Annotated in this window: 114 protein-coding genes and 2 tRNA genes (1 of these 116 cut by a window edge); 56 read left to right on the forward strand and 60 right to left on the reverse strand. The window is 71.0% G+C overall.

Translation table 11 applies throughout. The features are described 5' to 3' along the window. Positions 1-608 precede the first annotated feature (608 nt). Complete coding sequence (locus tag ACZ7LV_RS20220; RefSeq protein WP_401682627.1) at positions 609-1,607, reverse strand: inorganic phosphate transporter; 999 nt, start codon at positions 1,605-1,607, stop codon at positions 609-611. Positions 1,608-1,614: 7 nt separating this feature from the next. After that, a complete protein-coding gene (locus ACZ7LV_RS20225; protein ID WP_385379872.1) occupies positions 1,615-2,235 on the reverse strand; it encodes a DUF47 domain-containing protein in 621 nt (206 codons plus the stop codon). 214 nt (positions 2,236-2,449) lie between these two features. Here ACZ7LV_RS20225 and ACZ7LV_RS20230 point away from each other — a divergent pair, with 214 nt between their 5' ends. Then, positions 2,450-2,782, forward strand: a complete 333-nt coding sequence (locus tag ACZ7LV_RS20230) for a metal-sensitive transcriptional regulator (protein ID WP_471940999.1) — start codon at positions 2,450-2,452, stop codon at positions 2,780-2,782. A gap of 8 nt (positions 2,783-2,790) precedes the next feature. Here ACZ7LV_RS20230 and ACZ7LV_RS20235 read toward each other — a convergent pair whose 3' ends face one another. From ACZ7LV_RS20235 to mshD, 9 genes are all read right to left on the reverse strand, one after another. Further along, positions 2,791-2,973, reverse strand: a complete 183-nt coding sequence (locus ACZ7LV_RS20235; protein WP_471941000.1) for a hypothetical protein — start codon at positions 2,971-2,973, stop codon at positions 2,791-2,793. 85 nt (positions 2,974-3,058) lie between these two features. Beyond that, a complete protein-coding gene (locus ACZ7LV_RS20240; RefSeq protein WP_471941002.1) occupies positions 3,059-3,895 on the reverse strand; it encodes an SCO4651 family lipoprotein in 837 nt (278 codons plus the stop codon). 433 nt (positions 3,896-4,328) lie between these two features. Further along, a complete protein-coding gene (locus tag ACZ7LV_RS20245) occupies positions 4,329-4,754 on the reverse strand; it encodes an NUDIX hydrolase (protein WP_471941004.1) in 426 nt (141 codons plus the stop codon). Between the two features lie 26 nt (positions 4,755-4,780). After that, on the reverse strand, positions 4,781-5,890 hold the full coding sequence (locus tag ACZ7LV_RS20250; RefSeq protein ID WP_471941006.1) for a CHAD domain-containing protein: 1,110 nt from the start codon (positions 5,888-5,890) through the stop codon (positions 4,781-4,783). Beyond that, positions 5,871-8,225 carry an RNA degradosome polyphosphate kinase gene (locus ACZ7LV_RS20255; protein WP_471941008.1) on the reverse strand — a complete coding sequence of 785 codons (2,355 nt, stop codon included), beginning with the start codon at positions 8,223-8,225 and terminating at the stop codon, positions 5,871-5,873. Before ACZ7LV_RS20255 ends, ACZ7LV_RS20250 begins: the two co-directional genes overlap by 20 nt. A gap of 767 nt (positions 8,226-8,992) precedes the next feature. Continuing rightward, positions 8,993-9,958, reverse strand: a complete 966-nt coding sequence (locus ACZ7LV_RS20260) for an ABC transporter permease (RefSeq protein WP_471941009.1) — start codon at positions 9,956-9,958, stop codon at positions 8,993-8,995. Beyond that, the gene (locus tag ACZ7LV_RS20265; protein WP_471941011.1) at positions 9,955-10,842 is read right to left on the reverse strand and encodes an ABC transporter ATP-binding protein; all 888 of its coding nucleotides are present in this window, start codon (positions 10,840-10,842) and stop codon (positions 9,955-9,957) included. The genes ACZ7LV_RS20260 and ACZ7LV_RS20265 overlap by 4 nt, the downstream gene beginning before the upstream one ends. Beyond that, on the reverse strand, positions 10,839-11,243 hold the full coding sequence (locus tag ACZ7LV_RS20270; protein WP_471941013.1) for a GntR family transcriptional regulator: 405 nt from the start codon (positions 11,241-11,243) through the stop codon (positions 10,839-10,841). The genes ACZ7LV_RS20265 and ACZ7LV_RS20270 overlap by 4 nt, the downstream gene beginning before the upstream one ends. Positions 11,244-11,346: 103 nt before the next feature. Next, positions 11,347-12,279 carry a mycothiol synthase gene (gene mshD, locus ACZ7LV_RS20275; protein ID WP_471941015.1) on the reverse strand — a complete coding sequence of 311 codons (933 nt, stop codon included), beginning with the start codon at positions 12,277-12,279 and terminating at the stop codon, positions 11,347-11,349. Positions 12,280-12,457: 178 nt separating this feature from the next. Here mshD and ACZ7LV_RS20280 point away from each other — a divergent pair, with 178 nt between their 5' ends. Together ACZ7LV_RS20280 and ACZ7LV_RS20285 are read left to right on the forward strand one after the other, a co-directional pair. Next, positions 12,458-14,266, forward strand: a complete 1,809-nt coding sequence (locus tag ACZ7LV_RS20280) for a bifunctional metallophosphatase/5'-nucleotidase (RefSeq protein WP_471941017.1) — start codon at positions 12,458-12,460, stop codon at positions 14,264-14,266. Between the two features lie 109 nt (positions 14,267-14,375). Continuing rightward, complete coding sequence (locus ACZ7LV_RS20285) at positions 14,376-15,530, forward strand: LmeA family phospholipid-binding protein (protein ID WP_471941019.1); 1,155 nt, start codon at positions 14,376-14,378, stop codon at positions 15,528-15,530. Between the two features lie 17 nt (positions 15,531-15,547). On the opposite strand, the gene ACZ7LV_RS20290 is transcribed toward ACZ7LV_RS20285, so the two are convergent. The 5 genes from ACZ7LV_RS20290 to ACZ7LV_RS20310 all read right to left on the reverse strand — a co-directional run bounded on the left by ACZ7LV_RS20290 (position 15,548) and on the right by ACZ7LV_RS20310 (position 20,878). Then, positions 15,548-16,990 carry a sensor histidine kinase gene (locus ACZ7LV_RS20290; RefSeq protein WP_471941021.1) on the reverse strand — a complete coding sequence of 481 codons (1,443 nt, stop codon included), beginning with the start codon at positions 16,988-16,990 and terminating at the stop codon, positions 15,548-15,550. After that, complete coding sequence (locus tag ACZ7LV_RS20295) at positions 16,987-17,724, reverse strand: response regulator transcription factor (RefSeq protein ID WP_471941023.1); 738 nt, start codon at positions 17,722-17,724, stop codon at positions 16,987-16,989. Before ACZ7LV_RS20295 ends, ACZ7LV_RS20290 begins: the two co-directional genes overlap by 4 nt. 128 nt (positions 17,725-17,852) lie before the next feature. Beyond that, complete coding sequence (locus ACZ7LV_RS20300) at positions 17,853-18,881, reverse strand: S1C family serine protease (protein WP_471941025.1); 1,029 nt, start codon at positions 18,879-18,881, stop codon at positions 17,853-17,855. A gap of 91 nt (positions 18,882-18,972) precedes the next feature. Next, positions 18,973-19,992 (reverse strand): LacI family DNA-binding transcriptional regulator, encoded by a 1,020-nt coding sequence (locus tag ACZ7LV_RS20305; protein WP_471941026.1) that lies wholly within the window; start codon positions 19,990-19,992, stop codon positions 18,973-18,975. Between the two features lie 106 nt (positions 19,993-20,098). Then, positions 20,099-20,878 carry a winged helix-turn-helix transcriptional regulator gene (locus ACZ7LV_RS20310; protein ID WP_471941028.1) on the reverse strand — a complete coding sequence of 260 codons (780 nt, stop codon included), beginning with the start codon at positions 20,876-20,878 and terminating at the stop codon, positions 20,099-20,101. Positions 20,879-21,058: 180 nt separating this feature from the next. Between ACZ7LV_RS20310 and ACZ7LV_RS20315 the strand changes: the two genes are divergently transcribed. The 9 genes from ACZ7LV_RS20315 to ACZ7LV_RS20355 all read left to right on the forward strand — a co-directional run bounded on the left by ACZ7LV_RS20315 (position 21,059) and on the right by ACZ7LV_RS20355 (position 26,634). Beyond that, entirely contained in the window at positions 21,059-21,910 is an 852-nt protein-coding gene (locus ACZ7LV_RS20315) for an alpha/beta hydrolase (RefSeq protein ID WP_471941029.1), read from the forward strand. A gap of 47 nt (positions 21,911-21,957) precedes the next feature. After that, positions 21,958-22,212 (forward strand): MoaD/ThiS family protein, encoded by a 255-nt coding sequence (locus tag ACZ7LV_RS20320; protein ID WP_401682574.1) that lies wholly within the window; start codon positions 21,958-21,960, stop codon positions 22,210-22,212. A gap of 8 nt (positions 22,213-22,220) precedes the next feature. After that, on the forward strand, positions 22,221-23,453 hold the full coding sequence (locus tag ACZ7LV_RS20325) for a hypothetical protein (RefSeq protein WP_471941030.1): 1,233 nt from the start codon (positions 22,221-22,223) through the stop codon (positions 23,451-23,453). A 98-nt stretch (positions 23,454-23,551) separates the two neighbouring features. Beyond that, a complete protein-coding gene (locus ACZ7LV_RS20330) occupies positions 23,552-24,283 on the forward strand; it encodes an LmeA family phospholipid-binding protein (protein WP_471941031.1) in 732 nt (243 codons plus the stop codon). Positions 24,284-24,481: 198 nt separating this feature from the next. Further along, positions 24,482-24,562 (forward strand): Ms5788A family Cys-rich leader peptide, encoded by an 81-nt coding sequence (locus ACZ7LV_RS20335; protein ID WP_350751515.1) that lies wholly within the window; start codon positions 24,482-24,484, stop codon positions 24,560-24,562. A gap of 126 nt (positions 24,563-24,688) precedes the next feature. Then, positions 24,689-25,528 carry a sulfurtransferase gene (locus tag ACZ7LV_RS20340; protein WP_471941032.1) on the forward strand — a complete coding sequence of 280 codons (840 nt, stop codon included), beginning with the start codon at positions 24,689-24,691 and terminating at the stop codon, positions 25,526-25,528. 45 nt (positions 25,529-25,573) lie between these two features. Beyond that, positions 25,574-25,864, forward strand: coding sequence for a DUF1416 domain-containing protein (locus tag ACZ7LV_RS20345; RefSeq protein WP_401682564.1), 291 nt, complete (start codon positions 25,574-25,576; stop codon positions 25,862-25,864). A gap of 100 nt (positions 25,865-25,964) precedes the next feature. Continuing rightward, a complete protein-coding gene (locus tag ACZ7LV_RS20350; RefSeq protein ID WP_401682562.1) occupies positions 25,965-26,225 on the forward strand; it encodes a DUF3099 domain-containing protein in 261 nt (86 codons plus the stop codon). Between the two features lie 10 nt (positions 26,226-26,235). After that, positions 26,236-26,634, forward strand: coding sequence for a VOC family protein (locus tag ACZ7LV_RS20355; RefSeq protein WP_471941033.1), 399 nt, complete (start codon positions 26,236-26,238; stop codon positions 26,632-26,634). Here the strand turns inward: ACZ7LV_RS20355 and ACZ7LV_RS20360 are convergent. Continuing rightward, positions 26,628-26,990: a DsrE family protein gene (locus tag ACZ7LV_RS20360; protein WP_365444633.1), complete on the reverse strand. Its 363-nt coding sequence runs from the start codon at positions 26,988-26,990 to the stop codon at positions 26,628-26,630. The genes ACZ7LV_RS20355 and ACZ7LV_RS20360 overlap by 7 nt on opposite strands. 127 nt (positions 26,991-27,117) lie before the next feature. On the opposite strand from ACZ7LV_RS20360, the gene ACZ7LV_RS20365 reads away from it, so the two are divergent. The 6 genes from ACZ7LV_RS20365 (at position 27,118) to ygfZ (ending at position 31,645) form a co-directional block, all read left to right on the forward strand. Further along, a complete protein-coding gene (locus ACZ7LV_RS20365) occupies positions 27,118-27,864 on the forward strand; it encodes a hypothetical protein (RefSeq protein WP_471941035.1) in 747 nt (248 codons plus the stop codon). Then, complete coding sequence (locus ACZ7LV_RS20370) at positions 27,861-28,616, forward strand: hypothetical protein (RefSeq protein ID WP_471941037.1); 756 nt, start codon at positions 27,861-27,863, stop codon at positions 28,614-28,616. The genes ACZ7LV_RS20365 and ACZ7LV_RS20370 overlap by 4 nt, the downstream gene beginning before the upstream one ends. Next, positions 28,613-29,404 (forward strand): hypothetical protein, encoded by a 792-nt coding sequence (locus tag ACZ7LV_RS20375; protein WP_471941039.1) that lies wholly within the window; start codon positions 28,613-28,615, stop codon positions 29,402-29,404. The genes ACZ7LV_RS20370 and ACZ7LV_RS20375 overlap by 4 nt, the downstream gene beginning before the upstream one ends. Positions 29,405-29,631: 227 nt before the next feature. After that, complete coding sequence (locus ACZ7LV_RS20380; RefSeq protein WP_385379804.1) at positions 29,632-30,207, forward strand: heme-binding beta-barrel domain-containing protein; 576 nt, start codon at positions 29,632-29,634, stop codon at positions 30,205-30,207. Between the two features lie 16 nt (positions 30,208-30,223). After that, complete coding sequence (locus ACZ7LV_RS20385) at positions 30,224-30,670, forward strand: Fur family transcriptional regulator (RefSeq protein ID WP_471941040.1); 447 nt, start codon at positions 30,224-30,226, stop codon at positions 30,668-30,670. A gap of 9 nt (positions 30,671-30,679) precedes the next feature. Beyond that, the gene (gene ygfZ / locus ACZ7LV_RS20390) at positions 30,680-31,645 is read left to right on the forward strand and encodes a CAF17-like 4Fe-4S cluster assembly/insertion protein YgfZ (RefSeq protein WP_471941042.1); all 966 of its coding nucleotides are present in this window, start codon (positions 30,680-30,682) and stop codon (positions 31,643-31,645) included. 29 nt (positions 31,646-31,674) lie between these two features. Here the strand turns inward: ygfZ and dtd are convergent, their stop codons facing one another. Then, positions 31,675-32,100, reverse strand: a complete 426-nt coding sequence (dtd, locus tag ACZ7LV_RS20395; RefSeq protein ID WP_471941044.1) for a D-aminoacyl-tRNA deacylase — start codon at positions 32,098-32,100, stop codon at positions 31,675-31,677. A gap of 170 nt (positions 32,101-32,270) precedes the next feature. On the opposite strand from dtd, the gene ACZ7LV_RS20400 reads away from it, so the two are divergent. Together ACZ7LV_RS20400 and ACZ7LV_RS20405 are read left to right on the forward strand one after the other, a co-directional pair. Further along, positions 32,271-32,894, forward strand: coding sequence for an RsiG family protein (locus tag ACZ7LV_RS20400; protein ID WP_471941046.1), 624 nt, complete (start codon positions 32,271-32,273; stop codon positions 32,892-32,894). 109 nt (positions 32,895-33,003) lie between these two features. Continuing rightward, positions 33,004-34,254, forward strand: a complete 1,251-nt coding sequence (locus ACZ7LV_RS20405; protein WP_471941048.1) for a GNAT family N-acetyltransferase — start codon at positions 33,004-33,006, stop codon at positions 34,252-34,254. A 214-nt stretch (positions 34,255-34,468) separates the two neighbouring features. Here the strand turns inward: ACZ7LV_RS20405 and ACZ7LV_RS20410 are convergent, their stop codons facing one another. Beyond that, positions 34,469-34,654, reverse strand: a complete 186-nt coding sequence (locus tag ACZ7LV_RS20410) for a hypothetical protein (RefSeq protein WP_401682533.1) — start codon at positions 34,652-34,654, stop codon at positions 34,469-34,471. Positions 34,655-34,870: 216 nt separating this feature from the next. Here ACZ7LV_RS20410 and ACZ7LV_RS20415 point away from each other — a divergent pair, with 216 nt between their 5' ends. Next, positions 34,871-35,707: a winged helix-turn-helix domain-containing protein gene (locus ACZ7LV_RS20415; RefSeq protein WP_471941050.1), complete on the forward strand. Its 837-nt coding sequence runs from the start codon at positions 34,871-34,873 to the stop codon at positions 35,705-35,707. Between the two features lie 11 nt (positions 35,708-35,718). Here the strand turns inward: ACZ7LV_RS20415 and ACZ7LV_RS20420 are convergent, their stop codons facing one another. Next, the gene (locus ACZ7LV_RS20420; protein WP_471941052.1) at positions 35,719-35,907 is read right to left on the reverse strand and encodes a hypothetical protein; all 189 of its coding nucleotides are present in this window, start codon (positions 35,905-35,907) and stop codon (positions 35,719-35,721) included. Between the two features lie 156 nt (positions 35,908-36,063). Between ACZ7LV_RS20420 and ACZ7LV_RS20425 the strand changes: the two genes are divergently transcribed. The 4 genes from ACZ7LV_RS20425 to ACZ7LV_RS20440 all read left to right on the forward strand — a co-directional run bounded on the left by ACZ7LV_RS20425 (position 36,064) and on the right by ACZ7LV_RS20440 (position 40,529). After that, on the forward strand, positions 36,064-36,954 hold the full coding sequence (locus tag ACZ7LV_RS20425) for a FadR/GntR family transcriptional regulator (RefSeq protein ID WP_471941054.1): 891 nt from the start codon (positions 36,064-36,066) through the stop codon (positions 36,952-36,954). Positions 36,955-37,008: 54 nt separating this feature from the next. After that, complete coding sequence (locus ACZ7LV_RS20430) at positions 37,009-37,716, forward strand: HAD family hydrolase (RefSeq protein WP_471941056.1); 708 nt, start codon at positions 37,009-37,011, stop codon at positions 37,714-37,716. 176 nt (positions 37,717-37,892) lie between these two features. After that, complete coding sequence (locus ACZ7LV_RS20435; protein ID WP_471941058.1) at positions 37,893-38,771, forward strand: GntR family transcriptional regulator; 879 nt, start codon at positions 37,893-37,895, stop codon at positions 38,769-38,771. 159 nt (positions 38,772-38,930) lie between these two features. Beyond that, the gene (locus ACZ7LV_RS20440; RefSeq protein WP_471941060.1) at positions 38,931-40,529 is read left to right on the forward strand and encodes a phosphotransferase family protein; all 1,599 of its coding nucleotides are present in this window, start codon (positions 38,931-38,933) and stop codon (positions 40,527-40,529) included. A 73-nt stretch (positions 40,530-40,602) separates the two neighbouring features. On the opposite strand, the gene ACZ7LV_RS20445 is transcribed toward ACZ7LV_RS20440, so the two are convergent. After that, positions 40,603-41,451: a nitroreductase/quinone reductase family protein gene (locus ACZ7LV_RS20445; RefSeq protein WP_471941061.1), complete on the reverse strand. Its 849-nt coding sequence runs from the start codon at positions 41,449-41,451 to the stop codon at positions 40,603-40,605. A gap of 191 nt (positions 41,452-41,642) precedes the next feature. On the opposite strand from ACZ7LV_RS20445, the gene ACZ7LV_RS20450 reads away from it, so the two are divergent. Next, complete coding sequence (locus tag ACZ7LV_RS20450; protein WP_471941063.1) at positions 41,643-42,116, forward strand: HAD domain-containing protein; 474 nt, start codon at positions 41,643-41,645, stop codon at positions 42,114-42,116. 450 nt (positions 42,117-42,566) lie between these two features. On the opposite strand, the gene ACZ7LV_RS20455 is transcribed toward ACZ7LV_RS20450, so the two are convergent. Continuing rightward, positions 42,567-43,466 (reverse strand): NAD(P)-dependent oxidoreductase, encoded by a 900-nt coding sequence (locus tag ACZ7LV_RS20455; protein ID WP_471941065.1) that lies wholly within the window; start codon positions 43,464-43,466, stop codon positions 42,567-42,569. Positions 43,467-43,521: 55 nt separating this feature from the next. On the opposite strand from ACZ7LV_RS20455, the gene ACZ7LV_RS20460 reads away from it, so the two are divergent. Further along, entirely contained in the window at positions 43,522-43,872 is a 351-nt protein-coding gene (locus ACZ7LV_RS20460; RefSeq protein ID WP_471941066.1) for a winged helix-turn-helix transcriptional regulator, read from the forward strand. Between the two features lie 87 nt (positions 43,873-43,959). Here ACZ7LV_RS20460 and ACZ7LV_RS20465 read toward each other — a convergent pair whose 3' ends face one another. Further along, the gene (locus ACZ7LV_RS20465) at positions 43,960-44,988 is read right to left on the reverse strand and encodes a helix-turn-helix transcriptional regulator (RefSeq protein WP_471941068.1); all 1,029 of its coding nucleotides are present in this window, start codon (positions 44,986-44,988) and stop codon (positions 43,960-43,962) included. A gap of 101 nt (positions 44,989-45,089) precedes the next feature. Here ACZ7LV_RS20465 and ACZ7LV_RS20470 point away from each other — a divergent pair, with 101 nt between their 5' ends. Then, complete coding sequence (locus tag ACZ7LV_RS20470; protein ID WP_471941069.1) at positions 45,090-45,668, forward strand: DinB family protein; 579 nt, start codon at positions 45,090-45,092, stop codon at positions 45,666-45,668. A 68-nt stretch (positions 45,669-45,736) separates the two neighbouring features. Here ACZ7LV_RS20470 and ACZ7LV_RS20475 read toward each other — a convergent pair whose 3' ends face one another. Next, positions 45,737-46,330 carry a DinB family protein gene (locus tag ACZ7LV_RS20475; protein WP_471941071.1) on the reverse strand — a complete coding sequence of 198 codons (594 nt, stop codon included), beginning with the start codon at positions 46,328-46,330 and terminating at the stop codon, positions 45,737-45,739. 127 nt (positions 46,331-46,457) lie between these two features. Here ACZ7LV_RS20475 and ACZ7LV_RS20480 point away from each other — a divergent pair, with 127 nt between their 5' ends. The 3 genes from ACZ7LV_RS20480 (at position 46,458) to ACZ7LV_RS20490 (ending at position 48,159) form a co-directional block, all read left to right on the forward strand. Further along, on the forward strand, positions 46,458-47,030 hold the full coding sequence (locus ACZ7LV_RS20480; protein WP_471941073.1) for a helix-turn-helix domain-containing protein: 573 nt from the start codon (positions 46,458-46,460) through the stop codon (positions 47,028-47,030). Positions 47,031-47,089: 59 nt separating this feature from the next. Continuing rightward, positions 47,090-47,695: a hypothetical protein gene (locus ACZ7LV_RS20485; protein WP_471941074.1), complete on the forward strand. Its 606-nt coding sequence runs from the start codon at positions 47,090-47,092 to the stop codon at positions 47,693-47,695. A 131-nt stretch (positions 47,696-47,826) separates the two neighbouring features. Beyond that, a complete protein-coding gene (locus tag ACZ7LV_RS20490; RefSeq protein ID WP_401682487.1) occupies positions 47,827-48,159 on the forward strand; it encodes a DUF2516 family protein in 333 nt (110 codons plus the stop codon). Positions 48,160-48,243: 84 nt separating this feature from the next. On the opposite strand, the gene ACZ7LV_RS20495 is transcribed toward ACZ7LV_RS20490, so the two are convergent. The 3 genes from ACZ7LV_RS20495 to ACZ7LV_RS20505 form a co-directional block, all read right to left on the reverse strand. Then, positions 48,244-49,593, reverse strand: coding sequence for a PP2C family protein-serine/threonine phosphatase (locus ACZ7LV_RS20495; RefSeq protein ID WP_471941076.1), 1,350 nt, complete (start codon positions 49,591-49,593; stop codon positions 48,244-48,246). 285 nt (positions 49,594-49,878) lie between these two features. Further along, positions 49,879-50,973 carry a C40 family peptidase gene (locus ACZ7LV_RS20500; RefSeq protein ID WP_471941078.1) on the reverse strand — a complete coding sequence of 365 codons (1,095 nt, stop codon included), beginning with the start codon at positions 50,971-50,973 and terminating at the stop codon, positions 49,879-49,881. A gap of 284 nt (positions 50,974-51,257) precedes the next feature. Then, positions 51,258-52,049 (reverse strand): class I SAM-dependent methyltransferase, encoded by a 792-nt coding sequence (locus tag ACZ7LV_RS20505; protein ID WP_471941475.1) that lies wholly within the window; start codon positions 52,047-52,049, stop codon positions 51,258-51,260. Positions 52,050-52,340: 291 nt separating this feature from the next. Between ACZ7LV_RS20505 and mshA the strand changes: the two genes are divergently transcribed. Beyond that, positions 52,341-53,681, forward strand: a complete 1,341-nt coding sequence (gene mshA, locus ACZ7LV_RS20510) for a D-inositol-3-phosphate glycosyltransferase (RefSeq protein WP_471941080.1) — start codon at positions 52,341-52,343, stop codon at positions 53,679-53,681. A 14-nt stretch (positions 53,682-53,695) separates the two neighbouring features. Next, positions 53,696-54,232, forward strand: coding sequence for a type III secretion system chaperone family protein (locus tag ACZ7LV_RS20515; RefSeq protein WP_471941081.1), 537 nt, complete (start codon positions 53,696-53,698; stop codon positions 54,230-54,232). Here the strand turns inward: ACZ7LV_RS20515 and ACZ7LV_RS20520 are convergent. Then, positions 54,181-55,008 (reverse strand): helix-turn-helix domain-containing protein, encoded by an 828-nt coding sequence (locus ACZ7LV_RS20520; RefSeq protein ID WP_471941083.1) that lies wholly within the window; start codon positions 55,006-55,008, stop codon positions 54,181-54,183. The two genes, ACZ7LV_RS20515 and ACZ7LV_RS20520, sit on opposite strands and share 52 nt — an antisense overlap. Positions 55,009-55,057: 49 nt before the next feature. On the opposite strand from ACZ7LV_RS20520, the gene ACZ7LV_RS20525 reads away from it, so the two are divergent. After that, positions 55,058-55,495, forward strand: a complete 438-nt coding sequence (locus ACZ7LV_RS20525) for a DUF2000 family protein (RefSeq protein ID WP_471941085.1) — start codon at positions 55,058-55,060, stop codon at positions 55,493-55,495. 7 nt (positions 55,496-55,502) lie between these two features. Here the strand turns inward: ACZ7LV_RS20525 and ACZ7LV_RS20530 are convergent, their stop codons facing one another. The 3 genes from ACZ7LV_RS20530 to ACZ7LV_RS20540 form a co-directional block, all read right to left on the reverse strand. Beyond that, on the reverse strand, positions 55,503-56,759 hold the full coding sequence (locus ACZ7LV_RS20530; protein ID WP_471941086.1) for an MDR family MFS transporter: 1,257 nt from the start codon (positions 56,757-56,759) through the stop codon (positions 55,503-55,505). A 73-nt stretch (positions 56,760-56,832) separates the two neighbouring features. Continuing rightward, complete coding sequence (locus tag ACZ7LV_RS20535; RefSeq protein ID WP_471941088.1) at positions 56,833-58,599, reverse strand: stealth conserved region 3 domain-containing protein; 1,767 nt, start codon at positions 58,597-58,599, stop codon at positions 56,833-56,835. A 13-nt stretch (positions 58,600-58,612) separates the two neighbouring features. After that, entirely contained in the window at positions 58,613-60,379 is a 1,767-nt protein-coding gene (locus ACZ7LV_RS20540; protein WP_471941089.1) for a stealth family protein, read from the reverse strand. Between the two features lie 204 nt (positions 60,380-60,583). Between ACZ7LV_RS20540 and ACZ7LV_RS20545 the strand changes: the two genes are divergently transcribed. Beyond that, positions 60,584-61,345: a phosphoglyceromutase gene (locus ACZ7LV_RS20545; RefSeq protein WP_471941090.1), complete on the forward strand. Its 762-nt coding sequence runs from the start codon at positions 60,584-60,586 to the stop codon at positions 61,343-61,345. An 80-nt stretch (positions 61,346-61,425) separates the two neighbouring features. Here the strand turns inward: ACZ7LV_RS20545 and ACZ7LV_RS20550 are convergent, their stop codons facing one another. The 11 genes from ACZ7LV_RS20550 to ACZ7LV_RS20600 all read right to left on the reverse strand — a co-directional run bounded on the left by ACZ7LV_RS20550 (position 61,426) and on the right by ACZ7LV_RS20600 (position 68,719). Continuing rightward, positions 61,426-61,722, reverse strand: coding sequence for a ribosomal protein L7/L12 (locus ACZ7LV_RS20550; RefSeq protein WP_471941092.1), 297 nt, complete (start codon positions 61,720-61,722; stop codon positions 61,426-61,428). A gap of 14 nt (positions 61,723-61,736) precedes the next feature. After that, complete coding sequence (locus ACZ7LV_RS20555) at positions 61,737-62,975, reverse strand: tyrosine-type recombinase/integrase (RefSeq protein ID WP_471941093.1); 1,239 nt, start codon at positions 62,973-62,975, stop codon at positions 61,737-61,739. After that, positions 62,975-63,205 carry a helix-turn-helix transcriptional regulator gene (locus ACZ7LV_RS20560; RefSeq protein ID WP_471941095.1) on the reverse strand — a complete coding sequence of 77 codons (231 nt, stop codon included), beginning with the start codon at positions 63,203-63,205 and terminating at the stop codon, positions 62,975-62,977. The genes ACZ7LV_RS20555 and ACZ7LV_RS20560 overlap by 1 nt, the downstream gene beginning before the upstream one ends. After that, positions 63,198-64,481, reverse strand: a complete 1,284-nt coding sequence (locus ACZ7LV_RS20565) for a replication initiator (RefSeq protein WP_471941476.1) — start codon at positions 64,479-64,481, stop codon at positions 63,198-63,200. The genes ACZ7LV_RS20560 and ACZ7LV_RS20565 overlap by 8 nt, the downstream gene beginning before the upstream one ends. A 156-nt stretch (positions 64,482-64,637) precedes the next feature. Next, positions 64,638-64,883 (reverse strand): SpdD protein, encoded by a 246-nt coding sequence (locus ACZ7LV_RS20570; protein ID WP_471941478.1) that lies wholly within the window; start codon positions 64,881-64,883, stop codon positions 64,638-64,640. A 25-nt stretch (positions 64,884-64,908) separates the two neighbouring features. Next, entirely contained in the window at positions 64,909-65,103 is a 195-nt protein-coding gene (locus ACZ7LV_RS20575) for a hypothetical protein (protein WP_471941097.1), read from the reverse strand. Positions 65,104-65,118: 15 nt separating this feature from the next. Then, a complete protein-coding gene (locus ACZ7LV_RS20580; RefSeq protein ID WP_030673588.1) occupies positions 65,119-65,310 on the reverse strand; it encodes a mobile element transfer protein in 192 nt (63 codons plus the stop codon). 11 nt (positions 65,311-65,321) lie between these two features. Continuing rightward, complete coding sequence (locus ACZ7LV_RS20585) at positions 65,322-65,969, reverse strand: DUF2637 domain-containing protein (RefSeq protein ID WP_471941099.1); 648 nt, start codon at positions 65,967-65,969, stop codon at positions 65,322-65,324. A gap of 83 nt (positions 65,970-66,052) precedes the next feature. Then, complete coding sequence (locus ACZ7LV_RS20590) at positions 66,053-67,408, reverse strand: FtsK/SpoIIIE domain-containing protein (protein WP_471941101.1); 1,356 nt, start codon at positions 67,406-67,408, stop codon at positions 66,053-66,055. Then, complete coding sequence (locus ACZ7LV_RS20595; RefSeq protein WP_399797266.1) at positions 67,408-67,764, reverse strand: SCO3933 family regulatory protein; 357 nt, start codon at positions 67,762-67,764, stop codon at positions 67,408-67,410. The genes ACZ7LV_RS20590 and ACZ7LV_RS20595 overlap by 1 nt, the downstream gene beginning before the upstream one ends. A gap of 166 nt (positions 67,765-67,930) precedes the next feature. After that, positions 67,931-68,719 carry a GntR family transcriptional regulator gene (locus ACZ7LV_RS20600; RefSeq protein WP_365444521.1) on the reverse strand — a complete coding sequence of 263 codons (789 nt, stop codon included), beginning with the start codon at positions 68,717-68,719 and terminating at the stop codon, positions 67,931-67,933. A 107-nt stretch (positions 68,720-68,826) separates the two neighbouring features. Between ACZ7LV_RS20600 and ACZ7LV_RS20605 the strand changes: the two genes are divergently transcribed. The 4 genes from ACZ7LV_RS20605 to ACZ7LV_RS20620 all read left to right on the forward strand — a co-directional run bounded on the left by ACZ7LV_RS20605 (position 68,827) and on the right by ACZ7LV_RS20620 (position 70,451). Further along, on the forward strand, positions 68,827-69,234 hold the full coding sequence (locus ACZ7LV_RS20605) for an NUDIX hydrolase (RefSeq protein WP_471941480.1): 408 nt from the start codon (positions 68,827-68,829) through the stop codon (positions 69,232-69,234). Positions 69,235-69,280: 46 nt separating this feature from the next. Next, entirely contained in the window at positions 69,281-69,709 is a 429-nt protein-coding gene (locus ACZ7LV_RS20610; protein WP_471941103.1) for an ATP-binding protein, read from the forward strand. Between the two features lie 167 nt (positions 69,710-69,876). Next, entirely contained in the window at positions 69,877-70,053 is a 177-nt protein-coding gene (locus ACZ7LV_RS20615) for a hypothetical protein (RefSeq protein ID WP_471941104.1), read from the forward strand. Further along, positions 70,050-70,451 (forward strand): hypothetical protein, encoded by a 402-nt coding sequence (locus ACZ7LV_RS20620; RefSeq protein WP_471941106.1) that lies wholly within the window; start codon positions 70,050-70,052, stop codon positions 70,449-70,451. The genes ACZ7LV_RS20615 and ACZ7LV_RS20620 overlap by 4 nt, the downstream gene beginning before the upstream one ends. Before the next feature lie 392 nt (positions 70,452-70,843). Here the strand turns inward: ACZ7LV_RS20620 and ACZ7LV_RS20625 are convergent, their stop codons facing one another. From ACZ7LV_RS20625 to phoU, 7 genes are all read right to left on the reverse strand, one after another. Then, a complete protein-coding gene (locus ACZ7LV_RS20625; protein WP_471941108.1) occupies positions 70,844-74,347 on the reverse strand; it encodes a P-loop domain-containing protein in 3,504 nt (1,167 codons plus the stop codon). 789 nt (positions 74,348-75,136) lie between these two features. Further along, positions 75,137-75,739, reverse strand: a complete 603-nt coding sequence (locus tag ACZ7LV_RS20630; protein WP_471941110.1) for a hypothetical protein — start codon at positions 75,737-75,739, stop codon at positions 75,137-75,139. Between the two features lie 292 nt (positions 75,740-76,031). Then, on the reverse strand, positions 76,032-76,421 hold the full coding sequence (locus ACZ7LV_RS20635) for a hypothetical protein (protein WP_471941111.1): 390 nt from the start codon (positions 76,419-76,421) through the stop codon (positions 76,032-76,034). A 400-nt stretch (positions 76,422-76,821) separates the two neighbouring features. Next, a complete protein-coding gene (locus ACZ7LV_RS20640) occupies positions 76,822-78,864 on the reverse strand; it encodes a PA14 domain-containing protein (protein ID WP_471941113.1) in 2,043 nt (680 codons plus the stop codon). Positions 78,865-79,454: 590 nt separating this feature from the next. Continuing rightward, positions 79,455-79,865, reverse strand: a complete 411-nt coding sequence (locus ACZ7LV_RS20645) for a cupin domain-containing protein (RefSeq protein WP_471941115.1) — start codon at positions 79,863-79,865, stop codon at positions 79,455-79,457. A 446-nt stretch (positions 79,866-80,311) separates the two neighbouring features. After that, on the reverse strand, positions 80,312-80,479 hold the full coding sequence (locus ACZ7LV_RS20650; protein ID WP_365444482.1) for a hypothetical protein: 168 nt from the start codon (positions 80,477-80,479) through the stop codon (positions 80,312-80,314). Positions 80,480-80,611: 132 nt separating this feature from the next. Beyond that, a complete protein-coding gene (gene phoU / locus ACZ7LV_RS20655) occupies positions 80,612-81,295 on the reverse strand; it encodes a phosphate signaling complex protein PhoU (protein WP_385379706.1) in 684 nt (227 codons plus the stop codon). Between the two features lie 311 nt (positions 81,296-81,606). Between phoU and phoR the strand changes: the two genes are divergently transcribed. Continuing rightward, positions 81,607-82,872 (forward strand): two-component system sensor histidine kinase PhoR, encoded by a 1,266-nt coding sequence (gene phoR, locus ACZ7LV_RS20660; protein WP_401682433.1) that lies wholly within the window; start codon positions 81,607-81,609, stop codon positions 82,870-82,872. A gap of 5 nt (positions 82,873-82,877) precedes the next feature. Continuing rightward, the gene (gene phoP / locus ACZ7LV_RS20665) at positions 82,878-83,549 is read left to right on the forward strand and encodes a two-component system response regulator PhoP (RefSeq protein ID WP_471941482.1); all 672 of its coding nucleotides are present in this window, start codon (positions 82,878-82,880) and stop codon (positions 83,547-83,549) included. 95 nt (positions 83,550-83,644) lie between these two features. Here the strand turns inward: phoP and ACZ7LV_RS20670 are convergent, their stop codons facing one another. After that, positions 83,645-84,367: a copper chaperone PCu(A)C domain-containing protein gene (locus ACZ7LV_RS20670; protein WP_471941117.1), complete on the reverse strand. Its 723-nt coding sequence runs from the start codon at positions 84,365-84,367 to the stop codon at positions 83,645-83,647. 584 nt (positions 84,368-84,951) lie between these two features. On the opposite strand from ACZ7LV_RS20670, the gene ACZ7LV_RS20675 reads away from it, so the two are divergent. The 6 genes from ACZ7LV_RS20675 to ACZ7LV_RS20700 all read left to right on the forward strand — a co-directional run bounded on the left by ACZ7LV_RS20675 (position 84,952) and on the right by ACZ7LV_RS20700 (position 91,456). Further along, the gene (locus ACZ7LV_RS20675) at positions 84,952-85,434 is read left to right on the forward strand and encodes a CarD family transcriptional regulator (protein ID WP_003953493.1); all 483 of its coding nucleotides are present in this window, start codon (positions 84,952-84,954) and stop codon (positions 85,432-85,434) included. A 376-nt stretch (positions 85,435-85,810) separates the two neighbouring features. Continuing rightward, positions 85,811-86,563 carry a 2-C-methyl-D-erythritol 4-phosphate cytidylyltransferase gene (ispD, locus tag ACZ7LV_RS20680; RefSeq protein ID WP_471941118.1) on the forward strand — a complete coding sequence of 251 codons (753 nt, stop codon included), beginning with the start codon at positions 85,811-85,813 and terminating at the stop codon, positions 86,561-86,563. Beyond that, positions 86,553-87,044 (forward strand): 2-C-methyl-D-erythritol 2,4-cyclodiphosphate synthase, encoded by a 492-nt coding sequence (ispF, locus tag ACZ7LV_RS20685; RefSeq protein WP_471941120.1) that lies wholly within the window; start codon positions 86,553-86,555, stop codon positions 87,042-87,044. Before ispD ends, ispF begins: the two co-directional genes overlap by 11 nt. Before the next feature lie 86 nt (positions 87,045-87,130). Continuing rightward, entirely contained in the window at positions 87,131-88,531 is a 1,401-nt protein-coding gene (gene cysS / locus ACZ7LV_RS20690; RefSeq protein ID WP_471941121.1) for a cysteine--tRNA ligase, read from the forward strand. A gap of 92 nt (positions 88,532-88,623) precedes the next feature. Further along, on the forward strand, positions 88,624-89,565 hold the full coding sequence (rlmB, locus tag ACZ7LV_RS20695; RefSeq protein ID WP_471941122.1) for a 23S rRNA (guanosine(2251)-2'-O)-methyltransferase RlmB: 942 nt from the start codon (positions 88,624-88,626) through the stop codon (positions 89,563-89,565). Positions 89,566-89,683: 118 nt separating this feature from the next. After that, positions 89,684-91,456, forward strand: a complete 1,773-nt coding sequence (locus ACZ7LV_RS20700; protein ID WP_471941124.1) for a DoxX family membrane protein — start codon at positions 89,684-89,686, stop codon at positions 91,454-91,456. Positions 91,457-91,562: 106 nt separating this feature from the next. Here ACZ7LV_RS20700 and ACZ7LV_RS20705 read toward each other — a convergent pair whose 3' ends face one another. From ACZ7LV_RS20705 to ACZ7LV_RS20715, 3 genes are all read right to left on the reverse strand, one after another. After that, on the reverse strand, positions 91,563-92,294 hold the full coding sequence (locus tag ACZ7LV_RS20705) for a nucleotidyltransferase family protein (protein ID WP_471941125.1): 732 nt from the start codon (positions 92,292-92,294) through the stop codon (positions 91,563-91,565). A 647-nt stretch (positions 92,295-92,941) separates the two neighbouring features. Next, positions 92,942-93,397 carry a hypothetical protein gene (locus tag ACZ7LV_RS20710; protein ID WP_471941127.1) on the reverse strand — a complete coding sequence of 152 codons (456 nt, stop codon included), beginning with the start codon at positions 93,395-93,397 and terminating at the stop codon, positions 92,942-92,944. Between the two features lie 246 nt (positions 93,398-93,643). Continuing rightward, entirely contained in the window at positions 93,644-94,732 is a 1,089-nt protein-coding gene (locus ACZ7LV_RS20715) for an ABC transporter ATP-binding protein (protein ID WP_471941128.1), read from the reverse strand. 216 nt (positions 94,733-94,948) lie between these two features. Between ACZ7LV_RS20715 and ACZ7LV_RS20720 the strand changes: the two genes are divergently transcribed. After that, positions 94,949-95,022, forward strand: a tRNA-Thr gene (locus tag ACZ7LV_RS20720). Positions 95,023-95,269: 247 nt separating this feature from the next. Continuing rightward, positions 95,270-95,343: transfer RNA gene (locus ACZ7LV_RS20725), tRNA-Trp, on the forward strand. Between the two features lie 276 nt (positions 95,344-95,619). Here the strand turns inward: ACZ7LV_RS20725 and ACZ7LV_RS20730 are convergent. Beyond that, entirely contained in the window at positions 95,620-97,026 is a 1,407-nt protein-coding gene (locus ACZ7LV_RS20730; RefSeq protein WP_471941130.1) for an NAD(P)/FAD-dependent oxidoreductase, read from the reverse strand. Positions 97,027-97,214: 188 nt separating this feature from the next. Between ACZ7LV_RS20730 and ACZ7LV_RS20735 the strand changes: the two genes are divergently transcribed. Both ACZ7LV_RS20735 and ACZ7LV_RS20740 read left to right on the forward strand, forming a co-directional pair. Continuing rightward, positions 97,215-98,060, forward strand: coding sequence for an aminoglycoside phosphotransferase family protein (locus ACZ7LV_RS20735; protein WP_471941483.1), 846 nt, complete (start codon positions 97,215-97,217; stop codon positions 98,058-98,060). Positions 98,061-98,123: 63 nt separating this feature from the next. Next, positions 98,124-98,606, forward strand: coding sequence for a GNAT family N-acetyltransferase (locus ACZ7LV_RS20740; protein WP_471941131.1), 483 nt, complete (start codon positions 98,124-98,126; stop codon positions 98,604-98,606). 7 nt (positions 98,607-98,613) lie between these two features. Here the strand turns inward: ACZ7LV_RS20740 and ACZ7LV_RS20745 are convergent, their stop codons facing one another. The 3 genes from ACZ7LV_RS20745 to ACZ7LV_RS20755 form a co-directional block, all read right to left on the reverse strand. Beyond that, positions 98,614-100,116: an MFS transporter gene (locus ACZ7LV_RS20745; protein WP_471941133.1), complete on the reverse strand. Its 1,503-nt coding sequence runs from the start codon at positions 100,114-100,116 to the stop codon at positions 98,614-98,616. 64 nt (positions 100,117-100,180) lie between these two features. Further along, positions 100,181-101,152: a zinc-binding dehydrogenase gene (locus ACZ7LV_RS20750; protein WP_471941134.1), complete on the reverse strand. Its 972-nt coding sequence runs from the start codon at positions 101,150-101,152 to the stop codon at positions 100,181-100,183. 47 nt (positions 101,153-101,199) lie between these two features. Beyond that, on the reverse strand, positions 101,200-102,369 hold the full coding sequence (locus ACZ7LV_RS20755; RefSeq protein WP_471941136.1) for an FAD-dependent oxidoreductase: 1,170 nt from the start codon (positions 102,367-102,369) through the stop codon (positions 101,200-101,202). 189 nt (positions 102,370-102,558) lie between these two features. Between ACZ7LV_RS20755 and ACZ7LV_RS20760 the strand changes: the two genes are divergently transcribed. Then, on the forward strand, positions 102,559-103,233 hold the full coding sequence (locus ACZ7LV_RS20760; protein WP_471941137.1) for a pentapeptide repeat-containing protein: 675 nt from the start codon (positions 102,559-102,561) through the stop codon (positions 103,231-103,233). Between the two features lie 45 nt (positions 103,234-103,278). On the opposite strand, the gene ACZ7LV_RS20765 is transcribed toward ACZ7LV_RS20760, so the two are convergent. Beyond that, entirely contained in the window at positions 103,279-103,779 is a 501-nt protein-coding gene (locus tag ACZ7LV_RS20765; protein ID WP_471941139.1) for a hypothetical protein, read from the reverse strand. A 38-nt stretch (positions 103,780-103,817) separates the two neighbouring features. On the opposite strand from ACZ7LV_RS20765, the gene ACZ7LV_RS20770 reads away from it, so the two are divergent. Further along, on the forward strand, positions 103,818-105,233 hold the full coding sequence (locus ACZ7LV_RS20770; protein WP_471941141.1) for a M1 family metallopeptidase: 1,416 nt from the start codon (positions 103,818-103,820) through the stop codon (positions 105,231-105,233). 106 nt (positions 105,234-105,339) lie between these two features. Here the strand turns inward: ACZ7LV_RS20770 and ACZ7LV_RS20775 are convergent, their stop codons facing one another. Beyond that, positions 105,340-105,915, reverse strand: coding sequence for a TerD family protein (locus ACZ7LV_RS20775; RefSeq protein ID WP_401682384.1), 576 nt, complete (start codon positions 105,913-105,915; stop codon positions 105,340-105,342). Positions 105,916-106,098: 183 nt separating this feature from the next. Here ACZ7LV_RS20775 and arfB point away from each other — a divergent pair, with 183 nt between their 5' ends. Together arfB and ACZ7LV_RS20785 are read left to right on the forward strand one after the other, a co-directional pair. Continuing rightward, a complete protein-coding gene (gene arfB, locus ACZ7LV_RS20780; protein WP_471941143.1) occupies positions 106,099-106,530 on the forward strand; it encodes an alternative ribosome rescue aminoacyl-tRNA hydrolase ArfB in 432 nt (143 codons plus the stop codon). A gap of 189 nt (positions 106,531-106,719) precedes the next feature. Then, on the forward strand, positions 106,720-107,571 hold the full coding sequence (locus ACZ7LV_RS20785; RefSeq protein WP_471941144.1) for a sigma-70 family RNA polymerase sigma factor: 852 nt from the start codon (positions 106,720-106,722) through the stop codon (positions 107,569-107,571). A 43-nt stretch (positions 107,572-107,614) separates the two neighbouring features. On the opposite strand, the gene ACZ7LV_RS20790 is transcribed toward ACZ7LV_RS20785, so the two are convergent. Beyond that, complete coding sequence (locus ACZ7LV_RS20790; protein ID WP_471941146.1) at positions 107,615-108,217, reverse strand: flavin reductase family protein; 603 nt, start codon at positions 108,215-108,217, stop codon at positions 107,615-107,617. Between the two features lie 355 nt (positions 108,218-108,572). Between ACZ7LV_RS20790 and cdgB the strand changes: the two genes are divergently transcribed. Beyond that, positions 108,573-109,864, forward strand: the 5' portion of a protein-coding gene (gene cdgB, locus ACZ7LV_RS20795; RefSeq protein ID WP_471941147.1) for a diguanylate cyclase CdgB. 370 nt of this gene lie beyond the right edge of the window; 1,292 of the gene's 1,662 nt are visible here — the first part of the coding sequence; the start codon lies at positions 108,573-108,575; the stop codon falls past the right edge of the window.

The raw sequence follows: 109,864 nt of genomic DNA on the forward strand, positions 1-109,864 counted from the left end.
GGCGCGGAATCGGTCACTTACCAACGCACCCGTGTTGACGCGCCAACCGCTGCGGGCGGACACCCCCCGACCCACCCCCTTCCCGCCGTACGCGGCTGCCGCGCCATACGACAGACACGACGCCGAGCAGGCCGGTCGGTGGGTGTGTTGTAGGGCGGCTGCGGCGCCGTGTGGCTGACGCGTGAGCAGGGCGGTCGCTGGTGTTTGTGGGCGGGTGCAGCGTTGTGAGGCTGGCGCGTGAGTGGGGCGGTCGCCGTGTGTTGTGGGCGGGTGCGCGTCGTGTGGCTGGCGCGTGAGTGCGGCGGTCGCTGGTGTGGTGTGGGCGGGTGCGGCGTCGTGTGGCTGGCGGCCGAGAGCCGGTTCCCTTGCGCCGCTACGTGGCTGCCGCGCCGTACGACTGACGCCTGTGCGGGCCGGGCCCCTCGTGCTGCGGCGCCGTGGGACCAACGCCTGAGCGGGGGCGGACCTTTGCGCTGTGCGCGGGTGTCGCGCCGTGCGCGGAATGACCGAGCGGGTCGGTCCCCTCGCTGTAGCTCAGCACGGTGTCACGGCCGCTGCGGTCGACCGCGTTCACCGTCTGGGTGCTGGCCGCCGGGGACTCTGGGGTTTTAGAGGAAGGCGAGGTGTACGACGCCGAAGGCGCAGGCTGCTACTGCGCCGGCTGCCGGCATGGTGATGAACCAGCCCAGGACGATGTTCTTGGCCACGCCCCAGCGGACCGCGTTCACGCGCTTCGTCGCGCCGACGCCCATGATGGCCGAGGTGATGACGTGGGTCGTGGAGATGGGGGCCTTGAAGAGGAAGGCCGTGGTGAACATGATCGACGCGCCCGTGGTCTCGGCGGCGAAGCCCTGTGGGGGGTCGAGTTCGATGATCTTGCGGCCGAGGGTGCGCATGATGCGCCAGCCGCCGGCGTAGGTGCCGAGGGAGAGCATGAGGGCGCAGACGATCTTGACCCAGAGGGGGATCGGGTCGCCGTAGTCCTCGACGTCCGCGATGACCAGGGCCATCACGACGATGCCCATGGTCTTCTGGGCGTCCTGGAGGCCGTGGCCGAGGGCCATGCCCGCCGCGGAGACGGTCTGCGCTATGCGGAAGCCGCGCTTGGCCTTGTGCGGGTTGGAGCGGCGGAAGATCCACATGATCGCCGTCATCACCAGGTAGCCGACGATCAGGCCGACGACGGGGGAGATGAACATGGGGATGATGATCTTGTCGAGCACGCCGTCCCAGTAGACCCGCGTGCCGCCGGCCAGTGCCGCGCCGACCATGCCGCCGAAGAGGGCGTGGGAGGAGGAGGACGGCAGGCCGAAGTACCAGGTGATGAGGTTCCAGGTGATCGCGCCGAGGAGGGCGGCGAAGAGGATGCCCATGCCCGTGGAGCCCTCGGGCGTCTCGATCAGACCCTCGCTGACCGTCTTCGCGACGCCGCTGCCCAGGAAGGCGCCGGCCAGGTTCATGACCGCGGCCATGGCGAGCGCGGCCTTCGGCGTCAGGGCGCGCGTCGACACGGACGTGGCGATCGCGTTCGCCGAGTCGTGGAAGCCGTTGGTGTAGGTGAAGAAGAGGGCGACCAGGATGGTCACGACCAGGGCGAAGGTGTCCATGTACGGGTCAGGACTCCTTGACGGCGATGGTCTCCACCGTGTTCGCCACGTGTTCGAAGGCGTCGGCGGCCTCTTCGAGGACGTCGACGATCTGCTTGAGCTTCAGCACCTCGATCGCGTCGTACTTGCCGTTGAAGAGGTGCGCGAGCAGCTTGCGGTGGATCTGGTCGGCCTGGTTCTCCAGCCGGTTGACCTCGATCCAGTACTCGGTGAGGTTGTCCAGCGTGCGCAGGTGGGGCATCGCCTCGGCCGTCAGTTCGGCGGCGCGGGCGAGGACCTCGATCTGCTGGTCGACGCCCTTGGGCAGTTCCTCGACGTTGTAGAGGACGACGAGGTCGACGGCCTCCTCCATGAAGTCCATGATGTCGTCGAGGGAGGACGCGAGGGAGTAGATGTCCTCGCGGTCGAAGGGCGTGATGAAGGAGGAGTTCAGCTGGTGGAAGATCGCGTGCGTCGCATCGTCACCGGCGTGTTCCGCTGCCCGCATACGCTCCGCGATCTCGGCCCGGGCGGAAGCGTCCGCCCCGAGCAGTTCCATCAGGAGTTTCGAGCCCGTGACGATGTTGTCCGCGGATGCGGCGAACATGTCATAGAAGCTCGTCTCCCTGGGGGTCAGACGAAAGCGCACGTGGGGTCCTCGGGGTGCTTCGGTTTCGGTCAGGGTGATGCTAGGCGCATCATCCGGCCACGGCTAATGGGCCGTCCTCCAGTGTCGCCCATGAATTCCGTGCATCTGTACGGGGGCGGTTCGGTGGCCGGCTCCGGGCAGTGGCCAAGGGGCCTATACCCAGCAAAGTTCGGTACGATATACCCAGTAGGGGTATGTGGATGGAGGGTACGCGATGACGACCGCCGAGGCCGGTGAGGGCGTGGTGACCGACCACGACCGGGGCATCCACGGGTACCACAAGCAGAAGGACGAGCATCTCAAGCGGCTCAGGCGGATCGAGGGACAGATCCGTGGCCTGCAGCGGATGGTCGACGAGGACGTCTACTGCATCGACATACTCACGCAGGTCTCCGCCTCAACCAAGGCCTTGCAGTCCTTCGCGCTCCAGTTGCTGGAGGAGCACCTGCGGCACTGCGTCGCCGACGCCGCTCTGAAGGGCGGCGCCGAGGTCGACGCCAAGGTCGAGGAGGCCACGAAGGCCATCGGGCGGCTGCTGCGGACGTGAGCTTTCGCTCACTTCCCGCGGGTGTCGTCCCCGCGTTCCTCCGCCACCCTCAGGACCTGGTCGATGCTCTCCAGGCTCAGCCGGTCCTCGTCCGCCGCGGAGGCCGCGATGATCAGCTCCCCGCACAGCTCGATCTCGGCGAGGGCCACGTGGTCCTGAACTGCCGTACCGCCGACCGGAGCCACGTGCATCACCTCTTCTCTGCCGTCACCGGCTTCCTAGAGTAGGGAGTGGCCTACACAACGCGCATGGCACGGACGGGCTAGTTCACGCCGGTCACTCCTCGGCGATCCGGCCCGCGTAGATGTCCTCCTGGGGCGGCAGGGTGACGTCGACGGGGGCGCCGAAATCGTAGAGCAGGGTCGTGGAAGCGACCGCCACGGTGCCCTCCTGCGTGCCGTTGACGAAGCTGAAACGGTGCCTGACCTTACGGATCCTGCCCTCGTCGTCCAGGTACACGTCGAACGGGACCTCGGCCGTGGCGAACCCTTTCGCCGCCGCCGCGAGCGACGCCCGGCCCCCGGGGGACGCGGTGCTTGCCGCCTTCGTGAGATCGGCGGTGCCCCGGTAGTGGTGGACCTCGGTGCCCGCGACCTGGGTCCGGCCCACGTACGTCGCCGAGCGGGTGCCGCGCAGCACCTCGGCGGCGGCCCACGGGTCGGTGGCGCCGCCGGTGACCAGGTTCCCGTCGGAGAGTGTCGCCGTGTCGACCCGCACCCACTTGTCCGCCGGGACGCCGGCGCCGCGGTTCTTCATGTAGAGGGCGCCGGGCGCGAGCAGCTCGGTGATCGGGCGGTGCTCGGTCTGGCCGGACGGGTCCTGGGGGAGCAGGACCTTCAGCCGGCCGCGCTGGCGGGTGAAGTCGTAGACCCCCTCGCCGCGGATGGTGACGCGGGTGCCGCCGGTCGCCATCTCCATCGACGTACGGGCCTTGGACGTGCCCGCCTCGACCAGGGACTCGGCCGCGCGGTGCAGCGCGCCGACCGGGTCCGCGGGGCGGGCGTCGTCCGCGGCGGCGCCGCTGCTCGTGCATCCGGAGGCGAGAAGGCAGGCGCAGGCCGTCAGTCCCGCCGCCACGACCGTTCCGCCCGTCCTGCCGTGCTGCTCCGCCATGGTCTGCCTACCCCCAGCCGTCCGTCCGTCTCGGGCCCCCTGCTGTCCGGTTAACGACGGGTAGGTTGAGCCGTCACGCGGGACGGGGGGTGGTGGAGGCGTGCGCGGGAGTGTGCGGCCGTGGTGTGCGGGGGCGGCCGGGCCCGTCCGTACAGGACGCTCACGCCCGGCTGACCGGCCGTTCACCTGGTCTGGGTACCGTGGGTGCCGTGACAGAGCAGGATCGGTTCGCCCCAGGTCAGGACCGTCCGGAACACCGCACCAGCACGGTCGAGCAAGGGCCCTTCTGCATGGCCCGCTGCGTCTGCGGCTGGCGTGGTCCCGCGCGTCGGGCGCGGAGCCTGGCCCGGACGGACGCGGCGGGGCATGTGGCTGGATCTTGACGGTCCCGGGTGGCTCGGCGGGGTCGCCGGGCGCCCGGTGACAGGCGCTCCTAGGCGTGGCGCATGGTCGCCAGGAGTTCGTCCACCAGTTCGCGGTCGCGGGGCTGGGTCAGGCGCAGTCGGGCCGCGCCCGGAGGCAGCCACAGGATGCGGTCGACCTCGTCGTTGGGGGTGAAGCCGCCCGTGGTGGCCTCGGCCGCCCAGTAGCGGACCTCCTTGGGGCGGCCGCTCGCCATGTAGTGCACGGTGGGCAGCTCGGCACCCGGCGCCGCGGCGTAGCCGCTCTCCTCCTCGACCTCCCGCAGCGCGCCCGTCAGCGGGTCCTCACCGCGCTTCAGCTTGCCCTTGGGGTGGGACCAGTCGTCGTACTTCGGGCGGTGGACCAGGCAGAGCTCCAGGCCCTCGGCGACGGGGGCGCGGCGCCACAGGACGCAGCCGGCCGCCAGGACCGGGGTGTTGTCCTTCGGACCGGTCACCGGCTTCTCACCGCCCCCTCGCGCGCTCAGGAAGTGCCTACCGTGTGCTTCTGCCACGACTGCTGGAACTCGAACCTGGCCGCCTCCACCTCGTGCCGCTGGTCGGCGTGGAGCACGCCGAGCGCGTACGCCGTCGCGGGTGCGATACGGGGGGTACGGGCCGCCGCTGCCGCCGCCGCTGCCGCCTCGGAGGCGTCGCGGTGCCGGTTGAGGGCCTGTCCGGCGGTCAGCAGGCGGACGTCGACCGGGGCGTTCGCGCCCTCCAGGACCTCGCGGGCGTAGCGGTGCAGCCGTAGCAGGAGGCGGACCTGGTGCCAGGGGGCGTCCTGCGGGTGCGGCGAGGGGTCCGGGGACAGCCCGTGGATCAGGGCCGCCGCGTTGTACGGATGGCCCGCGGTGACCAGGGGGAGCGCGGCCACCGCGTCGGTGAGGCGCTCCTCGGCCGCCGAGGCCTGCGGACGGAGGTCGGCGGTGGCCGCGGCGGGGGTGAGCGGGACCTCGCTGGCCAGTACGGCGACCTTGTCGGCGACCGCGTGGAAGCGCGAGGACCCGAGGGCCTGCAGAGCGGTGGAGTGCGCCCGGGTCCGGGCGAGGGTGAGCTGGCGTTCGAGCAGGGCGCCCGCCTTGGCCGCCCCGACCGTGAGGTTGCCGCGCTCCGGGGGCGCCGCGGGACCGGCGGGCGGTGCCCCCGCGGCCACCCGGGCGCCAGCGGTGGCCCGGCCGCCCGCCGCCACCCCGGCCGCGGCCGCGTTCACCGGCTGGGCCGGGAAGGTCGCGCCCGACAGCCGGTGCAGCGCCAGCAGCAGCCGCTCCAGCCGGGCCGCGTAGGCGTGCTCCAGGGCGAGGGTGCCCGAGAGCCAGGCCAGTTCCGGGCGCATGCCCTCCGACCAGTCGGTGTCCAGCAGCGGGCGGAACGTGTGCAGGCTGCCGCTGATGCGGCGGGCCGAGCGGCGCAGGGCTCGCGCCGCGTCGACGGTCTCCTCCGTGCCGTTGCTGCCGGACCCGGCACCGGACTCCCGGTGCTGTCGCAGCGCACGGAGGAACTCCGTGGCCTGGGCGCGCAGGTAGCCCGCGAGGGCGTCTCCTGTCACCGGCCCGGCCACCGGGTCCGTCGGGTCAAGGTGTTGCTGTGCCACGCCGGCGCCTCCGGGCGTCTATGAGCATCTCCTGGATGTTCCTCAGGGGGCCCCCGTCCGCGTCCACCGCGTGCCGGGTCCACTCGCCGTCCGGGCCCAGGTGCCAGGAGGCGGTGGAGTCGGACATGCCGGTCTCCATGAGCCGGTTGAGGGCGGCGCGGTGCGCCGGGTCGACGACGCGCACCAGGGCCTCGATACGGCGGTCGAGATTGCGGTGCATCATGTCGGCGCTGCCGATCCACACCTCGGGCTCGCCGCCGTTGCCGAAGGCGAAGACCCGGGAGTGTTCGAGGAAGCGGCCGAGGATCGAGCGGACCCGGACGTTCTCCGACATGCCGGTCACGCCCGGCCGGATCGCGCAGATGCCGCGCACCCAGATGTCGACCGGGACACCCGCCATGGACGCGCGGTACAGGGCGTCGATGACGGCCTCGTCGACCATCGAGTTGACCTTGATGCGGACGTAGGCGGGACGTCCGGCACGGTGGTGCTGGACCTCCTTGTTGATCCGCGCTATCAGACCGTCGCGCAGCGACTTGGGGGCCACCAGCAGCCGGCGGTAGGTCTCCCGGCGGGAGTAGCCGGAGAGCCGGTTGAAGAGGTCGGACAGGTCCGCGCCGACCTGCGGGTCGGCGGTGAGCAGACCGAGGTCCTCGTAGAGGCGGGCCGTCTTCGGGTGGTAGTTGCCGGTGCCGACGTGGCTGTAGCGCCGCAGGGTGTCGCCCTCCTGGCGGACCACCAGCGACAGCTTGCAGTGGGTCTTCAGGCCGACCAGGCCGTAGACCACGTGGCAGCCGGCCTCCTCCAGCTTGCGCGCCCACTTGATGTTGGCGTGCTCGTCGAAGCGGGCCTTGATCTCGACCAGGACCAGGACCTGCTTGCCGGACTCGGCGGCGTCTATCAGCGCGTCCACGATGGGGGAGTCGCCCGAGGTCCGGTACAGGGTCTGCTTGATGGCGAGGACGTCGGGGTCGGACGCCGCCTGCTCCAGGAAGGCCTGCACGGAGGTGGAGAAGGAGTCGTACGGGTGGTGCAGCAGGACGTCCCTGGCGCGCAGCGCGGCGAAGATGTCGGGCGCGGAGGCGGACTCCACCTCGGCGAGGTCGCGGTGGGTGCCGGCGACGAACTTCGGGTACTTCAGCTCGGGCCGGTCCAGGCGGTGGATGCGGAACAGGCCGGTGAGGTCGAGCGGGCCGGGCAGCGGGTAGACCTCGGCCTCGCCGATCTTCAGCTCGCGCACCAGCAGGTCCAGTACCTCGCGGTCGATGGACTCCTCGACCTCCAGGCGGACCGGCGGGCCGAACCGGCGGCGCATGAGCTCCTTCTCCAGGGCCTGGAGGAGGTTCTCGGCGTCGTCCTCCTCGACCTCCAGGTCCTCGTTCCTGGTCAGCCGGAAGGCGTGGTGCTCCAGGACCTCCATGCCGGGGAAGAGCTCTTCGAGGTGCGCGGCGATGACGTCCTCCAGCGGGACGTACCGGCCGGGGGCGGCCTCCAGGAAGCGGGAGAGCAGCGGGGGGACCTTGACGCGGGCGAAGTGCTTGTGGCCGCTGACCGGGTTGCGTACGACGACGGCCAGGTTGAGGGAGAGGCCGGAGATGTACGGGAACGGGTGCGCGGGGTCCACGGCAAGCGGGGTCAGGACCGGGAAGATCTGGTGGCGGAAGAGAGTGAACAGGCGGGCCTGTTCCTTCTCGGTCAGCTCGCTCCAGCGGACCAGGTGGATGCCCTCCTCCGCGAGCGCGGGGGCGACGTCCTCGTGGTAGCAGGCGGCGTGCCGGGCCATCAGCTCGCGGGAGCGGGCCCAGATCATCTCCAGCACCTGCATCGGCTGGAGGCCGGAGGCGGAGCGGGTGGCGACGCCGGTGGCGATACGACGCTTCAGTCCGGCGACCCGGACCATGAAGAACTCGTCCAGGTTGCTGGCGAAGATCGCGAGGAAGTTGGCCCGCTCCAGGAGGGGCGTGCTCGGGTCCTCGGCGAGTTCGAGAACCCGTTCGTTGAAGGCGAGCCAGCTGCGCTCCCGGTCGAGGAAGCGGCCCTGGGGCAACTGGACTCCGTCGACCGTCGTCTCCTCGTAGACATCGAGGTCGGCGTCGATGTCGGGTTCCAGGTCGGAGACCGTGGCCGAGACCGTGGGAGGGCGGTGCGCGGCGATGGAGCCCACGGAGGGCTGCGCGTACTGGACCTCTGCCGGGGCGTTCTGCTGACTCATGAACCCATTCTTCCGCGCCTGGGGCGAAACGGGCGCGTCGGAGCGAGCGGGCGGGATCATCGGGGCCCCGTTTCCCGCGCGACCCTCGGGGGGTGGCGACGGCTCGGGCACGGCGGGCGTCATTGGCCGAGCGTCGCAAGCTTGGCTGAATCGATGGTTACGGAGACATGACGTGCGGGATAGCGGGGGGCGGCTCCCCGGGGGCCCGGGAGCCCACGGGCCTACGGGGGCTTGGCGGGACGGGTCCTGCGGGGGCTTCGTCGGGTTCTGGGGGAGGGGGGCGTTCCGGTGTGCGGCGGGGTCGCCTGGTGAGGGGCCCGGCGGTCTTGTTCCCGGTCAGGTGGTGTGGGGCCGCTGCGGAAGGAGTGCCGCCAGGGCGGCGGGGCGGACGAGGGTGCGCGTGCGGGGGCGGTTGCGGGGGGAGCCCTCGGGCGTACAGGGGCCTGGCGGGACGGGCCCTGTCGGGGCTTCGTCAGGTTCTGTTGGCGCGGGCTGGTGCCGTGTGTGGCGGGGGCGGTTGCGGGGGGAGCCCGCGGGCGTGCAGGGGCGTGGCGGGATGGGCCCTGTCGGGGCTTCGTCAGGTTCTGGTGGGGCGGGCTGGTGCCGTGTGTGGCGGGGGCGGTTGCGGGGGGAGCCCGCGGGCGTGCAGGGGCGTGGCGGGATGGGCCCTGTCGGGGCTTCGTCAGGTTCTGGTGGGGCGGGCTGGTGCCGTGTGCGGCAGGGGCGGTTGCGTCAGGTTCTGGTGGGGCGGGCCGGTGCTGTGTGCGGCGGGGGCGCCCGGTGAGGCCCAGGGCGGTCGGACGGGTGTGGGGGCGTGGCCACGGGTACGGGGCCCGGGCTTCGTCGGGGGCACGGCACCCGGGACCTGTCCGTCGTCGTCGCGATCCCGGTCAGATGGTGCGGCGTCGCAGCAGGAGGAAGGCGGCCAGGATCGCCGAGGCGGTCACGGCGAGGACGATGCCCGTCTCCGCCAGCTGCAGTGGCCAGAAGTGGGACGTGGGGTGGTAGTCGCGGTAGAACGCGACGACGTCGTGCTCGGCGAGGCACTTGGCGTCGTCGATGCACAGCGGGTCCTGGACGCGGGCACCGGTCGCGGTGAGGGCGCCCTCGTCGACGAGCGCGCCGGCGCCGATGTCGGGGTAGCCGGGGGTGCCGGTCACCGTCTCGGCGGGCCACAGCCGCGGACGTAGCTCGGACACGAGGCCCGTCAGGGTCAGCAGGCCCACGACGCCCACGCCGAGCCCGGCCGTGCTGCGGCCGGTGAGCAGGCCGGCCACCGCACCGACGGCCAGCGCGAGCAGGGCGTACGCGGTGGCGAGGGTGCCGTTGGCGGTGAAGTCGAGGCCGTCGTACCAGTCGCGGGTGCCGGTCGCGGCGCGGAGCGGCCCGTCCGCCGACCACAGCAGCCGGTGCAGCAGCGTCAGGAGCAGGGTCCCCGCGGTGATCAGGGCGGCGGGGACGGCGAGCTTCGCGGCCAGCCAGCGGACCGGCGTCACGGACTGGGTCCAGGCGAGCCGGGCCGTGCCCTGCTCCAGCTCGCGGCCGATCAGCGAGCCGCCGGCCCAGGCGGCGACGAGCAGCGGCGTCACGGTGAGCAGGCCCGTACCGACGGTGGCGGCGAGGTCGTAGTGCTGGAAGGCGTCGATGTCGGTGTCGCAGTACCCGGGTCCGCAGTCCAGCCTCCGGTACACCTCCTCGGCGGCGGCCACTCCCGGTCCGTACGCCCACAGCAGCGATCCCGCCGCCACGGCCAGCAGCATCAGCCAGAACCACAGCGCCGTGCGGTGCAGGCGGAGCATCGCCCAGGTCAGACCGTGCGGCCGGCGGCCGCGCGCGGGGACGGTCACGGCGGTCATACGGCGGCCTCCTCGGGGGCGTCGAGGCGGAGTTCCGGTGCCTCGGCGGAGCGCAGATGGGACAGGACGAGTTCCTCCAGGGACGGCTCGGCCGTCTCCCAGCCGGCGCCGACCGGGCCCCGGGCGCGTATCAGGGCGGTGAGCTGGCGGCCGGTCGTGCGGGACTCGACGACGGTGTGCGGGCCGAGGTCGCCGGCCGCCGGGCCGGTGACGAGGGTGTGTGCGGCGATCAGGTCGTCCAGCGGACCGGCCAGCCGGACGCGTCCGGCGCCGAGCAGCAGGAGGTGGTCGCAGGAGCCCTCCAGGTCGGCGACGACGTGCGAGGACATGACGACCGTGGTGCCGCGTTCGGCGGCGTCGGCCATCAGCGTGCCCATCAGCTGGTGGCGCGCGAGCGGGTCGAGGTCGGCCATCGGCTCGTCCAGCAGCAGCAGTTCGGGCCGCTTGCCGAGCGCGAGGGCGAGGGCGACCCGGCTGCGCTGGCCGCCGGAGAGCGTGCGGATCTGTTCGTCCCGGTGCAGGTCGCCGTCCGCGACGATCCGCTCGGCGACGGCCGCGTCCCAGACCCTGGGGTTGAGTTCGCGGCCCAGGCGCAGGGTCTCGCCGACGGTGAGCTGCGGGTGCAGGGGCTTGTCCTGGGCGACGTACGCCAGGCGTTCGCGGGACCGGGCCGGGGGGCCGCCGAGCACCGTGAGGGTGCCCTCGGTGGGGGTGCTCAGTCCGGCGGCGAGGGCGAGCAGGGTGGACTTGCCGGCGCCGTTGGGGCCCATGACGGCGCACACGGAACCGGCCGGCAGCCGGAACGTGCAGGACTCCAGCGCCCGGCGGCCCCTGCGCCGAAACCTCTTGCCCAGCGCGGCCGCCTCGATGGCGGTGTCGGTCATGCCTGCTCCCCCTCGTGCTGCCGGTGTGCCGTGAACTGCTCTTCCAGCACGGCCGTGAAGAGCGCTGCCACGTCCTCCCGCTCCAGCCCCGCCTCGCGTGCCCGCGCCGCCCAGACCACCAGCTCCGCCCGCAGGGGGGAGTCGGCCGGGGCCGCGCCGAGCGAACGCCGTACGAAGGTGCCGAGACCGCGCCGCGCCTCGACCAGCCCGTCGCGTTCCAGTTCGCGGTAGGCCTTGAGGACGGTGTTGGGATTGATGGCGGTGGCCTCGACGACCTCGCGGGCGGTCGGCAGCTTGTCGCCGGGCCGCAGCAGGCCCAGCCGCAGAGCCTGCTTGGTCTGCTGGACGATCTGGACGTAGGTGGCGACGCCGCTGCGCCGGTCGATGCGGTACTCGACCACTCGTACACCACCCTTTCACTATTTGAGTAGTGAAAGGGTGGTGCACAAACGGGGTCGGCGTCAAGATCGCCGACCCCGTTGGGGGGTTATGTCTCGATATCTCTCACGTCTCGGTGCGGTACATCAGGTCCGTCTCGTACGTGGTGAAGCCCATCCGCTCGTACACGCCCACCGCCGCCTTGTTGTCGGCGTCGACGTAGAGCATCGCCGTCGGCAGCGCCTGCGCGGCAAGATGCCGCAGGCCGATCGAGGTGAGCGCCTTGCCCAGCCCGGTGCCCTGGGCGCCCGGCGCGACCCCGAGCACGTACACCTCGCCGAGCTGCTCCTCGGCGTGCACCTTCGTCCAGTGGAAGCCGACGAGTTCCTCGCCCCGGAACGCGAGGAAGAAGCCCTCCGGGTCGAACCACGGCTCGGCCCTGCGGTCGTCGAGGTCCCGCTGGGTGAGCGACCCCTGCTCGGGGTGGTGGGCGAAGGCGGCGGCGTTGACGGCGAGCCAGGCCGCGTCGTCCTGCCCGGGCACGAAGGTGCGCACGGTGACGTCCTGCGGCAGCACCGGCTCGGGCAGGTCGAGGCCGGTCAACGGCCTGCGCATCTGGCGCAGTTCGCGAAAGAGCGTGAGGCCGAGCACCTGGGCCAGGTGCCGGGCGGCGGAGTGGCCGCCGTGCGCCCACACCCGCAGGCGCTTGCCCGACGCGGCCAGCAGCGCGGAGCCGAGGGCCCGGCCGTGCCCGTGGCCGCGGTGCGCCGGGTGGACGACCAGTTCGGCGGCCGGTGCCTCCACCGGGTCGGTGTCCTCCAACTGGGCGTAGCCGACGAGTTGGTCCCCGGCGGTGAGCAGCAGATGGGACACGCCCTCCCGGGCGCCGCCGCGGATCTGGAGCCGGCCCTGCTCGGACACGGCCTGCTGGCCGTCGGTGCGCGCGGCCGCCGCGAGCAGGTCGAGGACCTCCTCGGTCTGCTCCGGGGTGAGCGCGGCGCGCGTCTGCAGGGAACGGGAGAGGGAGCCGCCGGGCCGTGCGCTGTCGTCGCTGGTCATGGCTACGAGGGTACGGGGCGGGCGCGGCAAAGTGGCGGTACGGGGAGGAGAGGGGGAAAAGCGCGGGAAAACGTCCGCGGATACCAGGATGTAACCCTGAACCCCCTGTGCCGCTACGCGCGTTGACTCTAGGCTTCCGCCGATCGGACAAAGGCCTGAGAAGACCACAGGGGAGCACATGCCGGCCACACCTCAGCCACACCGCAGACGACGTACGACCCGCCTGCTCGCCGCAGCCGCCGGACTCACCACCGTCGGCGCGCTGGCCGCCGCGCTGCCGTCGGCCGCGAGCGCCCACGACAACCACGGCGGGCACGGCGGACACGGGCCGAGCCGCTACCAGGACGTGCAGCTGCTGTCCTTCAACGACCTGCACGGCAACCTCGAACCGCCGGCCGGCTCCTCCGGCCGCGTCACCGAACTCCAGCCCGACGGCACCACGAAGACCATCGACGCCGGCGGCGTCGAGTACCTGGCGACGCACCTGCGCCAGGCCCGCGAGGGCAACCGGTACTCGATCACCGCGGCCGGCGGCGACATGGTCGGCGCCTCCCCGCTGATCTCGGGTCTCTTCCACGACGAGCCCACGATCGAGGCGCTGAACAAGCTCGACCTGGACGTGACGAGCGTCGGCAACCACGAGTTCGACGAGGGCGCCAAGGAGCTGGCGCGCCTCCAGAACGGCGGCTGCCACCCCACCGAGGGCTGCTACACGGACAAGAGGTTCAAGGGCGCCGACTTCCCCTACCTCGCGGCGAACGTCCTCGACGAGAGGACGGACAAGCCCCTTCTGAAGCCCTACTGGGTGTGGAAGAAGAACGGCGTCAAGGTCGGCTTCATCGGCGTGACCCTGGAGGGCACGCCGGACATCGTCTCCGCCGAGGGCGTCAAGGGCCTCTCCTTCAAGGACGAGGTCGAGACGATCAACAAGTACGCGAAGGTCCTCCAGCGGCAGGGCGTGAAGTCCATCGTCGCCCTGATCCACGAGGGCGGCTTCCCGGCCGGGACCGCGTACAACTACGACTGCGACTCCCCGGGCGCGGGCGACGGCATCTCCGGCCCCATCGTCGACATCGCCAAGAACGTCACCCCGCAGGTCGACGCGCTCGTCACCGGCCACACCCACGCGCCGTACGTGTGCACCATCGACGACCCGGCGGGCAAGCCCCGCATGGTCACCTCGGCGTCCTCCTTCGGCCGCCTGTACACCGACACCACGCTGACCTACGACCGGTGGACCGGCGACATCGCGCGCACGGCCGTGCGGTCGGCGAACCACGTGGTCACCCGGGACGTCCCCAAGGCGCCGGACATGACCCGCCTGATCGACAGGTGGAACACCCTGGCCGCGCCGATCGGCAACCGCGCCATCGGCCACATCTCCGCCGACATCGCCGCCACCGGCACCGAGTCCCCGCTCGGCGACCTCATCGCCGACGCCCAGCTCGCCCACGGCAAGGAGATGGACCCGCAGACCGATGTCGCGCTGATGAACCCCGGCGGCATCCGCGCACCCCTGACCTACGCCGCCAAGGGTGGTGAGGGCGACGGCGTGGTCACCTACGCCGAGGGCTTCACGGTCCAGCCCTTCGCCAACACCGTCAACCTCCAGGACCTCACCGGCGCGCAGTTGATCCAGGTCCTCAAGGAGCAGGTCAGCGGCGCCAACGAGGCCGCGCCGAAGGTGCTGCAGCCGTCCGCGGGGCTCACCTACACCCTGGACCTGACCAAGAGCGGCGCCGACCGCGTGGTCACGGACTCCATCAGGCTGAACGGCGCCGCGATCGACCCGTCCGCGGTCTACCGGGTCGCGAGCAACAGTTTCCTCGCGGGCGGCGGCGACGGCTTCCCGACGCTGGGCCAGGGCACCAACGACCTGGTCGGCGAGGACGACCTGACGGCGCTGGAGAAGTACCTCACCGCCAACTCCTCAGCGACGAACCCGATCGCGCCGCCGGCGGCGGACCGCATCACCGTCGTGCGATAGCGGCAGGGACGGCGACCAGTTCACTGCGGTCGGGAGTCCGCAGTGAACTGGATCGCATACCCCCGGTTCAGGTTGCGGGTGGGGGCGGTACGCGTGTTCGGATGGATCGATGCGTACCCCCCACCACACCTTGACGCATCCCCCGACGGACCTCCCGGGGCTCGACCGGCCCGAGGAGGACGAGCCATGGGCCCCGCCCAACCACCGCCGCGGCGGCCGTCGTCGCCGACGACGCGGCCGGTTCGCGGCACTGCCGTTCGCGCTGAAGGCGACGGTCGTCCTGCTGACCGGCGCCGCCTTCCTCACCCTCGCCGACCGCTGGGCGGTGCTCTACGCCGAGCACCGCGCCGCGGACGCCCTCCGGGACCGGCTGCGACTCGCCGCGGCCCCCGAGGTGGAGATCGACGGCTTCCCCTTCCTGACCCAGCTCGGCGACCGACGCCTGGACGCGGTACGGCTGACCGTCCCCGACGTCGCCGCCGACCGCGTCTCGCTGGCCCGGGTGTCGGCCACCGCACGCGACGTGTCGCTCCTCGCCGACGGCCCGGCCTCGGTGCGCGGCGCCCGGGTGCCCCGGCTGGACGGCGACGTACTGCTCTCCTTCGCCGACCTCAACCGTGAACTCGGCGCGTCCCAGGTGACGTTCACCGGAGCGGGGCGCGACCGGGTGCGGGCGAGCGGCACCCTGCCGGTCGCCGGGCACGACCTGCGGCTACGGGCCGAGGCGCAGATCCGCCGCCAGGGCGAGCGCGGCATCGCGACGCACATCGGCGGCATGCGCCTGGACATCGGCGACCTGGCGACGTACCGCCCGGGCACCCGCGCCTCCGAGGGCCTGCACCTGACGCCGAAGGCTGCCGCCGGCCTCGCCCGCGAGACCCGCAAGGCGAAGGCACTGCTGTCCGTCCCGGCCGTCGTCGCACGCCTGGGCGTGCCCGACTCCGCGGTGCGCGAGGCGCTGGCCGACGACGGCGAGCTCGCGCAGCTGACCGGCTCGACACGCTTCGTCCGGCAGGCCGAGCGCCTCAACCTCGTCGATCTGGCGCTGGACCATCCCGAGGTGCTGCGCCTGCTCGGCCTCGAACCCGACCTCCTCGACGCGCTGCCCCGCCTGACCCGGCCGGTCCTGGCCGACCGGCTGTCCCTGGCGTTCGAACTTCCCGAGCCGCCCCGGGGCGAACTGCGGCTGCGCGACGTACGGGTGGAGAAGGACGGGATCCGGGTACGGTTGACGGGCTCCGGCCTGGCGGTCGGCGAGAACTGAGCGACGCCGGGCGACGCCTACGGCACCTCCGGCGGCGGGGTCGGGGCCCCCGGCAGCCGTACCGTCACCGCGGTGCCGCCTCCCGGCGCCGGGCGCAGGGTCACCTCGCCGCCCGACTGCTGCACCGTGCGGGCCACGATGGACAGGCCGAGGCCGGAGCCGGGCAGTGCGCGGGCGGACGGCGAACGCCAGAAGCGGTCGAAGACGTGCGGGAGTTCGTCCTCGGGGATGCCGGGGCCGTGGTCGCGGACGGTGAGGACGCCCTCGTCCAGCACGACCTCGACCGTGCCGCCCTCCGGACTGAACTTCACCGCGTTGTCCAGGATGTTGACCACCGCCCGTTCCAGGGCGGACGGCTCGGCCCGTACGTACCAGGGCCGCACGTCCGCCGTGATCGTCAGCTCCGGGCCCCGCAGGCGGGCGCGGCGCAGGGCCGCCCCCACGGTGTCGTGCAGGGCGATCACCTGTGCCTTGCCCGCCTGCTGGTCGGTGTCCGGGCGGGACAGCTCCTGGAGGTCGCCGATCAGCGCGGCGAGCTCCGTCATCTGGGCCTTCACCGAGGCGAGCAGCGCCTTGCGGTCGGCCTCGGGCAGCGGGCGGCCGGTCTCCTCGCTGCGGGTGAGCAGCTCGATGTTGGTGCGCAGCGAGGTCAGCGGCGTCCGGAGCTCATGACCGGCGTCCGCGATGAGCTGCTGCTGGAGGTCGCGGGAGCTGGCCAGCGCGGAGGTCATGGAGTTGAAGGAACGCGAGAGCCGGGCGACCTCGTCCTCGGAGTCGTCCTCCACCGGGATGCGCACGTTCAGGTCCTCGGTCCGGGCGACGTGTTCGACGGCTTCGGTGAGCTTGTCCACCGGGCGCAGTCCGGCGCGGGCGACCGCGAGGCCGGCGGCCCCCGCGCCGATGACGCCGATGCCGGAGACGAGGAGGAGGATCAGGGCGAGGTCGTTGAGGGTCTCCTGGGTGCTCTTCAGGGACACCGCGACGACGAGTCCGACCTTCGGACCGCTCTGCCCGGTGGCCGTGGTGGTGGCGCCCAGGGGCCGGGTCAGCACCCGCACCTCGGTGCCGTCCCCGGCGGTCCCGTTGCGGAAGTACAGGTCGCGGGTGTTCCCCTTCTCGATCTCCCCCTTGTCGGTCTCGGTGACCTTCACCGTCGCCGGCGAGTCCTGCAGGACGCAGACGGTGCCGTCCTCCTGGACCAGCTGGGAGTAGCTGTTGCGGAACAGACCGGTTCCGTACGGGGTCTCGGTGCAGTTGTCGAGGGCGTCCTGGAGCTGTCCGGGCATCCTGACCGACGCCTTCTTCAGGTCGTCGTCGACCTGGCCGTACAGCTTTCCCTGGACGATGAACCAGCAGCTCACCGACACCGCCGCCACCGCGAACGCCACCGCCGCCGCCACCAGCAGCGCCAGCCGGGAGCGGAGGGGCAGGGCGCGGAAGCGCCGGGTCACCGTGTTCACTCCGAGCCGCCCTGCCGCAGCGCGTAGCCCACACCCCGCACGGTGTGCACGAGCCGCGGCTCGCCGCCCGCCTCCGTCTTGCGGCGCAGGTACATCACGTACACGTCCAGGGAGTTGGACGACGGCTCGAAGTCGAAGCCCCACACCGCCTTCAGGATCTGCTCCCTGGTCAGGACCTGGCGCGGATGGGCCATGAACATCTCCAGGAGCGTGAACTCCGTGCGCGTCAGCTCCACCGGCCGCTCCGCCCGCGTCACCTCGCGTGTCGCGAGGTCCATGCGCAGATCGGCGAAGACCAGTGCGTCGTCCTGGCGCGCACCGGCCGCCGCCACCGCCGCGGCGTAGGAGCTGCGCCGCAGCAGCGCGCGGATCCGGGCGAACAGCTCGTCCAGCTCGAAGGGCTTGACCAGGTAGTCGTCCGCCCCGGCGTCCAGGCCCGTCACCCGGTCGCCGACCGTGTCGCGGGCCGTCAGCATGAGGATGGGCGTCGTGTCCCCGGTGCCCCGGATACGCCGGGCGGCGGTCAGGCCGTCCATGCGGGGCATCTGGATGTCGAGGACGACGAGGTCGGGCCGGTACGCGGACGCCTTCTCCAACGCGTCCGCGCCGTCGAGGGCGACCTCGGTGTCGTATCCCTCGAAGGCGAGGCTGCGCTGGAGTGCTTCGCGCACCGCCGGCTCGTCGTCGACGATGAGGATGCGCTGGGGGTCACGGTCGCCTTCGGCGGGGCTCATGGCTCGGGATTCCTCGGGTGCGGTGGGGGGAGGGAGGCTGACGCTGCCAGCGTCGCATGTTTCCCAAGAGCCCTCGGCCCACCGGTCCGGGCCGGTGGTCGGGGCCTGTCTGCGGTAGGTACGCCGGATCAGTCCGTCGCTCCTGCGCGCAGCTTCGCCAGGTCGGCCTTGACGGTGTTGACCGGGATCGCGAAGCCGAGGCCCACGCTGCCCGCGTCGGACGACGAGCCCGCCGCCGAGTACATCGCGGAGTTGATCCCGATGATGGTGCCGTTCATGTCGATCAGCGCGCCCCCGGAGTTGCCGGGGTTGAGGGAGGCGTCGGTCTGAAGCGCCTTGTACGTCGTCGTGGACGACCCGGTGTCGCCGTTGAACTCCCTGCCGTCGAACTCGAACGGCCAGCCCCCGTCGGGCCGCTGTTGCTGCTGACCCTCCTCGGTTGAGACGGTCACGTCACGGTCCAGCGCGGAGACGATGCCGCTCGTCACCGTGCCGGTCAGGCCCTCGGGCGAGCCGATCGCCACGACCTCGTCGCCGACCTGCACGCCGTCGGAGTCGCCGAGGGTGGCCGGCGTCAGCCCGGAGGCACCCTCCAGCTTGATCAGGGCGAGGTCCTTGCCGGAGTCGGTGCCGACGACCCGGGCGGTGTACTCCTTGCCCGCGCCGGTGGTCACCTTGACCTGCGAGGCGCCGGAGACCACGTGGTTGTTGGTGACGATCTCGCCGTCGTCGGTGATGATCACGCCGGATCCGGTGGACGTCCCGGCGTTCGTGGCGGCGCTGATCTCGACGATGCTCGGGCTGACCGCCTTGGCCACGCCGGCCACGGTGCCCTTCTGGCTCGACGGCACGACGTTGGTGCTGGTGCCGGCGGAGGCCACCGTGTCGCCGCCGGTCAGCTCCTGGAAGCCGTAGGCCGTGCCGCCGCCGACGGCCGCGGCCACGATCGCCACGGCGGCCAGCAGGGCCGTCGTCCCGCGGTTGCGCTTTCGCGCCCGGGGCGGCGCGGCCACCGGCTCGGCGAGCAGTGCCGTCGGCGGATGCGCGGGCGGCGGCGGCCACGCGGGGTCGACAGGGGAGGAGGCGTGCTGCCACCCGCTCCGGTACGGGTCTGAGTGGGTCTCGTACTCGCCGTCGCGGCGGAAGCTCTCGGTCATGTCCATGAGCGTGTCGCCCGACGATGAGAGCTCCCTGAGTGCTGCCTGAGAAGCCCGGCAGAACCTTGTATGCCCGATATAAGGCCAGGAGCTAGCAGCCGCAGGAGCTGCGCACGACGAGCCGCGAGGGGAACTGCTTCAGGCGCTCGCGGCGCGATCCCGCCACCCGCAGTCCGTCGTCGAGGACGAGGTCCACGGCGGCCCGCGCCATCGCCGAGCGGTCGGAGGCGATCGTGGTGAGCGGCGGGTCCGTGAGCGCCGCCTCCTTGATGTCGTCGAAGCCGGCCACCGCCAGCTTCCCGGGCACGTCGATCCGCAGTTCGCGCGCCGCGCGCAGCAGGCCGATGGCCTGGTCGTCGGTGGAGCAGAAGACGGCGGGCGGCCGCTTCGGGCCGGACAAAATCTCCAGGGCGACCCGGTAGGCGTCGTAGCGGTTGTACGGCGCCTCGAAGAGCCGTCCCTCGGTCGGCAGCCCTGCCTCGGCCATCGCGCGCCGCCAGCCCTCGACGTGGTCGGAGACCGGGTCGCCGACGGCGGGCGTGTCGGCGGTGCCGCCCATACAGGCCACGTACGCGTAACCGTGCTCCAGGAGGTGGCGTACGGCGAGCTGGGCGCCGCCGAGGTCGTCCGTCACGACGGCGACGTCGTCGATGGCCTCGGGGCGCTCGTGCAGCAGGACGACCCTGGCGTCCCAGGCCTCGATCTCGGCGGCGGCCATGTCGTTCAGCGCGTGGCTGACCAGGATCAGTCCGGAGACCCGCATGCCGAGGAACGCCCGCAGGTAGTGGACCTCGCGCTCACCGACGTAGTCGGAGTTCCCGACGAGCACCATCTTTCCGCGCTCGGCGGCCGCCCACTCCACGGCGTGCGCCATCTCCCCGAAGAAGGGCTGGCGGGCGTCCGGGACGATCAGGCCTATGAGGTCGGTGCGCCGGGAGGCCATCGCCTGGGCCACCCGGTCGGGGCGGTACCCCAGCTCCTTGATGGCGGCGAGGACACGCTCGCGCGTGGCCGGGGCGACCGGCCGGGGTCCGTTGTTGATGACATAACTGACCACGGCGGTGGAGGTACCCGCCAGCCGCGCCACATCATCCCGAGTCACCTTGGCCACGCGCGGAGTCTACGCGGATGGACCCGCCGTGGGCAGGGCGTACGGAGCGTTGTGCACGGCCCCGGGCCGGCGGGCGCACCCCCCGAGGGGCGCACCCGCGCGCCCGCTACGCCTCGGCCGGTACCTCGGCGGCGCCCGACGGCGCCCTCTCGCCCGCATCCTCCGGCTTTGGCCGGGCCGCCCGGGCCTTGGCCTCGTCCGCGGCGCGCTCCACCTTCTCCGGCGTAACGAATCGATAACCGACGTTCCGGACGGTCCCGATCAGCGACTCGTGCTCCGGTCCCAGCTTGGCGCGCAGCCGCCGTACGTGGACGTCGACCGTGCGGGTGCCGCCGAAGTAGTCGTAGCCCCAGACCTCCTGGAGCAGCTGGGCGCGGGTGAAGACCCGGCCGGGGTGCTGCGCGAGGTACTTCAGGAGCTCGAACTCCTTGAAGGTGAGGTCGAGGACGCGCCCCTTGAGCTTGGCGCTGTACGTGGCCTCGTCCACCGACAGGTCGCCGTTGCGGATCTCCATCGGTGAGTCGTCGTTGACGATCTGCTGCCGGCCCACGGCCAGCCGGAGGCGGGCCTCGACCTCGGCGGGTCCCGCGGTGTCGAGCAGGACGTCGTCGATGCCCCAGTCGGCGGTGACGGCGGCGAGGCCGCCCTCGGTCACCACCAGGACGAGGGGGCAGCCGGGGCCGGTGGAACGCAGCAGCTGGCAGAGGCTGCGGACCTGGGGGAGGTCGCGCCGGCCGTCGACGAGGATGACGTCGGCACCGGGGGTGTCGACGAGGGCGGGTCCCTCCGCCGGAGCCACGCGCACGTTGTGCAGCAGCAGGCCGAGAGCGGGCAGCACCTCCGTCGACGGCTGGAGGGCGTTGGTCAGGAGCAGCAGAGAACTCATACGTCTGGTTCCTCCTCGGTCCCTGCGAGGACGTCGTGCGATGCGGCACCACTCTGCGATCCCGGAGCTCGTACACCTGCGGTCACCTGCGGTTCTCCGCTTCGTATACAACGCTTCCGAAAGCACAAAAGGACCCGGGGGCAACGCTGCCCGAGTCCTCTACCCAGCAGAATAGCCCACATGAGCAACGGTCCGGCAGGCCAAGGGGCACGTTCCACCACCGTTCGTCCGGCATCCGAGACGCCCGGGGCGAGCGGAAGCGCGCCGTCACGGACGTTTCTGCACACCGCGGACGGTGTGCGGATCGACGCCCTGTACGAACCGGGCGGGGCGGTACGCGAAACCCTGACGCCACCCACCGACCACCCGGCGTTCGTCGTGGCACACGGCTTCACCGGTGACGTGGACAAGCCGCATGTGCGCCGCGTCGCCACGGCCCTCGCCCGCCACGGCGCCGTGATCACCTTCTCCTTCCGAGGGCACGGGGCGTCCGGCGGGCACTCGACGGTCGGCGACCGTGAGGTCCTCGACCTGGCGGCGGCGGTGGCGTGGGCGCGGCAGCGGGGGCACGCGCGCGTGGTGACCGTCGGCTTCTCCATGGGCGGCTCGGTGGTGCTGCGGCACGCGGCGCTCCACGCCCGGCACATCGAGGCGGTGGTGTCGGTGAGTGCCCCGGCCCGCTGGTACTACCGGGGCACGGCCCCCATGCGGCGCCTCCACTGGCTGGTGACCCGCCCCGAGGGCCGCCTGCTCGGCCGCTACGGCCTGCGCACCCGCATCCACCACCGCGGCTGGAACCCCGTCCCGCTGTCACCGGTCGAGGCGGTGCCCCGGATCGCGCCGACCCCGTTGCTGATCGTGCACGGCGACCGCGACGGCTACTTCCCCGTCGACCACCCCCACATGCTGGTCGAGGCCGCCGGTGACCACGCCGAACTCTGGCTGGAGCCCGGTATGGGCCACGCGGAGCACGCGGCGACCGACGCCCTCCTGAGCCGGATCGGGGAATGGGCCGTCGGCGCGGCGGGCTAGCCTGACCGTAGTCACAGCCAGGTTCCGCCGATCGACTTGAGGAAGAGATGGCAAAGGTCACGGTGCGCTACTGGGCGGCCGCGAAGGCCGCGGCCGGGATCGCCGAGGAGCGCCTCGACGCGGCGACGCTCGCCGAGGCGCTCGACGGCGTGCGCGAGCGACACCCCGGTGAACTGGTGCGCGTGCTGCAGCGATGCTCGTTCCTCGTCGACGGTGACCCCGTGGGCACGCGCGGGCATGAGACGGTACGGCTGGCCGAGGGCGGCACGGTCGAGGTGCTCCCGCCGTTCGCAGGAGGGTGACCACACCGATGAGCAACCAGCCGTACGAGGGCACGTACGACGGCGGGTACGACCCCTACCAGCAGGGCGGTCCCGAGTACCAGGGCGGTCCCGAGTACCAGGGCCGTCCCGAGTACCAGCCGGACCAGCCCCGGTACCAGCAGGGTCAGGCGCCCCGGTACCAGCAGGGACAGCCCCAGTACCAGCAGGGGCGCCCGGACCACCAGCAGGGCCAGACCCGATACGGGCAGGGGCAGCCCGAGTACGGGCAGGGACAGACGCCGTACCGGCAGGGGCACGCCTCGTACCAGCAGGACCGGTCCCATCCCCAGCAGACGCCGCAGGCGCCGCAGTACCAGCAGGCCCCGTACCCGCAGCAGTCCTACGACAACGGCCGGCACACCCAGCAGTGGGAGGGCCGGACCTGGGACACGCAGGCCCCGGCGCCCGCGTACGTACCGCCGCAGCCGGCCCCCGAGCCCCCGGCCGCTCCGGAGGCACCGCTCACCGCCGCCCAGCGGGCCAGGCTCGAAGGGCGGTCGCCGATCATCGAGCCCGGTCTCCAGCCCGCCGCGCTGACCGCGGTGCTCGGACTCCTGATCGCCGGCGGCGCGGCGCTCGGCTCGTACGCCCTGCTCGTCCCCCTGGTCCTGCTCCAGGCCGTCACGGCCGCGGGTTGGTTCCGGCTGAACGGCATGTGGCCCGCCCGGCAGGGCATCGCGCTGGCGTTCGCGGGCGCGCTGACGGCGGACGTGGCGCTGCTGATCGCGGGCCGTGAGCAGGCGCCCGCCGCGATCCTCGGCACGCTCGGGGTGTGGGTGCTGCTCACCCTCGTGCTGCAGCTGCGCTCGCACGCCGACCCGGACACCCGGATGTACGGACTGATGGCGACCGTCGTGTCGGCGGCGCTGGCCGTCATCGCGACGGGCTACCTCGCCGCCGAGCCGGACGCGGTCACCCTCGGCGCCGTCGCGGTGGCCGTGGCGGTCCTGGCCCGTGCGCTGCCGCTGCCGACGCCGGCCTCCGTGGTCGTCGCGCTGCTCGCGGCGGCGGGTGCGGGTATCGCGGTCGCCGGCATGACCGGCGTCGGGAACGGCGCCGGTGCGCTGCTGGGCGCGGCGGCCGGCGCGTGCGCGCTGATCGGCCACCGGGCGGCGAGCTACGACTATCCCTCCCGGTTCGTCCACTTCACCGCCGGTGTGGCCCTCCCGCTGAGCGCCGCCGCGCCGGTGCTGTGGGTGCTGGGGCGGGCGCTGGTCTGAGCTGTCGCCTGTCACAGGTGATCGACAAAATCCCGGCAGGTGTTCGGATCGGGGTTACGGTGACCGACGTCCGTGACTGACCGCCTGGGTGGGGAAACATGCGCGCGCTGCGAGTACTTCTGATCGTCGTCGTGATCCTCGGTGGCCTGTTCGTGGCCGCCGACCGGCTCGCGGTCAACTTCGCCGAGGGTGAGGTCGCGGACCGGCTGCGGACCACCGAGGGCCTGTCCAGCACCCCCGAGGTGGCCATCAACGGCTTCCCGTTCCTCACCCAGGTCGCCGGCGGCACGCTGGACGACGTCCAGGTCGGCATCCGGAACTACGAGGCGACGGCCGGCGACGGCGAGCGGATCCGCATCGACGACCTGGAGGCCGACATGAAGGGCGTCGAGTTCTCCGGCGACTTCAGCTCCGCCACGGCCTCCTCCGCGACCGGCACCGCGACCATCGCGTACGACGAACTGCTCAAGGCCGCGAAGTCCGAGCCCACCGAGGTCGCCCCCGGTATCACCGCCCGGGTCGTGAGCCTCTCCGACGGCGGGAGCGGCAAGATCGAGGTCGGCCTGGAGATCGACGCCCCGGTGATCGGCACCAAGCAGCTCTCGGTGCTCAGCACGGTCAGCGTCAAGGACGACAAGGTCGAGGTGCGCACCGACTCCCTGCCGGACCTCGGGGGCCTCGACCTCGCCGAAAACTCGGTCCGTGAGATCACCGACTTCCAGCAGGCCATCGACGACCTGCCGGGCGGCATCCAGCTCGACAAGGTCGAGGCGGCGCCGAACGGCCTGGAGATCTCGGTGGCGGGTTCGAACGTACGGCTGGCCGGGTAGGACCGGGCCGGACACCGTCCGGTCGTCCGACAGGCGAGACGACCCCGTCCGTACCGCAGATGCGCGAGCGGTCACAGGTGCCCGGGAGCCGTGCGACGGCTCGCCGGGCGCTCCTTTGTTCCCACATGCCGGACGATCGTGTCTCACGATGCGACACACCGGTGACACGCCCGCCGGTCCGTCCCTAAGCTCGACGGCATGAAGCGACAGGCGGACCTCACGAAGCGGCGGGCAGTAGACCTGTGCCGCGTTGCCGCCATGCTCTGTCGCCCCTTCTGAGCGGAAGCCCCGACTTCCGCGTTTCCCCGCCCTGCTCAGGGCCATTCGTGCGCCGTGCCGGCTTCGGCCACGCGCACCCCTTCGCACTCGCACGCCCCGCCGCAACTGCCCCGGAGGAGAAAGAGCATGAGCCGCAGCGACGTCCTGGTAGACGCCGACTGGCTGCAGGAGCACCTGGACGACTCGGACATCGCCATTGTCGAGGTCGACGAGGACACCTCCGCCTACGAGAAGAACCACATCAGGAACGCCATCCGGATCGACTGGACCAAGGACCTCCAGGACCCGGTCCGCCGTGACTTCATCGACCAGGAGGGCTTCGAGAAGCTCCTGTCGGCGAAGGGCATCGCCAACGACACGCTGGTGATCCTCTACGGCGGCAACAACAACTGGTTCGCCTCGTACGCCTACTGGTACTTCAAGCTCTACGGCCACGACAACGTCAAGCTGCTCGACGGTGGCCGCAAGAAGTGGGAGCTGGACGCCCGCGAGCTGGTCGAGGAGGTGCCGGAGCGCCCGGCCACCACGTACACGGCCAAGCCGCAGGACACCTCGATCCGCGCCTTCCGCGACGACGTGGTCGCCGCCATCGGCGCGCAGAACCTGGTCGACGTCCGCTCGCCCGACGAGTTCTCCGGCAAGCTGCTCGCCCCCGCGCACCTGCCGCAGGAGCAGTCGCAGCGTCCGGGGCACGTCCCGAGCGCCCGCAACATCCCGTGGTCGAAGAACGCCAACGACGACGGCACCTTCAAGTCGGACGAGGAGCTCAAGGAGCTCTACACCGACGAGCAGGTGGACCTCGCCAAGGACACCATCGCCTACTGCCGCATCGGTGAGCGCTCCGCGCTGACCTGGTTCGTCCTGCACGAGCTGCTCGGCGTGCAGAACGTCAAGAACTACGACGGCTCCTGGACCGAGTACGGCTCCCTCGTCGGCGTGCCGATCGAGCTCGGCGCCAACAAGTAACCGACCGCGACCGGCCTTCCGGTCAGACCCCGTCTGGAGAAAGACATGTGTGGAGCGAAGGCCGGCGGCCCCGACGCCTCGACGATCAAGCCCGGTGAGACCACCATCCAGGGTCAGGTGACCCGTGACGGCGAGCCCGTGACGGGCTACGTCCGGCTGCTGGACTCGACCGGCGAGTTCACGGCGGAGGTGCCGACGTCCGCGACGGGCCAGTTCCGCTTCTACGCCGCCGAGGGCACCTGGACGCTGCGCGCCCTCGTGCCCGGTGGCGCCACCGCCGACCGCACGGTCGTCGCCCAGCCGGGCGGCCTCGCGGAGGTCGCGATCGCGGTCTGACGAGCCGGGGCCGAACGCAGGGGCCGCGTCCCATCGGGTTGGACACCTGGGACGCGGCCCTTTCGCGTGCGCTTCGCGGGCGCGGACCTACGCTGGAGGTATGTACGCGCGCCGACGGCACGTCTACTTCGCCATGATGGGTGTCTGCATCGGGCTGTTCGTCCTGGCCTGGGGAGTCGTGCGCCTGTGGTCGACGCCGGCGGCCGTGGGCATGTGCGTGGTCGCCATGGTGATCCCGCCCGTCGCGGCGATGGTCGCCAACCGCAGGGGTCCCGAGGACCGCTGGTGGGACGACCCGTCCGGCGATCCGCAGTCCGACGAGTGGTGGGACGAGCTGGACGGCAGGAAGAAGCCGCGGTAGGAAGGCGGGCATGTCGCCCGCAAGCCTGTCCACCGTGGTGCTGGACGCGCACGACGCGCACGAACTGGCCGGCTTCTACGTCCGCCTGCTGGGGTACGAGGTGCGCCGCGAGGAGCCCCACTGGGTGCTGATCGGCCCGCCGCCCGGCACGCAGGGCACGGCCCTGGCGTTCGAGACGGAGCCCGCGTACGTGCGCCCGGTCTGGCCCACCCGGCACCCCGGCGACCAGCAGATGATGCTCCACCTCGACGTCGAGGTCGACGACCTGGCGGGGGAGACCGCGCGGGCGCTGGCCGAGGGCGCGACCCTCGCCGCGTACCAGCCGCAGAGCGACGTACGGGTCCTGCTGGACCCCTCGGGCCACCCGTTCTGCCTGTGGACGGAATCCCCGCAGCCGCCGCCTCAGTAGACGAGGGCCTGCGTGTCCTCCGCGAGCGCCTCCTGCACGAAGACCTGCGCTCCCGCGATCCGCACGCCCTCGATGACGTCCTTCTCCGTGATGTCCCGGCGGGCCGCGCACTGCGTGCACAGCGTGAGACGCCCGGCGGCCAGCACGGAGTCGATCAGGTCGGGCAGCGGCGCGGCGTGCGGCAGCTCGAACTCCGCGGCCCGCCCCGGCAGCGCGAACCAGGCGGACTCACCGGTCAGCCAGACGGACACGTCCACGCCGCTCGCCACGGCCACCGCGGCGACCGTGAACGCCTGCGAACACCGCTCAGGAGCATCGGCCCCCGCCGTCACCTTGATCACCAGCTTCTTCGCCATGGCTGAATCGTAATCAGGATCCTTACAACTCGGAGCGGCCGCTCAAGGTCTTCCGAGCGGCGCAGCAACGGCATCATCGCCGCACGTTCCGTGGGGGGACACTGTGGAAGTCCTGGAAAGACCCGAAGTGCCGGACACTCCCGAGGAGTCGGCGAGCGAGGCCGAGGCGCGCCCGCGCCCACGAGGGCGTACCGCGCCGCTGATCGCGGCCGCTGCCGCCCTCGGCGTCCTCGCCGGTACCTGTGCCGGGTACGTCGTCCAGGCCGGCCGTCAGGCCGGCCCGCTGCCGCCGCTCTCCCAGCCGACGGTCGGGCAGGCCAAGGGCGTGGTCGAGCCGTTGTCCGCCGCCCAGGACCGCCGCGTCAGGACCGAGGGTGACCTGCGCGAGTTGCTCCTCGACCGGCCCGAGGGGGCACGGGAGATCACGATCCCCGCCATGAGTGACGGCTGGATGTCCCTCGAGGCCTACGCGGAAACCTTCGAGGAACCGGACGAGGCGTTCCGGAGCCTGTCCGGGGACGAGTTCCGGCGTGGCGCCGTGACATCGTGGGAGACCGGCACGCACGTCGTGGAGATCCGCCTCGTGCAGTACCGCCACGCGGACCGGACCGCCGCCCTCAGGCGGGCGACGCAGTCCAACCAACGGGCCGAGCAGGAGCCCGGCACCCGCGGCACGCCCATCCCCGGCACCGGTGACGGCATGACGTATGTGCACGACCGCCCGGAGACGGAGCCGGGCCGCCTCCCGGTCTTCACGGCGGAGGCCCACGCCTGGCGCGGCAGCCTCGGGATGCACATCTGGGTCTCCGACACCGAGCCGATCCCTCATCAGGTGATCGCCGATCTCGCCGAGCGGCAGATGGAGCGGCTGTGACCGACAACTCCGCCACATCCGTCCCCCGCGGGCGCGTCGCCCGGGTCCTCGGTTCCGTGCTGCTGCTCGGCGCGGTGTTCGCCGGGACGGGATACACCGTCGTGGCCGTCCAGGACGCCGACCGTGACCCCGGCAAGCCCGTGTGGAAGATCACCGGCACCGGCACCGGTGAACCTGCTGAGCCCTCGGGGCTGCGCGCGCGGCTGCTGCCGTACGACGACCGCTACACCCAGGGCCCGGACCTGCCGGGCCTCGGTTCCGACGCCGAACTGTCCGGCACCCGGGCCATCGCCCTGCGCATGGAGGCGATCAAGGATCTGCCCCGCTCCGGGCAGCGGTTGCTGGAGGACGAGATCGAGCGGCAGCGCATCACGGGCATGGCCGTGCGCAGCTACCTTCACCACACCAGCACAGGCGATCTGGGAGTCGCCGCCGTGGGCGTCGTGCTCATGCGCTTGGAGGACCGCGCGGCCGTACGCCGGCTCTCCGAGTCCCGTGACGAGGCCTTCGCGGCGCTGGACATCTTCCGCCCCGGGCCCGAGGTCAAGGGCCACCGCACCGCCCGCTGCTTCCTGAAAGAGAGTGCCGACGACGAGGGCAGTCGCCTCGACCGGCTGATCTGTTCCGCCTACGAGGGCGACGTCCTCGTCACGGCCAGGGCCTCCGGAGTCGGTCCCCTCGACACCGAGGCCGTCGCCAGGTTCCTCGCCGAGCAACTCGACCACATCGCGACCACGGGGGAAGCCGTATGACCGGCGAGCGGACGACCGACGGGGCACCGCGCCGTCCTGCCCCGCGCACGGCCCGTCGCTGGGGCGCCGCCGTCCTGGTCTTCGCCCTCTGCGGCGCGGCCACGGCGTTCGGCGTCGTCCGCGCGGAGCGCTCCGAGCTTCCCGGGCTGGCGACCGAGACCGACGGCCGTTGGGCGTATCCGCAGCTCACCAGGCCACCGCTGCCCTCCGGCAGCCCGGCGCCCTTTTCCGAGGCCAACGCGGTCCGGGCGCACCACGCCGACCTGCGGGAGCTGCTGCTTCCGGCGCCCGAGGGAGCGTCGCGGGACAAGGCGTTGCGCGGCGCGGACGGGTGGTTGCCGACGCGGGAGTTCCTGGCGGTGTTCGGGTCGAAGAAGGACCAGAAGGGCATCGGTCAGCTGTTCACCGACCACGGGCTGCGCCACGTCGCGGCCCGGGGCTGGACCACGAGCGACGGCACGGACACCCGGATCTACCTGCTCCACTTCGACACGGGCAGGGTGGCGTACGAGGTCTTCGAGGCGCTCGTCGACCCCACGGGACCCACCTACGCCCTGCGTGGCGCCGCCGAGGTGGAGTCCGACGACGAGTTCCCGACGGCGGCGGACGTCGACAACGTGACCCGTTACGCGTACACCGAGGTGAAGCCGTACGGGGAGCGGCACGTGCGGCAGGCGTATCTGGCGGCCGGGGACGTCCTCGCCCTGATGGTCCAGTCCCGCGAGGGCGCCGCCCACCCCGTGCCCTTCCAGCAGACCGTGGTTCTGCAGAGCCAGCTGCTCGGCTGAGGGCGTACCTCGCAAGGAGGGCCGGGTCGTGGCCGCGTAAGCTGGGGCCCGGCCTTGTGAACCACGCACCCCGCTCACCTAGGAGCATCCCGTGATCCTCTTCTTCGAAATCCTCCTGGTCCTGGTCTGCGTCGGCGTCCTCGCCTTCACTGGTCTGGCCGTGAAGAAGCTGTATCAGGGCCAGCGCTGACCCACCCCCCTGTCCGTACGAGAAGTCTGAGCTGCTCATGATCGAGATCCCGTCCGACCTCCACAAGGACCTCGTCCCCCTCGCCTTCCTGCTCGGCAACTGGGCGGGAGCGGGCGTGCACGACTTCCCCGGCGCCGAGAAGTGCAACTTCGGGCAGGAGGTCACCTTCACCCACGACGGCCGGGACTTCCTGGAGTACCAGTCCCACAGCTGGGTGCTCGACCAGGACGGCAACAAGGTCAGGCCGCTGGAGTCCGAGCACGGCTTCTGGCGCATCGACGCCGCCCGCAAGGTCGAGGTCACGATGACCCGCGACGACGGTGTCATCGAGATCTGGTACGGCGAGCTGGCCGACCAGAAGCCGCAGATCGACCTGGTCACGGACGCCGTCGCGCGCACCGCGGCCTCCCGCCCCTACAGCGGAGGCAAGCGGCTGTACGGCTACGTCAAGAGCGACCTGATGTGGGTCGGCGAGAAGCAGACCCCCGAGGTCGAGCTGCGGCCGTACATGTCCGCGCAGCTGAAGAAGGTCGTCACCCCGGAGGACGTCGAGCGCTGGGCGAAGGCCCTGCCGGGCGACCTGCCCGACGACGGGATCGCTTTCTTCAAGTAGCCATAGACTCGTGGGTGTGGTGAGCACCGACTGGAAGAGTGATCTCAGGCAGCGCGGCTACCGGCTGACGCCGCAGCGGCAACTCGTGCTCGAAGCCGTGGACAACCTGGAGCACGCGACCCCCGACGAAATCCTCGCCGAAGTGCGCAGGACGGCGTCGGGGGTCAACATTTCCACCGTCTACCGGACCCTGGAGCTCCTGGAGGAGCTCGGGCTGGTCAGCCACGCCCACCTCGGGCACGGGGCGCCGACGTACCATCTGGCCGACCGGCACCACCATCTCCACCTCGTCTGCCGCGACTGCACCGACGTCATCGAGGCGGACGTCTCCGTGGCCGCCGAGTTCACGGCCAAGCTGCGCGAGACGTTCGGCTTCGACACCGACATGAAGCACTTCGCGATCTTCGGTCGGTGCACGGACTGCGCGGCGGCGACCGGCAAGGATTCAAGTACCGAGTCGTAGGCTTAGCGTATGAAGAGCCCCCTGCTGTCCCTGCCCGGCGCCGTTCCCGCCGAAGGGGCGGACGAAGGTGTCGCCGCCCACTACGGCGACCTGTTCCGCGAGCAGCGCGCCCTCGCCGACGGCACCGGTTTCGTCGACCTCTCGCACCGCGGGGTCGTCACCGTCACCGGCGACGACCGGCTGAGCTGGCTGCACCTGCTGCTCACCCAGCACGTCAGCGACCTGCCCACCGGCGAGGCCACCGAGGCGCTGGTGCTGTCCGCGAACGGCCACATCGAACACGCGCTCTATCTGGTGGACGACGGCACGACCGTCTGGGCCCATGTCGAACCCGGCACCCAGGACGCCCTGATCGCGTACCTGGAGTCGATGAAGTTCTTCTACCGGGTCGAGGTCGCCGACCGCACCGCCGACATCGCCGTGGTCCACCTGCCGGCCGGTTCCATCACCGAGGTGCCGGAAGGGGTCGCCGTACGGGAGACGGCGCACGGCCGTGACCTCTTCCTGCCGCGCGCCGAGCTGGAGTCGTACGCCGCGCAGAACGGACCGGCGGCCGGGATCCTGGCGTACGAGGCGCTGCGCGTCGAGCAGCACCGGCCGCGGCTCGGCTTCGAGACCGACCACCGCACCATCCCGCACGAGCTGGGCCTGATCGGCACCGCGGTGCATCTGCAGAAGGGCTGCTACCGGGGCCAGGAGACGGTCGCCCGGGTGCAGAACCTGGGCAAGCCGCCGCGCCGGCTGGTCTTCCTGCACCTCGACGGCAGCGAGGTGCACCTGCCGCCGTCCGGCACCGAGCTGCGGCTCGCGGACGACGGCCCCGACGGCCGCAGGATCGGCTTCGTGACGACCTCCGTACGACATCACGAGCTGGGTCCGGTGGCGCTGGCGCTGGTGAAGCGGAACGTGCCGGTGGACGCGCGTCTGGTGGCCGACACGACGGCCGCCGCTCAGGAAGTCGTCGTCGAGCCGTAGGTCCGGCCCGTGGCCCCCTCGCGCGGAGGCTACATCTCCAGCAGGACGGTGAACGGGCCGTCGTTCGTCAGCCCCACGCGCATGCGCGCGCCGAACCGGCCCGTCTCCACCGTGGCGCCCAGCGCGCGCAACCGCGCGACCACCTCGTCGACCAGCGGCTCGGCCACGTCGCTCGGGGCGGCCGCGTTCCACGTGGGGCGGCGGCCCTTGCGGGCGTCGCCGTAAAGGGTGAACTGGCTGATCACCAGGAGCGGGGCGTCGATGTCGCTGCACGACTTCTCGTCGTGCAGCATCCGCAACGACCACAGTTTGCGGGCGAGCTGGGCCGCCTTCTCCTTGTTGTCCTCGTGCGTCACGCCGACCAGGACACACAGCCCCTCGCCGGTGATCTCCCCGACGACCTCGCCGTCGACGACGACGCTCGCGCCGTCCACCCTCTGCACCACTGCACGCATGCGACCCATCATGCCCGGCGGCGTCACCCCGCTTCGCGGGTGGTCCGTACCAGCGCTCTTTTTGATCCCTAACCCCCCATCTGGGGCCGTTCGGGGGCACTCGGTCACATAGCGGCCACTTGGGGTGGCACGATGCTGCCACACGCCGGTCGAGGGGACGGTTGAGGCACATGAGAACACCGAGTACCGGGCAGCCGCCTGGGGCTGTCTCGTTGACCCAAGCGGGAGCCGGGGAGTCACTCCGGCCACCCGTGCAACGCACGGACAGTCCACAGCTGCCGCCCGATCCGCCCGCGCACGATCTGGCCACACTGAGCCTGGCCGAATTGCGCTCCCTGCGCAGGGACGCGCAGCGCGACGAGGCGGATCTCAGTTACGTACGACGGCTGCTGCAGGGCCGCATCGACATCCTGCGCGCGGAGCTCGCGCGCCGGGGGCCGGGGTCGCTGGTGGACACGGGCGCGGCAGAGGCGTCCGTCGTCCAGCGGCTGCCGGAGATCCTCACGGACGCCCCGGCCCGGCACCGCTCCTCCGCGCGCCACGTCACGCTGGGCACTCCGCACAACGAGGAGTACCGGCGGCTGGCCGCGGAGATGCTGGCCGAGGTCGAACTGTCCGCGCTGGACGCCCGCACCGACGTCGAGCTGACCACCGCGATGGGGCGCCTCGTGCGGTACGAGCAGCAGGTGTCCCGGCGCCGGCAGCGGTTGCAGCGGACCGCCGACGAGTGCAGCGCGGAGATCGCGCGGCGCTACCGGGAGGGGGAGGCACAGGTCGACGACCTGCTGATGTGAGGCGGGAGGACCTGGTCCCCCCGGTCCCGCCCGGGGCGGCTCGCACGCGCACCGCCCCGGGCGGGAAATCCCCGCGACACCTGTGCCTTCCTATGCCTACCGTGCACTCATGACGCGTCGCGACGAGCTGCCCGTACGCCCGATCACCGAAGCCGAGTTCGAGGACTGGCAACGCGCCATGAGCGTCGGCTTCCTGCAGCGGCCCACGCTGACCGAGGAGCAGTTGCAGGCACGGCGCGCCCACTTCGTGCCGGGGCGGCTGCTCGGGGCGTTCGACGGGGGCCGATGCGTGGCGACGTTCCGTTCCTTCGCCCAGGAGGTCACCGCCGTGGGCGGCGCCTTCGTGGCCGCCGACGCCGTCTCCAACGTCACCGTCAGCCCCACGCACCGCCGCCGCGGCCTGCTCAGCCGCATGATGAGCCAGGACCTCACAGCGGCGCAGGAACGCGGGGACGTCGTCGCGACGCTCATAGCCGCCGAGTACCCGATCTACGGCCGCTACGGCTTCGGCCCCGCCACCACGCTCGCCGAGTGGACCGTCGACGTGGCGCGCACCGGCCTGGACCGCCGTTGGTCGGGTCCGCGGGACGGCGGACGGATCGACCTCGTCGACCCCGAGGACGTCCGCAAGCTCGGTCCCGAACTGCACGAACGCCTGCGGCGGACACAGCCGGGGGCGGTCAGCCGCGACGAGCTGTGGTGGCGCATCAACACCGGCGCCGCCCGCTTCGGCAGGTCGTGGACCGAGCCCTACTACGCCCTGTACCGCTCGGCCGCCGGGGAGGTCGAGGGCCTGGTCTCCTACGAGTCGGACGACAAGTGGCACGGCAAGCAGCCGCAGAACACGGCCGACGTGAACTGGCTGATCGCGGCGACGCCGGCAGCCGAGCGCGCCCTGTGGCACTTCCTGTGCTCGATCGACTGGATCGCGCACGTGAAGTCGGGCTGGCGGGCCCCGGACGACCTGCTCCCGCTGCTGCTGCCGGACCCGCGCGCCGCCCGCCTGACCGTGCAGGCCGACTGGCTGTGGGTGCGGATCCTGGACGTCGTACGGGCGCTGACGGCGCGGACGTACGAGGGCTCGGGGGAGCTGGTGCTGGAGATCGTCGACGCCGCCGGGTTCGCGGGTGGACGGTACCGGCTGGAGGCGTCGGAGCAGGGGGCGTCCTGTGCGCCGAGCGACCGGAGCGCCGATCTCACGCTGGACGTCGCCGACCTGGCGGCGCTGTGGCTGGGGGACGAGTCGGCGGTACGGCTGGCCGCGCTGGGGCGCGTCCGGGAAGAACGAGCGGGCGCCGCCCGTTCGGCCGACGCCCTGCTGCGCACGTCCAGGCGACCGTGGTGCCCGGACCTGTTCTAGTGCTCCCCTCTGCCGGCGACGATGGACGGTCTCGCTATCCGTAGCGTGCTCTTCAGTTGTGGCTGTGCCTGGTTCGTGGTGCCTGTTCAGTTGTGGCTGTTCAGTTGTGACTGTGCACGTGCCGCTGTTCGGTTGTCGGTATTCAGTTGTCGGTATTCAGTTGTCTCTGTGCAGACTGACCAGGCTCCCGGCTCCCCTCCGGAAGGGAGCCCGGTCAGCCGGACTGGGTGAGCAGCAACACGAGGATCACTGCTCCTATGCCGCCGAGAGTGATGTTCTTGGCCTTGATGCCCAGGGTCATGGCGACGAGGGCGATGATCCCCATGGCGCCGAGCTTCGACTGGACGAACTGCTCGAATCCGATGGCGAGGGCGGCGACGACGAGAGCGATGAACGGCATGGGGTGCGTCCTTCCAGCGCTACCAACCATCGGAAAGTGCAACCACATTCGTTCAGTTGGTTGCCAACTTATTCCCGGTTGGGGCGTCTTTGAAGTGTCCGGTAACCATCTGTCAGGCAACTGCCCCAAGATGGCTCAAAGTTGTAGGGTTCCGATGTGACGTCGGAACAAGTAGCCGTGAACGAACGGGGAAGGGCCCCGTTGTCGCCCCAGGAGGTGGCCGACGAGCTCCGCGGCCGGATCAGGTCGGGCACGCTCCAGGCGGGCCGGCGCATGCCCACCCAGGCCGCCCTGGCCGAGGAGTTCGGCGTGGAGCGCGGCACCGTCCGGCAGGCCCTGCGCATCCTGCAGTCGGAGGGCCTGCTCACCAACGTGTCCCGCGGGGCGCCGGCGACGGTCGCGCCCGACGGGGCGACGGCCTTCTTCGGCCCCGCCGCGCAGCCGGAGTCCACCCTGGCCGCACTGCCCGCCCGGGTGGCCGCCGCCTTCGAGGCCAAGCACGTCAGGATCGACGCGCTGTGCCTCACCTCGGCCTCGCTCAGCCTGGCCCTCAGCGAACCGCTGCGCCGACTGCACACCGGGGCGCCGAAACCGGCCACGGTCCACCTGCGGGTTCTGCTGCCGTCCCGGGACATCGACCTCGCCTTCCCCGCCTCCGTCGACCCCGGCGGCGACTCCCCGGCGCACCGGAGCTGGGTTGCCCTGCGCAACGCCCAGGGCCTGGTGCTGAGCCACAATCTGACGGCGCTGCGGTCCACACACGGCGTGGACGTCCAGGTGCGCTTCCGCGCCCTGCCCTTCACTCCTCCGGTGAAGCTGTACCTGCTGAACGACACCGAGGCGCTCTTCGCCTTCTACACGCCCAGCAGGCGTGCGGAGGGCACTGCTGGAGAGGGCCCGGAGACGTACGAGGTGCAGGGGGGCTCCTCGCCGCTGTTCGCCTTCCGGCAGGGTGACGGCGGGGTGCGGGACAAGTCCTTCGTGGAACAGTCCCGTCTGTGGTTCGACCGGCTCTGGGAGACGATCAGCACGGAACTGGACCTGGGGGCCTGACCGCGCCCGGGTCACAGCGCCGGCCCGGTGACCGAGAGGCTGAGCGCCACGGCGCCGATCGCGCTGCAGGTGTGGTTGCGGCGCTGCAGCCCGATGAGGAGCAGGGCGAGCGCGACGAGGCCTGTGGTGCCGTATCTCCACCGGGCCAGTTCCTCGACGGTGAGGAGTAAGACGGTGGCGGCGGGCTTGATCCATGACACGGTGATGTCTCCTTGACATGGGGAGGGAACACCCCCCTTCAGCAGAAGTGGTCGAGTACTGTGCAGACTTGGCGCCAGTTGGAACCAACTCTGCTTAAGTTGTTCCAACTTGGCAGGGATGGATAAACAACTTTCCGGGCACCCCCTACAAGTGGGATGCAGCCCTTCGGTTTCCGGGTGCGGGAGGAGATGGCGACGGTGGTCGGCAGCAGAAGGTCCACGCCTCAGGAGATCGCGGACTCCCTGCGGGAGCGGATCCGGGACGGACGGCTGAAGGCGGGCGACCGGCTGCCCACCCAGGCCGAACTCGCCGACGAGTTCGGCGTCGAGCGCGGCGCGGTCCGTCAGGCCCTCTCCGCTCTCCAGAGCGACGGGCTCCTCAGCAACGTCAGCAAGGGCAGCCCGCCGCGCATCGCGGAACCGGAACCCGCCTGGCGGGAGCCGCAGCCGACGATGGTCGGCCTCGGCCCCCGCCTCACGGAAGCGTTCTCCGCGCGTCACGTACGCGTGGACGCCGTCTGTCTGACCGCTGAAACGATGATGCTGGCCCTCGGGGACCCGCTCCGGGCGATCCACGAAGGGCGGCTCGGCCCGGAGTCGATCGACGTCCGGGTGCTGCTGCCCTCCCGTGACATCGACCTGGCGTTCCCCACCTCGGTCGAGGACAGCGGCGACGGCGACCCGGTCCACCAGCGCTGGCTGATGATGCGCAACGCCCAGGTCCAGGTCCTGAGGCACAACCTTCGCGCCCTGCGCGCCACGCACGGCATCGACGTGAACGTCACCTTCCGCGCGCTCCCCTTCACCCCTCCGGTGAAGCTGTACCTGCTCAACGGCCGCGAGGCGCTGATCGCGTACTACATGGTCACGCGGCGTGCCGCCGACGACATCGCGTCCCAGGAGATGTTCGACGTCCTGGGCACCCAGGCCCTCCTCTTCTCCTTCGAGCAGGAGACGGGGCGCCGTGACGCGGCCTTCGTGGAGCAGTCGCAGCAGTGGTTCGACGCGCTCTGGAGCACCGTCACCTCCGAGTTGACCCCGGAGTAGTGTCATGGGACCCAGTGGCCGCGCGACCACCCCATCGTGTCGCAGACTGAACCGGTGACAACGCACACGGAGAACCTCCCGGGACTGATCACGCGTGCCCGGTACGTGCTTTTCGACTTCGACGGTCCGATCTGCCGTCTGTTCGCCGGGCACTCCGCGCAGGACGTGACGCGCGTGCTGGTCGGCTGGCTGGAGGCGCGCGGCCTGCGTGACCTGCTCACGGACGAGGAGCAGTGGTCGACGGACCCCTGGGACGTCCTGCGCGCCGTGGACAGCCGCCACCCCCGTCCCGGCGCGGTCGTCGCCGCGCTGGAGGAGCGGCTCACCCAGGAGGAGTTGAAGGCCGCCGCCTGCGCCGCACCCACTCCGTACGCCGATCGGCTCCTGCGCACCTGGGCGGCTCAGGGCGCCGGCCTGGCCGTGACGACGAACAACTCGCCCCGCGCGGCGCGGCAGTACCTCGCAGGACGTGGCCTGGAGAGCGTCTTCGGCCCCCATGTCTACGGCCGCTCCCGGGACCTGAGCCTGCTCAAGCCCGACCCGCACTGTCTCGATCAGGCCCTGCGGGCCTTGGGTGCCGCGCCGGAGGACGCCCTCATGATCGGTGACGCGCCCACGGACCTGATGGCCGCGCGCAGCGCCGGTGTCGGCTTCCTCGGGTACGTGCGCAACGAGCGCAAGGAGAAGATCCTGCGTGACGCCGGGGCCGGGTATCTGGTGCCCACTCTGCAGGACGTGTTGTCCGTACTCAGCGCCGGTTGACGCTCGCATGGTCACCCCCTTCACCCCTGGCTGTCCGTCAACTCCCCGACCAATTGGATTGGTTGGTCTAATTGGTTGGTTCCCTCTGGCGCTCATCCCCAACCATTCTTCGGTGATGGTTGGGTGAAGTGGTGGAGAGAGGTCCGCTATTGGAGGAATGGCGGTAGGGTCGTAGGGTGAGCGATGAGCGGAGCGGTACGACCGGGCGCAGGCAGCGGTTCGACGACGTCATGTCGACGTTGCGGAGCCGTCTGCTCGACGGTGAGTACCCGCTCCACAGCCTGCTGCCGGCGGAGCGTGACCTGGCCGCCGAGCTCGGCGTGGCCCGGGACACCGTGCGCAGCGTGCTGACGGAGCTGGCCAACGAAGGCTGGGTGGAGCGGCGGCAGGGCAGCGGAACGCGGGTGATCCGCGTCCCGGAGGGCATCCGTTCGGCGCGGTCGACGGACCAGTCGGGTCAGCCGGCCAGCCTCGAGTGGTTCATGGACCAGGCCTTCGCCCGCGCGGAGGTCACCCTCGACGTCTTCACGCTCACGGCCGAGTCGTTGAACAACCAGCTCCGCAGACTGGACGAGCGCATCCAGCGCGGCAAGCTGGAGGCCCCGCAGCGGATCGTGCTGCGGATGATGCTTCCCGACCCCGAGCTGGACATGCCGTATCCGCAGTCGCTGGACCCGCAGTACCGGGACGCGATGCGCGAGCGCCAGCGGGAACTCGCCGAGTGGCATTCCGGTGAGGTCAAGGGGCGGCTCTTGACCTTCAAGGCCCGGGGGTCGGTCGAGACGGTCGACGTGGAGATCCGTCATGTGCCCCTGACCCCGCCGCTGAAGGTCTACCTGATGAACGGCGAGGAGATGCTCCAGGCCTACTACGTGGTGGGTGAACGACCGCTGGTCCTGAAGAGGCTGGAGACCGAGATCCAGGCACTCGACGCCCTCGGCCTCATCGCCAAGTTCACGCACTTCGTCAAGGACAGCGACGATCCGAACCACGCGTTGCTCGTGGAGGGGACGCAGGCCTGGTTCGACTCCCTGTGGAAGAACCTCGCCAAGTAAACCAATCGTCAGGTGATCTGCCCCGGAACGGCACCTTCTCACGGCTATGGTGGTCCTCCCGTCATCCTTGCGTGACAGGAGCGACGACTGGTGGTACCGCGCGCGCACAGATGGGACTGCCTGCCCGGCGGCCTCCGACCGGCGGCCGTCGATGTCCGCATGTGGCCCGGCCTCTACGAGCTCCCCCCAGCAGGGAACGCACCCGGAGTTCTGCCGTACCGGCTCCTCCACGCCGACGCGCACCGCTGCGACCTGATGGTTCCGGCGGCCGGCCCGCCGGTGCCCGGTCGCGCGGGCCGGCAGACGGCGGCGTACGGCGATCCCCTGCACGACCTGGCCACGCATCTCGTCCGCACGCGGTATCCGGAAGCCCGCTGGGGCGAGGTCTTCCGGACGTGGACGCAGGCCGTCTCCGCAGAGCCGGCCCGGGCGGCCGACGGACTGGAAGGAGATCTTCGCCGTCATGTGGACTTCGAGTGGGCGCAGTCCGTCTACTGGGCTGTGATGCATACCGCCCGGTACCTCGCCACCGGCCCGGACCCCGAGGCGTATCTCGGCCTGGCCGCCTCGTCGCCGCACCGCGCGCTGCGTGCCGCGGCGGCCGAACCCGCCCCGCTCACCGATCCGCCGGACCGGCCCGGCGTCCCCCTGGTCCCGCACGCTCGGCAGGCGGCCGAACAGACGGTCCGGCGCCACTGGTTCGGCCGTCGCGGTGCCGCGGCCCTTCCCTTCGTCCCCGACCCGCGTATGCCGGAGCGGGCCGACTTCCCGCACGACCTGGTGGGCGCCGTGCTGGCCGCCGAGGACCGTGCGAGCGCCGATCACGTGTTCCGGGGCACCGCCCATCGCAACACCGTGGTCCGCGCCCCGGGCTTCGGCGCGGTCCTCGTACGCCGTGACGCGGCCCCGGCCCACCGCCACGAGAGCGTTTTCACGACGCTGGAGGAGTACCCGGTGCTGAGGGCCATCGAGGAGGCCGGTGTGGAGGTGGCGGCACCGAGGGTCCTGGCGCGGGGTGAAAGCGAGCCCGCCGAGCCGTTCGCGGTCCTCACCTATCTCGGCCCGCTGCCCGGCGAACCCGCCCCGGACGGACGGACCTCAGTGCACCCGGTGGAGGGTCTGCTGCCGCACGAGGCGGATCTGCTCGTCGACCAGCTCTGCGCGCTGACCGCACTCGACTGCGCCACCCTCGACCCGCTGGCCGCGCACGCGGCACGCGACTTCCACCCCTGGCTCGCCGACCGCGTGGCCACGATGGTCGCCGGGCTCCCGGAGCGGACCCTGCTCGCCGCCCGGCGCCTGGGACTGCCCGACGCGCCGCGACTGGCCGAACTGCTCGCCCGCCACCGAGTCACCCCCCGTCGGCCGGCGCTGCTGCACGGAGACCTCAACCCCTGGAACCTCGTCCGCACCGACGACCCCCGCCACGGGACCGGAATCGCCCTCATCGACTGGGAGATGGCCCTGATCGGTGATCCCCTCCACGACCTCGTCCGGCACCTCCATCTGACACCGGCGCGCAGCGAGATCCGGCAGCGCATGTTCGCCCGCTGGGAGGAGCGCGTCGGCCCCGAGCACAGCCGTGGCTGGCAGCGCGACCGGCGGGTGTACCAGCTGATCGAGATCGTGCGTTCCGCGTACGTGGACCTGGACCGCATCGTCCATGGCACGAGCCTCGACGTACCGGCCGTGCGCCAGGCGGCGGACCGGTACGCGCACACCCTGAGGCGCACGACCCGTCTGCTCGACGCCGCCTGACCCGCGCCGCCGGTAGGGCGGCGCGGGGGGCGAGAGGGCGACGCGGTCGGACGGGTCGCGCGCGAGGGGTGTGTCAGGCGTCGAGCAGTGGGATCAGGTGTTCCTCCTCGTAGGTCAGATGCGCCTCCAGTTCGGTGGTGAGGCGTGCGACCTCCGAGCGGGCGGTGGCCGGATCCTCCGTTCCGATCGCCGTGCGCAGGTCCTCCACCAGGGCGGCGACGCGCTCGTGCTCCTGGCGGAGCCGCTCGACGGTGGGCGCGGCCGTGGGGTGGCGGTCGGCGACGAAGGGAAACAGGCCGAGGTCCTCGCCGGTGTGGTGGTTGTGCAGTCCGTGGCAGAACGTGAGGCAGTTGACGCGCAGTTGGGCGCCGAGACGACCGCTGTTGTCGGCGGCCTGGTCCATCTCGCGCCGGATGAGGGCGAGTTCGCGCCGAAAGGCGTCGTGCACCACCTTGATGGCCTCGCCCATGGAGCCGGCGGCGATGCGGGGCGGGCCGCCGGCGATCTCGTGGAGCGCCACCACCGGTATCACCCGGCCCGCCTTCTCCTGGTACTCCGCCCAGCCCGCGTCGGTCTCGACGGCACGCGCGAAGGCCTCGTCGCGCGCGGCGCCCCTCAGCACCTCGGCGCGCGCCTGGTAGGTGAACGCGCCGCTCTCCACGGTCACCTCGGGATGGGCGAGGAGGTTGTGGTACCAGGCGGGGTGTCTGGGGGCGCCGCCCGCGGAGGCGATGACCAGGATGCGGTCGCCGCCGTCGGGGAGGTAGGCCACGGGGGTGGTGTGCTCGGCGCCCGTACGGGCGCCGGTGGTCGTGAGGAGGATCAGTCGGGCGCCCTCGAAATAGCCGCCGACGCGGCCCCGGTTGGCGCGGAACTCCTCGATGACCTGATGGTTGAAGTCGTCGATGGTGTCGTTGGGCATGCTGGGTGTTCTCTTCTCTCTCCGGCCCTGCTCGTCACTGGTGATCGGTGGACGAACGCGCGTGATCGCGCGGAGAGAGAGCGGCGGACTCCTGGCCCGCCTCAGCCTCATTCAGAGGCCGGGCACCCAACTCGCTCGCGGCACTTGGCCGCAAACCCGGCAGTCATGAGAGGAACAGTAGCCTAGGCACGATGCTTCTCTTCCTGGATATCGACGGGACGCTGCTGCCCTTCGGGTCGGCGGACCCTTATCCGGTGTACGGGACGCCGCCCGGCCGGAGCGTCGACAACCCGTTGCTGAATAGGGTCGATCCGGCGCTCGGCCCCCGGCTGCGGGCGCTGGGCTGCGAGTTGGTGTGGGCCACGACCTGGCTGGACGAGGCGAACGAGGTCATGGCGCCCTGGCTCGGTCTGCCCCCGCTCCCGGCCGTGGACTGGCCGGAGGAGGCCGGGCGGCCCGGACCGCTGCACTGGAAGACCCGACCGCTCGTGGCCTGGGCGGCGGGCCGGCCCTTCGTGTGGCTGGACGACGAGATCAGGGCGTCCGACCGGGACTGGGTGAACGCCCACCACCCCGGCCGGGCCCTGCTGCACCGCGTGAACCACCGGGTGGGGCTCACGCTGGCGGACTTCGCGGCGGTGGCGGGGTGGGTGGGCCGCGGGTGACGTCCGCAGCGGGGGCCGCGGGGTCTGTTTTCCGGGGGTGGGGTCCGTGGCGGGGGTCGCGGGGTCTGTTTTCTGGAGGTGAGGCTCGTGGCGGGGCGCGGGGTCCGCTTCCCGGAGGTGGGGCTCGTGGCGGGGGTCGCGGGGTCCGCTTCTCGAAGGTGGGGGGCTCGTGGCGGGGGGCCGTGCGGCCTGTTTTCGGAGGTGAGGTCCGTGGCGGGGGGCCGTGCGGCCTGTTTTCCGGAGGTGAGGCCCGTCGCGGGGGTCGCGGGGTCCGCTTTCCGGAGGTGAGGGCCGTGGCAGCGGACGCGCGCCCTGTCTTCCCGCAGGTGACGGCCGTGGCGGGGCCGCGCGGCCCGCTTCCCGGGGGTGACGGCCGTGGCAGGGGGCGCGCGGGTCCGCTTCCCGGAGGTGAGGTGCCGTGGCAGGCGTCGCGGCCCGCCTCCCGGGCGCTCACGCCCGGTGCGCGCCCCCGCTCAGCAGATCTGTCACCCGCATGAACCCGTCCGTTCCGTGGCCGAGGCCGATGACGCGGCGGGCCTGGCCCTCCGCCGCGCGCATCACGCCCGCCTCGATGCCGTGGCCCTCGGAGGCCTCGATGATGTGGGACATCGAGGAGACCGCCGAGGTGATCGGGTTGAGCTCCCCGGAGTAGGTGGCGTCGTCGACGTCGCCCGCGAACTCCTCGAACAGCGGCGGCAGGATCGCGGAGATGCCCTGCGCGAAGGGCGCGAGTTCCCGCCCGCTGATGCCTTCCGCGCGGGCCACGGCCAAGGCGTGCGCGTAGCCCGCCATCGCCGTCCAGAAGATGTCGAGCAGCGCCACGTCGTACGCGGCCGCCCGTCCGACGTCCTCGCCGAGGTGGGTGTGCGTGCCGCCGAGCGTGTCCAGGGCGGGCCGGTGCGCCCGGTACACCTCCTCGGGACCGCTGTGCAGGAACACCGCCTCGGGGGTGCCGATGCTGGTGGCCGGCGTCATGATCGCGCCGTCCAGGTAGCGGATGTCGTGCGCCGCGGCCCAGGCGGCGGTGTCCCGGGCCCGGGCCGGGGTGTCGGCGGTGAGGTTCACGAGGGCGCGGCCCTTGAGGGCGTCGGCGACGGCGGGCTGCCGGAGGATCGCGTCGGAGGCGTCGTAGTTCACCACGCAGACCACGACGAGGTCGCTAGCCGCGACGGCCTCCTCCGGCGTCTGGGCGGAGACGGCTCCCCGGGCGGCCAGTTCGCCGTCCCGGCCGGGGGTGCGGTTCCAGACGGTGGTGCGCAGACCGGCGTGCAGGAAGGCGCCGGCCAGGGCGCGGCCCATCGGCCCCAGGCCGAGCACGGTGACGGCAGACTGGTCGTCGTACATGGACATGCTTGTTCAACTCCCTTGAGAACGACACGAACAATCCATTACAAAAGGGGCGGTAATGACGCGCAGGCAGGCCCAGGACCCGAACGTCTGCGGAGTGACCGCCGCGATCGCGGTGATCGACGGCAAGTGGAAGACGTCCCTGCTGTGGCTCCTGGAGTCAGGGCCGCAGCGCCCCGGCGAACTGCGCCGGAAGCTGCCGGGCCTGACCGAGAAGGTGCTGACCCAGGCGCTGCGCGAGATGGAGGCGGACGGCCTCGTCCACCGTGAGGTGCACGACGTGATGCCTCTGAAGACCGTCTACTCCCTGACCGGTTTCGGCCGTGAACTCTCGACGGCACTGGCCCCCGTCTCCGACTGGGGCCACCGCCGTCTGGAGCGCCTCACCGCGACCTCGCCGGCCTCCTGACCACCCGCGTTCAGCCTCTCCCCGGGGGCGCGCGGTGCCAAGTACGCACAAAAAAGTGGGTAGTACGGCGGTGGGCTGATCGCTGCCTCAGCCGGCGTCCCGGCGGGTGCCCGCGGCGTCGGCGAAGCGCCGCGCCAGCCGCGCGAAGGCGTCCCGGAGCTCCGGCGGGCCGACGACCTCGATGCCGGCGTCGAACCTGCCGACGAGGGCGGCGAGGCCGGTCCATGACCATGAGCCCAGGACGAGCCGGCAGCGGTGGGGGCCCAGTTCCTCGACGAGACCGTCGTGGCTGTGCCGGGACACGACGGAGGCCGGCAGATCGAGGATCACCTCGCCCCGGCACGGCCACTCACCGGCGCCGCCCACCCCACCGGCCGCGCCGAAGCCGTGGAACCGCTCGGTGACGAAGGTGGCCACGTCGCCCCCGGGCAGGTCGCGCGGGGTGAAGCGGGGGCCGGTGGGGACGCGCGGGGTGATGCGGTCGGCTCGGAAGGTGCGCCAGTCCGCGCGGTCGAGGTCCCACCCGACGAGGTACCAGCGGCCGCCCCAGGTGACCACGTGATGCGGCTCCACCCGGCGCGGGGCGCACGGGGCGCCGTCCTCGTGCGCGCCGGGCGCATGGTCGAAGCCGGGCGCATGGTCGAAGCGGAGCACCTCCCGCGCGTGGGTGGCCGCGCCGAGCGCCAGGAGCACGCGGCTGTCGACGGCGGGTCGGGACCGGTCGCCGGGCCGGTCCACGGCGGTGACCCGCACGGTGTCGATGCGGTGGCGCAGCCGCGCGGGCATGACCTGCCGGACGGTGGCCAGCGCGCGGTCGGCGGCCTCCTCGATGCCGGCACCGGCGGTGGTGGCGATCCGCAGGGCCACGGCGAGGGCGACGGCCTGCTCGTCGTCGAAGAGCAGCGGGGGCAGATCGCTGCCGGCGGCGAGCCGGTAGCCGCCCTCGGGGCCCTTGACGGCCAGGACGGGATAGCCCAGCTCCCGCAGGCGTTCGACATCGCGGCGCACGGTACGCGGGCTGATCTCCAGCCGCTCGGCCAGGAGCGCGCCCGGCCAGTCCCGGCGCGCCTGGAGCAGGGAGAGCAGGGACAGCAGTCGGGCTGAGGTCTTGGGCATGTCCCGCACCCTGCCCGCAGTAGCGGACACGATCTGACCGCTATGGCTGCGACGGTGAACTCGTACCGCACGTCCACGACCCCCGGAAGGACCCGATCACCGTGACTGCCACGACCCACTCCGCCTCCCCGCTCGACGACGAGCGGACCGCCCTGCTCACCGCCCTCGCGAACGCGCGGGCCGCCCTCGTCCGGACGACGGATGACCTCGGCGACGAGCAGGCCGGCGAGCGCCCGACGGTCAGCGCGCTGTGCCTGGGCGGGCTGATCAAGCACGTCGCGTCCATGGAGGAGGCATGGCTGCGCTTCGCCGTCGAGGGCCCCTCGGCGATGAACTTCGACCTGCCCGAGGGCGTCACCTGGGCCGACATCGCGGCCGGCACCGCACGCGAGGTCCCGCAGTGGATGATCGACCACGGCAACGAGTTCGCGATGCTGCCCGGCGAGACGCTGGCCGGGATCCTGCGGCGCTACGACGAGGTCGCCGCGGTGACCGAGAAGACCCTCGCCTCGGTCCCCGACCTGTCGGTGACGCATCCGCTGCCGCGGGCGCCGTGGAACGAGCCGGGCGCGGTGCGCAGCGTGCGCGGGGTGATGCTGCACGTCATCTCCGAGACCAGCCAGCACGCGGGGCACGCGGACATCCTGCGCGAGACGCTCGACGGACGGACGTCCGGCTGACGCGGGAACCGGACGGGGGCGGCGGCACGCGCGCGTACGCCGCCCCCTCCCTCATCGCGCCCTTCGCTCTACACGCCCCCGTCCGCCTCCCGGGCCGCCCGCTCCAGCCGCCCCCGGTACTCCTCCCACCACGCCGTCCCGCCCGGCGGGATGCTGGTGTTGCCGTCCTGCATCCCCACGGCCCCGTCGATGAGTTCGCGGACGATGTCGGCGTGCCCGGCGTGCCGCTGCGTGTCGGCGATGACCCGGACGACGGCGTGATGCAACGTCACCTCGTCATTGCCCTCGGGCCACCACGGCACCTTGCCGACGGTCTCCGTCGCCAGCGCGTCGATCGTCGCGTCCGCGTGGGCCCACGCCCGGCGGTAGAGCCCCACGACGAACTCGCGGGACTCGTCGGCGGTAGCCCACATGTCCGCGTTGAGCTCGGCGTCCTCGTCGAGCCAGGGCAGCGGCTCGGCGGAAGGCCGCCCGAAGGTCTCGCCGAGATAGCCGAGCTCCATGCTCGCCACGTGTTTCACCAGGCCCAGCAGGTTGGTACCCGTCGGGGTGAGCGGGCGGCGGATGTCGTACTCCGAGAGCCCTTCCAGCTTCCACAGCAGGGCGTCGCGCGCGGACTGCAGATAGAAGTGAAGATCGGCTTTTACGTCCGTTGCGGTCATGGCGCTCAGTCTGCCGCGCGGGGCGGGCGGCGTTCCCGGGGCTCCCGGTGCTGCCGTACGAGTGGCATGGCGCACTCTTGCAAGCAGGTTGCTTGCAATTGTTAGCGGCGCGCGGCATGGTGGAGGCATGGCATCGCTCAACGTCGGCAATCTCGGTGAGTATCTGCGTGAACAGCGGCGCAACGCGCAGCTGTCGCTCAGGCAGCTCGCCGACGCCGCCGGGGTGTCCAATCCGTATCTGAGCCAGATCGAGCGCGGGCTGCGCAAGCCGAGCGCGGAGGTGCTGCAGCAGGTCGCCAAGGCGCTGCGGATCTCCGCCGAGACGCTGTACGTGCGGGCCGGGATCCTCGACGCCGAGCGGGACCGGGACGAGGTCGAGACGCGCGCCGTCATCCTCGCCGATCCCACGCTCAACGAGGGGCAGAAGCAGGTGCTGCTCCAGGTCTACGAGTCGTTCCGCAAGGAGAACGGCTTCGAGTCCGGCAAGGCGTCCGCGGCGCAGGACGAGGCCCCGAGCGACGACGGCTTCGGCGGCGACGACGGCCCCGGAGACGACAGCCGGGCCGGGCGCGACGCCCGCGATCCCGGCGGTCCCCGTGATCGCGGCGGCTCCGGACACGGCGACGGCGACGGAGCCGTACGTGACCCCCAGGCCGCCGACGGCAGCGACGCCGACCCGCGGCGGCGATCCGCCGGCTGAGCCGGGCGGACGCGGCGGGACCCCAACCCTCACAGAAAGCCACCGGGAGGACCAGCACCATGGCCATCACCGAAGACCTGCGCAAGACCCTCACCGACCCGCGGCCGCTGTACTTCGCCGCTGGCACCGCCGACCTCGCCCTGCAGCAGGCCAAGAAGGTGCCCGGCCTCGTCGACCAGCTGCGCAACGAGGCCCCGGCCCGCATCGAGGCCGTGCGCAACACCGACCCCAAGGCCGTCCAGGAGAAGGCCACCGCCCGCGTCAAGGAGACGCAGGAGAACGTCCAGACCCGGGTCAACGAGTTCATCGGCTCCCTCGACTCCGACATCAAGAAGCTGGGGGAGACCGCCCAGGACCTCGCCCTGCGCGGTGTCGGCATGGCCGCCGAGTACGCCGTGAGGGCCCGCGAGACCTACGAGAAGGTCGCCGAGCACGGTGAGCAGGCCGTGCGGACCTGGCGGGGCGAGGCCGCCGAGGAGATCGAGGAGCTGGCGATCGCCGTCGAGCCGGAGAGCAAGCCGGCCGAGGCCAAGCCCGCCGCGGCTCCGGCCAGGCCGGCCGCCGCCCCGGCCCAGCCCGCCGCGGTGAAGAAGCCCGTCGCGAAGAAGGCTCCGGCCGCTCGCAAGGCCACCCCGGCGAAGAAGACGACGCCGTCCGGCAAGTGACACGGACGGGCGAACGGTAACGGGTCGGGCACTCCTTGGGTGCCCGGCCCGTTCTTCGGGTAGCGGTCCGACGGTTGCGGGTACGGTGGCCGCGTAGGGACTAGCCGATACAGGTGGTGGACGTTGTGCTGATGCAGGGATTCGCCGGGTTCATGTGGCTGCTGAGCATGGCCCTGATCCTTTTCAGCGGTTTCGCGATGATCGACGCCGCCACGCGCCGCGAGGACGCCTACCGCGCGGCCGACAAGCAGAGCAAGCCCTTCTGGCTGATCATCCTCGGGCTCGCCTTCGTGGTGAACCTGATCTTCAACATCCTGTCGTTCCTGCCGATCATCGGCCTCATCGCGACGATCGTGTACATGGTCGACGTCCGCCCCGCCCTGCGCGGTCTCCCGGGCGGGGGCCGCGCCCACCGCGGTTCGAGCAGCGACGGCCCGTACGGCCCGTACAACGGCGGACGGTGAGCGGCGGCCACAGGGCCCGCGGCGCCTGAGGGCACCCTCGCTCCGCCGGGCGCGGGGGAGCCCCGCCCCGCACGGGTGCCGTCGTTACGGCACCCGGTCCAGCAGCAGGACCGCCACGTCGTCGGTGAGCTCGCCGCCGTTCAGCTCCCGCACCTCGTTGACCGCCTCGCGCAGCAGCCGCTCCCCGCGCAGTCCCTGGGAGAGCTGGCGGCTGATCATCTCCACCATGCCGTCCTGGCCGAGCCGCTCGCGGCCCGCGCCGACATGGCCCTCGATCAGGCCGTCGGTGTAGAGCATCAGGCTCCACTCCCGGCCCAGCTCCACCTGCATCCGGGGCCAGCGCGCGCCCGGCAGCAGACCGAGAGCGGGGCCGTTGTTCTCGTACGGCAGCAGCCGCGGCGGGCGACCGGGGCGGGCGACCAGCGGGGCCGGGTGACCGGCCAGGCACAGGCCGGCCCGGCGGCCGTCCGGCGCTATGTCGACCGTGCACAGGGTCGCGAAGATCTCGTCGTCGGAGCGCTCGTGCTCCAGCACCTGCTGGAGGGTGTTCAGCAGCTCGTCGCCGCACAGGCCCGCCAGCGTCAGCGCGCGCCACGCGATACGCAGCTCCACGCCGAGCGCGGCCTCGTCGGGGCCGTGCCCGCAGACGTCGCCGATCATGGCGTGCACGGTGCCGTCCGGTGTGCGCACGACGTCGTAGAAGTCGCCGCCGAGCAGCGCGCGCGAGCGGCCGGGGCGGTAGCGGGCCGCGAAGCGCAGGGAAGAGCCGTGCAGCAGCGGCGTGGGCAGCAGGCCGCGCTCCAGCCGACGGTTCTCCTGAGCCCGCAGCCGGCCCTCGGCGAGCCGTCGCTCGGCCGTGTCGGAACGTTTCCTCTCCACGGCGTACCGGATCGCGCGGCTCAGCAGCCGGCCGTCCAGCTCATCGCGGAACAGATAGTCCTGGGCGCCCACGCGCACCGCCTCGGCGCCGCGCTCGGCGTCGCCGGACGCGGTGAGGGCGAGGACGGCGTGCCGGGGCGCGAGCTCCAGCACGTGCCGCAGGACGTACAGCTCCTCGTCGCCGTCGTCGGTGCGGCCGGGTGCGGGCAGCGCGAGGTCCAGCAGGATGCAGTGCACGTCGTCGGTCAGCAGCCGCGCGGCCTCGGTGAGGTTGCGGGCGGTACGGATACGGATCGGCTTGCCGGACTGGTCGAGCAGCTCGGGCACGATCGGTGAGCCGCCGGGATCGTCCTCGATCAGCAGCAGCGTGAGGTTGGTGTCCGTGGTCGTGCCGGCGGTCTTCTGGGCCTTGTCTTCCTTGTGCGCTTCGTTGCGCGGAGCCTCGGTACCGGGATCACCGGATGCACCGGAGAGGCCGCGGACTGCGGGCGCGGCCTGCGCCTGACCACTTTCCACGGCCGGGATCGCTCTCTGCCGCGGTACGGGTACGGGCATTGTCCTGGGTTCCTTCCCTCCCCCCGAGGGCATGGCGGGTGCGAGGGACCTCGACCCACCGACGGGGACCATAGCGGGTGTCGGCGCCGCAACGGAATGGTGTGCGGCACGCCGCTCGGTGATCGGCCACTGTCATATGCCGCGATCCGTATCGCAGTTGGACAGGACGCCGCCCGGGGCCTGATGACGAAGGTCACGTCGGTCGCGGTTCGGCGGAGCGGGGGCGTGGGGTGGGTCACGTGGGCCACGTCACCGGAGTTCACGGGGCGTTGTCGCCCCGTCCGCTCACTCCGTGTGCGGGCGTACCACTCCGAGGATCGGCATCGAACCGGCCCCCGCGATCGTGATCGTCCGCCCCGGGCGCGGGGCGTGCACCATCGCGCCGTCCCCCACGTACATCCCGACATGGCTGGCGTCGTCGAAGTAGATGATCAGGTCGCCGGGGCGCATGTCCTGGACGGCGACGCGCTGGAGCTGCTTCCACTGCTGCTGCGAGGTACGCGGGATGGCGCTTCCGGCCGCCGCCCAGGCCTGCGAGGTCAGTCCGGAGCAGTCGTACGTCTTCGGGCCCTCGGCGCCCCATTCGTACGCCTTGCCTATCTGCTGGGTCGCGAACTTCACGGCCGCCCTGCCCTGCTCGGTGGCCGTGCCGTCGATCCCGTCGAGGGCGCCGGAGTCCAGCCAGGCGGTCTGCGCCTCGTAGGCGGCCCGTTCCTCCAGCTCCGCCAGGCGCTTCTTCTCCTCCTTCTCCAGCTGGGACTCCAGCTTCCTGGCCGCCGCGATCCGCTGCTCGATCTTCTTGCGGGCGGTGGCCTTGGCCTTGCGGCCCGCCTCCAGCTTCTTCCACTGGGCCGAGGCGTCCTTGGCGTACAGCTCCAAGTCCTGCTGGGTGCGGGTCAGCTCCCGCAGCAGATGCCGGGTGGCGCGCTCGCCCTGGCTGACCCGGCTGCTGCCGTCGAGGAACTCGCCCGGGTCGTCGCTGAGCATCAGACGGGCCTCGGGCGGCAGGCCGCCGGTGCGGTACTGCGCGGCGGCCGCGGAGCCGACGCGCTTCCTCAACTCGGCGACCTTCTCCTTGCCTTCGACGATCCGCTTCGCCAGCGCGACGATCTCGGCGGACTGCCGCTCGGCCTTCTCCTCGGCCGCGTTGTAGGCGTCGGTGGCCGCGGCCGCCTCGCGGTAGAGGGTGTCGAGCCGCTCGCGGACCGCTTCCAGCTCCGCGTTCGTCGCGGGGGCCGAAACCGCGCCCGTGCCGGGGGTCGTGGACGGGGCGGGGGGCGGTGCGGGTGCCGCGAAGGCCACGCCGGGTGCTCCCAGCACGGTGACCGCGCAGACCACGGTCACCGCCGCCGCGATCAGGCCGCGCTTGCCCCTTGCCATACCCCTGCCCCCAAACTGATGGCCCGTCAGTAACATGGAACGCCCGGGCGATCGTGCCACGCCGTGGCGCAAAACGACAGAGGCAGTGACTCCCTCCCCCATTCCGGCCGTCGAGCGGCGAACCCCCCGCCTTTTGTGACGAACGACTCACCGAGATCGTTCCGTGTGATCCGGCGCGCCGGGGAAACGAAGGGAAAAGGCCGAACGGCTTCAGTGCGCGCGCCGTTGGGGCTCCGTTCACGCGCCCCGGCGCGCGGACCTCCCGGACGCGCGGCGCAAGCGCCTCAGACGCGCGGCGCCAACGCCCCCCAGGCGACCGTCACTTCCCCCTGGCGCCAGCGCGTCGGACCGTCCTTCACCGGCCAGTCGGCCGTGAGGTCCCGCACGGCCCGGATCCAGCGCTGGCGGGCGCCGTACGACGCGTAGGGCGCGGCGGCGGCCCAGGAGCGGTCGAAGTCGCGCAGGAAGGCGTGCACCGGCTCACCGGGGACGTTGCGGTGGATCAGCGCCTTGGGCAGGCGTTCCGCCAGGTCCGAGGGGCGTGCCAGGGAGCCGAGGCGGGTCGCGAAGGTCACCGTGCGCGGGCCCTCCGGGCCGAGCGCGACCCACACGTGCCGCCGGCCGATCTCGTCGCAGGTCCCCTCGACCAGCAGCCCGCCGCGCGAGCCGGTCGCCGGATCGGCGGGCGCGAGCCGCGCGCACAGCCGTTCCCACACGCCGGCGACCTGCGCCTCGTCGTACTGGCGCAGCACGTTCGCCGCGCGGATGAGGTGGGGCCGCCCCGGGAGCGGCACCTCGAAGCCGCCGTGCCGGAAGGCGAGGCCCCCGCGCGCGTACGGCTGCGCGGCGGCCACGCGCGCGGGCTCGATCTCGACGCCGACCACGCGCGCGTGCGGCGCGGTGGCGCGCAGGCGGGTGAGGAGCTCCACGGCGGTCCAGGGGGCGGCGCCGTAGCCGAGGTCGACGGCGACCGGGGCGGTGGCGCGGCGCAGCTCGTGACCGTGCGTGGCGGCGATCCAGCGGTCCATGCGCCGCAGCCGGTTCGGATGGGTCGTCCCGCGCGTCACCGTGCCCACGGCGGGTGCCCCGCCGGCCGGACGGGGCCGAGGGCGGGGGAGGGGAGCGGTGCGGGCCGACATACCTACGAGGGTAGGGGCGCCCGGCGGGTGAGCGGCCGGACGGTCCCGCCGGACGTTCCGCCCCGGTCCGGACAGAACGCGCCCCAGCCTCGAACGGTTGAGCGATGCGCGGTAATGATTCAGCAAAAAACCAGTCTCCGGAAATGGAGCACCGACCTCCGGTGTTGCACAGGTTCAGAGGGCCCGGCGTCCTCCGGCAGGCATGCCCACGGCGAGGAGGAACGGCACGTGAGCCATTACGTCAGCAGGCTCGGTCGCCGCTCGCCGGTGTCCCCCTCGCGGCTCCGTCTGGGGCACCGGCGCGCACGCCGCGTGGCCATGCTCTCCGTGCACACCTCTCCGCTCCACCAGCCCGGCACCGGCGACGCCGGCGGCATGAACGTCTACATCGTCGAACTCGCGCAGCGTCTCGCCGCCCTCGACATCGAGGTCGAGATCTTCACGCGCGCGACCACCGGCGCCCTCCCGCCCGCCGTGGAGCTGGCCCCCGGCGTCCTCGTCCGGCACGTCGACGCCGGTCCCTACGAAGGCCTCGCCAAGGAGGACCTCCCGGCCCAGCTGTGCGCGTTCACGCACGGCGTGATGCAGGCCTGGGCCGGCCACCGCCCCGGGTACTACGACCTCGTCCACTCGCACTACTGGCTCTCCGGCCACGTCGGCTGGCTCGCCGCCCAGCGCTGGGGCGTCCCCCTGGTGCACGCCATGCACACCATGGCCAAGGTCAAGAACGCCAACCTCGCCGACGGCGACACCCCCGAGCCGGCCGCCCGGGTCATCGGCGAGACCCAGATCGTGGCCGCCGCGGACCGGCTGATCGCCAACACCGCCGAGGAGGCCGACGAGCTGGTACGGCACTACGCCGCCGCCCGCGCCAAGGTCGCCGTGGTCCACCCGGGCGTCAACCTCGACCGTTTCCACCCCGCCGACGGCCGGGCCGCCGCCCGCGCCCGTCTGGGCCTGCCGCAGGACGCCCTGATCCCCCTCTTCGCGGGCCGCATACAGCCGCTGAAGGCCCCCGACGTGCTGCTGCGCGCGGTCGCCGTGCTGCTCGACGAGCGCCCCGACCTGCGTTCCCGGCTGGTCGTCCCGGTCGTGGGCGGCCCGAGCGGCAGCGGCCTCGCCAAGCCGGAGGGCCTGCAGAAGCTGGCCGCGCGGCTGGGCATCGCCGACGTCGTCCGGTTCCGCCCGCCGGTCGGACAGGACCAGCTCGCGGACTGGTTCCGGGCCGCGTCCGTGCTCGTCATGCCGTCGTACAGCGAATCGTTCGGGCTGGTCGCCATCGAGGCGCAGGCGGCCGGTACGCCGGTGCTGGCGGCCGCGGTCGGCGGGCTCCCGGTGGCCGTGCGCGACGGCGGGACCGGCTTCCTCGTCCAGGGCCACGATCCGGCGGCGTACGCGCGCGTGCTGCGCGACTTCGCCGACGATCCGCACCTGGGCGACCGGCTCGGCGCGGCCGCGGCCCAGCACGCCCGCTCCTTCGGCTGGGACGCCTCGGCGGCCGCCACGGCGGAGGTCTACACGGCGGCCCTGCAGTCCCACCGCCGCCGCTCCCGGGCCCACCACGGCTGACGTACGCTGCCGCCATGGGCGATGCAGAGCAGCGGGCCGCGCAGGTCATCGAGGGCGTGTTCCAGGGCGCCGAGCTGGAGTGGGAGAGTCCCGCGCCCGGCCACTACGTGGTCAAGCTCCCCGGCACCCGCAAGCTGTCGACGACGGTCTCCCTGATCGCCGGACGCCACTCCCTGTCGCTGAACGCCTTCGTGATCCGCCACCCCGACGAGAACGAACCCGCCGTCCACCGCTGGCTCCTGGAGCGCAACCTCAAGCTGTACGGCGTGAGTTACGCCGTCGACCCGCTCGGCGACATCTACGTCACCGGCAAGCTGCCGCTCGCCGCCGTCACCTCCGACGAGATCGACCGGCTGCTCGGCCAGATCCTCCAGGCCGCCGACGGCGCCTTCAACACCCTGCTGGAGAAGGGCTTCGCCTCCGCGATCCGCAAGGAGTACGCGTGGCGCGTCGCGCGCGGCGAGTCGACCCGCAACCTCGACGCTTTCGCGCACCTGACTCAGCGCGAGGGACCTCGCGAGGGACCTGAGGACGGCGGGCCCGCGCGGTAACGCCCCGGCGGTACGCCCACCAACCGCCGGAAATGCCGGGTCAGATGCGCCTGGTCGTAGAACCCGGTCGCGATCGCCGCCTCGGCCGGGCGGACGCCGGCCAGCAGCAGCCGCCGGGCCCGCTCGACGCGCCGGGAGTTCAGGTACTGGTGGGGCGCGATACCGTACGCGCCGCTGAACGCCCGTACCAGGTGGGCGGGATGGGCCTCGAGGAGCCCGCCCGCCTCGTCCAGCGACAGTCCGTGCACGACCCGCTCGTCGAGGAGTTCGCGCAGCCTGCGGGCGAGGGCGGGGTCGGTGCGCGGGCCCGTGGTCGCGAGCCGCGGGCGCAGATGGGCGCGCAGCCGGCCCCCGACGAGCGCCAGTCGGCTTTCGGCCTCCAGCTCGTCCCCGGGGTCGCGGAGCGCCGCGTGCAGTTGCCCGACGCGCCGCCGCAGCACCGGGTCGCGCAGGTCGGGCGCGTCGACGGCGGGCCCGATCAGTTCGTCGCCGAGCAGCGGGCCGTCCAGGTACAGCACCCGCTTGCGGAAGCCGTGCGCGGTGGCGGCCGAGCCGTTGTGCGGGACGTGCGGCGGCAGCAGGCTCACGGTGTCGTGCGGGGTGCCGTGCTCGTGCCGGTCCAGGTCGTAGCGCACGGCACCGTCGTCCACGATGAGCAACGTCCACGCCTCGTGGACGTGCATCGGATAGGCGTACTCGGTGAAGTGGGCGTGGAAGACCTCGACGACGCCCGCGACGGGCGGTCGCCAGGCGGAGACCTCCCGCTGCTGGGCCATGCAAAAAACGTACAAGACCGGCCCGTACGACCGTCGGCAGGCTGCTCCCATGAACGATTCCGCACCTGACCGCGCCGGCCGCTTCGACACCAAGATCGCCGTCCTGCTCCGCGGGGACCTGGAGACCTGGCAGCGGCTGAACGTCACCGCCTTCCTGGTCAGCGGCCTCGGCCGGGAGGTCCCCGAGGTGATCGGCGAGCCCTACGAGGACGCCGACGGCGTGCCCTACCTGCCGATGTTCCGCCAGCCGGTACTGGTCTTCGAGGGCACCAAGGAGACGCTGACCGCGGCCCACGCGCGCGTGCTCGCGCGCGCCCTGCCGCGCGCGGTGTTCACCTCGGACCTGTTCGCCACCGGCAACGACCGCGACAACCGGGCGGCGGTACGGGCCGTGCGGACCGGGGATCTGGACCTCGTGGGACTCGCGGTCCACGGTCCGCGCAACGCCGTGGACAAGGCGCTCAAGGGCGCGCGGATGCACCCGTAGCGCCGGGTCAGGCGGCGCCGACCTCGGACTTCGCCGGGGAAGGCACCGCGAGGACGGCCGGCTCGCGCCGGGGGAGGCGGCGCATCAGGACGGCGTACCCGAGCGCCGCAGCCGTACCGACCACCGCGCAGATCCCCCACAGCCACTGCGCGCCGTACCGGTCGATGACGAGGCCCGACATCAGCGGCGCGATCAGGCCCGCGACCGACCAGGACATGGTGTGCATGCCCTGGTAGCGGCCGCGCCCGTGGTCCGGGGAGAGGGCGACGACGAGGCCGGTCTGGGTGGGTGCCATGACGATCTCGGCGAGGGTCCAGACGCAGACGGTCAGCGCGAAGAGGGCGACCGATCCGGCGAACGCCGTGAGGCCGAAGCCGTACCCGGCCAGCAGTGAGGAGATGATCAGCAGTCGCCGGGGGTCGCGGTGCTCGATGAAGCGGGTGACCGGGATCTGGAGCGCGACGATCAACAGTCCGTTGACGGCGAGGGCCATGCCGTAGTCGGCGGGCGTGAACCCGGCCTCGCCCATGGCGATCGGCAGGCCGACGGAGCCCTGCTGGAAGATCAGCGCGAGCAGGAACGACAGCCCGACGACGCCCATGAAGCGCCCGTCGCGCAGCACGGTGGCGAGGGAGACGGCGTCCGCCTGCCTCGCCGTGGCCGTCCGCTCGGGCCGGGACTCCGGCAGCTTCACGAAGACGACGATCGCGCAGGCCATGGTCATCCCGGCCTCGATCAGGAAGCCGGCGCGGTAGCTGACCTCGGCGACGAAGCCGGCGGCCATGGAGGAGATCGCGAAGCCGAGGTTGATCGCCCAGTAGTTCAACGAGAACGCGCGGACCCGGTCCTCGGGGCGGATGATGTCCGCCATCATCGCCTGCACCGCGGGCCGGGAGGCGCTGGAGGCGGCGCCCACCAGGAAGGCGACGGCGGCGATGGCCACCGGATGCCGCACGAACCCGAGCAGCGCGACGGACACCGCCATCGACGACTGGGCGATGAGCAGGGTGGGCCGCCGCCCCAGCCGGTCGGCCATGACGCCGCCGCCGAGGGAGAGGACGACGCCGCCGAGGCCGTAGAGGGCCGCGACCAGTCCGGCGTAGGAGGCGGAGTGGCCGCGGTCGATGGTCAGGTACATGGCCATGAAGGTGGCCACGAACCCGCCCAACCGGTTGATCAGGGTGCTGGTCCACAGCCACCAGAACTCGCGGGGGAGCCCTGAGACGCTCTCCCGGACGACACGTCTCAGGGTGGCTGACGACATCGCGGATCCCCCACAGCTGTAAGCGGCGCAAGCAGAGCCCACAACTTACAAACGGGATCCGCGCCCCCGCCACTCAATTGACGGGGAGCGTCAATCGAGAGGGCCGCGGGGCGACGTCCGCCGCCCGCTCGAAGCGGCTGGCGAACGGGTACTTCCGCTCCAGGAAGGCATGGATGGCCGCCTGGGCCGACGCCCGCTGACCGGGGTCGGTGTCCACGTCGTTGAGGCAGAAGAAGTCGACGTCCTCGCCGGCCTCCAGACGGGCCAGGCGCCGCCGCATGTCCGGCGTGCCCAGCTGGACGTAGCGGAAGCGGTAGTCGGCCGGTACGGCGCGAGCGGTGGCGATCGCCCAGTGGTGGTGCAGCGTGGACGCCGGGGCGACGTCGTCGGTGGAACGGAAGCGCGAGTACGAGGTCCGCTCCAGCTCCTCGATGCCGAGCTGCTCCATCTCCCGCATCACCGACATCAGTTGCGGATGCGGGGTGTGCAGCGACTTGTGCGTGATCTGGCGGCCGTGGAAGCGCCGGATCACCTCGCGGGTGTTCTTCCCGGCGGAGTTCGGGGCCGGCTCCAGCGGGTGCGGGTCGCCGATCCCGAGTTTCAACGGGGACAGCGGGATGCGCGCGATGCCGTTGCCGTGGAAGAAGTGCTCGGCCCCCACCGGGCGGTTGATGAAGACGTCGTCGTTGAAGTAGAGGTAGCGCTCCGACAGGCCCGGGATGTGATGCAGCCGGCTCTCGATCGCGTGCGAGTTGAAGACCGGGAGCGCCTCGGCCGGGAGGATGTCCCGGTGGTCGACGACGGTCAGGCCGTCGGCCTCCGGATCCAGCCAGTCGGGGACCTGCGAGTCGGTCACGAGGTAGACGTGCCGGACGAACCCGGCGTACATCTCCAGCGAGCGCAACGCGTACTTCAGCTCGTCATGGCTGGTGTAGCGCGAGTCGCCGGTCTCGCGCGGGGCGATGACGTTCTCGGACGCCGCCTGGTGGGCGCGGCGCTTCGCCGCCATCGCCGGGTCCGCGCCGTCGACCCAGGTGTACACGGCGTCGACGGGGAAGCACACCTCCTCGACGCGGGGCTCGGCGAACGGGGCGAACGTCGGCACGCTGCGGCGCCCGGCCTCCACCACGGCCGGCCGCTGCGCCGACAGCGGAAGCACTTCGGAGACCGGATTGCGGCGCGGCGCGACGAGCGCCGTCCCGAAGGCGTCCGGCAGCTGTCCGCCGGGCACGGTCAGATGGCCGGGGTCCGCGCCCAGGTCCCGGCCGTGCCGCCAGAACTCGATGTCGCACCCCGACTCCGGACCCCCGAGCACCTGCCCCTGCGGGCCGAGGCGTATCTCGCCGGTCCGCAGCACCGGCGCCCGCCGCAGCGCGCGCGGCAGCCCGCCGTCGGCCCACAGCACCGCCGTGGTGACCGTGCCGTCCGGGGCGACGGCACCGGCGAACACCGCCGTGCCGGCGAACCGCCGCGCGGCCGCGTCCAGCACCGTTGCGCGATGCGACTCCGCGACCCCGACCACCCGGCGTGGACCGGCGTGCCCGAGGCCGGAAGGCACCAGGAAGTACGGCACCTCGGCCGCCTCCAGCAGAGCGCACACCCGTTCGAGGTCGGTGGCGGCGGCCTCCGCCGCGGTGTAACCGGTGACCGTACGCCCGTACAGCCGCACCGGGCCGCAGACGACCTGGCGCAGGCCGGGGACGTCGGCGCGCAGCCGTCGGCGGGCCGGGGACACGTGCAGGGCCCAGAGCCGGGCCGGCAGCCGGCGCCCAAGGCGCAGCGCGAGGTCCCGGGCGGCCCTCAGACCCGGGGGCGCCGCGAGACGGTGACGGATTCCCATGGCCGTGGCCCGGTCAGCTCTGCTGCTCGGAGGACACGGCCGGCTCCTGCGCCGGCTCCGCGGCCTGCTGCTCGCCGCGCCGCCCGTCCTGCTTCTCGTACGGGCTGGGGAACGGGAAGTAGTTCTCCAGGAACTGGTGCATCCGGACGCTGACCCGCTCCCGCTCCGCCGGCGGCACGTCGACGTCGTTCAGGCAGAAGAAGTCGAAGCGGCGGTTCTCCCGCAGGTCGTCCAGACGGCTCTCGGCGTCCGGGCGGCTGATGTTCACGTACCGGAAGCCGAACCTGCCCGGCACGCCCCGGCCCGTCATCAGCGCGTACTGGTACAGCAGCGGGGCCGTCATGGCGATGTCGGTGGGCGAGCGGAAGCGGGACGCCATGGTGCGCGTGACGTCCTCGGGGAACAGCTCCTCCAGCGCCAGCAGCGTCTCGCGCTGCTGCGGCAGCGGCGTGTGCATGAAGTTGTTCGTCGTCATCCGGCCGAACTTCTCCAGCAGCAGCGCGCGCACGTTCTTGCTGGCGGAGTTGGTCGCCGTCTCCTCGGAGTGCGGCTTGCCGATACCGATCTTCAGCGGGGACACCGGGACCTTCATCAGGCCGCTGCCGTGGAAGAAGTGCTCCGGGGTGATCCGGCGGCCGACGAACACGTCGTCGTTGAAGTAGAGGTAGTGGTCCGACAGACCCGGGATGTGGTGCAGCCGGGTCTCGATCGCGTGCGAGTTGAAGACCGGCAGGACGTCCTCGGGGAAGATGTCGCGGTGGTCGACGACCGTGATGCCCTCGGCCGAGTCGTCGAGCCAGTGCGGCTTCTGGCCGTCGGTGACGATGTAGATGTGCCGGACGAAGTCCGCGTACATCGCCAGCGAGCGCAGCGAGTACTTCAGCTCGTCATGGCTGGTGTAGCGGGAGGCGTTGGTCTCCTTGTCCAGGATCTCGGCCGTGCCGCGCTCCTGGTACCGGGCCCGCTTGGCCCGCATCTCCGGCTGCTCCCCGTCCACCCAGGTGTAGACGACGTCCACCGGGAACGTGACGCGACTCACGGTCGGCAGGGTGAGTGCGGCGAAGCTCGGGAGCTCCCGGTCGCCGACCCGGACCGTCACCGGCTGCTGCTCGGAAGCCGGCAGCACGTCCGTGACGCCGTTGTTGCGCGGCGTGATGAGGGACTCGCGGAAGACCTCCTCGGAGGCCTGCGGCTGCACCTTCGCCAGACGCTGCTCGCCCTCGTCGGTGGCGAGCAGCGCGGCCCCGTCCTCCCAGAACTCGACGTCGCAGGCCAGCTCGGGTCCGGCGAGCAGCTGGCCGGCGGGACCGAGGTGGTTCTCGCCGATCCGCAGCACGGGCGCCGTGCGCAGCTTGGCCGGCAGTACGCCGTCCAGGAACATCGCGGGGTGCTTGAGCTGGCCTCCCGACACCGGCCTGCCGATGAACACGGCCTGCCCGGCGTACCGCGTCTCCAGGGCGGTGAGGAACCGCTCGCGGTCGTCGGCGTTCACACCCACGGTGTGACGGGTACGGGAGACCGGCACGAGGAAGTACGAGATCCCCTCCTGCTCCAGCGTCGAGACCACCAGGTCGAGGTTGGCGGCGGCGGCCTCGGCGGCGCTGAACCGGGTCACGACCCGGCCGTAGAGCTGCTGGCCACGCACGGCCACCGGGCGCAGGACGGGATCGCCGACCGCCGCTCTGCGGCGCCGCCGCATGGTACGCAGCTGCCACACCTGCTCGGCGGCCTTCCGCTCGACTCGCGGTTTCATCCGCCGCGCAAAGGAACGCACGGTCACGTTCAGAGCTCCTCTTCGTGGTCCCCCGCACCCGTCCTGCGATTACCAGACAGCCGACTGTGGGGGAAGGTTGCGTAGGAGTTAACCAAAAATTCGCCCGGAAGGTGGACACGGCGGGTGCGTGCTCCCGGCCACAGGGCGCCTCTTTCGGCCGCCGCCCCTCGGGCCGCTCACCCCGTTCGGGGCTTCGGTAGGCTCGAAGCCATGGCCGACGCACCGTACAAGCTGATCCTCCTCCGCCACGGCGAGAGCGAGTGGAACGAGAAGAACCTGTTCACCGGCTGGGTGGACGTCAATCTCACCCCGAAGGGCGAGAAGGAGGCGACGCGCGGCGGTGAGCTGCTGAAGGATGCCGGCCTGCTGCCCGACGTGGTCCACACGTCCCTCCAGAAGCGTGCCATCCGCACGGCACAGCTGTCCCTGGAGGCCGCCGACCGCCTCTGGATCCCGGTCCACCGCTCGTGGCGCCTGAACGAGCGCCACTACGGCGCCCTGCAGGGCAAGGACAAGGCGCAGACGCTCGCCGAGTTCGGCGAGGAACAGTTCATGCTGTGGCGCCGCTCCTACGACACCCCGCCGCCCGCGCTGGACCGCGACGCCGAGTTCTCGCAGTTCTCCGACCCGCGCTACGCGACCCTCCCGCCGGAGATCCGCCCGCAGACGGAGTGCCTGAAGGACGTCGTCGTCCGCATGCTCCCGTACTGGTTCGACGCCATCGTCCCCGACCTCCTCACCGGCCGCACGGTCCTGGTCGCCGCCCACGGCAACAGCCTGCGCGCCCTGGTCAAGCACCTGGACGGCATCTCGGACGCCGACATCGCGGGCCTGAACATCCCGACGGGCATCCCCCTCGCCTACGAACTCGACACCGACTTCAAGCCGGTCGTCCCGGGCGGCACGTACCTGGACCCGGACGCGGCAGCGGCGGCGATCGAGGCCGTGAAGAACCAGGGCAAGAAGAAGTAAGCGCCCACGAGTAAGCCCCCTGCCTGCGGTTTCTCCGCTGGGAGGGGGCTTCTCGCTGCCTCTGGGCCGTCTCCGGGCCGTCAGGGCGATGGGGCCGTGCGCTTTCCGGGCTCCGGCTCCTGTCTCCACTTTGCTCTGGCTCCGGCGCTTTGGAGCACAGCGACAGCGGACTGGGCTCTGCACGCAGACAGACCCCCAAGGAGGGTGACGGGCGCTTGGCGCGCCAGGACCCGGCTGTGCCGCAAGCTCTGCCCGGTCACCTTGCGCACTGCCAGGATCACATCCATCTCGCGGGGCCCACAGTCGACGAGCACCACCTCGTGGGACGGGTCGTCGCAGAGCAGCGTGTAGTACTCGGTGGACTCTTCGTCGGACATCTCGCCCTCCTGCCTCAGCGAACGGGAGCGTACGCGCCCTCGAAGACGGCAGCCACGGCCTTGCGGGTGCGTTCCTGGCTGGACGGCATCAGGTGCGCGTACACGCGGAGCGTCAGGCCCGGATCTGAGTGGCCGAGGTACTCGGCGAGGGCCTTGATGTTCTCTCCGGCGTCCAGGAGGACCGAGGCGTAGAAGTGGCGGAGGGCGTGCATGCCGTTCTCGCGGGACTCGGCGAACGGCTGGCCGGGCTTCCGGTCCGGGATCACTCCGGCGCTCACGAGTGCTCGCTTCCACGCCTCCTCATTGAGTGACGTACGCCATACATGCCCGCCGCGCGGCCCCGTGAAGATCAACCGCTTGGTCACGGGAGCACCGTCCGCCACCTTCCACGGCAACGTGATCTCGACGGGCGGAAACCGCGTCATGTGGGCCCGGAGGGCATCCGCGACCGGCTGGGGGAGTGGGACATCCCGGAGCTTGCCGCCCTTGGGAGGGGCAAACACGGGCTTGCTGCGGCTCAGCTTCAGTTGCTGGACCACGTGGAGCGTGTGCGACGCGAAGTCGATCGCGTCGACGGCGACGCCGAGGATCTCGCCCTGGCGGAGCCCGCACCCGCCGCCCAGGTCGACCATGGCTCGGTAGCGCTCGGGCATGCCGGCCCGGACCGCGAAGAGCCGTTCCGGTGTCCAGGGGACGACGCGCTTGTTGTCCACAGCCGGTGGACGGACCGAGCGGGCAGCGCACGGATTCCGGGGAAGGTGCCCATCGTCCACCGCCGCGCTCAGGGCTGCCCGCACGTTGGAGTAGATCGTCCGCGCATACGAACCACGGACACCGTTCTTCTGGAGCTGCCTCACCCAGTCGCGGATGTGCCCGGGCTGGAAGGAGCCCAGTGGCCGCGACCCCAGGTACGGGAAGGCGTGCAGCCGAAGCTGCGACTCCATCGAAGCCTGGGTGTTCGGATCCGGCGCGTGGGTCACCCAGCCCTCGGCGTACTGCTGGAACGTGATCCGGGCCGCGCGCGGGTCGATGTACTGCCCGCGCGCCATGTCCGCCTCGGTGTGGGCAAGCCACTGCTCGGCCAGCCGCTTTTGACGATCGGGGAAGCTCTTCGACTTCTCCGTACCGTCCGGGCCCACGTACCGGGCCCTGTAGCGCATGCCAGAGCCGTACCGCTCTGTCTTGACCTTGCGACTCTTGCCGTCCGGTCCGGCCTCGGTTCTGTACCAGCGGTCTTGGATGTGCCCGGCCATCAGGCGGCCAGCTCTTCACGCTGGGAGTCGACCCACGCCCGCACATCCGCCGGGTCGAAGCGCAGGTGCCGGCCGACCCTGAAGCCACGCGGACCGGTGCGCTTGCGGCGCCACTGGTAGACCGTCTCGACGCTGGGCAGCTCGAACATCGCCACCAGGTCCTCCGGCGTGAGGTACCGCTCGGGCAGCGCGCGCGGTGTGGCCACGGCCGCGATGCGTCGGTCAGCCATGGGTCGGTTCTCCTTCCGTTCCGGGAGCGGGTTCAAGGGATGCGGCGAGCCAGGCTTCGGCGCTGGACAGGCCGGTACCGGCGAAGACCCAGTGCGCGAGGACGTACGTGGTGTCCGTCTCGGGTCCGTTGGCGGCTGCGGCTTGGGCGCGGCGCCATTCGGCGCGGGCGTCGCGGAGGGCGCCGAGGGTGGTGGAGTAGCGGCGGGACTTGGTGGAGAAGTGGCCGCGGAAGCCGAGCATGTGGGCCCAGGCGCGTAGGCGGAGGTGTTCGAGGTCCTTGCGGGCGCCGAGGGCCCAGGCGGTTCGGATGAGGCGGCGGGCGTGGTCGCTGATGTCGAGTTGGGCGAGTTCGGCGGCGAACTTCAGCGGCCGGTCGAGAGCTCCCGTGGCTGTCTCGGCGCCCTTGGTGGCGTACTTGGCGATGTACGCGGCTACGGCCCGTTCGGTCAGCTCCTGGCCGTTGTTGAAGTCGGCCGAGCGGATGGTTCGGATGTCGAGTTGGCGGCCGAAGGTGAAGGTATGGGCGCGTCCCTCGATCACCGGGCCGTCGACCTGGACCTTGGCGGCGGCTGCGCGAATGGCGTCGGTGAGGAGTTCGGCTGTCGCCCAGGCCGGGGGCGGGGTGTCTCCGCCGCCGGGGCCGTCGAGGCGGATGACCGCGTGGAAGTGGACGGCGCCTCGCTTCTGGTACTCGGCGACCTTGGCGAAGGACACCCGCGCGTGTTCGCGGAAGCGCCGTTGAGACAGGCCCGCTCGCTTGGCGACCTCCCGGCGCACGTAGGTCGAGAGGCGCCGCCAGAGGGGTCCGGCGTGGGCGTTCCAGAGAACGGCCGCTTCGTAGTCGTAGGTGTCCGGGTCGAGGGGGCTGCCGAGGTCGGTGGCGTCCTGGACGTGATGGGTGCCGCAGCGGCAGGGGCGTCCGCTGGAGGGGCGGTTGTGGACTGGGCCGAAGCTCGGTGCGGTGAACGTGGCGAACACGCGCGGGTGGGTGCCGACTTGTTCGGGGATGCCTTTGCCGCCTCGCAGGCCCGAGGTGATCAGTTGGAAGGTGTCCCGGCGGTAGACCTCCGCGCAGGACTGGCAACGGGTGGTGCGGCGGTTGTTGCAGCGCACGAGGAGCTGCCCGGCCGGGAGGGTCGTGGAGTCGAGGTGGTGGAGGACGGGGCCGATCTCGCCGGTACGGGTGTTCACGTCGTACTCGGTGCGGTGGCCGTCGAGCCGGATGGGGTTGGCGCAGCCGCCGAGCCCGGAGAGCTGCCGGATTATGCCGGGCAGCGTGCCGTGCTGGGCGAGCTTGGCCAGTTCCGGGAGTGGGGGCGGGGTGGTGCGGGTGAAGATGGCGGTCTCCTTCTGGCTGGTTGGTCGGGAGGTGGGCCCCGGGGCGGCGGATGCTTGGCGGTGTCGTGCCGCCCCGGGGTTCGGTGGCTTCGTTCAGCGGCGGTGCTGGTCGCGCATCAGGGAGCGCAGGACCACGGCGGCGACGGCCACGGAGATGGCCGTGACGGCGACGGCGGCCAGGAGCGCGGTCAGCACGACACCGCCGACGAGGACGGCCGCGACCGCTCCGGTGCTGACGGAGATCTGCGGCGCCGGCCGCCGAGCAGGCGCCTGGTCGGCGACGGTGTGGGTGCACGCGGGCGGCGGTGTCGGGCTGTCGGGGTACTGGGGCAGGAACACGGCGAAGCTCTCCTTGCCTACTCGTCTAGTCATGTGAGCCGTTGATGATGTCCACGCCGGAGCGTGTGCCGGACTCGATGGCGGGGGCCATGAAGGTGTCCGCGAGCCAGAATCCGAAGAGGGCGATCAGGACGACGACCCAGGTGCGGACGCCGAGGAACTTGACCGCTCCCCAGGCGAAGAAGCCGAGGACGAGGACGAGCGGCAGGCTGACGGTCACGGGTTGGGGGTCCTTTCAGCGGACGGGGCAGCGGTGGGTGCGGGCGGCCAGCTCGGCGGCGGCGCGGCTGTCGTAGTCGGCGGAGAAGCCGCAGCGCGGGGCGGTGCAGGCGGCGGTGTGCTTCTCGCGGCCCCGGCCGTCGTACGACGTTCCGACCTGAACGGGGCCGATGCGGGTGACGGAGCGGAAGCGGCGGTTGGCGGTCACGGGTGCTCCCTTCAGAGGTGGGTGGCGATGGCGTCGGCCATGGGCGCGGGGACGCCGAGGCGGGCGCGCAGGGTCGGGGTGTCGATGGGGGTTCCGGTGCGGGTGTGGTGTTCGGCGGCGACCTTGCGGGCGTGTGCGATGAGCGCGGCCGGGACGGGTGTGGCGGGACGCTGGGGCGTTTCCGGTTCGGGTTGCGCACCGGCGGAGTCCGCTTGCTCAATGGCCGGTCGCTGGGTGGCAGTGGGCGACGGCTCGCGGTCGTTGATCTCCTCGTTGGGTGCTGGGGCGCTGTTGGCCGGGGTGGAGTGGGCGAGGAGTGTGCCGCCGAGGAAGGCGACCGCGGGCCAGCCCGCGACGAGGATGCGCAGCCATGCCGGGATGTCGTTCATGTCGAGGAGCCCGGCGGTGGCGACGTTCGCGCCGAGGGAGGCGGCGAGGGAGATGACGAACCAGCACCATCCGGCCGCCTTGGCGTCACCGGAACGCAGCCGACGCCAGGCAGCGACTAGCAGCAGGTCGACGGAGACGGGGTAGGCCCACGCCTTCCACCCGTCCTGTCCGGCCGCCAAGGCGACGTCATGCAGGTGCGCGAAGGACAACGCGGCGGCGATGACCGCTTGGACGAGTACCGCGTCGACGCGGGCCAGATGGGCGCGCATGCTGCGGCTCCTTCCGGGTTCGGGCCGGGCAGGGGTAGGGACTTGGCGTGAGGCGGTCACGCCGACCGGGTGGAAGAGCGAGGTCAGTCGTCTGACGCCGGACCCTCGACGGGCTGTTCTGGGGCGTCGGGCTGGAAGGGCTTGAGCGCGGGCAGCTCGGGCACCAGGTGCGCCGACTTCCGGCAGGTAGCGGCAGCGTCGCCGAGGGACAGGTACGGCGTACGGATGCGGGACCAGCCACCGGAGGTGTCGCCCGCGACGGCGAGGCCGGGACGCTCGGGCGCGATGGCGCAGGCCGCGAGAACCGCTTCGGGGGCGATGTCGCCGAGCGCCATCTTGGCGGAGGCTTCGTCGTTGACGCGGTGGCAGACCCGGCCGGTCAACTGGGCCCGGAGCATGGTGGCACCCTTGCCCAGCTCGGCGCCGAAGCGCTGGCCGCAGACCTCCAGGTAGATGCCGGCCGCACGGCCGAGCTGGGCGAGCCGGATGAGCTGGGTGACCATCTGATCGCGCCGTTCCTCGTCCTTCTTCGTGGCGACGAGGAAGAGTTCGGCCACCTCGTCCACGAACAGGACGAGGGGCACGGGCCGTTCGCTCTCGGGCAGGCCCCAGATGTCGGAGGTGATCTCCTCGTCCGGAGTGGTCGGGGCGATGCCCTGACGAGCCTTGATCAGGTCGTACCGGTCCTCCATCTCCTTGACGAGGACGGGCAGCAACTCGGCCGCCTGCTCGGGATCGGTGGCCAAGGCGGAGAGCCGGGCGGCGAAGGGCGCCAGTTCCACACCGCGCTTGCAATCGATCCCGACGAGGGCGACGCGGTGAGGTGCGAGGCCGGTGATCAGGTGGCGCAGATACATGGACTTGCCCGACAGGGTGGCGCCGAGGGTGAGTTGGTGGGGGATGGTGCGGTAGTCACGTACGAAGGGCATGGCATCCTCCCGCAGCGCCACCGGCACCTTGAGGAATCCGGCGTCGACCTTGCGGGGCATGCGTACCTGCCGCAGCACGTCGAAGCCGACGAGCCGCAGCTCGACCACACCGGGCTTGACGGTGGAGACGTACACGGCGTGCACGCCCCATGCGTGGCGCAGCCGTTCCGCCGAAGCCGCGACGTCGGCGGGTTCCTGGCCCGGGGCGAGCCGCAGACGGACCCGGAGACCCGTCGAGGTGGGCCGAATGATGCCCCGGCGCGGAGGTACGGGCCGCACCTCGCGGCGGGTGGTGGCCTTGACCGCGAGCATCCGCAGCCGTGACGGCGTCACGGTCAGGCCGCAGGCCTCCATGACCGAGCCGTACGAGCCGAGTAACCGGGCCGTGGATATCGGGAGTCCGACGGCCGACCAGTAGAGACCGGGGTGGTTGGCTCGGGCGTAGGCAGCCCCGCCGCCGAGTGCGGCGACAGGACCACCCACCTCCAGGAGCGTCGTCAGGTCGGTCATCAGGCGGAGGCCCCCACAGCGGCCGGGAAGGCGGCCGGAGTCACGGCGGCGGCGCGGAACGCGATGCCGTGCCGCTGCTGTCCGCCGAGCACGCTCTCCCAGGGCCGGGCGACCAGCCCCGGCAGCGAGACCGGCGCCCCCAGGGTCAGCCCCTCCGAAACGCCGCTCTCCGGGACGGTGACCTTGATGAGCGACGACTCTCCGTCCTCGATGTGGACGACGCCGATCGTCATCAGCGCCTCGCCGCTCACGGCGTCCTTGGCGATCTCGCCCGTCTGCCGGTCACGGACCTTGGGCTCGGGAGCCTCGGTGAGCAGGATCGTCGCGGCCGAGGTCTCGACACGAATGGTGCGCAAGATTTCTTCCCATCTACTCGTCTATACAAGATGCAGCCTGCGAACCCGATCTCTCGGGAACGACGACCACCTTGCCACACCACTTGCCCACTCGTCTATACGAGTATGCCTGTCGGAGTGTACGAGTTCGGAGAACTGTCCCCGCGCACCACCGTCGGTCACACGATCACGTGGCCGGAAGCTGGTAGGACAGCACGTACGCGTCGGCCGCCATGACCGTGTCGCAGACCTCCACAGCCCGCCCCTCGGTGTCGAAGGCGGTCCGGATCAGGTGGATGACCGGCACACCCGCGGCGAGCCGCAGTGTCTTCACCTCGGTCGGCGAGGGCATCCGGGCCCGGATCTCCTCCTCGAAGTGGTCCAGGCGGTGGCCGAGCTCCTCAAGCCGGGCGTAGATGCCGCCGGGCCCTGGGTTCGGTTCGGCGATCGGCGTACCGCGTGCGATGTCGAGCGGCAGGTACGAGGTGGCGAACTCCACGGGCCGGCCGTCCAGCAGGTACCGGCGCCGCCGGGCGAGCACTCGCCGCACGGACCCGAGCCGGGTGGAGACGTCCTGACTGGCCTTCTCTTCCTTGACTTCCAGGCTGTCGACCTGAGGGTGACTGCCGGCCGCGTCGGCCTCCACGATGAACGCCGACTTGCCCTGCTCACGGTGCCGCCGGGCGAACCGGTCCGATGCGAGCCGCCTCACTGGTGGCCGTGGTCGCACGAAGACGCCCTTGCCGTGCTCGGCGTGCACCAGGCCCTCACCCTGGAGGATGGAGAAGGAGTTGCGGACCGTCATACGGGAGACCCCGTAGTGGTCGACGAGCTCAGCCTCGGAGGGCAGTTTTTCGCCCTCGCGGAATCGCCCACGGTCGATCGCCTCGCGCAGCTGGTCGGCGATCTGCCGGAAGACCGCACGATCGCTCGTGGGGTCGAGATCACCGAGGAGGCCGGAAGAAAGAGAGGCCACGTGTACTCCTTTAGGTATCTAGACGAGTGGGCGAGCTTTGTTGCTACGGTGGAGAGCCTAGCCAGCCGAGAGGGCCGAGGAACGTGAGCACCGACCGTCCGCATTCCGTGAGCGTCGCCGGAGTGATCGTCGACGCCCAGGACCGCGCCCTCTTGATCAAGCGCCGGGACAACGGCCACTGGGAGCCGCCGGGCGGAGTCCTCGAACGTGAGGAAAGCATCCCGGAAGCCCTTCAGCGCGAAGTCCTCGAAGAGACCGGAATCAAGATCGCGCTTCCCGCGACCCTGACCGGCGTCTACAAGAACATGAAGGGTCTGATCGTCTCGCTGGTCTTCCGCTGCGAAGCCGCCGACGGTACGCCCACCACCGGGGACGAGACCCGCGCACTGCGCTGGGCCACCCGCGAAGAGGTCATCGAACTCGCCGACGAGGCCTACGCGATCCGCGTCCTGGACGCACTCGACGCGGCATCCCCGCCGGCCATCCGCGCCCACGACGGCGTGAAACTCGTCTAACCCGAACCCGCTGCACATGGCGGCCTACCAGCACGAAGGAACTTGTATGCACGAGTATACGAGCACCGCCCGGGTGTGGGGACTGTCTTGCCCAGGATTCCCCGAAGAGGTGAGCCGGGCCCGCCGTTGGACCCGCGACATCCTGCGGGGATCGCCCCTGGCCGACGACGCCGAGCTGATCGTGAGCGAACTGAGCGCGAACGCGATCCTCCACACCGCCAGCGGGACTCAGTCCGGCAGCTTCCACCTGGCCTTAGCCGTCTCACCTCAGGTGATCGCCCTCTCGGTCACGGACGACGGAGGCACCGGCACGGCCCCCAAGGCCGGGCACCAGAACCAGCACGCCGAACACGGCCGCGGACTCGGCATGGTCACCGCCCTCGCCCACCGAGTCGTCATCCACAACAGCCACGGCACCGGCTACACCGTCACGGCGGAGCTCTTCACTGTTCCCCGACTGGAGAACACCCAGTGAGGGCGCCGGCCAACGCCGAGCGCTTACCCGCGACGGAACCCGTCACCAGTTACACATGCTGGGCAGCCGCATACCCTTGGCACACACCCGACTCGATCAACCTCGGATCCCACCAGGCAACGAGCCCCCGCCTTGCCCTGCGATGGATCCGCGACCGGACAAGCCACGTGGTCGACCAGCTCGACACGGCGTACGCGCAACCGGGCCACTACTGGCTGACGGACGAGGCGGAACACGAACGCGCCCTCGCCTACCTGACGTCGGGCAACGCCTACCAACTCACCCTGTACGACGAGAGCGCGCGGTACGTACTGACGGCCTCGCCGACGGGAGTGTCCTCATGACCGGACTCCGCTACGGCTTCTGGTGCGAGTGCTGGACTGAAGACCTCACGGCCGCCGTCGAACGCCCCACGCTGCACGCGTCATTCGACGCCTACATCGCTCCACAGGCAGACAGATGGGTAGCCGTCGCGCTCAGGACCATCACGCCAGCACTGGACTCCGAAGCCTGCGACGAGGCATGGACCTGGCTGTACGAGGGACGCACCCGAACCCGCAGAGCTCTCATGCGCTCCGAACCCTGCACGGTGACGATCACGCACGCCAGCACCCGCATCACGTGGACGATCCGCCCAGCTCTCTTCCTACCGCTCGCACACCGCGAGGCGAGCAAACTCCCCGCGTGTGCGCATGACTTCAAGCATCACCCGGGATTCGACAGACCCCACACCACGTACTGAGTTACAACTTTCTCTACGGGTTCAAGGCGGCTCGCTCCGCTCCCCGCGCGCGGCCCGGCCCCCGGCCGGGCCTGCGCTCCTGTCTCCGCCCCGCTCCAGCCCGGCCAGCGCCCGGACCGCGCGCACAACAATCGGCCACTTGATGCCAGAGAGGGGGTACGTCGTGGCTGGGGCGGTCGGCTCCACGGCTTTACGGAGCCACTTTGGCGCGAGCCTCGCAGATCATGGCCCCAACGTCGTGCTTTAGCGGGCAGGTCCACAGACTGCCCGACGCGCCGGAAGCTTACGGGGCCATGATCACTCGCGCCAAAGCAGCGCCACCCCAAAGCCGCTCCGCCGCCCATGCAATCACTACTAACCCAAATACTGCGCTTACGCCAGTTCAAGACCCATCACCCAAGTACCTTTTCGCCAGCCATTTTCTCTGCAAAAGAAATGAGTGCTGCGGGATGCACTCGCGCCATACTTCTCAAGGGTATCGTCCATGATCCACTATTGAAGGACCGAGCCAGCAGACGTGGCCCTTCAGGCGACTGAACAACCTCCGCCAAGGCAGCAAGAGCTCGCGCAGGCAAATTTATGGCATCAATCCCAGCCACTAGAGATTCCGCTCGTTCACTAGCTCCCTGGCTACTCCACACCTGGGCAATTGCAATCAGAATTTCTGCCCGATAGTCGGGGAAGAACTCGGCAACAGAGACGGCAAAGTCTGACCGGCCCCTTTCGGCAGAAAATCTAGCCAGCTCCACTAGCCCTTTGCCTTTAGTGCGACGATTCGCGCTCTCCAGTGCAATACTTTTCGCCTTGTCCAAATTTCCCGCCTCAGACCAGACCAGGGATACCACCGCTAGTATCCTTGACTGCCTAGCGGTTCTCCTGGGGCCTGCGATTAGCCCTAGAGTCTCGTTGGCTAGGCCTTTTGCGCGATCGTGATCACCTGCCAAGGCCCAAGCACGTGCCACATTTGCCAATGCTTCAGCACTGTTGGTCTGGTTACTCGCTGCCCGAGCTCGTTCCTCAGCTTCTTCAAATCGGCCACCAGCGATCAATACCTCTACGGCCATTACGCATCTCAGCCCCCGCCTATCACGCTTTAGTGCGGATTCCGCGAGGTTCGCTGCCTTCTCTATATCACCAACCGCAACCAGCATCCGAATTATTGCGGCAGCTACTTTCGCCTGTCGATTCGGATCAGTAATGCCGAGGCAAATTTCCTCGGCGTCTTGAAACTTTCCAGAAGCTGCAAGCGCCTCTGCCACTAGACCAAGTGAAATCTCTCGATGACCTGGACTTTCAATGCCTCGTGCAACCCTCTCTGCGAAATCCAATTGGCGAGCTGCTATGAGCGCTTCAACTACTGCGACAGCCGAGGATGATTGAAACTTCGGAGCTGGAACCGCACTCACAAGCGACTGAGCCAAAGTAGCTTGCTCGACAGCCCTGTCGATCTCTCCTGCCATTGCTAGTTGTTTACTGACGGCGGTCAGCGCTTGGGCTCGCTGAGAGAAACTTTCTACGCTATATGACGCGGCCACTGCTTGTTCCAGTCTATTAGTCGCTGCGAGTGCGGCAACGACTTCACCCACCGCTATATTTCGCTGATTAGGGTTATTGATTCGCTGGGTTATTCCCCAAGCTTGCTCTACTTCTCCGACTGCAACCATCCCCTGCACGACTGCCACCAAGCTCTTAGCTAGAGTCTGTGACTTCGTTACTTGGTCAGTCAAAGACAGGGCGGAATCGCAGATTTCTTTCGCTCGGAGATGCTGAGAGCCAGCGGCTAGCGTCGAAGCAACTCCGGCAAGGGCCCGAATCTGTCGCGACACCCCAGGAATACTCTTCGCTACCCTTTCAGCGTCATCTGCTAGCCCAAGTAGCGCATATGCCTGCACCACAGTGGGCAGTAGGGATACTCGACTCTCTGGACTTCCAGTCTCCGCAACAATTGATTCGACATTGCGGATCAATTCTTCGGCTCGACCCAAATCCCCACACTTCATCAATCCTTCAGAAACCGAGGTCAGTGCGTGAATTTTGTGGGCCGGCCTTTCTAGGCTCCATGCAGTAGATTCTGCAGCATCTATCGTTTCCTTTGACCAGCGTTTTTCACCTGCCGCTGATTCGGCGATTGCAACTGACATCAGCGCGCCCACTCGACGAACAGCAACCGTGATGAGCTGTGCACATTCGATAGCGAGAGCATGGTCTCCGGCGGAGGCCATGGAAGTCGCTACTTTCTCTAGCGCGTCAAATTGATAGATCGGAATGTCAATAGCGCAAGCCAAATTCGAAGCTTGCCCGATTTCCCCTACGGAAATAAATGCAGTTACCACCGCCGCAAGAGAATCGCCTTTTGCGAATCTGTTCTCGATGCTGCTCGCAATGTTTCGAGCTCGATCTATGTGTCCATGTTTGGCCAGCTCCTTAACCATCGCCGAAAGAGCCCGATCGCGCTGCCTAGGATTTGAAATTGTTCGTGCAAGAGCTTCGGCGCGGTCAAAGTCGTTAATCATGACCCAGACGGAGGGCAGTTCGGCTGGAATGTTGGCATTACGATTTGCTAGATAATCGCGCTGCATCGACAAGAGGGCGATGTTCGCGAGGTCCGGCGCATCTTGCGTCTGCAAGAGCTCCAGCGCAGTCGCAATCTCGGTAAATGCAGCTAGATCGCTGCCGCTCGTGTCGAGCATCCGATCATGGCGAGCCCCGTCGGTGGCGCACTGCACAATTCGGGAAGCATCGCCGATGTTAAGCAGCATACGAAAATAGCCGCGTAGTAGATATTCAGGTGTGCCGTTTGGCCATCCGCTAGAGCGAAAACCTTCCGCCCATTCATTCAACCGACTCCTGTAGCCAGTTAGGCGTTCTTCCCCTATTGCATCGACGGCGATCACCTGAAGCTCTTCATGCGCAAAGAGGTATACGGCTACCTCTTGAGAAACCCAATGGCTTGGTCGCTGCATAAAACTTCGTCCAGCAACCGAGTGCAGATACTCTTCAATTTCCCATGGGCGGCAACCGGTAAGAGAAGCAAGATCAGGGCCACTCAAACCACCACCAGAGGACGCGACAAAACCGAGGAGATCGCGTTCAATTTCAGTTCCCCGCAGCAGTCGCTTGAGGTCACGTAGTGCTTCCGACTTAACAGTTTGTGCCTCAGGAGAGGCATTGAGGTCCCATACAGCTTGCGGATTACGCAAAGGGTGCTCGTTTGGCACGTCGGCGGGGATAGGAGGATCAGGTCGACTAGCAACTACTACGCGCATACCGAAGGAAAGTTGTTTCGGAAGCAGGGCAGCGATGCTGTGAGATTCTGATCCGCTGGTGACACTTCGATCTTCATCTAGGCCATCGACGACCAAAATAAGTCGTTTGCCTGAATCTTGAATCACTTCGGCCGCTTCATTAAGCAACCGCAACAGGTGAGCCTCCTTAGTCGCCTCGGTCATGAAGGCTGGCATTCTCTGATCCAAGAGATCCAGAAGTTGTTCAAGCACGACCTCGGTAAAGGCAGTGCGGTTATCTTGGCCAGAAAGGCGAGCTGTAATGAAGAATGCAACTATCTCGACATTTTCCGGCGGGTGCAGTACGAAGGACGAAAGCAATGCTGTCTTGCCAGTCCATGCAGACCCTCTGCACCAGAGATACGGCGACTCGGTATCAGTGATTGTGCAGAAGGTTGCTAGTCGCGTCAGATCCCTCTCTCGTCCACGTAGTTCCTCTGGGGCGATACGGCGGACTTGCTCAAGGTAGCCTGAGCGAACGTCGGATTGAAGAGAGTTGTATACCACATCCCTCATAACTCCGGTATTCACAAACGCGTTATCGGACGCCTGAGCTTTCCCGGTCCTCTTTGCAATTGCCGCAAAGCGCTTAAATGGCCACACCTTTAGCACCCGACGCTCTCCTCGTGATAGCGACTAGCTGAGGTTGATTCCGGTATTAGCCTCTCCGTCACCATCGACTTCTGCATTTCCGGTTTCCGTCAACTCGATATTTCCGCTCAACCCTCCGGCGCGGCCAGTGAGGCCGGTGTTAACTTTTCCAGCTCTTGTGGTTCGTGCGATGCCAGTCTTGCGGACTTTCAATATTAGAGGCTCCTTAGTGGAAAGGGCTGCCCAAATACCAACCCCGAGTGAGGCGACACTCGTCAACCCGGAGATAATGGTCGAGAGATGGTCCGCTTTATCCGAGCGAAGGAGGGCGAAGGCTCCGGCCAAACCCGCGACGCACAGGCATGTCGCGACAACTACAAGTCTTTTGAGGCTCACCTCTCCATCATCTCGCCGGGCGGCGTCATGATGTGGAGTTTTCACTCAAGTGACCGGGGAGCTTTGGGTGGGCGCTGGGACTGAGGCGAGGTGCGGACGCACCACCAAGGCTGGCCTCCTGGCAGCCCAGTTCGATCCGGCTGGGCAGTGGCACGGAGCATCCCACGCGTGCCGGACCGACCAGGGGACGCCGGCGCCGAAGCTTGGCCACCGACGAGTCCGAAACCAGAGCGGCGGAGCGTGCCAGAGCCGTGCCAGATCGTGCGGGGAACCACGGGGAACACCGGGGAAACCGGTCGGCAGCCCTCCATGCCTCGAAACCGCTCCGCTGCAGGTCAGCCCCAGAACAAGACCTACGTGCCCTTAGCTTCCCAAGCTGAGGGCGCCCGCCACATGCTCGGGCTCCCCGAAGAGTTAGAGAAGGTCTCGCCAGAAGAGTGCCGTTGCTCGGGGGTTCCAGCTCTCGTCGACCTCACCACGCGACTCGTCGAACTCCTGGTGCACGTAGTCGGCCAGGTCCAGGCCGTAATAGATGATGTCGGTCTGCCACATCGAGAGCACGGGATGCCCGAAGCTACCCCGGCCGGCGGGCAGGTATCGGTGGGCATAGATAGGCACCAGCACCGGCGCCTCCGCCAGCTGATGCCGCGCCATAGCCAGTGCCGCCGTTCTGTCGGCTGGACGCTCGCCCCAGCCTCCGTACCAGAACCCGTTGTGCTCGACGTCGAGAAGAACTCCCGCGACTGGCCAGTCGAGTTGCCGACGCAGGCTGTCCAAATCGCCACCCCTCCACTCGGGCCACGGCCTGGACCAGGTCTGCCCGTCCTCGGGAGGGATGTTGATCGGGAGCCCGGCGGCGAGGAACGCTCGGTGGTCGTCCGCGAACTCGAAGCCGTAATCGCGCTCGATGCGCATGAACTCGGTATCCGTCAGCCCCGGCTCGAACTCATACAGACCTGTCTGCGCCAAGCGATGTGCGGCCTCCGCACCCAGGCGTACTCCCTCATTGCTGATCACCGCCGCACGCTAGCGCCGACGGCGGCCATCCGTCACGCGAGTAGGGCACGGCTCCGTCTCATTCAGCAGCGTTCAGGCTCGTTCAACGGCGACACGCCCACACACATTTCCCAGCCATCAGCCGCCCAAAAACGCGGGTGAACGCCCCTGTACCCAGCCCAACACCCCACCCCCACGGTTGGAAAGCGTGTCGGCCCTCAGTCCTCGCTCCCAGAGACCGCGCCCTACTGAGCGTTCTCAACTTGGTTCCCCACCATCGTTTTCTACTGCGGGTTGTGGCCGTACGGCGGGTTCAGCCGCCTGTGATGACAGGAACGATCACGGCAGCGATCGCAGAGGCCAGGCCCGCCACGGCCAAGAAGCCGTTGAACTTCTCTTTCGCCGTCGGGAACACCGCGCGACCGACGTTTCCGACCTTCGTCCGCAACACGATCATCTTGATCTTCTGCCACCGGTGTTGGCGATTCCGGCAGCCCATCAGCACGCCGTAGGCGTTGTTCCGGCAGTAGGTGCGTCCGTCTCGGTTCACGGCACCGCACCAAACCGGCACTTGGAAGGAGGCGTAGGCGAACACCGCTACCGACAGGGCGGCGATGACCGAGAGGGCCCATTGCTGGCTCCACGCCACGATGAGGGCCCCGACCGCGATGTATCCCCAGTACAAGCGCATGGCTTTCCCCATAGCTGCGCAGCGTAGTGGCATATGCGCAGGTCAGGCATCAGTGAGAACTGGCCAGAGTCCCCGCGATGGCGCGCAGCCGCCTCTTGACTCCGGGTGCTCGTGATCTGGGCCGTCCCTGGGCCGTCCGACGTCGCTCGACAGTGGCCAATGACGACCAGCGATGACCACCAGGCGCACAAGCCCACCGCGTCTGACCAGCAAAAACCCAGCTCACCAAGATCCCCGACAAGACCCAGGGCAAGAAGAAGTAGGTTTTCCGATCATGCCTCCCACCTGCGCATATGGCGCGGATGGGAGGCATTTTCGCGGCCTGGGACCACTCTGGGCCCGGGCAGGTCAACAGACTGCCCGGCGCGCCGGAAGCTTACGGGGCCATGATCACTCGCCCCGAAGCAGCTGGCTAGACGCGGTCCTGGAAGACGGTGTACCAGGGGTACGTCCCCACCACGGCGCCGTCGGCCGTCACGGCCTCCAGCGTGTAGAAGTACGTGTTCCCCTTCGTCGCCGTGGCGTCCTCCCACGTCCGGGCGTCCGCCGGGAGCAGTCCGTCGTGCTGGGGCTCGTACGCCTTGGTCACCGGGTTCCACCGGCTCACGCGGTAGCCGGTGACCGTGGCGCAGCGGGCCGTGTCGGTGCACTGCCAGTCGACGGACGGACGCGTGCTCGTCCGGTTGTGGCCCAGGCTGCCGAGGCTCCAGTCCCGGGTGACGGTCACGGACGGCCGGACGTCGAGTTCGGTGGCCTCGACCACGGTGACCTTCGGGTCGCTCGGGTGCAGCGTGTTGCCCCAGTGGTCCTTGGCCAACACCGCGTACACGTACGCCTCGCCGTCCGGCAGGTTGCCGCAGAGGATCGCGAGCCAGTTGCTCGTGCCGTCCGAGCAGGTGTCGGGGTCGAGCCACTTGACCGTGCCGTCGGCCTGCCGGACGCCCTTCCACACCACGTACTCGTCGATGTCGTCCTCGGGCGAGGCGGCCCAGCTCACCAGCATGCCGTCGGTGCGCGGGGTGACCTTCACGCCGGTCACCGGGCCGGGCGCCACGGTGTCGCCGGTGCGGACGACGACCGGCGCGGAGTACGCCGACTCGTTGCCGTACGGGTCCACCGCCGTGACGGCGTACGTCACGTACGTGTTCGCGGGCATGTCCACGTCGTAGCAGTTGCCGCCGTTGCTCGCCTCGTCGCTCTCCTCCGCGACGCAGGTCACCTGGGTGCGCGCGGTCGGGTCGAACGTCTTGCCGGGCGAGCGGTACACGCGGTAGTGCCCGCCGTTGTCCCAGTCCTCGTAGAAACCGTCGGGCTGGCTCCAGTGCACGTTGGTGTAGCCGGGACGGGCGCCGGCGGTGACGCCGGTCGGGGACTTCGGTGGCATCCGGTCGACGCCGTCGCTGGTGACCGTCGCGTACGCCCCCGGATTGCCGGCCGCATCGAGGGCCCTGACCCGGTAGTACGTGTTCGTGTCCACGTCGCCGCTGGTCCGGTACGACGTCGTGGTCGTCGTACCGCGCAGCTCGAACGGTCCGGCAGCCGCGGACGAGGCGTACACCTCGTACTTCGCCGAGTCGGCGACTCCCTGCCAGTTCAGGGTGTCCCACCACCCGTCGCCGGTGGTGACCGTGAGCCCGGCGGGGGCGGCCGGCCCGGTGCGGTCGACGGTCGTCGCCGTCACGTCCGGGCTGCCGGTGGACTCGCGGCCGGCCTTGTCGACGGCGCGGACCTCGTACAGGAAGGTCTGGCCGGTGGCGGGCGGGGCGTCGACGAAGGACCGGGCGGTCAGCAGGGACGTCCCGCTGACCTTGGCCCAGCTGGTGGCGCTCAGCCGGCGGTACACGCGGTACCCGGCGAGGTCCATCTCCTTGTTGGCGGTCCAGCGCAGGGTGGTCTTTGCCGTCGCCCGGTCGTACGCGGCGGTGAGGCCGGTCGGGGCGAGCGGCTTGACCGTGTCGACGGCGGCCTCGGTGCGCGGGGTGTACGTGAAGGCGGCGTTGGCGACGCCGGTCCACGCGACGTAGTCCACGCGGAGCGTGTGCGTGCCGGCCGGGATGGTCAGGTCGACGGTCTTGCGGGCGGTCGTGGAGACGTTCTTCCACAGGTCGATCTTCCGCACACCGTCGACGTAGACGCGCATGCCGTCCTGCGTGGCGGCGGAGAGCCGGAAGGGGCCGCCGGAGCCGAAGTCACGGGTGAGGGACCAACGGACGGAGAAGTTGTCCTTGGGCAGCGTGACGCCGGCCGGGTCGCCGGACCCGTAGTTCTCGCTGATGGCGGTGTCGCAGGCGGTGAGCTTCGGCGTGCCGCTGAAGGTGGAGTTGCCGAAGTACTGCGCCCTCCAGACGGGAGAGGTGCAGGTGACCGCCGCGGAGGCGGGGCCGGCGGTGATCAGGCCGCCGGTGGTGGCGAGCGCGGCCGTCGCGGCCAGCGCGGACAGCCGGGTGCGAGTCATCACAGAGAGTGAGCCCCTTCTGGGCCAAGGGAAAGCATGTGAAACGGCGACGCCTGTGTGACTCATGAGGCGGGGGCAGGGTTGCCCCGCCCGCTCACCATTTTCACGGACGTTCGCCCCACGTCGGCCGTGCCGGTGGACGTCAATGGAACGCGCTGACCTGCCGAGATGCCGGACAGGCAACGGGCCTCCGGACCACACCAACCGGCCGTGTCGGACAGCGGTGCCATCCATGCGCTTCCGCCGTGGGACCTACTATGCCTGCCAGGTCCTGCGAGGAACCACGGGGAACACCACTCCGCCGCAGGTCAGCGGAGCAACAGCCGCGAGGAAAGCCGAGCTTCCCAAGCGCAGAGCCCGGTGCTCGTCGGCCCAGGCTGTCGGGCAGCGCGGGCAGCGCGGGCAGCGGGACCGTGACGGTCACCCCTGACGCGGGCCCGTCGTGCAGGGACACCGACATCCGCTGCTGGGCGTCGCTCGCGAACTCGGTGGCTCCCCAGGTGCCCTTCCACGACTCATCCGGCCGGCCGTTCGCGGACACCGGCGCCGCCGGGCGGGCGCACGCCGGTACGCGCATCAGGGGGTCGTCGTCAGGGCTGGGGGGCTCGCAGGTGCCGGCGTTCGGCCAGTTCCTCCGGGCCGACCACCGTCAGGACCGGGGAACCGGGCGGCGCGAACATGGTCACGACCAGCTGGGACTGTGCGTCCGGGAGGTTGTTGGCGCCCTGGTAGTGGATCACGTCGCCGCCGGGCTCGAACAGGGCGTCGCCGGCCTTGAGCACCCGGGGCGGCTCCCCCTCCAGCTCGAAGAGGATCTCGCCCTGGGTGACGTAGCCGAAGAGTGGGCCGGGGTGGCGGTGCGGCGGGGCGCCGGGGTCACCGGGCGGCAGGGTGACCTGGATGGTCCTGGCTTCGGCACCGGCCGGGATGCGGGCCGCCGCCTCGGGCAGGGTGGCGAGTATCTCTACGCCCGGGGGCAGGTGGGCGTGCTCAGCGCTCATGTGTTCCTCCCAAGAGAGACAGTGCCCCTTGGGGACAAGACAGCCTCGCCCGTTGTGACATCTCCCTCACGTCGAGGTCTCCTGCTGTCCAGCGCGCCGACCAGGCGAATGTGACGACCGCCGCACCGGCCAAGCGGCCGGGCCGCCTCGTCGTCTCGGAGGAACGCATCAGCTCCCAGCCGTCGTAGCCGAGGAACACCGGTACGGCGGCTCCCGCGCCCCCGGTCGCGAGCCGGTTGAGCTGCCATCCCCTGACCCCAAATGCGAAACAGAACCGGTGCGGCCCGTGCCCGCAGCGAACCAAGGTCTTAGGACATGCCCGGACCGCCGGATCACCGGACCCTACGAGGACGCCGAAAGCGAGGGAACAGCGCCCTCGGCACGCGAAGAGCCCCCGGCACTCTCGCCGGGGGCCCTTCATCGTCGTGAGAACTCCAGGTACGACGTCAGCCGCACTGGCAGGGATTGCCCTGCTGGCACCCGCACGTGCACCCCGAGCCGCAGCCGCACGCGCCGATCAGGTTCAGGCTCCTGATGTCGGCGGGCTGCTCGGTGGGGCGCTCCTGCGTGGGGTCGGGCGTGGTCGTGCGGGGCGTGCTGGGGGATTCAGCCATGGGTCCCTCCTCAAGGCACTGTGCCTGTGCTCATTCCATGCCCGCTTCTCCGGGCGCATCAACGGCGCACGGAGGCGGAAACGCGCCCCTGACGGACCTCGGAAGCCCCTTTCAGGCTCCCCCGCCCCGCCTTCAGGCCCCCTCCACCCCCGGCACGACATCCGCCTGGAGCTCATCGGCGTGCTCGCCCGTCACCAGGAACACCACGCGCTTGGCCACCGCCACCGCGTGGTCCGCGAACCGCTCGTAGTAGCGGCCGAGCAGTGTCACGTCGACCGCCGTCTCGATGCCGTGCTTCCAGCGGTCGTCCATCAGGTGCTGGAAGAGCGTGCGGTGCAGCTGGTCCATCTCGTCGTCGTCCTGCTCCAGCTGCATCGCCAGGTCGATGTCCTTGGTGATGATGACCTCGGCCGTCTTCGCCATCAGGCGCTGCGCGAGCTGACCCATCTCCAGCAGCGTCGCGTGCAGGTCCTGGGGGACCGCGCGCTCGGGGAAGCGCAGACGGGCGAGCTTGGCGACGTGCTGGGCGAGGTCGCCGGAACGCTCCAGGTCGGCGCTCATCCGCAGCGAGGTGACCACTATCCGCAGGTCGGTCGCGACCGGCTGCTGGCGGGCCAGCAGGGCTATCGCCCGCGCCTCCAGGTCGTGCTGCAGGTCGTCGACCTTCTTGTCACCCTCGATGACACTTTCGGCCAGCTTCAGGTCGGCGTCGAGCATGGCCGTCGTGGCGCGTCCGATCGCCGACCCGACCAGCCGGGCCATCTCGACCAGGCCGTCGCCGATCGAGTCAAGTTCCTCGTGGTACGCGTCCCGCATTGGGTTTCCCTCTCGTGCGATGTCCTCGGGGTTTCAGGGGATTCGCGGGGGCCTGCCGAAGTGCCGGACATGCCGATACCCCGTCCGATACCCGGTACGCTCCGATACCCGTACGCAGCGCCGGTCGTGCCCGGGCCCCGTCGTGAACCGGTGGTGCGAACCCCACGCTCCCACGTTCCGGTCCCTACGCGTCCGTTTCGGCCACCCCAAATGAATCAGCACTGGCTCCAAGGTGAACTCTGGGCGACGAGTGTTCGAGGTCCCACTCGGACGGCTGTGGGTAAGGGGTAGCGCATGCCTAACCTGGGTGCATGGACGTGAACGCGGCGGTCGCCGCAGCGGCAGCGATCGCCGGTGTGCTCACCGGTGTCATCGCCATGCTGGCGTTCCGCTGGAGCGAACGCGACCTGAAACGCCCCACCCGCACTTCCCTGCACACCGACCCCGTGCTGCCCCCCGGCGTGGACACGGTGCTGTCCGTGCTGCGCTCCTCGGCCGTCGTCCTCGACGAGGCCGACGCGGTGGTCAAGGCCAGCTCCGCCGCCTACGCCCTCGGGCTGGTGCGCGGTGGCAAGCTCGCCGTCGACCCCATGCTCCAGATGGCCCGCGACACCCGGCGCGACGGAGAGATACGCCAGGTCGAGCTGGACCTGCCCCGGCGCGGCTCCGGCCGCGGCGAGGCGCTCGCCGTCTCCGCCCGGGTGGCCCCTCTCGGCTCCCGGCTGGTGCTGCTGCTGGTCGAGGACCTCACCGAAGCCCGCAGGATAGAGGCGGTGCGGCGGGACTTCGTCGCGAATGTCAGCCACGAGCTCAAGACGCCGGTCGGCGCGCTCTCCCTGCTCTCCGAGGCCGTCATGGACGCCTCGGACGACCCGGAGGCCGTCGAGCGCTTCGCCGGCCGCATGCAGATCGAGGCGACCCGGCTGACCAACCTGGTGCAGGAGCTCATCGACCTCTCCCGGGTCCAGAACGACGATCCGCTGGAGGACGCCGAGCCGGTCCGGGTGGACGAGCTGGTCGCCGAGGCCGTCGACCGGTGCCGGCACCAGGCGGGCACCAAGCAGATCACCATGGCCGCCGGCGGCACCGCCGACCTGCACGTCTGGGGCAACCGCAGCCAGCTGGCCGCCGCCCTCGGCAACCTGGTGGAGAACGCCGTCAACTACTCCCCCGCCCGCACCCGCGTCGGCATCGCCGCCCGCCGGGTCAGCGGCTCCGGCGGGGACACCATCGAGGTCGCCGTGACCGATCAGGGCATCGGCATCTCCGACAAGGACAAGGAGCGCATCTTCGAGCGCTTCTACCGCGTCGACCCCGCCCGCTCCCGTGCCACCGGTGGCACGGGTCTCGGGCTCGCCATCGTCAAGCACGTGGCCGCCTCGCACGGCGGGGAGGTCACGGTGTGGAGCTCCGAGGGACAGGGCTCCACCTTCACGCTGCGGCTGCCGGAGGCGGGTCTGGCCCGCGACCGGGCGCACCAGCACCCCGCCCTCGACGACGAGGCCGGGCAGTCCGCCGACCAGTCCCCCGCAACACCCCCGTACGCATCGCTTCCCGCCCCGGAGGTCCTTCCGTGACCCGTGTGCTCGTCGTCGAGGACGAGGAGTCCTTCTCCGACGCCCTGTCGTACATGCTCCGCAAGGAGGGCTTCGAGGTCGCCGTCGCGACCACGGGGCCCGACGGACTCGACGAGTTCGAGCGCAACGGCGCCGACCTCGTCCTCCTCGACCTGATGCTGCCCGGCCTGCCGGGCACCGAGGTCTGCCGCCAGCTGCGCGGCCGTTCCAATGTCCCGGTCATCATGGTGACCGCCAAGGACAGCGAGATCGACAAGGTTGTCGGGCTGGAAATAGGAGCCGACGACTACGTCACCAAGCCGTTCTCCTCGCGCGAGCTGGTCGCCCGTATCCGGGCCGTCCTGCGCCGCCGCGGCGAGCCGGAGGAGGTGACCCCGGCGGCCCTGGAGGCCGGTCCCGTCCGCATGGACGTCGACCGCCACGTGGTCACCGTCGCCGGCTCCAAGGTCGACCTGCCCCTGAAGGAGTTCGACCTCCTGGAGATGCTGCTGCGCAACGCGGGCCGGGTGCTGACCCGTATGCAGCTCATCGACCGCGTCTGGGGTGCCGACTACGTCGGTGACACCAAGACCCTCGACGTCCACGTCAAGCGTCTGCGCGCCAAGATCGAGCCGGACCCGGGCGCGCCGCGCTACCTGGTCACGGTCCGCGGTCTCGGCTACAAGTTCGAGCCGTAAACCGCGCACGCACCAGCACTGAAGGGCGGGACCTCCTCGTGAGGTCCCGCCCTTCTGTGTACGTACGTACGGGCGCGGTCAGCCGGATACGACGGTCAGTGGCCGGCCTCGTCGTCCTCGGGAGACCCGGACGCCGATCCGGACGCGGCGTCGGACGGCGTACCGGCGTCGGCGTCGGACGCCGCGCCCTCCGCGGAGCCCGTCGCGCCCTCGTCACCCGGCTCGCCGGTCTCGCCGGGCGCACCGGTCTCGCCACCCTCGGCGGCCTCACCGGTCGCGGAGGGGGACGGCGACGTGCTCGCCGCGGGGGAGCCGCTCGGACCCCAGGAGGCGTAGAAGCCCTCCGCGGGCACGATGAACGCCTGCAGGCTCACGTCCCCGGTCTCGCTGAAGGCGAAGGTGACCTTGTGGGCGTCGCCGTCGGTGAGGGACTCGGAGTTCTGCAGGACCGCCGAGGCGTTGCCCTTGCCGCCGATGACGACGGAGCCACCCGCGGGGATGCTGAGCGGGCCCTTGCCCGACGCGGGGGAGAGTGTGACCTGATGGGCACCGTCGAGGGTGATGGACTCCAGCGTCTGGGCGCGGTCGCTGGAGTTGAAGACGGTGGCGGAGACGGCGGCGGGGCCGGTCGCCTCGCGGTCGGCCTGGGTGATCACCACGGCGTTCTGGATCTTGATGTCGCCGACGCTGGTGGCCGCGTTGTCCGGCACGATCTGCAGGGTCTGCGAGTTGTTGCCGGCGCCGCAGGCGGCGAGCGAGGCGATCGAGAACGCGATGGCGGAAGCGGCGAGGGCGCCGCGTCGAAGGCTGCTGCTCACGGCGGCGGCAACTCCTTGAACGCAGGGGCGGCTTTCCTGGTAAAGCCGCCCTAAGTGGCTGTCAGCGGCCTTAGGTTACCGAGCCGTTCCCCGCCGCCCGCACCCGACCCTCCCCCGCGAGGGCCCGGCTTCCCTCAGCAGGGCGTACGGAGAGCCTCCCTGTTCGGGCGCGTCCGGCGCTCGTAGGGCATTCACATAAGCCTTCGCGAAATTTACGTGAAGGAATGCGCGGCCGACCCAGGAATTGATCACCGGAGAGTCGCTCCGGGAGTGTCGTGATCAATTTTGGAAACGTCTCGTACCGGCCACCCGGCGCCGAACGGAGTAGCGGAAGTCGAGCGTTTGGAACCGGACATATGGGGACGTTCGGCCGCGCGGCGAGGGCGTCGGACGGACGTGACGTGCACGTTTCAGTCGGCCCGGAGAGCCGCTCCGACCTGCGAATACCTTGTTCCGACGGTTGGCCGAAGCACGTTCCTGTTGCAGTTGTCAAGCCCCGAGATATGCCCTGACCTGCGAAAACGCCATTCAGAAGCCGCCGTTTCCGTGTTACTCTGGATAGCCACGGAAGGGGTACCTGTCACATGACGTTCAAGGTTGGCGACACCGTGGTCTATCCCCATCACGGGGCCGCGCTGATCGAGGCCATCGAAACTCGCCAGATCAAAGGCGTGGACAAGACCTACTTGGTGCTGAAGGTCGCCCAGGGTGACCTGACGGTACGTGTGCCAGCGGACAATGCGGAGTTCGTCGGCGTGCGTGATGTGGTCGGTCAGGACGGGCTGGACCGGGTCTTCGAGGTGCTGCGCGCGCCGTACGCCGAGGAGCCCACGAACTGGTCGCGTCGATACAAGGCAAACCTGGAGAAGCTCGCCTCCGGCGATGTCATCAAGGTCGCGGAAGTCGTACGTGACCTGTGGCGTCGTGAGCGCGAGCGTGGACTCTCCGCCGGTGAGAAGCGCATGCTCGCCAAGGCTCGCCAGATCCTGGTGAGCGAGCTCGCCCTCGCGGAGAACACGAACGAGGACAAGGCCGAGGCTCTGCTCGACGAGGTGCTCGCCTCCTGACGCGAGGCAGGCTCGCCCCGCTCAGCACATCGAAATGCCGCGGTGCCCGATGACACCACCCAGTCGCCGGGCGCTGCGGCATGTTCGTACCCGAACATCCTGGCCGTACTGAAGAACGTCCTGGCCGTACTCGGGCCACTTGGTCGTCGTGGTCGTATTTCAGCCATCCGCGCGCCCCCACCGCCGGATGGCTGTCCATACGTCCCGTACGACCGCCCCACGCCGGGGAGGCTCCCCCCGGTACTGTGCGTGCCGTGCCCGGGCGGCCGGCTCGACCAGGGTCACGGAAGGGTCCGGTCCGAGCGGTGCGCGCCCGCGCTCTTGCACGCTCAGGCCATACCCACGTAGGCCGAGCACACAAACCTGACAGGAAACGATGTCTGACGCTTCGCGCCCTTCGCCCGCAGGAGTCCGTACCGCCGCGGTCATCCCGGCCGCCGGCCGGGGTGTACGCCTCGGCCCGGGCGCCCCCAAGGCGCTCCGGGCGCTGAACGGCACGCCGATGCTGATCCACGCCGTCCGCGCGCTGGCCGCCTCCCGTGCCGTGTCGCTCGTGGTCGTCGTCGCGCCACCCGACGGCGCCGCCGAGGTCAAGTCCCTGCTCGACGCCCACGCGCTGCCCGAGCGCACCGACTTCCTCGTCGTCCCCGGCGGCGAGTCGCGTCAGGAGTCGGTCAGGCTCGGGCTCGACGCGCTGCCGCCGGGCTACGACATCGTGCTGGTGCACGACGCCGCCCGCCCGCTCGTCCCGGTCGACACCGTCGACGCGGTCATCGAGGCCGTCCGCGACGGCGCGCCCGCGGTGGTGCCGGCGCTGCCGCTGGCGGACACCGTCAAGGAGGTCGAGCCCGCGCCGACCCCGGGCGAGCCGGAGCCCGTGCTCGCCACGCCGGAGCGGGCGCGGCTGCGCGCCGTGCAGACGCCGCAGGGCTTCGACCGTGCCACGCTCGTGCGGGCGCACGAGACCGTCAAGAACGACGTCACCGACGACGCCGGCATGGTGGAGCAGCTCGGCGAGCGCGTCGTGGTCGTGCCCGGGCACGAGGAGGCCTTCAAGGTCACCCGGCCGCTGGACCTGGTGCTCGCCGAGGCGGTCCTCGCCCGCAGGAGGCTGAACGATGGCTTCTGAGGCACCGCTTCCGCAGGTCGGCATCGGCACCGACATCCACGCCTTCGAGGAGGGCCGCGAGCTGTGGTGCGCCGGCCTGAAGTGGGAGGGGCAGGGGCCGGGGCTGGCGGGGCACTCCGACGCGGACGTCGTGGCGCACGCCGCGTGCAACGCGTTGTTCTCCGCCGCCGGTCTCGGTGACCTCGGGCAGCACTTCGGCACGGGGCGTCCGCAGTGGTCCGGCGCGTCGGGCGTGGCGCTGCTGACCGAGGCCGCCCGGATCGTGCGGGCGGCGGGCTTCCGGATCGGCAACGTGGCGGTGCAGGTCGTCGGGGACCGGCCGAAGGTCGGCAAGCGCCGGGACGAGGCGCAGAAGGTCCTGTCCGAGGCGGTCGGCGCCCCGGTGTCCGTCTCCGGCGCCACCACCGACGGGCTCGGCTTCCCCGGCCGCGGCGAAGGACTGATGGCGGTGGCCACCGCGCTGGTGGTGCGCACGGGCTGACGGGACCGGGAACGGGACGTCACGAATGCGTGCACCTTGTCCACAAGGCGCACGAGGCATGGCCTGCGGCCCACTACCCTGGAGTGGTGACTATTCGCCTGTACGACACCAGCGCCCGGCAGATCCGTGACTTCACCCCGCTCACGCCGGGTTGTGTCTCGATCTACCTGTGTGGTGCCACCGTGCAGGCGGCCCCGCACATCGGGCACATCCGCTCCGGGCTCAACTTCGACATCCTGCGCCGCTGGTTCGAGTACCGCGGGTACGACGTGACGTTCGTCAGGAACGTCACCGACATCGACGACAAGATCATCAAGAAGGCGGACGAGCAGAACCGCCCCTGGTGGTCCATCGGGTACGAGAACGAGCGCGCGTTCGACGACGGTTACCGCGCGCTCGGCTGCCTGCCGCCCACGTACGAGCCGCGTGCCACCGGTCACATCACCGAGATGGTCGAGATGATGCGCGGCCTCATCGAGCGCGGGCACGCCTACGAGGCCGACGGCAGCGTCTACTTCGACGTGCGGTCCTGGCCCGCGTACCTGGAGCTGTCCCGGCAGGACCTGGACGAGATGCGACAGCCCACCGAGGACGGCATCAGCGGCAAGCGCGACCCGCGCGACTTCGCCATGTGGAAGGCGACCAAGCCGGGGGAGCCCGACTGGGAGACCCCGTGGGGCCGTGGGCGTCCCGGCTGGCACCTGGAGTGCTCGGCCATGGCGCACAAGTACCTGGGCAGCGCCTTCGACATCCACGGCGGCGGCCTGGACCTGATCTTCCCGCACCACGAGAACGAGATCGCCCAGGCCAAGGCCTTCGGCGACGACTTCGCCGCCTTCTGGGTGCACAACGCCTGGGTCACCATGAGCGGCGAGAAGATGTCCAAGTCGCTGGGCAACTCGGTGCTGGTGTCGGAGATGGTCAAGCAGTGGCGGCCCATCGTGCTGCGCTACTACCTCGGCACGCCGCACTACCGCTCGACCATCGAGTACAGCGTGGAGGCCTTGCGGGAGGCCGAGTCCGCGTTCGCGCGGATCGAGGGGTTCGTGCAGCGCGTGGTGGAGCTGGCCGGCGGTCCGGTCGAGCCGGCCACCGAGGTGCCGCCCGCCTTCGCCGAGGCGATGGACGACGACCTGGGCGTGCCGCAGGCCCTCGCGGTCGTGCACAACACGGTCCGGCAGGGCAACAGCGCCCTGGCCGCCGACGACAAGGAGAGCGCGGTCGCCCGCCTCGCCGAGGTGCGCGCCATGCTCGGCGTCCTCGGTCTGGACCCGCTCGACGCGCACTGGGCGGGCGAGGGCGACCGCAGCGAGGATCTGCACGGCGTGGTCGACAGCCTCGTACGCCTCGTCCTGGACCAGCGTGAGGCGGCCCGCTCCCGTAAGGACTGGGCCACCGCGGACGCCATCCGCGACCAGCTGGGACAGTCCGGGCTCGTCATCGAGGACAGCCCGCACGGGCCGCGCTGGAGCCTCGGGCCGCGCTGAGCGGCAGCCGGGCGCCGGCACCACGGTGTGCCGTCCGCGGATCCGGACGGCACACTTCATAGACGTACGTACTCACCACAGACGGGTAGATCATGGCCGCGAACAACCGCCGCATGTCCGGCAAGAAGGGCGCGCAGGTCGGCAGCGGCGGCAAGCGGCGCCGGGGCCTCGAGGGCAAGGGGCCGACGCCCCCCGCCGAGATGCGCAAGGGCCACGCCAAGCAGCGCGCCGCCGCCGCCAAGTCGCGGCGCGCGCAGGGGCGTCCGCCGCAGCGGCGCGCCGGGGGCAAGGGGACGTCCGAACTGGTCGTCGGGCGCAACCCGGTCGTCGAGGCACTGCGCGAGGGCGTGCCCGCCAGCACGCTGTACGTCCAGCAGTTCATCGACAGCGACGAGCGGGTGCGCGAGGCGCTCCAGCTCGCGGCCGAGCGCGGCGGCATCAACCTCATGGAGGCGCCGCGCCCCGAACTCGACCGGATGACGAACGGCCTCAACCACCAGGGCCTCGTCCTCCAGGTGCCGCCGTACGAGTACGCGCATCCCGAGGACCTCGCCGACGCCGCCGCCGACGAGGGCGAGGACCCGCTGATCGTCGCCCTGGACGGGGTGACCGACCCGCGCAACCTCGGCGCGGTCGTGCGGTCCGTCTCCGCCTTCGGGGGCCACGGTGTCGTCGTACCCGAGCGGCGCGCGGCCGGGATGACCGCCGGCGCCTGGAAGACGTCGGCCGGCGCGGCCGCCCGGACGCCGGTCGCGCGGGCCACCAACCTGACGCGTGCCCTGGAGGCGTACAAGAAGGCGGGCGTCGTCGTGGTCGGGCTCGCCGCCGACGGCGAGGTCGAAGTCGGTGAGCTCGACGCCCTGGGCGGACCGGTCGTCATCGTGGTCGGCAGCGAGGGCAAGGGCCTCTCGCGGCTGGTCGGCGAGACCTGCGACCACCGGGTGCGGATCCCGATGCCGGGCGGCGCCGAATCGCTCAACGCCGGTGTGGCGGCGGGGATCGTGCTGTACGAGGCGGCGCGCCGACGGGTCTGAACGCCCGTTCGGCGCCGTCCCCCGTAAGGGGTGTTCCGGGCGGTCCGGGCAAGCTTGACGCGGTCCGGACACATCCGGCGGGTCAAAGCAGTGTCCTAAACAGACGTCACTCGGTTAGATGAGTGTGGACACCAGAACACCCCGCACACCCACGGGGGACCGCTCGTCGGGATTCGACGACGCTCCCGCGCTGAGCATGGTGAAGGTGCCGAGCGACCCGGCGCAGATCATCGTCAATCACGCCAGCTTCCGCGTGCAGTTGGGCGCCTCCTCGCGCCACACCCAGTCGCCGCGGGTCGCACGGCACTTGAGCGCCACCGAGGACACCGCCCGCATGCCGGTCGTCGGTACGACGGGCAGAGCGACCCAGGTCGGCGAGGCCCGCCGCCGCCCGGTCGTGTGGAGCGGCCGGTCCGCTCCCGACGACACCGGCGCCCACCGCCTGCTGCAGGCCGTGCGCGGTGCGGGCGTCCGGCACCCGGAGGAAGCGTCCGCCGACACCGGGGCCACCCAGGTCATCCCGCGCGTCGACACGGACCCCGGTTACGGCCGCTACGAGGGTTACGACGGCTACGACGACTTCGACCAGACCGTCGAGACCCCCGTCGTCGGTGCCCAGCGCACCCATGACGGCGCCCAGCGCACCACCCATGACGGCGCCGGTACCCGACTCCTGCCGGCCATGCGGACCGTCGAGGGCGCGTACGACCGGTCGGCCTACGCCGGGGACCGCTTCGACGACGGCCCCGAGAGTCACGACGGCTACGAGGACTACGACGGCTACGAGGACGACGCGGACGGCGCCGAGCCGGACGAGAGCGGCGAGTCGCGTGCCCGACGGCACGCCGACGATCCCGCGCGGCACGCCTACTTCCCCGGACGCCGGATGAACCTCGGCGTCGTCCTGCTGCCGCTGCGCATCTTCCTCGGCGCCATCTCCATCTACGCCGGCATGGGCAAGCTCTGCGACCCCGTCTACTTCGACGGCGGCGACCGCGGCTCGATGGTCAAATGGCTCAACACCCTGCACCCCTGGGAAGTCGCCGAGCCGCTGCGCCAGTTCGCGCTCCAGCACCCCGTCGGATCCGGGCTCGTGATCGCCTTCGCGCAGGTCGTCGTGGGCGTGCTGACGGTCCTCGGGTGCTGGCAGCGGGTCGCCGCGGTGGGCGGCGCGCTGCTCTCCGCCGCGCTGCTCGTCACCGTCAGCTGGAAGAGCGTCCCCGTGTACGACGCGCCCGACATCATCTACCTGGCCGCCTGGTCACCGCTGATCATCGCGGGGGCGCCCGTCTACTCCCTCGACGGGCGGCTGGCCGGACTGGCCTGGCGCCGGCTCGGGCCCCGCTCCGACATCTGGGACCTGCGACGTTACGTCCTGCGCCGGGGCGCCCTCGTCACGGCGGTCGTCACCGGACTCACGCTGCTGGTCGGCTCGCTGCTCGGCGGCGCGGTGCGGGACTCCGACCGCGTGGTCGTCCCGGGCCCCGGCGAGGCGCCGCGCAACGAACTGCCCGGCTCGCCGCTGCCGTCCACGCCCGGTGAGCGCCGGCAGAGCAGCACGCCGTCGGCCTCGGCCGGCTCACCGACGCAGGGCGCGACCTCGGCGGCGCCCACCGCGGGCGCCGCGACCACGCCGGACGCCACCCGCGACACCGGCACGGAGACCGGTGGCTCGCCGAGCGAGACGCAGGGGACGGAGGGGCAGGCGCCACCGCAGCAGTCGGCGCCGGTGGAAGAGGTGCCGAGCACCAGCGCCGGTCCCACGTCCGGGGGCGGCGGCAACGGTTCGACGAGCGGCGGATCCGGCTCCACGGGCGGCGGTACGGGGTCCGGGGGCGGCGGCGAGTCGACGTCCGGTCAGCCGGGGCTGGTCGGAGGGCTGTTGGGCTAGGCCGTCCGGCACGGCCGACGCCACGAGTACGGGGTCCCGCGCGTGAGGCGCGGGGCCCCGTCGGCGTAACCGGTCTGCCGCGAGAGGGACTTCGGCGGAGCGGCTCTCAACGGCCCAGCGCGGCCAGTTCCTTCGCGGCCTCGGTGAGGTCCTTCGCGGTGTCGATGGCGCGCCAGTACGAGCCCTGGGGGAGCGGGAAGCCGGCCAGGCGGTGCTCGCGGGCCAGGTGCGGGAACGTGGTGCGCTCGTGGTCGCCGCGCTCCGGGAGCAGGCCTGCGAACTCCGGCGAGAAGACGTAGACGCCCGCGTTGACCTCGTAGGTCGTCGGAGGGGCCTCGATGAAGTCCGTGATGTGGCCGAAGCCGTCCGTCTGCACCGCGCCCCAGGGGATGCGGGGGCGGGCCAGCGCGAGGGTCGCTATGGCGTCCCGCTCCGTGTGGAAGTCCGCCATGTCGCGCAGCGAGAAGCGGGTCCAGATGTCGCCGTTGGTGGCGTACCAGGCGCGATCGGGGTGGGGAAGGTGGGAGGCGGCGTACTTGAGGCCGCCGCCGCGGCCGAGGGGCTCCGTCTCGACGACGGTCGTGACACGGACCGGCAGGTCGGCGGCGTCCAGCCACTCCTCCAGCACCTCGGCGAGGTGGCCGCAGCTGACCACGACGTCGGTGACGCCCTCCTCGGCGAGCCAGGTCAGCTGGTGGCCGATGATCGGTGTGCCCGTGCCGGGGATCTCGACCATCGGCTTGGGACGGTCGTCGGTGTACGGGCGCAACCGGGAGCCCTGGCCTCCGGCCAGGATCACGGCCTGGACGGGGCGGGAGGCGGCGTTCGGATCGGTCATGCCCGGCACTGTACGCGGCACCGGGGCCGGTGATCCGGCGGGCCTGGTGGGCGGGGGTGGGGTGGCTGCGGGCGTTCACCCGGCCCGGTGCGGGCGGGGCCCGTTGGGTGGGGCGGGGAGCGGCTGGGGCGGGCTGTCGGGGCTTCTGGTGGGGGTGCCTGGCCGGAGCGGCTCGCTGAGGAGTGGGGGCGGGCCGTGGTGGGGCGGGGCGGGCCGTGGTGGGGCGTGATGGGGCGCGGCGGGCCGGGTGGGGCGCGGCGAGACGTGGTGGGGCGGGGCGGGCCGTGGTGGGGCGTGATGGGGCGCGGCGGGGCGGGGTGGGGCGCGGCGGCCGATGCCGGTGCGCGAGCCGGTGCCGGCGCGTGACGGCCCGCGGGGCGTCACGGCGGCGGGACGGGGGCCGACGCTGGTGCATGGGTCAGGCCCACGGCGGTACGGGGGTCGACGCTGGTGCTTGGGTCAGGCCCACGGCGGTACGGGGCCGACGCCGGTGCTTGGGTCAGGCAGGCGGCGGGACGGGTCCCCTGCCCGGAGGGGCTCGTCTCGGGGCGGCGCGGCTCGTGTGCGCGTGCTGGACGGGGCGTGGGCCCCGCCTGCGGCCCGTGGGGGCCGGGGCGGGGCTCACGTGGCTTCCGGTGCCGAGGGGGTCAGCCGTGGGCCGCCAGGACGCCCGAGGCGAACGAGGTGTCGCAGACGGGGCGGGAGTAGGACTGGGCGCGCGTGGGGCCGTAGATGCGGACCGCGGCGCGTCCGAGGGCGCGGGCGATCGAGGTGCAGTGGCGGGCCAGCGAGGGACGCTCGTCCACCGCCTGCTGGAGGTGGGTGAGGGCGGTGCCCGGGTCGGTCTCCTGGAGCTCGGTGAGGAGCTGGTCGCGCAGCACCTCGTGCGGGGCACGGGGCGCGGTGCGGCCGTGGGGGCCGGAGGCCGAGACGTCCGCTGCGGTGAGCACCGAGCTCTCGGGGTCTCCCGACCAGTTGACCCGCGTGACCGCGAGAGTCCCGGAGAGCACCAGGACGACGGGCAGAACGAGGGCGAGGGAACGGCCGATCCGGCGGGCGGGGCCCTGGCCGCGTCGCATCTGTGAGGTGGTGGAGTGCTTCACGCGAGTGAGGGTAGCGCCCGGTAATGATTTGGCGACATTTGGTCACCGGTACGGGTGACGAAGTGGCGGCTTCTTGCGGGTGCCGGGTTGACGCACATTGCTCGAAATGGCCCAGTGTGCCGGGGTATTTGTCGACACGGAAAAGGGCCCCGCGGCCAGGCTGCGGGGCCCCATTCGTCAACCTGGGTGAATTACCCGGGTTGGGTGTTTCGTCGGACGGTCCGGCCGGACGGGCCGGCGGGCGGCTCAGTCGGAGAGACGCTCACCCGTCGAGGTCGAGAAGACGTGGGTCTCGCCGGAGCGCGGCACGACGTGCAGCGTGCTGCCCTTCTCCGGGACGTCACGGCCGTTGACGCGGACCACCAGGTCCTTGGAGTTGTCGCCGAGCTGGGCGGTGCCGTAGACGTACGCGTCGGCGCCGAGCTCCTCGACCACGTTCACGGTGATCGCGAGGCCCTGCTCGGCCTCCGCGCCGGCCACGTCGAAGTGCTCGGGGCGGACGCCGACGGTGACCGTCTTGTCGGTGGTGGCCGAGAGCGCGTCCCGGTCGACCGGCACCACGCTCTTGCCGAACTTCACACCGCCGTCCGCGATCGGCACCTCGACGAGGTTCATCGCGGGGGAGCCGATGAAGCCGGCGACGAAGAGGTTCGCCGGGCGGTCGTACATGTTGCGCGGGGAGTCGACCTGCTGGAGCAGACCGTCCTTGAGCACGGCCACCCGGTCGCCCATGGTCATGGCCTCGACCTGGTCGTGGGTGACGTAGACCGTGGTGATGCCGAGGCGGCGCTGCAGCGAGGCGATCTGCGTACGGGTGGAGACGCGGAGCTTGGCGTCCAGGTTGGACAGCGGCTCGTCCATGAGGAAGACCTGCGGCTCACGCACGATCGCGCGGCCCATGGCGACACGCTGGCGCTGACCGCCGGAGAGGGCCTTCGGCTTGCGGTCCAGGTACTCGGTGAGGTCGAGGATCTTCGCGGCCTCTTCGACCTTCTGCCGGATCTCCGCCTTGTTGACGCCGGCGATCTTGAGCGCGAAGCCCATGTTGTCGGCGACGGTCATGTGCGGGTAGAGCGCGTAGTTCTGGAACACCATGGCGATGTCCCGGTCCTTCGGCGGCAGGTGCGTGACGTCGCGGTCGCCGATGCGGATGGCGCCGGAGTTCACGTCCTCCAGGCCGGCCAGCATCCGCAGGGAGGTGGACTTGCCGCAACCGGACGGACCGACCAGGACGAGGAACTCCCCGTCCTCGATCTCGATGTCGAGGGCGTCGACGGCGGGCTTGGTGGAACCCGGGTAGATACGGGTCGCCTTGTCGAACGAAACAGTGGCCATGGTGAATGGGCCCCCTTCTACCGGCAGGAACGTGCCGGACGATCCGTTGTAGGAAGGTGGTGGTTTAGTCCACGTGAGTGAACTGCGTCAGGACCGTACCCCGCGTTCACCTGTTCTGTCAGTAGTCCAGCCCCTGTGAACTTCGCGGAAATTTTCGACGGGGCGGGGGTGGGAGCTGGGTACACTGCTCGGGCACGCCGCCACGCGCGCGTGCAGGCCTCCTTAGCTCAGCTGGTCAGAGCGCCGCTCTTGTAAAGCGAAGGTCGTCGGTTCGAATCCGACAGGGGGCTCTCTTCCTGAGCAGCACAAACGCCCCGGCCGGCGATCGGTCCGGGGCGTTCGGCGTCTGCGGGTGACATCGACCGGGGCGGTCACTCACGATCGACACGGCGCCTGAGCAGACGATCCATATGATTGACGGCCTCGCGCTGCGTGTCCGAAGTCACGTGTAATGGTGGCGTCGGGTATTGGAACTGTCCGAATGCCTTGGGCGTGATCGCAGCAGATCCGTCAGCCCCTACGATCGCCCCCAAGGGCGGGACGTAGCGCAGCGGTCGACGCGAGCGGTCTCCAGAACCGCGAGGACGCCGGTTCGAATCCGGTCGTCCCCCCCTTGACGGAAGCTAATAGAGGCGAGAAGCCCGAGAACTCACACGTCAGCGTCTCGCCAGCCGCGGTCCGCATACGCGGTCTTCCCCACTGGTGCTCAGGGACCCTGGCAGCGGCGCTTGACCAAGTCATTGAGCTTCTTCAGCGGTGCCGCTCCAGGGTTGTCCAGCGTCCATGGCCGCATTCTGCCGACGGCCGAGCCGTGGTCGGTCGCCGGCCTGGACGGCTGTCGTATCAGCCCGACGTCAACCGGGTTCGCGCGCCGTGCCCTTGGTCGTTCAGTGGCGGCCCGCCACCCGGTTCGCCAGGTGGGCCAGGCGGGACGACTCCGGGGTGTGGGTGGTGAGTTCGCGGCGGTCGGCGGTGCGGTAGGTGGTGTACATGCCGTGGACGCCGAGCCAGCGCAGGGGTTCCGGTTCCCACTTGCGGACCTTGTGGTTGACCCAGGGCAGGTCCGTCAGGTCGGTACGGGTGCCCTGGCCGGAGTCGAGCTGGACCAGGTCGCGCAGGGTGCGGGCCGCGAGGTTGGCGGTGGCGACCCCCGAGCCGACGTAGCCGCCGGCCCAGCCGAGGCCCGTGGCGCGGTCCAGGGTGACCGTGGCGCACCAGTCGCGGGGTACGCCGAGGACGCCGGACCAGGCGTGCTCGATGCGGACGCCGGTCAGCGCCGGGAAGAAGCCCTCCAGGATCTCGCGCAGCGCCACGACGGTGGCCTCCTGGGTGCGGCCGTCGTTGTCGGTGCGGGAGCCGAACCGGTACGGCACCCCGCGGCCGCCGAGCGCGATCCGGCCGTCGGCGGTGCGCTGGGCGTACATGTAGGCGTGGGCCATGTCGCCGAGGGTCTCGCGGCCGTCCCAGCCGATCGCCTCCCACTGTCGCGGGGTGAGCGGCTCGGTCGCGACCATGGAGGAGTTCATGGGCAGCCAGGTGCGCCGCTGGCCCTTCAGGGACGCCGTGAAGCCCTCGGTGCAGCGCAGCACGTAGGGGGCGCGGACCGTGCCGTACGGGGTGACCGCGTGCTGGGGGCGGATCTCCGTGACCGGCGTCGACTCGTGCAGGGTCACCCCGAGGGCCTCCACGGCGCGTGCGAGGCCGGTCACCAGCTTCACGGGGTGGATGCGGGCCCCGTGCGGCGTCCAGGACGAGCCGACCGCGCCCGCCACCCTGATCCGCTCGGCGGTCCGGCGGGCGTCGTACAGCTCGCGGTCCTTCTCGCCGTACGTCAGCTCGTGCGCGTGGAACGCCTTCAGGCGGGCCAGCTGGGCGGGTGTGCGGGCGACTTCGAGGACGCCGCCCTTGTGGACGTCGGCCTCGATGCCCTCCTCACCGGCGGCCCTGATGACCTCGTCGACGGTGTCGTTCATGGCTCGCTGAAGGCGTACGGCTGCCTCGTGGCCGTGCACGCGCGCGTACCGGTCGCGGCCCGCGACGCCGTTGTAGAGCCAGCCGCCGTTGCGGCCGGAGGCGCCGTAGCCGCAGAACTTCTGCTCCAGGACGGTGACGCGGAGGAAGGGCGCGGCCTTCTTCAGGTAGTACGCCGTCCACAGCCCCGTGTACCCGCCGCCGACGATCACGACGTCCGCGGAGGCGTCACCGCCGAGGGGTTCCCGCGGGGCGGGGAAGCCCTCCTGGGCGTACCAGAAGGAGACGCCGCCGTTGACGGTACTGCCTGCCGAGCTGCTCATGGCCGGGACGTTACCGCTGGGCACGGGGCCTGTCTCCTTCGGATTCCGTCGATCTCGGGGCCGGACCACCCGGCGGAACACGCGCCTCCGGACCGGTCCGTCGCGATATCGGGTCGAGGCGGGAGGCGTCCGTCCGTAGGGTCTGTCCCGTGATCGATGTGCCCGAGGAACTGGCCGCGTCCCAGGCGATGTACAACGGCGAGGAGGGCTCCGCCTTCGTCGCCGGACTGCCCCGGCTGGCGGCGGACTTCCTGGACCGCTGGCAGCTGCGGATCGACGGCCCTGCGATGCACGGCGTGAGCGCGCTGGTCCTGCCGGTCGTCCGCGCGGACGGCACGCGCGCGGTGCTGAAGTTGCAACTGCTCGACGAGGAGAGCGCGGGCGAGCCGGTCGCGCTGCGCGTCTGGGACGGGGACGGCGCGGTACGGCTGCTGGACCACGACCCGGAGACGGGCACGATGCTCCTCGAACGCCTCGACCCCACCCGGATGCTGTCCCACCTGCCCGACTCCCGGGCGGCCGTGCTGGTCGTCGCCCGGCTGCTGGCCCGTCTGTCCTGCGGGCCGGCCCCCGAGGGCATGCGCCGGCTCGGCGACATCGCGCGCGGGATGCTGGAGCGGACGCCGCGGGCGCTGGAACACATCCCCGACCCGGGGGCGCGCCGTCTGATCGCCGACTGCGCCGCCGCCGTACGCGAGGTGGCGCACGAGCCGGGGGACCGGCTCCTGCACTGGGACCTGCATTTCGAGAACGTCCTTGCCTCCGAGCGCGCCCCCTGGCTCGCCATCGACCCCAAGCCCCTCGCCGGCGACCCCGGCTTCGACCTGATGCCCGCGCTCGCCGACCGCTTCGATGCGCAGGAGGTCCGCCGACGGTTCGACGCCATGACGGACGTGCTCGGGCTGGAGCGCGCGCGTGCCCGCGCGTGGACCCTCGCGCGCGTGCTGCAGAACACCCTGTGGGAGATCGAGGACGGCCGCCCGGTGCAGGCCGAGCAACTGGAGATCGCGCGCCGGCTGCGGGACCGCGCTTGAGGGTGTGCCGGTCAGGCCCGGGGCCGGGACCGCGCGGCGCGCCCGGGTGGTTAGCCTGCGGGCATGATCCGTACCGCCACACCCGACGACATCCCCGTCATCCACGCCCTGGTGCGCGAGCTCGCCGCGTACGAGAAGGAGCCCCAGGAGGCGAAGGCGACGCAGGAACAGCTGCGCGAGGCGCTCTTCGGTGAGCGCCCCGCCGCGTACGCGCACATCGCGGCCGACGACACCACCGGCGAGGCGGTCGGCTTCGCGCTCTGGTTCCTCAACTTCTCCACGTGGCGCGGAGTGCACGGCATCTACCTGGAGGACCTCTACGTACGCCCGGGCGCGCGGGGCGGCGGTCACGGCAAGGCGCTGCTGCGGGAACTGGCGCGGATCTGCGGTGAGCGCGGCTACCAGCGCCTGGAGTGGTCGGTCCTGAACTGGAACCGCCCCGCGATCGACTTCTACGAGGCCCTGGGCGCGCGTCCGCAGGACGAGTGGACGGTGTACCGGCTGACCGACGGGGCGCTGGCCGCGCTGGGGTCGAAAGCGGCCTGAGCCGGCGTCAGCGGGCCGTCTCCGGGACCGGTGCCTGCGCCGGGGCCGCGTGCTTCGGGGCTCGGGCCGTCACCATCAGGGCCGTGACCAGGCCCGCCATGAGCATGAGGCCGGCGGCGCACCACAGCGCGACCGTGTAGCCGTGGACGACGGCCTCGCGGGCCACCTCCGCGGGGTCGGCGGACCGGGTGAGATGGGCGGTGAGGAAGGCGGCGGTGCTGGTGTTGGCGATCGTGTTCAGCAGCGCCGTACCGATGGAACCGCCCACCTGCTGCGAGGTGTTGAGGGTCGCCGAGGTGACGCCCGAGTCCTGCGGGGCGACGCCGGACGTCACCGTGGCGAACACCGGCATGTACGTCAGGCCCATGCCGAGGCCGACCAGGATCAGGCCGGGCAGGATGTCGACGACGTAGGAGGAGTCCACGGTGAGCTGGGTGAGCAGCACCATGCCGCAGGCGGACAGGAACATGCCGGGGGCCATCATGGTGCGGGGCGGGACGTGCTGGAGCAGGCGGCCCGCGATCTGGGTGGAGCCGATGACGGTCGCGGCGGTGATGGGGACGAAGGCGAGGCCGCTCCACGCCGGCGAGTAGCCGAGGACGACCTGGAAGTAGTAGGTCATGAAGAGGAACAGGCCGAACATCCCCATGATGGCCAGCATCATCGTCAGATAGCAGCCCGCACGGTTGCGGTCCCGGACGATGTGCAGCGGGAGCAACGGCAACGGCGCCCGGGTCTGCCACCACACGAACGCGGCGAGCAGCGCGACCCCCGCCGCGAGCAGCCCGAGGACCGACAGGTGGGCCCAGCCGTGCGACTCGGCTTCGCTGAAGCCGTAGACCAGCGCGACCAGTCCGCCGCAGCCGAGCAGCACGCCGGGCACGTCGAGGCGGGCGCCCGGCCGACCGGGCCGGTCGCGCAGGACGGTGAAGGCGCCGAGCAGCGCGAGCAGCGCGATGGGGGTGTTGACGTACAGGCACCAGCGCCAGTTGAGGTACTCGGTCAGCAGCCCGCCCACGATGAAGCCCATGGCGGAGCCGCTGCCGGCCAGGGCGCCGAAGATGCCGAAGGCCTTGCCGCGTTCCTTGGGATCGGTGAACGTCGTGGCGAGCAGGCTCAGCGCGGACGGCGCGAGCACGGCCGCGAAGGCGCCCTGGAGGGCGCGGGCGCCGAACAGCATCCCCGGGGTGACGGCGGCGCCGCCCAGGGCGGAGGCGGCGGCGAAGCCGATCAGGCCGATGGCGAACGTGCGCCTGCGGCCGATGAGGTCGGAGATCCGGCCGCCGAGCAGCAGCAGACCGCCGAAGGCGAGGGTGTAAGCGGTGATCACCCACTGGCGGTTGCCGTCGGACATGCCGAGCTCGTCCTGGGCCGACGGCAGCGCGATGTTCACGATCGTCGAGTCGAGGACGACCATCAGCTGGGCGAGGGCGATCACCACCAGCCCCCACCAGCGGTGGGGGTCGGCATCGGCGGAAGCCCTGGAGTCTCCGGTCCTAGGCGCGGTCATTCGGACAGAAGACCATGAACAGGGGCGTACCTCCCGTGATGCCACGCCCCACCCGGTCAGGTCTTTACGGTTCCAGGACCACCTTGCCGGTCGTGCCGCGCCTCTCCAGCGCCCGGTGCGCGGCCGCGGCCTCGGCGAGCGGGAAGCGGTGGACCGCCGGGACCAGCCGGCCCGCGGCGGCCTCGGCGAGCGACCGCAGCTCCAGGGTGCGCATCGGGTTCGGACCGCCTGCCTTCTCCAGCATTGGCGGGCCCAGGACCTGCACGGTGACCCCCTCCACGATCAGCGGCCCGCCGTCGGCGATGCCCTCGGCGGACCAGCCGAAGACGACGTGCGTGCCGCCGGGGGCGAGCAGACCGACGGCGGTGCGGGCGGCGTCCCCGCCGACCCCGTCGTAGACGATCGTGACCTCGCCCTCGTAGGCCCTGACCTTCTCCGGCCAGGCGGGGTCCCGGTAGTCGACGGCGAGATCGGCGCCGTTCGCGGCGACCCGCTCCGTCTTCTCCGGACCGCCGGCCAGGCCGACGACGGTGGCCCCGGCGTTCTTGGCGTACTGCACGAGGAGGGTGCCCAGACCGCCGGCGGCGGCCGGGATCACGACCACGTCATCCGGCCCCGGTTCGGCGAACTGCACGATGCCCATCGCGGTACGCCCCGTGCCGATCATCGCGACGGCCTCGGCGAAGCCGAGACGGGCGGGGATCTCGTGCAGGCGTGCGGCGTCGGTGACGGCGAGCTCGGCGTAGCCGCCGGGGGCGAAGCCCAGGTGGGCGACGACCCGTCTGCCGAGCCAGGCCTCGTCGGTGCCCTCGCCGAGCGACTCGACCACTCCGGCGACCTCGCGGCCGGGGACGGTCGGCAGGACGGGCGCGGGGCCGGGTCCGGAGTGGCCCGCGCGGATCGCCGCGTCGAGCAGGTGGACGCCGGCGGCGGCGACGGCGACGCGGACCTGGCCGGGGGCGGGTACGGGATCGTCGACCTCCTCGACGGTGAGGTGCTCGGCGGGGCCGAAGGCGTGGAGGCGGATGGCGTGCATGGGGTCCCCCGTGACTGGTGGCCGGCTGGTCCCGCCACTGTTCAACCTCAAGCGCGCTTGAGGTCAAGAGAGCGCGGGCCGTGCTGTCCGAGGGCCAGGGACACGGCGGTCAGCGCGCTGTTGAAGGACACCTCCGACAGGACGCCGGGCGCGGCGACCTGGTCGCCCGCCAGGTACACGCCGTCGCCGCGGTCCACGGCGGGCCGGTCGCGCCAGGTGGTTCCGGGCAGGTCGACGGCGCCGGTACGGCCGGCCGCGATCGCCTCGCGCCGCCAGGTGACACGGTCGCGCCAGCCGTCGTAGCCGAGGTCGAGCAACTGCTCGGCGCGGGCGATGCCGACGGCACGGGACTCGTGCGGGGCGATCGGGATCTGGCCCTGGACGAGTTGCTCGCCGGCGGGGGCGAGGGTGCGGTCCTGCGCGGTGAAGCGTTCGAGCCAGCCGGTGGCGTCGAGGTCGCTCAGGACGAACGGGTCGCCGCGCCGGGTGCGCACGGCGAGGTCGATGAGGGCCGTGCGACCGCTCGGCCAGGTCAGCGAGGCGTCGCCGAGGAGGTGGCGGGCGGCGTCGAGCGAGGTGGCGACGATCACCGGCGCGTCGGTGGGGAGGGTGTCGACGCGGGACAGGGTCTCGATGCGGACGCCGAGATTCCAGGCGTGGGCGGCCATCCGGTCGACGACGCTCGCCCAGCCGCCGCGCGGATAGTGCGCCTCGGGCGGCAACGCGGTGGAACGGCGCAGCCGTTCCTGCACGAACGCGGCGGACAGGGCGCCGGGGTCGTGGTGGAAGAGGGCGACGGCCGTGAAGTGCGCGGCGGCCCGCGCCCCCTCCTCGCCCACCTGCTGGGTGGCCCAGGTCAGGAAGTCGACGTCGACGGGGGCCCGCCGGGCGGGGCGGCGCAGCAGCTTCAGCATGGCCAGGGGCGGGACCCGACGCAGGGCGCCCCGGTGGCGCAGCCGCAGCCGGGTGGCCTCCAGCGGCGGGAGGGGAGCGAGGGGACCGATCAGGTCCCGCCGCGCGAGCCAGCTCCAGTGCGGACCGCCGTCGTAGAGGGCGTGCGGACCCTCGTTCGTCCGGTACGGGCCCTGCGCCGTGCGGGCCCGGCCGCCGAGGGTGTGGTGGGACTCGTGGACGGTGACCTCGGCGCCTGCTTCGGCGGCGGCGATGGCGGCGGTGAGACCGGCGAAGCCGCCGCCGACGACGGTGAGGTGGGGCATGGGTCGCTCTCCCTTGCTGGGCTTCGCCTTCCGGTTTCCGGGAGTACGACGCGATGCCGGGCCCGGAATGTGACATCGGGGCAGAAACACAGGTGCTACTTCCGCGAGGTGCGGGCCCCCTCGTTACCTTTAGGGGTGCGTCTTTGCAGGTCAGGGCGATTGTCGGTGGCGGGGTGCAGGATGGTGGGCATGGTGAGGCGAGCGTCGGGCGGCGTGAAGGCGGCACGGCGACCGGAGCTGCGGCTGCCGGCGCTGGCGGCATACGAGGGGGGTGGCCTGGAGGCGGACGGGGACTACGACGGGCTGGAGTTCCGGGACGCGGAGCTCGGTGGCCAGGACGGCGGGGGCGCCCGCTTCATGGACTGCGCGCTGACCGGGTGCGCGCTGGACGAGACGCGACTGCACCGGGCGCGCTTTTTGGACTCGGTCCTGACCGCGCCCCGTGGTGTGGGGACGAACCTGGCGGAGGCCACCCTGCGCGACGTCGAGCTGCGCGACGCCCGCCTCGGCGGCACGCAACTGCACGGCGGGGTGTGGGAGCGGGTGCTGGTCCGCGGCGGCAAGCTCGACTTCCTGAACTTCCGGGGGGCCAGGCTGAAGGACGTGGTCTTCGAGGGATGCGTCCTCGTGGAGCCGGACTTCGGGGGTGCCTCGCTGGAGCGGGTCGAGTTCGCCGACTGCGCCCTGAAGGGTGCCGACTTCGGCACGGCGACCCTGGTCGACGTGGACCTGCGCGGGGCGGCGCCGCTGGAGATCACGCGGGGCGTGGACCGGCTGTCGGGCGCGGTGATCAGCCCGGGCCAGCTGGTGGAGCTGGCGCCCGTGCTGGCGGGGGCGCTCGGGATCAGGGTCGAGGCGGGATGAGGCCCGGGACGAGGCCCGCGAGGTGACGGTCCGCGCCCGCCCGTGTCACGGCACCCGGGGGAACTTCGCCTGCAGCGACCAGATCGCCGGGTTCTCCGCCAGGTCCTCATGCAGATCGCACAGGTCGGCGACCAGATCGTGCAGGAAGTCGCGTGCCTCACGTCGGAGTTCGGCATGGGAGAAGCTCAGTGGCGGCTCGTCGGCCGGCTGCCAGTCGGCCTCGACGTCGACCCAGCCGAAGCGGCGCTCGAAGAGCAGACGGTCGGTGGACTCGGTGAAGTCCAGCTCCGCGTGCTGGGGGCGGGAGGCGCGGGAGCCGGCCGGGTCGCGGTCGAGCTGCTCGACGATGTCGCATAGGGCCCACGCGAAGTCGAGCACCGGCACCCATCCCCAGGCTGTGGACAGCTCCCGGTCCGACGTGGTCTCGGCGAGATAGACGTCACCGCAGAACAGGTCGTGCCGCAGGGCGTGCACGTCAGCGCGGCGGTAGTCGGTCTGGGGCGGGTCCGGGAAGCGGTTGGAGAGGGCGTAGCCGATGTCGAGCACGTACGTGATGGTGTCACGCCACTCGTAGGATCAATGACGTGTCCCGTTTCGCACCGGTTGTCCCCGCCGTCGTCCTCGCGCTCGCCCTGACCGCGTGCGCGAGCGGCGGCGTCGAGGGCGCCACCCCGGGCGGCGCGGGCCTGCGCGATCCGTACTTCCCGAAGGCCGGCAACGGCGGCTACGACGTCAGCCACTACGACCTGGCCCTGTCCTACACGCCCGGCACCCGTCACCTCGCCGCCCGGACGACGATCACGGCCCGCGCGACCCAGGACCTCTCCGCCTTCAACCTCGATCTGCGGGGACTGCGGGTGGAGAAGGTCACCGTCGACGGCGCCGCCGCTCGCTGGAACCGCGCCGGGCAGGAACTGACCGTCCGCCCGCCCGACGACCTCGCCGAGGGCCGCACCTTCCGCGTCGCGGTCCGCTACTCCGGCACCCCGGTCACGATCACCGACCCGGACAGCTCGCAGGAGGGCTGGCTGCCCACGGCGGGCGGCGCGCTGGCGCTGGGCGAGCCGGTCGGGTCGATGGCGTGGTACCCGGGCAACCACCACCCCTCGGACAAGGCGACGTACGACATCGAGGCCACCGTCCCGAAGGGGCTGCGAGCGATCTCCAACGGTGAGCCGAGGGGCGAGAGCACCACCGGCGGCCGCACGACCGCCCGCTGGCACATGGGCCGGCCCATGGCGAGCTACCTCACCACCCTCGCCGTCGGCCGCTACGACGTCAGCCGCACGGCGACCCCGGACGGCCTGCCGGTGCACACGGCGGTCGACCCGGCCGAGGCCGCCGCGAGCCGTGCGGTCCTGGCGCGCCTGCCCGAGGTGCTGGCCTGGTCGCAGGACCGCTTCGGCCCGTACCCGTTCGCCTCCGCCGGTGCGATCGTTGCCCGCCCCGGGGACGCCGCCTACGCCCTGGAGACCCAGACCCGCCCCTTCTTCCCCGGCACCCCGGACGTCCCGCTCCTCGTCCACGAGATCGCCCACCAGTGGTACGGCAACTCCGTCACCCCGAAGTCCTGGCGGGACATGTGGCTCAACGAGGCCTTCGCGACGTACGCGGAGTGGCTGTGGGCGGAGGACCACGGCGGTGACACCGCCCAGCACACCTTCGACGAGCTCTACGCCGGCACGCGCTACGCCACCCCCGAGGAGAACGCGGCCGTCTGGCTCTTCCCGCCCGCGCGTCCGCCCGGCGCCGAGCACATCTCCGGCCGCCCGGTCTACGACCGCGGCGCGATGGTCCTCCACGAGATCCGCCGGACCCTCGACGACGACGCCGCGTTCGGTGCCCTGCTGCGTGGCTGGGCCGCCGCCCACCGCCATGGGAACGCGAGCACGGAGGACTTCAGGCGCTACGTCGAGGATCGGGCGCCGGACAAGGACTTCGACCGCGTCTGGGCGGACTGGCTGTACGGGGAGGGGAAGCCGAAGCCGGGGCCGCGCTGAGGCCGAGGGGGGCGGGCCCTTCGCGGTCACACCGTCGGACACGCCCCGGGCCCCCCGGCGCGGTCGCCGGGGGGCCCGGTGGTCAGGCGGTGGGGGTGACCGTCGCTCAGACGTTCACACCGAAGTCCTGGGCGATGCCGACCAGGCCCGAGGCGTAGCCCTGGCCCACGGCGCGGAACTTCCACTCGGCGCCGTTGCGGTAGAGCTCGCCGAAGACCATGGCGGTCTCGGTGGCCGCGTCCTCGGAGAGGTCGTAGCGGGCGATCTCCGTGTCGCCGGCCTGGTTGATGATGCGGATGTAGGCGTTGCGGACCTGGCCGAAGTTCTGCGAGCGGGTCTCCGCGTCGTAGATCGAGACCGGGAAGACGATCTTGTCGATGTCGGCGGGGAGGCCGGCCAGGTTGACGTTGATCTGCTCGTCGTCGCCCGCGCCCTCGCCCGTGCGGTTGTCACCGGTGTGGACGATCGTCTGGTCCGGCGTCTGCTTGTTGTTGAAGAAGACGAAGTGCTGGTCCGAGAAGACCTTGCCCTGCGCGTTGACCGCGATCGCGGACGCGTCGAGGTCGAAGTCGGTACCGGTGGTGCTCCGGACGTCCCAGCCGAGGCCCACGGTGACGGCGGTCAGGCCCGGAGCCTCCTTGGTGAGCGAGACGTTGCCACCCTTGGACAGGCTTACAGCCATGGTCGGGAGTTCCTTCCCTCGAAGCGTGCGCTATGCGGTGCCGTTGCTGAAGCTACAGCTACCCGTATGAACGTCGCGGGTGGTGCCATGGGTTCCCCCCGCTTTACTTTCTTTACCCGGCTGCCGCGTCCGGCGGCGATATTCGGGTGACTCCCACCCCTTCCAGGCGGGAACATGTCAGTCATGTCCGGTGGTCCTCACGTCATCCGTGGCTCCGTCTCGCTGCCCGAGGCCGAGCTCCAGTGGCGTTTCTCGCGCTCGTCCGGGCCCGGTGGCCAGCACGTCAACACCAGCGACACCAGCGTGGAGCTGCGCTTCGACCTGGCCGGCACCGAGGCCCTGCCCGAGGTGTGGAAGCGGCGCGCCCTGGAACGGCTGGCGGGCCGGCTCGTCGACGGTGTCCTGACCGTCCGCGCCTCCGAGCACCGCTCCCAGTGGCGCAACCGCGAGGCCGCGGCCGTACGCCTCGCGGCACTTCTGGCGGAGGCCACCGCGCCCCCGCCCAAGCCCCGCAGGCCGACCCGGATCCCCCGCGGCATCAACGAACGCCGGCTGCGGGAGAAGAAGCAGCGCTCCGACACCAAGCGGGGACGCTCCGGCCGCGACTGGCATTGACCGGCGCGCGGTGCGTATTACGCGGCTACTAAACAATTGGTCAGCATGTACTGAACAAAAAATCAGTCGGCGCACGACCCGCTCTTCGCGACAATCCGCCCCCTCGCGCGCGGCCTCCCGTCACATTTCCCGCCCGCCCTCCGTCATGGTCCCGAGGGCATCCACGACGAGGGCTGGTGAACGGGACCGATGAGTGACGACGACGACTTCCTCGCCGAGCGTTTCGAGGCGCACCGCCCGCACTTGCGGGCCGTCGCCCACCGCATGCTCGGCTCCCTCGCCGAGGCCGACGACGCCGTGCAGGAGGCGTGGTTCCGGCTGCGCCGCAGCGACACGCGCGAGGTCGGCAACCTCGGAGGCTGGCTGACCACCGTCGTCGGCCGGGTCTGCCTCGACATGCTTCGCTCGCGCAGGTCACGGGCGGAGGAGCCGCTGGAGAACTCCGCGGACAGCGCTGCCGTCGCCGCCCACGATCCCGAGCGCGACGCCCTGCTGGCCGATGCCGTGGGCATCGCCCTGCTCGTCGTGCTCGACACGCTGACCCCCGCCGAACGGCTCGCCTTCGTGCTGCACGACATGTTCGCGGTGCCCTACGACGAGGTCGCCGCCGTCGTGGGACGGACGCCGGCCGCGGCCCGGCAGCTGGCCAGCCGGGCGCGGCGGCGGGTGCGGGGTGCTCCGGCGCCCGACGCGGACCTCGCCCGGCGCCGGGCGGTCGTCGACGCGTTCCTCGCCGCCTCGCGGGGCGGCGACTTCGACGGGCTGCTGAGGGTGCTCGACCCGGATGTCGTGGCCAGGAGCGAGGCCGGCGTGACCACCGGCGCCGCCGCGGTCGCCTCCGGCGCGACCCGCTTCGCGCACCTCGCCCGCGTCGCCCGGCACGCCCTGCTCGACGGGTCGCCGGGGCTCGCGGTGTTCTCGGACGACGGCCGGCGGGTGGTGCAGGTGCTGCGCTTCACCCTGGTGGGGGAGCGGATCGCCGTCATCGAGATCGTGAGCGACGTCGCGCGCCTGTCCGGGATCGATGTGACCGTGACCTGAGGCACGCGGCCCGGCGGGGGCGGGCCGACAAGGCCGCCGCGGCTCACCCCAGGTGCCGGTAGCGGCCCTTGAAGTACATCAGCGGGCCGCCGTCCGCGCTGGGCACCCGGGCCGTCAGGACCCGCCCGATCACCAGGGTGTGGTCCCCGGCCGGCACCCGCTGCTCCGTCCGGCACTCCAGTGCCGCCAGCGCCCCGCCGACCAGCGGGGCGCCGGTGACCTCGCCGCGGACGTAGGGGATGTCCTCGAACAGCAGGCGGTCGCTGATGCGGCCCTTCATGGCGAACCGGCCGGCGATGTGCCGCTGGCTCTCGGACAGGACCGAGACCCCCCAATCGGGCTGCTCGGCGAGCAGGTCGTCCATGCGGGAGCCGTCGCGCAGGCTGACCATGACGAGGGGAGGGTCGAGGGAGACGGACATGAAGGCCGTCGCCGTCATGCCGACGTCCTCGCCGACCGGCGCCTGCGGGTCGTCGGGGTCGAGCGCGGGCTCGCACGCGGTCACCAGGACCACCCCTGCGGCCAGCCGGGACATCGCGGCACGGAACTCGTCGTCGGTCACCCCCACAGCATGCCCAACCGGCGATGCCGGGGCGGGCTGGGCGGGAACAGGGACGGGCGGCGCGGCTGCGGGTGTGTTCGGCACATCTGAAACGCTAATCTCCGGTGCGTGCGCGCCGCATCGGACCTCGGCCCGAAGGCGGTCCTAGGACCTGCGACGGGCGACTGTGGACAGGTGATGGACACGCGCACAAATTTTGCGTTCGTTAAACGCACGGGAAAAACGCAGAAACTCCACTCAATTGTTCATCTTCTCCTGTGACTTGAGTCACAAGGGGCATTAATTGTTGACCCTGTGTACCGAGTGGGCAGCGCGCTGTGATTCAGTGGCGGGAAGCTGTACAGGAAGCTGTAAGGGCACCACTCAGAAGGGCACCACTCAGAAAAGGGCGCCGAAGAGAACCCTTGATTCGCTGCGAGAACTCGGGGGGAGGGCGAGCATGGAGACCGAGTCGGAGCCGTACGTCCGCCTTGCGTCCCTGCGACAACTGCACCAGGTCATGGCCGACATGAACACGGCCCGCAGCCTGGCGGACACCTTGCAGACGGTCGCGAACGGGGTCGTCAGCGCCCTCGGCTACGAGCTGGCGTGCGTCAACCTCGTACGCCCCGACGGCGATCTCGTCGTCGCCGCCTTCTCCGGCAACCCGGCCGCCGAGGCGCTCATCACCGGCCGGGCCGGCTCCCGGGAGTCCTGGGACCGGCGGCTGAACATGGGCGAGCAGTGGGGCGACCTCGTCTTCATCCCGCACACCGAGGGCTGGGTCCTCGACGACGACGACGTACCGCAGTGGTACACCGAGGGGCCCGCGCCGCGCTTCGAGGACGAGTGGCACCCCTCCGACCGCCTCTTCGCCCCGATGTACGCGCCCGGCGCCCAGGGCGGCCCCGCCTCCGGCGAGCTGATCGGCGTCCTGTCCGTGGACCGCCCGCGCAACGGCCGCCGGCCCGGCGCCTGGGGCCGCGAGGCGCTCCAGATGTACGCCTTCCAGGCCGCCATCGCGATCAGCAACGCGCGTCTACGTGCGAACATGCAGCGCGCCCTGGTCCGCCTGGAGCGCGAGCAGCAGGCCCTGCGGGCGAGCGAGGAGAGCTTCAGGCAGGCGTTCGAGTACGCGCCCTCCGGCATGGCCATCGCCGAGATGGGCGGCGACCAGCACGGCCGCATACTCCGCACCAACGACGCGCTGTGCCGCCTCCTGGGCCGCCCCGCCTCCGCGATGCGCCGCTACTCCTTCTCCGACCTCGTCCACCCCGAGGACATAGGCACGCTCCTGCGCACCTCCGCCGAGGGCGGCCGGGCCGAGCTGCGCCTGGGCCGCCGCGACGGCACCTACGTCTGGGTCAGCCTGCGCAACTCCGTCGTCGCCGACGCCGCCGACGGCCCCCGCTTCCTGCTCACGCACGTCGAGGACATAGAGGAGCGCAAGCGCCGCGAGCTCCAGCTCGCCCACCGCGCCTCCCACGACTCCCTCACCGGCCTGCCGAACTCCGCGGAGCTGCGGGCCCGCCTCGCGGCCCGGCTCTGTCAGCGCCCGCAGACCGGCTACCACGGCGCCTTCGACTCGCAGGAGGCCTTCGGCCACCCGGTCTACGACGCCGGCGGGCACGGCTTCGACTTCGTGCCGGGCGGCGCGGACACGTACGAGGTCTACGACCACCATGTGCACACCGTCGCCCCCGAGGGTGAGGCGGACGACGGCACCAAGGGGCTCGCGGTGCTCTTCTGCGA

Source organism: Streptomyces sp. NPDC107562, assembly GCF_055657325.1.

Bases quoted from the DNA above. Each gene is read 5' to 3' on its own strand.
- ACZ7LV_RS20220 (WP_401682627.1), bottom strand. From the start codon at position 1,607: ATGGACACCTTCGCCCTGGTCGTGACCATCCTGGTCGCCCTCTTCTTC.
- ACZ7LV_RS20230 (WP_471940999.1), top strand. From the start codon at position 2,450: ATGACGACCGCCGAGGCCGGTGAGGGCGTGGTGACCGACCACGACCGG.
- ACZ7LV_RS20235 (WP_471941000.1), bottom strand. From the start codon at position 2,973: ATGCACGTGGCTCCGGTCGGCGGTACGGCAGTTCAGGACCACGTGGCC.
- ACZ7LV_RS20240 (WP_471941002.1), bottom strand. From the start codon at position 3,895: ATGGCGGAGCAGCACGGCAGGACGGGCGGAACGGTCGTGGCGGCGGGA.
- ACZ7LV_RS20255 (WP_471941008.1), bottom strand. From the start codon at position 8,225: ATGACGCCCGCCGTGCCCGAGCCGTCGCCACCCCCCGAGGGTCGCGCG.
- ACZ7LV_RS20260 (WP_471941009.1), bottom strand. From the start codon at position 9,958: ATGACCGCCGTGACCGTCCCCGCGCGCGGCCGCCGGCCGCACGGTCTG.
- ACZ7LV_RS20265 (WP_471941011.1), bottom strand. From the start codon at position 10,842: ATGACCGACACCGCCATCGAGGCGGCCGCGCTGGGCAAGAGGTTTCGG.
- mshD (WP_471941015.1), bottom strand. From the start codon at position 12,279: ATGACCAGCGACGACAGCGCACGGCCCGGCGGCTCCCTCTCCCGTTCC.
- ACZ7LV_RS20280 (WP_471941017.1), top strand. From the start codon at position 12,458: ATGCCGGCCACACCTCAGCCACACCGCAGACGACGTACGACCCGCCTG.
- ACZ7LV_RS20285 (WP_471941019.1), top strand. From the start codon at position 14,376: ATGCGTACCCCCCACCACACCTTGACGCATCCCCCGACGGACCTCCCG.
- ACZ7LV_RS20295 (WP_471941023.1), bottom strand. From the start codon at position 17,724: ATGAGCCCCGCCGAAGGCGACCGTGACCCCCAGCGCATCCTCATCGTC.
- ACZ7LV_RS20300 (WP_471941025.1), bottom strand. From the start codon at position 18,881: ATGACCGAGAGCTTCCGCCGCGACGGCGAGTACGAGACCCACTCAGAC.
- ACZ7LV_RS20310 (WP_471941028.1), bottom strand. From the start codon at position 20,878: ATGAGTTCTCTGCTGCTCCTGACCAACGCCCTCCAGCCGTCGACGGAG.
- ACZ7LV_RS20315 (WP_471941029.1), top strand. From the start codon at position 21,059: ATGAGCAACGGTCCGGCAGGCCAAGGGGCACGTTCCACCACCGTTCGT.
- ACZ7LV_RS20320 (WP_401682574.1), top strand. From the start codon at position 21,958: ATGGCAAAGGTCACGGTGCGCTACTGGGCGGCCGCGAAGGCCGCGGCC.
- ACZ7LV_RS20325 (WP_471941030.1), top strand. From the start codon at position 22,221: ATGAGCAACCAGCCGTACGAGGGCACGTACGACGGCGGGTACGACCCC.
- ACZ7LV_RS20330 (WP_471941031.1), top strand. From the start codon at position 23,552: ATGCGCGCGCTGCGAGTACTTCTGATCGTCGTCGTGATCCTCGGTGGC.
- ACZ7LV_RS20335 (WP_350751515.1), top strand. From the start codon at position 24,482: ATGAAGCGACAGGCGGACCTCACGAAGCGGCGGGCAGTAGACCTGTGC.
- ACZ7LV_RS20340 (WP_471941032.1), top strand. From the start codon at position 24,689: ATGAGCCGCAGCGACGTCCTGGTAGACGCCGACTGGCTGCAGGAGCAC.
- ACZ7LV_RS20345 (WP_401682564.1), top strand. From the start codon at position 25,574: ATGTGTGGAGCGAAGGCCGGCGGCCCCGACGCCTCGACGATCAAGCCC.
- ACZ7LV_RS20350 (WP_401682562.1), top strand. From the start codon at position 25,965: ATGTACGCGCGCCGACGGCACGTCTACTTCGCCATGATGGGTGTCTGC.
- ACZ7LV_RS20355 (WP_471941033.1), top strand. From the start codon at position 26,236: ATGTCGCCCGCAAGCCTGTCCACCGTGGTGCTGGACGCGCACGACGCG.
- ACZ7LV_RS20360 (WP_365444633.1), bottom strand. From the start codon at position 26,990: ATGGCGAAGAAGCTGGTGATCAAGGTGACGGCGGGGGCCGATGCTCCT.
- ACZ7LV_RS20375 (WP_471941039.1), top strand. From the start codon at position 28,613: ATGACCGGCGAGCGGACGACCGACGGGGCACCGCGCCGTCCTGCCCCG.
- ACZ7LV_RS20380 (WP_385379804.1), top strand. From the start codon at position 29,632: ATGATCGAGATCCCGTCCGACCTCCACAAGGACCTCGTCCCCCTCGCC.
- ygfZ (WP_471941042.1), top strand. From the start codon at position 30,680: ATGAAGAGCCCCCTGCTGTCCCTGCCCGGCGCCGTTCCCGCCGAAGGG.
- dtd (WP_471941044.1), bottom strand. From the start codon at position 32,100: ATGCGTGCAGTGGTGCAGAGGGTGGACGGCGCGAGCGTCGTCGTCGAC.
- ACZ7LV_RS20400 (WP_471941046.1), top strand. From the start codon at position 32,271: ATGAGAACACCGAGTACCGGGCAGCCGCCTGGGGCTGTCTCGTTGACC.
- ACZ7LV_RS20405 (WP_471941048.1), top strand. From the start codon at position 33,004: ATGACGCGTCGCGACGAGCTGCCCGTACGCCCGATCACCGAAGCCGAG.
- ACZ7LV_RS20410 (WP_401682533.1), bottom strand. From the start codon at position 34,654: ATGCCGTTCATCGCTCTCGTCGTCGCCGCCCTCGCCATCGGATTCGAG.
- ACZ7LV_RS20425 (WP_471941054.1), top strand. From the start codon at position 36,064: ATGCAGCCCTTCGGTTTCCGGGTGCGGGAGGAGATGGCGACGGTGGTC.
- ACZ7LV_RS20440 (WP_471941060.1), top strand. From the start codon at position 38,931: ATGTGGCCCGGCCTCTACGAGCTCCCCCCAGCAGGGAACGCACCCGGA.
- ACZ7LV_RS20445 (WP_471941061.1), bottom strand. From the start codon at position 41,451: ATGCCCAACGACACCATCGACGACTTCAACCATCAGGTCATCGAGGAG.
- ACZ7LV_RS20450 (WP_471941063.1), top strand. From the start codon at position 41,643: ATGCTTCTCTTCCTGGATATCGACGGGACGCTGCTGCCCTTCGGGTCG.
- ACZ7LV_RS20455 (WP_471941065.1), bottom strand. From the start codon at position 43,466: ATGTCCATGTACGACGACCAGTCTGCCGTCACCGTGCTCGGCCTGGGG.
- ACZ7LV_RS20460 (WP_471941066.1), top strand. From the start codon at position 43,522: ATGACGCGCAGGCAGGCCCAGGACCCGAACGTCTGCGGAGTGACCGCC.
- ACZ7LV_RS20465 (WP_471941068.1), bottom strand. From the start codon at position 44,988: ATGCCCAAGACCTCAGCCCGACTGCTGTCCCTGCTCTCCCTGCTCCAG.
- ACZ7LV_RS20475 (WP_471941071.1), bottom strand. From the start codon at position 46,330: ATGACCGCAACGGACGTAAAAGCCGATCTTCACTTCTATCTGCAGTCC.
- ACZ7LV_RS20480 (WP_471941073.1), top strand. From the start codon at position 46,458: ATGGCATCGCTCAACGTCGGCAATCTCGGTGAGTATCTGCGTGAACAG.
- ACZ7LV_RS20485 (WP_471941074.1), top strand. From the start codon at position 47,090: ATGGCCATCACCGAAGACCTGCGCAAGACCCTCACCGACCCGCGGCCG.
- ACZ7LV_RS20490 (WP_401682487.1), top strand. From the start codon at position 47,827: ATGCAGGGATTCGCCGGGTTCATGTGGCTGCTGAGCATGGCCCTGATC.
- ACZ7LV_RS20495 (WP_471941076.1), bottom strand. From the start codon at position 49,593: ATGCCCGTACCCGTACCGCGGCAGAGAGCGATCCCGGCCGTGGAAAGT.
- ACZ7LV_RS20500 (WP_471941078.1), bottom strand. From the start codon at position 50,973: ATGGCAAGGGGCAAGCGCGGCCTGATCGCGGCGGCGGTGACCGTGGTC.
- ACZ7LV_RS20515 (WP_471941081.1), top strand. From the start codon at position 53,696: ATGGGCGATGCAGAGCAGCGGGCCGCGCAGGTCATCGAGGGCGTGTTC.
- ACZ7LV_RS20520 (WP_471941083.1), bottom strand. From the start codon at position 55,008: ATGGCCCAGCAGCGGGAGGTCTCCGCCTGGCGACCGCCCGTCGCGGGC.
- ACZ7LV_RS20525 (WP_471941085.1), top strand. From the start codon at position 55,058: ATGAACGATTCCGCACCTGACCGCGCCGGCCGCTTCGACACCAAGATC.
- ACZ7LV_RS20530 (WP_471941086.1), bottom strand. From the start codon at position 56,759: ATGTCGTCAGCCACCCTGAGACGTGTCGTCCGGGAGAGCGTCTCAGGG.
- ACZ7LV_RS20535 (WP_471941088.1), bottom strand. From the start codon at position 58,599: ATGGGAATCCGTCACCGTCTCGCGGCGCCCCCGGGTCTGAGGGCCGCC.
- ACZ7LV_RS20545 (WP_471941090.1), top strand. From the start codon at position 60,584: ATGGCCGACGCACCGTACAAGCTGATCCTCCTCCGCCACGGCGAGAGC.
- ACZ7LV_RS20550 (WP_471941092.1), bottom strand. From the start codon at position 61,722: ATGTCCGACGAAGAGTCCACCGAGTACTACACGCTGCTCTGCGACGAC.
- ACZ7LV_RS20555 (WP_471941093.1), bottom strand. From the start codon at position 62,975: ATGGCCGGGCACATCCAAGACCGCTGGTACAGAACCGAGGCCGGACCG.
- ACZ7LV_RS20560 (WP_471941095.1), bottom strand. From the start codon at position 63,205: ATGGCTGACCGACGCATCGCGGCCGTGGCCACACCGCGCGCGCTGCCC.
- ACZ7LV_RS20585 (WP_471941099.1), bottom strand. From the start codon at position 65,969: ATGCGCGCCCATCTGGCCCGCGTCGACGCGGTACTCGTCCAAGCGGTC.
- ACZ7LV_RS20590 (WP_471941101.1), bottom strand. From the start codon at position 67,408: ATGACCGACCTGACGACGCTCCTGGAGGTGGGTGGTCCTGTCGCCGCA.
- ACZ7LV_RS20610 (WP_471941103.1), top strand. From the start codon at position 69,281: ATGCACGAGTATACGAGCACCGCCCGGGTGTGGGGACTGTCTTGCCCA.
- ACZ7LV_RS20620 (WP_471941106.1), top strand. From the start codon at position 70,050: ATGACCGGACTCCGCTACGGCTTCTGGTGCGAGTGCTGGACTGAAGAC.
- ACZ7LV_RS20635 (WP_471941111.1), bottom strand. From the start codon at position 76,421: ATGGGGAAAGCCATGCGCTTGTACTGGGGATACATCGCGGTCGGGGCC.
- ACZ7LV_RS20640 (WP_471941113.1), bottom strand. From the start codon at position 78,864: ATGACTCGCACCCGGCTGTCCGCGCTGGCCGCGACGGCCGCGCTCGCC.
- ACZ7LV_RS20645 (WP_471941115.1), bottom strand. From the start codon at position 79,865: ATGAGCGCTGAGCACGCCCACCTGCCCCCGGGCGTAGAGATACTCGCC.
- ACZ7LV_RS20650 (WP_365444482.1), bottom strand. From the start codon at position 80,479: ATGGCTGAATCCCCCAGCACGCCCCGCACGACCACGCCCGACCCCACG.
- phoU (WP_385379706.1), bottom strand. From the start codon at position 81,295: ATGCGGGACGCGTACCACGAGGAACTTGACTCGATCGGCGACGGCCTG.
- phoR (WP_401682433.1), top strand. From the start codon at position 81,607: ATGGACGTGAACGCGGCGGTCGCCGCAGCGGCAGCGATCGCCGGTGTG.
- ACZ7LV_RS20675 (WP_003953493.1), top strand. From the start codon at position 84,952: ATGACGTTCAAGGTTGGCGACACCGTGGTCTATCCCCATCACGGGGCC.
- ispD (WP_471941118.1), top strand. From the start codon at position 85,811: ATGTCTGACGCTTCGCGCCCTTCGCCCGCAGGAGTCCGTACCGCCGCG.
- ispF (WP_471941120.1), top strand. From the start codon at position 86,553: ATGGCTTCTGAGGCACCGCTTCCGCAGGTCGGCATCGGCACCGACATC.
- rlmB (WP_471941122.1), top strand. From the start codon at position 88,624: ATGGCCGCGAACAACCGCCGCATGTCCGGCAAGAAGGGCGCGCAGGTC.
- ACZ7LV_RS20700 (WP_471941124.1), top strand. From the start codon at position 89,684: ATGAGTGTGGACACCAGAACACCCCGCACACCCACGGGGGACCGCTCG.
- ACZ7LV_RS20705 (WP_471941125.1), bottom strand. From the start codon at position 92,294: ATGACCGATCCGAACGCCGCCTCCCGCCCCGTCCAGGCCGTGATCCTG.
- ACZ7LV_RS20715 (WP_471941128.1), bottom strand. From the start codon at position 94,732: ATGGCCACTGTTTCGTTCGACAAGGCGACCCGTATCTACCCGGGTTCC.
- ACZ7LV_RS20730 (WP_471941130.1), bottom strand. From the start codon at position 97,026: ATGAGCAGCTCGGCAGGCAGTACCGTCAACGGCGGCGTCTCCTTCTGG.
- ACZ7LV_RS20735 (WP_471941483.1), top strand. From the start codon at position 97,215: ATGTACAACGGCGAGGAGGGCTCCGCCTTCGTCGCCGGACTGCCCCGG.
- ACZ7LV_RS20740 (WP_471941131.1), top strand. From the start codon at position 98,124: ATGATCCGTACCGCCACACCCGACGACATCCCCGTCATCCACGCCCTG.
- ACZ7LV_RS20745 (WP_471941133.1), bottom strand. From the start codon at position 100,116: ATGACCGCGCCTAGGACCGGAGACTCCAGGGCTTCCGCCGATGCCGAC.
- ACZ7LV_RS20750 (WP_471941134.1), bottom strand. From the start codon at position 101,152: ATGCACGCCATCCGCCTCCACGCCTTCGGCCCCGCCGAGCACCTCACC.
- ACZ7LV_RS20755 (WP_471941136.1), bottom strand. From the start codon at position 102,369: ATGCCCCACCTCACCGTCGTCGGCGGCGGCTTCGCCGGTCTCACCGCC.
- ACZ7LV_RS20760 (WP_471941137.1), top strand. From the start codon at position 102,559: ATGGTGAGGCGAGCGTCGGGCGGCGTGAAGGCGGCACGGCGACCGGAG.
- ACZ7LV_RS20775 (WP_401682384.1), bottom strand. From the start codon at position 105,915: ATGGCTGTAAGCCTGTCCAAGGGTGGCAACGTCTCGCTCACCAAGGAG.
- arfB (WP_471941143.1), top strand. From the start codon at position 106,099: ATGTCCGGTGGTCCTCACGTCATCCGTGGCTCCGTCTCGCTGCCCGAG.
- ACZ7LV_RS20785 (WP_471941144.1), top strand. From the start codon at position 106,720: ATGAGTGACGACGACGACTTCCTCGCCGAGCGTTTCGAGGCGCACCGC.